Origin of the sequence: Veillonella sp. 3627 (genome assembly GCF_003992195.1) — a bacterium.
Lineage (GTDB): Bacteria > Bacillota > Negativicutes > Veillonellales > Veillonellaceae > F0422.
On the sequence record NZ_RQVG01000003.1, the window covers coordinates 1 to 115,343 of the forward strand.

Sequence of the window (115,343 nt, forward strand, 5' to 3'; positions counted from 1 at the left end):
AACACAGTAGTTAAGCTCGTAAACGCCGAAAGTACTTGGCTGGAAACGGCCTGGGAGGATAGGAAGTCGCTGATAAATAAAAAAAGACACCCAGTAGGGTGTCTTTTTTTATTAATCTGTAAGTTTACATACGAGCAGGCCGGCCTGGAATCCCCAGTGAACCACTTTCATAGGAGCATAGCGACGCATGAAAGTGTGTGAATCGGGGAGTTCGGCCCGTAAGGTTTTCTACGACCGAAGGGAGTAAGAAAATCCACAGGGCAGAACAGGAAGTTGCCAATGAAAAAACTATTTTTGCAAGCCCTTTCCAGCCAACATGAAAAAAACACTTGAAATAATAAAGATAATTTTACATAATGACAAATCAATCGTAACCTTGTATACTATATCTATTATTAAGGTAACTAAGGTGATAATATGATACATACTACACGTAATAATATTTTCAAAAAACCTAAAATGGAATTTTTTAATACCTTTGATCGTGAGGAATTTCTCCTATTAATTGTAAAAGGTATAGTCATAGGAATTGCAGCCGGCATAATTGGTTCTGCTTTCAGATATATTATTCATTGGGGAAATGACTATCGTCATGAATTCATGGCTAGTGCTACGATAGAGCAAATCATTATATGGATTATCGTTATGATGATCTTAGGTTGGTGTTGTCATCTTTTGCTAAAATGGGCACCCTTGTCGGGAGGTTCAGGAATACCTCAAATTGAAGGAGAAATGAAGGGGATTTTTAATATGAATCCTTTCCCTACGTTGGTATCTAAATTTTTTGGTGGTGCTTTTACAGGTATCGTAGGATTTTCTGTTGGGCGCGAAGGGCCTTCTGTGCAATTAGGTGGAGCTACAGGAAAACTCTTGTCGAATTGGTTTGGCAGCTCGTTACGTGAGGAGCGGATTTTAACATCTGCAGGGGCGGCAGCTGGTTTGACTGCTGCCTTCAGTGCACCAGTATCAGGAGCTATCTTTGTATTTGAAGAAGTGCATAAAAGTTTTTATCCTAAGCTTGTGATTCCTACATTTTCTGCTACTATATCATCTAACTTAATTACGTCTTTAGTATTTGGATTAACACCGTCATTGGGATTTTCTGTTATGGAAAGTATTCCTATTGAGTATTTCACAACACTTTTCATATTAGGAGTTGCTGTGGGATGCTTTGGAGTTATTTTTAATCGTATGATTGTAGGAGTAAAGTGTATCTATGATAGACTACCCATATCTAGAGGGTGGAAAATTTCTTTAACATTTCTTGGGGTAACTCTATTAGGCTTAGATTCACAAATGCTGCTAGGTGGTGGTAATGATGTAGTAACCATGATGGTTGCTCATCAACAGACATTACAAGTATTGCTATACATTGTGATAGGTAAAATTGTGTTAACTTCCATTTGTTATGGTAATGGTGCACAAGGTGGTATATTTCTACCGATGGTTGTAATTGGATCAGCAGTGGGGGCATTGATGCATAGCATATTAGTAGAATTACACATGCTACCGAATGCCTTTGGAAGTAGTTTTATCATTTGCGGTATGGCAGGTATGTTAGCAGCCTCTATGCGAACTCCATTGTTAGCTATCTTATTGGTACTAGAAATGACAAATAGCTTTCACAGTATTTACCAAGTAGGTACTGTGGCCATTATTGCGTATTTAACGGCTGAATTTATGAAAGAATTACCAATTTATGATAATTTATTACTTCGTATGAGCCAAGGCATTGTAGGAGCAGAAGAAGAGCAAACATTTTTCCAAACTCGTCTATCAGTCGTTTGCCCTTATGTAGATACGATGTTGAAAGATATTGAAATGCCAAGAGGATCTATGATCGTCAGCATTGATCGAGGAGGACAACCGATTGTACCAGTGGCCACAACAGTATTACAGTGTGGAGACGAACTATATGTGTCCTGTACAAAAGGTCAGTTAAAAGAAGTAAAAGAATTTTTTGGTCTTTAACATTTCTTATGGAGTTACGATAGGAGATATGCTACTATACATATAGGTACTAGTTGGAGTATTAAAATTTTGAAAGATGGTATATCATTACAAGTCTTACTATACTGTATTAGAAGCTATCTGAGAAACGTTTTCTAGTATGTTGGTTCCAGCCTATTAAGAGTAATAGACTGGCGGATGATTTTATATTAAATAGCATGTACTACATAGAAAGGACCATACATATGGCAATGATGGAATTTACAGACCGCCCCCTAACAGTAGCGGTGATTACAGTGTCTGATACAAGAACAAAAGAGACAGATAAAGGTGGAGCCCGAGTTGAAGAATTAGCTCGCGAGGCTGGATTTGTGGTGGTATCTCGTCAAATTGTGACAGATACAATTGATGAGATTCAAGGAGCCATTCATCAGGCTTTCACTGGCAATTATGATGAAGAAGTTCTAGTTTTGGATACTTCCACAAATAATGCTGTACGAGCTTGGACTTATGAGAGCAATGTCAGTGGTGCAGATATTATTATTAGCACTGGAGGCACTGGTATTGCCAAACGTGATGTATCCATCGAAGCAGTGCAACCCTTATTGGATAAAGAAATTCCAGGGTTTGGCGAGTTATTTCGTTTTTTAAGCTACCGTGATGATATTGGAACGAAAGCGTTGGCATCTCGTGCTATTGGCGGGGTAAAAGATCATACGATTTTATTTGCTATTCCAGGATCAGTAGGGGCTGTTACACTAGCCATGAAAGAATTGATTTTACCGGAAGTTAAACATTTAAAGCGAGAATTAATTAAATAGTGGATTGCGATAGCTATCTTTAGTAACTATGTATTATAGTAGTGCTAAGATAGCTATTTTTGTTGCGCCCATAGATGTGATGTAAAGATAGTAAAGCAAAGCGGCAACAGATAGAAGTCTTCTGAAAAATAGGCAATTATAATAATAGAGACATCTAAATGAATAGTATTACGTATTAAAAGTAAAAAATGTATATAGGCTTTTGTAATTTGTATGCACAAGTGAATGGTAACGTGCTATAATGGAATTATCTAAATTACATAGTAAGTTATTGGAGGAAGTAATGGCTTTCAATTTAAAAGGAAAAGAAGAAAAGTTTTTCAGTATGCTCAATGATCATGCTGAGTTATGTCATGAGGCAGCACAATTGATGCAAGATGTGTTTGAAGGAGAAGTGGAGAAGCGAGAAGCTCTTCGCGAAATTGAACAAAAGGAACATGAGGCAGATGAATTGGTAGCGGCTACTATGGACCGTTTGCGTAAAACATTTATTACGCCAATGGATCGTGAAGACATTCAACTTTTGATTGATCAATTAGATAACACGATTGATAATATTAAAGAAATTATGGATAAAATGGTAATGTATCAAGTGCAAAGCGAACCAACTGCAGGAGCAATCCGTATGGCAGAAATCGTAGCTAAATGTTGCAAACACATTAAAAAATCTATTTCTTATATGGGGAGTTTAAAAAAGAACTATCTAAAAGTAGAAGGTCGTGCATTAGAGGTGTTGCGTCTAGAAGCAGAGGCAGATGATATTTATCATGTGGAAATGGCGAAACTTTTTACAGAGTGCAGTGACCCTATTGAAATCATTAAGTGGAAGGAAATTCTTAGCTCCATGGAAGAAGTTATCGATGGCTCTGAGACTTTGGTAGGAACATTCCGCCGGGTAGTATTAAAGTATGCTTGATGGTTGGGTGATATGGGCCGTCGTTTTGCTCGCATTGGCCTTTGACTATATAAATGGATTCCATGATACTGCTAATGCAATTGCCACATCAGTATCTACTCGAGCCATAGCGCCAAAGACGGCTGTTATGATGGCAGCCACGTTAAACTTTTTGGGAGCTATGGTGAGTACGGGTGTTGCTAAAACAATTGGTGGAGATATTGTTACAGCCCCAGAGATGATTAACGGAGAAATTATTGTTGCAGCTCTTGTAGGAGCTATTTTCTGGAACCTCTTAACTTGGTGGTATGGGATTCCAAGCTCTTCTTCCCATGCCTTAATTGGTGGTATCATTGGTGCTGTGTTGATTTCTGTAGGCCCTGAAGCTCTGCAAGCTGGTGGGATTGGTAAGATTTTTATTTCTTTGGTGGCATCTCCTATTCTAGCACTAGTATTGGGCTATATTGTTATGAAAATACTACTGATCCTATTTGGACGATTTTCGCCAATTATCTTAAATGATCGATTTCGGAATATGCAATTAGTATCTGCGGCACTTATGTCATTCTCGCACGGTTCCAATGATGCACAAAAAGCGATGGGCATAATTACGTTAACCTTAGTAGCTAGTGGACATTTGCAAACCTTAGATGTACCTATTTGGGTTAAAATTGCCTGTGCTACAGCAATGGCATTAGGTACAGCAGCAGGTGGTTGGAAAATTATTGCTACTGTAGGTAGTAAAATTTTTAAACTAGAAAGTATTAATGGATTTGCAGCTGATTTGAACTCTGCCATTACTATTTTTACAGCTACATTATTGCATTTACCAGTATCTACTACACATGTTGTGAGTGGATCTATTATGGGGGTAGGTACAGCCATGCGTGTAAGAGCGGTTAACTGGAGCACTGCAAGGTCTATGGTATTTGCTTGGTTTATTACGATACCATTATCTGCAGGCGTATCTGCACTAGCTTATGTGATTATTGATACATTAGCACATATATAAAAAATGAAGAAGTTGTGAAGAAATAGGTTGCAACATTCTCAATAATTTCTTATAATAGAAACAAGAGATGCTCGAACGCTTTTGCACTCGAGCATTTTTTTGCAAGTTTAAAGTATACCTAAGTAGTGTACTTTTGATGACGGATAGAGTTTTATGAAGGATAGATAACAAAAGAGGAGGACTCATTGAAATTTAATCAAGCGACAGACTATGCATTTCGTATTCTTTTATATATGTCTACATTACCTTTTGGTACTCGTAAGGTAGGCTCAGAGTTAGCACGTACTAGCAAGATTCCTGAACGATTTCTACTAAAAATTATGAGATATTTAGTGAATGCAAAATTATTGCACTCTTACCGAGGCGTAGATGGTGGATTTACATTGGCCAAAAAGCCTAAAGATATTAGTTTGTATGATGTGGTAACAGCGGTAGAAGGAGACACATATTTACAACATTGTTTATATGACTCTGAAAGTTGCTCTCGTGGCTGCCATGGTCAATGCGCCGTACAAGAGGCAGTTGGTAAAATTCAAGCTGTACTAATACAAGAGTTAAAAAATGTTGATTTCGAAACGTTAGCAAAACGTGAGCGTTCGATTCAAATATCATTGCACCATGTGGTATAAATTGTATTCAAGTGAGGAGGAATTAACATGATGGATGCAGTCTTGTTAGCTCGTTTTCAATTTGCATTGACAACGATCTATCATTGGCTCTTCGTTCCGTTTACGCTAGGTATGACAGTATTAGTAGCAATACTAGAAATTACTTATGTGCGTACGAAAAACGAAGTGTACAAAAAAATGGCAAAGTTCTGGGGGAAATTATTCTTAATTAACTTTGCAATGGGTGTTGTAACAGGTATCGTTCAAGAGTTCCATTTTGGAATGAACTGGGCGGAATACTCTCGCTTCATGGGAGATATCTTCGGAGCTCCTTTGGCGTTAGAAGCCTTAACAGCCTTTTTCTTAGAGTCCACTTTTATGGGGGCTTGGATTTTTGGTTGGGATAAATTATCCCCTAAAGCACATGCATTTGTAGCAGTGTTGGTAGCTATCGGAAGTAACTTATCCGCATTCTGGATTTTAGTAGCGAACTCATTTATGCAACATCCAGTTGGATATGCACTTCGTAATGGCCGTGCAGAAATGGATTCCTTTGCGGCTATCCTACAAAATGGGTATTTACCAGGTCAATATTTGCACATCTTTACAGATGGTATCTTAACAGCAGGTGTTATCATTGCTTCTGTTAGTGCATGGCATTTATTGAAGAATAATCACGTAGATTTTTACTCTAAATCTATTAAGTTTGGTTTAGGTGCAGCAGTAATTGGTGGTTTATTAGTTAGTGGCGCAGGTCACTTCCAAGGCCAAACAGTAGCCAAATTACAACCAATGAAAGTAGCTGCTTTTGAAGCATTGTGGGAAACACATGATCCAGCTCCATTTGCTATCGTTGCTGGCATTGACCAAGATGGCAAAAAGAACAATTTTGAAATTGGTGTACCAGGGGCGCTATCCTTTGTAGTTCATGATTCTTTCAAAGGCGAAGTAAAAGGTATCAATGACCTTCAAAAAGAAGCAGAACTAAAACACGGTGCAGGCGATTATGTGCCACATGTAACATCTATGTTCTGGTCTTTCCGTGTGATGATTTTAGCAGGTATCTTGATGCTTGTTACATCTATCGTAGGTTACTACTTGCATATGAAAGGCAAATTGCTTAATAACAAAGCAGCCTTAAAAGCGATTTATCATATGTTAGCCCTTCCATTCATTGCGAACTCCACAGGCTGGTATGTAGCAGAAGCGGGTCGTCAACCTTGGCTTGTATATGGCTTACAAAAAACGGCGGATGGTGCATCTAAAGTGGTAACAGCCCCAGAAATCTGGACAACAATTATCGGTTTTACAGCTGTATACGTAGTCATGGCAATTGCCGCAATCTACTTGGCAGTAAAACATATTCAAGCGGGGCCAGCGGGTAACCCAGCTCATGATGTGGTTGAACAAGAGGAGGCTACATTATGGAAATAATTACAAATAACTTAGAATTAATTTGGTTCATCTTAGTAGGTGTTTTATTTACGGGATTCTTTATTTTAGAAGGTCTTGACTATGGTGTAGGCATGTGGCTCCCATTCTTGGGTAAAACAGACCGTGAACGCCGCCAATTAATCAATACTATCGGTCCTGTATGGGACGGTAACCAAGTATGGATGCTCACCGCTGGTGGTGCTATGTTTGCATCCTTCCCACAAGTATATGCTACCTTATTCAGTGGTTTCTACTTGGCATTGTTCTTGATGTTAGCAGCGTTAATCGCTCGTGGGGTATCTTTTGACTTCCGCAGTAAAGATAAAAGCCCAACATGGCGTGCTGCTTTCGACTGGTGCATTTTCTTTGGATCTGCTATCCCAGCACTTCTTTGGGGTGTTACAGTAGGTAACTTGATCCAAGGTACACCTATCGATAAAGATATGAACTTTGTAGGTGGGTTCTTAGATTTATTGAGCGTATACACGATTCTTTGTGGCGTTGCCTTCGTGTGCGTATTCTTGTACCATGGTGCTTTATATGCATCCGTGAAAACAACAGGGGACATCTCTGAACGCGCTCGTGCAGCTGCATTAGTAGAAGGTGTGATTACAGCAGTAGGTGCGTTGGTATTGGTAGGAGCTACCTATGTATACACAGACCTATTCAACAGCACATTAGCTACCGTAGCATTTGCATTAGCTATTCTTAGCTTCTTAGTATCTTGGGGCTTTACACGTGCTCGCCAAACAGGTAAAGGTTTCGTGTTCAGTGCATTGACAATTCTATTTGTAACCCTTGCGTACTTTGCAGGATTGTTCCCTCGTATCATGGTATCTAGCATTGATCCAGCGTACAGCTTAACAATCATGAATGCTGCATCCTCTACGTATACATTAACATTGATGACAATCGTAGCGTGCATCTTCGTACCAATCGTATTGGCGTACCAAGCATGGGCATACTACTATTTCCGTCATCGTGTTACACAAGATGACTTACACTATTAATCTATAGTGATTTTAAAAGGGGCGTGATTACACGTCCCTTTTCTTGCATATGATAAGAATCGACAAACACGTATTCTGGAAAGGAGGTCTGATGATTCATCCCTTTGCTTGGCAATTAGTGAAATTGCATCCTCGTTCCTATGGAGGATTACTATTGTTTACCTTGCTTGGCACGGTAGCAACGTTAGGGCAAGCATATGCTTTTGCTTGTATTATTGATAGGCTAGTAGTACAAGGTGGAGATATATCTTTTGATTATATACTAGGATTAATGTTAATGATTTTTCTACGTATGGTTTGTACCCATGGAGAGCAGTGGTTGCGAGATCATATTGCAAGTGCAGTTCATGATGACCTACGCAATCGTGTGCTACACCATATGTTATCTCAAGGGGTACGTCAATCCGAGAGTGCTGGTTCTATCACACATATATTGACTGATGGGTTAGATCATGTAGATGCTTATATGAGTCAATATATTCCACAAGCATTATATGCTGTATTGATTCCACTTATATTGTCTATTGCTATTATTAATTCTATCTCTTGGATTGGTTGGATTTTATTGCTAACCTACCCTTTGATTCCTTTTTTTATGATTCTCATTGGTAAGGAAGCAGATAAACTAAATAAGCAGCAATGGGAACGAATGCAATTCTTAGGAGCACATTTCCTTGACGTATTACAAGGTTTAACAACACTGAAAGTATTTGGTCGTGCCAAAGAACAGATTCATGTGATAGGTCGTTTATCTGGAGAGTTTCGCGATGCTACATTAAAGGTATTGCGTATCGCCTTTTTGTCTGCCTTAGTGTTAGAATTAATCGGTACAATAAGTACAGCCATGATTGCTGTCTACTTAGGGGTATCCTTAGTATATGGGGAAGTAGAGTTTTTACCAGCTTTCTTTATTTTGCTACTGGCACCAGATTTCTATGCCCCCCTACGACAGTTGGGATCTGCGTTTCATACGGGTTTATCAGGTAAAGTGAGCCTTACAGCAGTGGAGGAGTATATAACATCAGGTGTAGAAGTAGTTCATACAGGTCAGAAAACACTTAAGGGTCCGATTCAAACTATTGAGTTTTGGGATGTGGCATACGAATATGAAGAAGATCATGTAGGCTTAGCCACTTTTACAGGTGTATTGGAACGTGGCCGTTCTTATATGCTAGTTGGTGAAAGTGGAGCGGGTAAAACCACTATATCTAATGTGCTCATGCAATTATTAACGCCTACTAAGGGCCAAGTGACCATAGATGGTTATGATTTACAAACCTTAGACAGTCAATGGTACCATGAGCAGATTGCGTATCTCAGTCAAACCCCATATATTATGAGTGGTACCTTACGGGAGAACTTACAATTTGGCTTACCGGCGACTGATGAAACCTTATGGCAAGTACTAGAACAAGTACAGCTAGCTGATTTTGTAGCTACTTTACCAAAGGGATTAGATACATTGATTGGAGAAGGTGGCTACGGATTGTCCGGTGGACAACGCCAACGATTAGCCTTAGGACGGACCTTGTTACGACCAGCACAAATCCTTATTCTTGACGAAGTAACAGCTCATTTAGATGTGGAAACTGAGCATCTAATTATGCAGGTATTGCATCAGTATGGGCAAGATAAAATCGTCTTGTATGTGGGGCATCGTGTGCAAACTATGAAGTATGTGGACATTTTATTTGTAATGCAAGAAGGCCGATTAGTAGAATCTGGTAGTTATAGAGACTTAGTCGCACAAAATGGATATTTTACATCCCTAGTGAATACCTATAGTAATCCTGTGATGCGAAAGGTAGTGGAGGAGACACTAAAGTCTGAATCCCCTAATCCAGCATTAGGAGCAGACTATAGCAGTGGCGATACATCGTACGATATAGTGCGACAAGTTGAAATAGAAACATTACATAATACACATGCATCGAATGTTAAAGAACATAATACCATGGGAAATACGCAACAGAATATCCGCCGAGGCTTATGGTCACTCTGGAAGTTACTATCTGGGCATAAAGCCTTGCTAGTGGGTAGTGTAGTTTTTGCTATGGCTACGGTGCTCATGAATATTGGCTTACTTACTACGTCCACATGGCTCATAACAAAAGCCTCAGAGCATCCTCTATTGGTGGTGTTGAGTTTGGCAATTGTTGGAGTACGATTCTTTGGGATTAGCCGTGCTATCTGTCGGTATGGGGAACGTTATGTGTCGCATTCTATGGCTTTCCAAGGTTTATACGAATTGCGTATTGCCTTCTTTAAAAGACTAGAACCATTGGTGCCACGTATCTTTCAATCTATGAAAATGGGGGACCTCCTAGGACGGATTATGGCAGATATTGAGACATTACAGTTCTTTTATTTGCGTACCTTAGTGCCTAGTTTGTCCTTCCTCGTTGTTACAGTGCTAGGCTGTATCATAGGATACCAATTGCATCCGATAGTAGCTATGGTGATTGCATTGTACAGTATTCTTGTAGGCGTAGTGCTGCCAATGATCATTACCTATGTGCTACGGCAAGTACCACCTATGCGATTACATACAAGAGGGCGTATGAAAGAGGAACTCATCGAATCCATTCATGGCGTGGTAGATATTATTATGAGTCATCAAGAAAAACGATTTGTACAGTCTATGAAAGCATCTTTTCGTGATTTTGATGGTTGGCAAAGTCTATGGAATCGTGGCGTTCGTTGGAATCAGACTATCCTCTTAGGGTTAGCACAATCTGCCTTATTAGTAGGGATTATCGTTGGCGTATGGGTGATTGATGGCATTACCTACGGACCGCTATGGGTGGCGGTCATCGCTATTGGATTGCAGTCCTACTTTGAAGCATTACAACCTATGACAGAAGCATCCTTGCATGGCTATGAAAGCGCTTTAGCTATGGAGCGATTGGAACAGCTAGACGATCGATCAGGACAGGAGAAAACATCATTAGAAAGCATGAACCATCAGAGTTCCATAGACGTGGATAAAACAGTATCTCCGATGATTCTTATGCAAGCTCTATCCTTTGCTTATGATGTACTGCCTATTTACGAGGAATTAGAATTGTCCATTCAAAAAGGTGAGAAAGTAGCTATTGTAGGTCCTAGTGGGTCCGGTAAAAGCACATTGTTTGCACTGTTACAAGGATGGTATGCATACAGTGGTACTATCTTTATTGATGGAGTTGATACAAGGGCACTTTCAGAGGAAGAATTGCAATCGTATATGGCATATGCTACCCAAGATATCTATATATTCCATGCTACAATTGGCGATAACATCCGATTGGCTAAGCCGAGTGCTACAGATGAAGACATTTGGCAAGCCTTAGAAGCGGTGCAATTGGCGGACTGGGTACGGACATTACCAAAAGGTTTGCGCACCATGGTCGGTCAAGGGGGCATGGGTCTCAGTGGTGGACAACGACAACGCCTTGGTATGGCACGCTTGTATTTACGTGATGCAGAGATTTTGCTTTTGGATGAGCCACTAGAAGGATTAGATCAAGTCACAAGGCACTTGGTACAAGATCAGTTGAGTACTTTGTTCCAAGGAAAAACTGTATTATACATTACACACCATATCGAACAACTTCATGAAATGGATCGTATTGTATTCTTAGAAGATGGACGCATTGTGGAAAGTGGAACTTATGAACGCTTATTAGCTTTACAAGGTCGATTCTACGAATACCATCGATTGAGCATGGAACGCATTTAGTATAGGTGGGGCTTTTCTTTCATTTGTAAGGGGACTATGATATAATTGTGATAACTATGAAAGTGTATCACTTAGATTCAGATAACCTACTAGATAGGAGATATATATGGGACAATTAGTTACAAAGCTGTTGAAATTAGCCAATACTGTAACTACACAAACACATATAGAAGCCCCACGTTTACCAGAGCAACTAGAAGATGGAAATACGCTGTACGATCATCGTATGCTATCCATTGAGGAAGAAGCGGTGAACCGTAAGATGCGATCTGTGGTGCGTAATCATTGGTTCTTTCATTCCATTATTTTTGAATTTGAACCAAACAATAAGGTATTCATGAATGTCATCACGAAATTGGGGAATGTCATCAATGTAGAATTTGATATTGATGATATTTGGTTTGATGATTATACATCTACCATTCAGCTTAAATTAGATGTAGCCAATGTAGATATGGGTGGTTTATTTTTAAATATCATTACTCATATTTTGGGAAATTGGAGTTTGCATGTATTAGGGATGTTTTTTAATCCTTTCAGCATCGGTGATGATACATCATCTATGCGTTTAGAAAAGAAAGGTATTATTCGATTTGACTTGTCACCGGATAGCCCTGTACGAGAGTTTATTCCTTGGCCACAGCGACCAAAAGATAGCGTAGGGCCGGTGCTATTAACAGCCATCAGATCGGGACAATCTGTGCTGCAAGTGGAGTATTATGCATTCCATCAGAAGTTAGAAACCTATTTAGCTCCTGAAATGCCGGTAAAAACGAACTGGGTTCGCTCCATTGACATGGCGGCAGCTTTGTTAATGCCCATAGGGGTTTGGGTGAGCTTTATTATCTTGAACCATTACTTACCACATGAAGAGCTACAGGACTTTTCTTTCTCTACGTATTTCTTTATTTCCTTGAGCATTTTGCTATTCAGTTTTGTGGTCATGAATATTCCTCGTTATATTTACATGTATTTTGAAACGAGGAAAAAATGGCAATCTGTATTTGTGAGCAATAATATTAAGATCCAGATGCGACGATTACAACGACGTATTGCTATGCAGAAGCAGGCTTTAGAGAATGATAAAAATGTTATGAAACGACAAGAACACATCGTGGAAATGTTGATGCAAATACGAGATAAACGATTCTTGGCACATCGATTGAAAGTGGCTGATGAAGACCGGGATCGGAAACAAAAAGTAAAGTTTATCATAGCCTATGTGCTGTGTACGTTCCTCGAATGGATGCTCCTTATACACTAAGCACTGATGTATTTTGGGTGGGAGGGGGATATATGTCTGAAAAAAACATGCTGCCGCAAATTGTTTTTTACAGACATATATCCCCCTTTTTTTATACAGTCAGTGCTAAGGTAGGCGTCACATGGGAGGATGCTGCCGCAAATTATTTTTATGTCTCACATATCCCTCCTTTTCAAATGTAGAAAGTGCTGAGGTAGGCGTCGCATGGGAGCATGCTGTCGCAAATTGTTTTTTACAGACATATATCTCCCTTTTTTTATACAGTCAGTGCTAAGGTAGGCGTCGTATGGGAGTCTAAAGTAGCTGAGTGTTCAGTAAAATAGAAAAATGTTGTGTAAATAAAAGGACTGCTCCTTGTGCTAGGCACAGGTTGCAGTCCTTTGTTTATTTTTTAACGTCTGGGACGTTGGTTGGGTTTGCTTTGAATGGTGTTTTCACCAGTGTGGATTTGCTTGGTTCTGGGGCCTCTATATTGGGATGCTCCCACTCTAGTTGCATGATGCGGAACTGGTGTTGGTTGGCGGAACGTTTGAGCTGCCAGTTGTCACGTTCTAGTTCTTTTAGTCGTTCTCCGTGAGAGTTACTGATGTTTTCTAGGTTGGTCAAGCGATAGTGAAATGTATCGCTATGTTCCATGGTATGCTCTGTGTCAACTCGTTCTTTCAGAGCGTTGATTTCTAGTTGTTGTGATACCATCCAATAGGTTGTGCTTAGCACGTAGAGGATAATCCAGAACACTGGCCTCTTTAGGAGAGGGCCTACTTTCAGAAGCAGATTACTCAGCTGTTTCATCATGGGTGTCGCCAGGAATCAATGGCAAGCGCGCCATCACAAAGTCTAACCATAAGCGGGAAGCATGAGATAGGTAATGTCCTTTTTTCCAAATAACGTGTAAAGTATGCATAATTTCAGGATTTACTAAAGGACGTACCACAACGCTAGATCCTACTTTTGTATTTTCATCTTCCGTAGGGCATAGACGACTAGGTAATAAAGCGATTGCTAAGTGAGCGGCTACGGTTTGTAACATCAAATCGCGTTGGCTAGTTTCAAATACAATATGTGGTTGGAAGCCAACAGATTTACAAGATTTTACAATTTCATCATGAAGGTTAAAATCATCTTTATGTAACACAAAAGATTGATCTGCTAATTGATCAAGAGAAATAGATTCTTCTAGGGCTAATGGATTATCTTTTGGTAAGATAACGCTTAAAGGATCACTCGTTAAATAGAATGAGTCAAATTCTTTTGAATTTGGTTTTGTACAGATAATCCCAACATCGATAAGACCTTCTTGGACAGAAATTTCTATTTTTTTAGAACCATGTTCATATAACTCTAATTCGATTTGAGGATAGGTTTGTTTGAACTCACCTAATAATTGTGCAAAGATTGGAGCGTCTGTAACTGGTGGTAAACCAATTAATACAGAACCTTGTTCTAAGCGGAATTCGTTTTCGAAATCGATTTTTAAATGTTCAAACATGAATACAACACGTTTCGCATGCGTTAAAAAGATGGTGCCGCCATCAGTCATTTCAACAGATTTTGCATTACGAATGAATAACACAACACCTAGCTCGTCTTCTAATGCTTTTATAGTACGACTAATAGCAGATTGTGAAATGTGAAGATTTCTTGCGGCCTTGCTGAAACTTTTTTGATCCGCTACTTCTACGAAGTATTTTAAGTGATGAAAGTCCATAATGCACCTCTTAAATATGGTAATAACAAAAGCCCTCTTTTTTAGTATGCTATTTGAGCAATAAAGCATGTGTAAATGTAAATTGATAATCGCATAATTAGCAATGGATATAGTGTATATGGTATTGCGAAGTTCTCGTTCTCAATGTATAATGAAACCATAAGGCTATATCAATTTGTTCAAGAAGTAGAGTTACTACTTCACAAATTTGCAAAGAGGTACTATATAACTTATATATTATTACATTTTTGCAACATATGCAATCTTTTTAGAAATAAATGATTCATATTTCAAAAAACATTTTGATACTCAAGAGGGGAGGACTCATCCTGCGAGTGCACGGACAAGGGTCTATATACATCCCCCTATTTTGTATGTAACTACAAGTGTTAATTTTTATTTGCTTTAAGGAGGCTATTTTAACATGCGTAAAATGAAAACTATGGACGGCAACCAAGCTGCAGCACACGTAGCGTATGGTTTCTCTGAAGTGGCAGCTATTTACCCAATCACACCATCTTCTCCAATGCCAGAACATGTGGATGAATGGGCAGGACAAGGTCGTAAAAACTTGTTTGGTCATACTGTACAGGTTGTTGAAATGCAATCCGAAGCCGGCGCTGCAGCAGCAGTTCACGGTTCTTTACAAGCGGGCGCATTGACAACTACGTTCACATCTTCTCAAGGTCTATTATTAATGTTACCTAACTTGTACAAAGTGTCTGGTGAGTTACTTCCAGGTGTATTCCACGTAGCAGCTCGTGCTATCGCAGCGCAAGCATTGTCTATCTTTGGTGACCATCAAGACGTTATGGCAGCTCGTGCTGCTGGTTGTGCTATGTTAGCAGAATCCTCTGTACAAGAAGTTATGGATCTTGCTCCAGTTGCGCATTTAACAGCGTTAAAAACTCGCGTTCCTTTCATCAACTTCTTCGACGGTTTCCGTACTTCTCACGAAATCCAAAAAATCGAAGTATTAGAATATGATGAATTAAAACCTTTAGTGGACCAAGAAGCGTTAGAAGCATTCCGTCAACGTGCGTTGAACCCAGATGCTCCTGTAACTCGTGGTACTGCTGAAAACCCTGATATCTACTTCCAACATCGTGAAGCTTCTAACCCATTCTACTTAGAAGTTCCAAATGTAGTAGAACATTACATGCATGAAATCAACAAAATCACTGGTCGTAACTACCAATTGTTCAACTACTATGGTGATGAAGATGCAACTGACGTAATCGTAACAATGGGTTCCTCTGCACAAGTAGCTACTGAAACTGTAGATTACTTACGTGCACAAGGCCGTAAAGTTGGTTTCGTACAAGTTCACTTATTCCGTCCATTCGCGACAGATCGTTTTGTAGCGGCTCTTCCAAAAACTGTAGAACGCGTAGCAGTATTAGACCGTACAAAAGAACCAGGTGCGTTAGCTGAACCTTTATTCTTAGACGTTCAAGCAGCACTTGTTCAACACAATATTAATGCTAAAGTATTCGGCGGTCGTTATGGTCTTTCTTCTAAAGACGTAATCCCAGCTGACCTTGTAGCAGTATTCGATAACATGTTAGCAGAAGCTGGCAAACGTTTCTTCACATTGGGTATCAATGACGATGTAACTAACTTGTCCTTAAACCGTGCTGAAGGCGTATCCGTAAAAACTGAAGGTTTAACTGGATGTAAATTCTGGGGCTTCGGTTCTGACGGAACTGTAGGTGCTAACAAATCTGCTATCAAAATCATCGGTGACCATACAGATATGTATGCACAAGCATACTTCGACTATGACTCCAAAAAATCTGGTGGTGTGACAATGTCCCACTTACGTTTTGGTAAAAATCCAATTAACAAACCATACTTGGTAACTGAACCAGAATTTATCGCTTGTCATCGTCAATCTTATGTTCATGAATATGATCTTCTTCGTGGCATTAAACATGGCGGTACATTCTTATTGAACTGTACTTGGTCTCCAGAAGAATTAGCAGAAAAATTACCTGCAAAACTTCGCCGTACAATTGCTGAAAAAGAATTGAACTTCTACATCATCAATGCAGCGAAAATTGCAGCTGAAATTGGTTTGGGTGGCCGTATCAACATGGTTACACAAGCTGCATTCTTCAAATTAACTGAAGATACAATCATTCCTATCGACAAAGCAGTTGAGTACTTAAAAGACTCCATTGAAAAAACATATGGTAAAAAAGGTGCTGACGTTGTTGCAATGAACAACAAAGCTGTTGATGAAGGCGTTGGGGCTCTTGTAAAAGTAGAAGTTCCAGCAGCATGGAAAGATGCAAAAGATTCCGAAGATACTTTCGAAAAATCTTCTTGCACAACTTGCCCAAGCTATGTGGCTAACATTGCAAAACCTGTTAATGCACAAGCTGGTTATGATTTACCAGTATCCGCTTTCACAGGCTATGAAGATGGTACATTACCTTCTGGTACTGCAGCATTCGAAAAACGTGGTGCCGCTTTATTCGTTCCTCACTGGATCAAAGAAAACTGTATCCAATGTAACCAATGTTCCTTCGTATGTCCACATGCGACTATCCGTCCTGTATTAGCGACAGCAGAAGAAGCAGCAGCAGGTCCTGAAAACTTTGAAACAATCCCAGAAATGATGACTAAAGGTGAATTGCAATTCCGTATTGCAGTATCTCCATTAGACTGCTTAGGTTGCGGTAACTGTGTAAACATTTGTCCAGCTCCTAAAGGAAAAGCAATCGAAATGCGCCCTATCGATGGCGAATTAGAATTTGCTCCAGCTTGGGATTATGGTGTAGCATTACCAACTAAATCTCACCCAATGAAACAAGAAACTGTAAAAGGTTCCCAATTCAAAACTCCATTGCTTGAGTTCTCCGGTGCTTGCGCAGGTTGTGGTGAAACTCCATATGCTAAATTGATTACTCAATTGTTCGGTGACCGTATGATGATTGCTAATGCAACAGGTTGTTCCTCCATTTGGGGTGCATCTATGCCGGCATCTCCATACACTAAAAACCAACAAGGCCAAGGTCCTGCATGGGCTAACTCCTTATTCGAGGATAACGCTGAGTTTGGTTACGGTATGTTCATCGGTACTGAAAAAATCCGTACACAATTAGCTGAAACTGTAGCTTCCATCGCTGAAACTGCTGATGAAGCAACTAAACAAGTTCTTGACTTATGGTTAGAAAAACGTCTTCAAGGCGAAGGTACTCGTGACCGCGCTAAAGCTGTGATCGATGCTCTTTCCAAAGTAGAACAAACAGAAGCTGTAAAAGAAGTATTGGCTAAAAAACAATACCTTGTAAAACGTTCCCAATGGATCTTTGGTGGTGACGGTTGGGCATACGATATCGGTTTCGGTGGCCTTGACCATGTATTGGCTTCCGGCGAAGACGTTAACGTATTCGTATTCGATACAGAAGTATACTCCAACACTGGCGGTCAAGCATCTAAATCTACTCGCGTAGGTGCGGTTGCTCAATTCGCTGCGCAAGGTAAACGTACAAACAAAAAAGACCTTGGTATGATTGCTATGACATATGGTAACATCTATGTGGCTCAAGTTGGTATGGGTGCTGACATGAACCAATTGATGAAAGCATTAGCAGAAGCTGAAGCATATCCAGGTCCATCCCTAATCATCGCTTACGCTCCATGTATCAACCATGGTATTAAAGGTGGTATGGGTAATGCACAAGCTGAAACTAAACAAGCTGTTGCATCCGGTTACTGGGATCTATACCGTTACAACCCAGCATTAAAAGCACAAGGCAAAAATCCATTCAGCCTTGATTCCAAAGAACCTGATTACGAATTATTCGATTCCTTCTTAGGAAAAGAAGTTCGTTACACATCTTTGGGTAAAGCAGTTCCTGCAATGAGCAAAGAATTGTTAGAAATCAACAAACAATTAGCTAAAGAACGCCGTCAATCCTATGTTCGTTTACAAAAAGGGTTTGAAGACGAATTACAAGGCTAATCAATAGCGAACGTAATATGGAAAGGCTCTCCTTCGGGAGGGCCTTTTTATCAGTTTGTATGAAGGTAAATTTCTTTTATAACATGGTAGTAATTTTACAAGGTATATTGCTGGAAAGTTGCAGATAATATATAAAGTTAAAGGGAGAATTCTTGACAAATAAGAATTAATAGCGTATACTAATTAGGTATTAACAAGTAGAAACCATCCGTTTCTCACCTGATGTCATGAAATGTTGGGTACAGATAGTTATAAACTATGCTCGGGTGGCCTTGTGCCATCCGATTTTTTTATCCCTTTGGAGGTGACTAGTATTAGCAAAGATACACCGCGTATTAATGAAGAAATCCGTGCTCGCGAAGTTCGTGTCGTAAGTGCAGATAATGATCAGTTAGGTATTATGTCTGTTCGTGATGCTTTAGCTATGGCAGAAGAACAACATTTAGATCTAGTAGAAGTAGCCCCTAATGGTAAACCACCAGTTTGTCGCATTATGAACTATGGTAAATACCGTTATGAGCAACAAAAACGCGAAAAAGAAGCAAAGAAGAAGCAAAAAACTTTCACATTGAAAGAAGTTAAGCTTCGTCCTCACATCGAAGATCATGATTTTTATGTAAAACTTAAAAATGCAGCTAAATTCTTAGGTGATGGTAATAAAGTTAAGGTAACGATCATGTTCCGCGGTCGTGAATTGAGCCACCCAGAATTGGGGCTTAATGTGCTGACTCGTTTTGCTGGTGAATTAACTGACCAAGCGGTTGTTGAAAAAGAAGCGAAACTAGAAGGCCGAAACATGACAATGATTTTAGCTAAAAAAGGTAATTAGGAGGAAGAATAATGCCAAAGATTAAAACTCGTCGCGCAGCGGCTAAACGTTTCCAAGTAACAGGTAGTGGTGAATTCAAACGTGCAAAAGCTTTCAAAAGCCATATTTTAGAGAAAAAATCTCCAGCACGTAAACGTAATCTTCGTAAAGCTACATTGGTTAGCAAATCTGACTACAAACGCGTAGTGAAATGCTTACCATACGCATAAGATGCAAATATTTTAGTAACATATAACGATATTGGAGGAATACAATAATGGCAAGAGTAAAAACAGGCGTAACAGCGCATGCACGTCATAAAAAAATCTTAAAATTAGCTAAAGGTTACCGCGGTACACGTTCTCGCTTATTCAAAAAAGCAAACGAATCCGTAATGAAAGCATTATACTATGCTCGTCGTGACCGTCGTGCTAAAAAACGTGAGTTCCGTAAATTATGGATCGCTCGTATCAATGCAGCAAGCCGTATGAATGGTTTATCCTACAGCCGTTTCATCGCTGGTTTAACAAAAGCTGGTGTGGAAATCAACCGTAAAATGTTGGCTGACTTGGCAGTACATGATGCAGCTGCATTCGCGAAATTAGTAGAAATTGCTAAAAACGCGTAAAATAAATAGATAATGACCTATATAATAGGTTGTGTATAGAAGAACAGTCCTTTTGGGCTGTTCTTTTTTGCTACCTTTCAGAATGTTTAGTTGATATTGCTACATAGAGTGATAGAGATATATAAATGATAGTAGCAGTTAGCAATATATCTATAAAAAATACCCTTGAAAGTGATCCTTCAAGGGTATATTAATATATTTTTGTTAATTATCTAAAGAATCGTCCCACCACAGGTAATCGAGCTCCATCGTTTTTATTTAAACCTTTCAGCACAATCATGATAGCTACATAGATAAGTGCACCTATGATAGCGGTGATCATAATGTTAAAGAAGGTAGGAATATTTCCTTGTAAGATCGGATAGAAATAGTACATGGCCACGCCCATGATAGAGGCGGAGATAATATTTTTTCCTAACAAGATAAGGTCGATAAAGTATCCTGTGTGACGATGAATCCAGATAAGATTCAATAGAGCAGCAAAACCAATATCGGCTACAGTGGCGTAAGCAGCACCGCCAATACCTAAGGCAGGGATAGCTGTTAACTCCCAGTTTAAGATGACTTTTACAATGGCTGCGATTCCCATGTTGATGACAGGAATGCGTGGTTTTCCTAAACCTTGCAAGATACCTGTCGTCACTTGGTGAAGACCTAAAAAGAAGATGGCCCACGCTAAGATTTGCGTTGCTTCTGCTGCACGTGGTGCGTTATAAATAGTGGATACTACTGGTTCTGCCAAAACGTATAGCATCACCGTGAAAGGAATCGTTGCTACGAAGGTTAACCGCATAGAACCTGCCGTGCGATAGTAGACTTGTTTTATATCTTTAATGGATACAGCATTGGAAACAGCTGGCACAATGCTCGTGGCAATGGCCGCCGTAATGATGGTTGCCAAGTTGATAAGAGGCACCGCCATGCCTGATAAATATCCGTATAGCTCTGTAGCTTCATGGAGCGGATACCCGATATCGATTAATCGCCGTGGGATAATCGCTACATCTAACATGGCTACAATAGGCAGCATCATGCTGGCTAAAGCAATAGGAATAGACAAGTTGATTAAACGACGAATGATAGACTTAGAACTTTCAGGTGGTTCTGTAGTTATCATCGGTTCGTCTAATTGTTTTGGTAGGCGATAGTAATAGTACATGAGTACCACTAAGGCGCCGACCGCTCCGATACCAGCGCCTAGGCTAGCCCCACCGGCAGCTACATCTAATCCATAGGGGAGTAAGATGTATGCGGCTCCAAGCATGACCACTACACGCAGTAATTGTTCTACAATTTGGCTAATCGCCGTAGGAGTCATCATTTGCCATCCTTGTAGGTAGCCTCGATAACAAGAAATGAGAGTGACGAAGAAGACTGCTGGTGATAGAGCAATTAAAGAATAGTAGGCTCTTGGGTCTGTAATGAAATTAATGTCAATAAGCCATTGGGCAGAACCGTAGACGGCAATACTGAACAATAGGCCGAGGACAAATAGCATTTTAAAAGAAATGGAAAAAACCTTCTGGGCTCCTAATACATCATATTTTGCTAATTTTTCCGCGGTCATAATGGAAATGGCAATAGGGATTCCTGCACTAGATAGCTGCAGAGCCAATAAGTACGCTGGAAATGCCATTTGGTAGATACCGATACCTTCACCACTGAGAACACGGGATAAAAAAATCCAGTTCAAGCTACCAATAGCTTTTACCACAAACCCCGCAATCGTCAAGATGAGTGTACCTTGTAAAAATCGATTAACCATGATATCTCCTATACTGAAAGATTCGATTGAATCTATGAAAGACTTACTTTTAATTGTACCATAGAATCAGTACTCTCTCAATAAGATTGACTACATTTGAGAACATAGATTTTTCTTGAATCGCTCTAGTAGATACGGTATAATAACTATATATAGTCATTAATAATGTATTTAATTATATACTACAAGGAGGCCCATTATGCCATTAGTATCTACAAAAGAGATGTTTGAAAAAGCCTATGCTGGCGGCTATGCAATTGGTGCATTCAATGTAAACGACATGGAAATTATCCAAGGTATTTTGGATGCGGCGAAAGTGGAGCAAGCACCATTGATTTTGCAAGTTTCTGCAGGAGCACGTAAATATGCAAAACCTGTGTACTTAACAAAACTGGTGGAAGCAGCTTTAATCGATACAGATCTTCCTATAGCTTTGCATTTGGATCATGGGGATGATTTTGAAATTTGTAAAGATTGCATCGATAGCGGATTTACTTCTGTTATGATTGATGGCTCTAAACACCCTTTTGAAAAAAATGTGGAACTGACAGCTCGTGTAGTGGAATATGCTCATAAACATGGCGTTGTAGTAGAAGGTGAGTTAGGTCGTTTAGCAGGTGTGGAAGATGACGTAAACGTTAGCGAAAAAGATGCGTTGTTTACCGATCCAGAGGAAGCCGCTGAATTCGTTCGTTTAACTGGGGTCGATTCTTTAGCGATTGCTATCGGTACAAGCCATGGTGCGTATAAATTTAAAGGCACTCCATACTTAGATTTTGGTCGTTTACAACGAGTAGGCGAATTATTGCCGAACTTCCCAATCGTATTGCATGGTGCATCTTCTGTACCACAAGCATTCGTTGAAAAATGTAACTCCTTTGGTGGTGCTATCCCAGGCGCACAAGGGGTGCCTGAAGATATGCTTCGTAAAGCAGCCACAATGGCAGTGTGCAAAATAAATATCGACACAGACTTGCGCTTAGCTATGACTGCAAGCATTCGTGAAGTATTAGCAAACAATCCTGCTGAATTTGACCCTCGTAAATACTTGGGACCTGGCCGTGAGGCTATCCAAGCTATGGTGCAACATAAAATTAAAAATGTATTAGGTTGCAACAATAAAATTTAACTTGATTTGAGAAAAGCTGGCATGCTCTTAGGGCGTGTCAGTTTTTTTGTTATGGAATTTTATTAAAATACTCTGGTAATGGTGCATGCAATGTGATCCACTCTTGTGTCATAGGATGGATAAAATGTAGTTCTGTGGCATGGAGGCATTGTTTGGTTTGCCACGCTAAGGAGCCTCCGTATAAATCATCGCCTGCGAGTGGATATCCTAAAGCACTAAGGTGGACTCTGATCTGGTGAGTTCGTCCTGTGTGCAGATAACAGCGCACATGAGTATGATGTGGATGTTGTCGAACTACAGTGATATCTGTATGGGCCGGTTGCCCTAGTGGATGAGCACAACGTTCAATAATGCTACCCTCTAAGCGAGCAATAGGGAAATGAATGGATAACTTACTGACAGGAATAATACCATCGGTTATAGCATCGTACACTTTTTGAATGCGTGTATGTTGTTTGGCGAAAGCATGTTGAACCAAGGCATTCTTAGCAATGATAACGAGACCAGAGGTGTCCTTATCTAGTCGATGAATAGGGTGAAAGCTAGCGTTCATACCTTGTTTTTCAAAGTATGCTAATACGCCGTTGGCAAGTGTGTGGTATCTTTCAGAGGAAGTAGGATGCATAAGCATGCCTGCAGGTTTGTTAATCACTAATAAGTGCTCATCCTCGAATAGGATATCCAAGTCCATAGGAGTAGGGTCGATGTGTGATGTTTTAGTGAGGTGAACTTTTACGGAATCACCTGGATGTAGTAAGATATCCCAAGTGGCGGGTTTGTCATTCACAAGAAACGAACCTTCACGACGAAGACGACGGCGCATAGCTTGTGATACCTTTTGCTCTCGGATAGCTTGATTCATGGAGCATGGAGCATGCTCTAATGAAAGTGTGAAATATAAAATAGGTTGCATAGATGTCCTTGTAGTTGAGTTAAGTATATATGTATCCAAATGTAGATTATATAATTTATCATATCATAGAAAGTGATAATATGGTTAATGATTACAAAAAATATATACATACTCTGTCGTATAGACAAAAGTTGTATATCGGCTTTTTTATATTCATATAATTCTTTCAGAAACTTTACCAATAACCACTGTTTATATCTAGCTAATTTCAACATTTAGGGGTATAATGAGGTATACAAATGTCTATTCCATAAGGTGTTAGGTCTGAAATAGATAAAGTTGAGGAGGGTTTATAATGAAACAAATACGTTCGCTATTAGTAGCAAACCGTGGTGAAATCGCCATTCGTGTGCTTCGTGCGTGTAACGAAATGGGAATCCGTACGGTAGCTATTTATTCTAACGAAGATGCACTTTCATTACATCGCAATCAAGCAGATGAATCTTATTTAGTAGGGGAAGGTAAAAAACCTGTAGATGCATACTTAGATATTGAAGATATTATTCGTATTGCGAAGGAACATGACGTAGATGCGATCCATCCAGGGTATGGCTTCTTATCTGAAAATGCACATTTTGCACAACGTTGTGAAGAAGAAGGGATTACGTTCATCGGTCCTAAAGTAGAACATTTAGTGATGTTCGGTGACAAAGTAAATGCTCGTATTCAAGCCAAAAAAGCAGATATACCGATGATTCCTGGCAGTGATGGTCCGTTGAAAGACTTTGCAGAATTAGAAGCATTTGCTGAGAAATATGGCTATCCATTGATGATCAAAGCCGTGAATGGCGGTGGTGGTCGTGGTATGCGTGAAGTAACAAAATATGAAGAACTTCGCGATGCTTATGATCGTGCAAAATCTGAAGCAAAAATGGCTTTTGGCGATGATGATGTGTACGTAGAAAAATTAATTGTAGAGCCAAAACATATCGAAGTCCAAATTATCGGTGATGAACATGGCAATATCGTACATTTACATGAACGGGATTGTTCTATCCAACGTCGACATCAAAAAGTAGTAGAAGTGGCGCCAGCCTTTGCCTTATCCCGTGATTTGCGTGACCGTATTTGTGCAGCCGCTGTGAAAATCATGAAACATGTGAACTATGTCAGCGCTGGTACGGTAGAATTCTTGGTAACCGCAGATGGAAACTTCTATTTCATTGAAGTCAACCCTCGTATCCAAGTAGAACATACAGTGACAGAAATGATCACAGGTATCGATATTGTACATACGCAAATTCGCATTGCCGAAGGTCACGATTTACACAGTGAAGCAGTGGCAATTCCTGCACAAGAAAATATCCGTTGTGAAGGGGTAGCTATCCAATGTCGTATTACTACAGAAGATCCAAACAATAATTTTATGCCAGATACAGGTAAATTAATTACGTACCGTAGCTCTGGTGGTTTTGGTATTCGTTTAGATGGTGGTAATGCTTTTACCGGTGCAGTTATTACACCATATTATGATTCCTTGCTAGTAAAAGCTACATCTTGGGCGTTGTCCACAGAAGAAGCTATCCGTAAAATGTTGCGTTGCTTGCGGGAGTTCCGTATTCGTGGTGTAAAAACGAATGTGCACTTCTTGGTGAATGTATTAGAACATGAAGTGTTCCAATCTGGAGATTACAATGTTCATTTCATCGACGAACATCCAGAACTGTTCAACTTGAAAAAAGATAAAGATAGAGGTACAAAACTACTTCGCTACATCGCTGATGTAACTGTCAATGGTTACAATGGACACAAAGAAGAAGTACCGACATTTGATCCAATTATCATGCCTTCAAACCTACAAGGAGTACCAGCAGCGGGGACAAAACAAAAATTAGATGAATTAGGACCAGAAAAATTCTCTAAATGGATTCAAGAACAACCAAAAGTATTGTTTACAGATACCACATGGCGTGATGCGCATCAATCCTTGTTTGCGACTCGTTTGCGTACCGCAGACATGGCTCGTGTGGCCGGTCGTGTTGCGAAGGGATTGCCTAATTTGTTCTCCTTAGAATGTTGGGGCGGTGCAACGTTTGATGTGGCGTATCGTTTCTTGCATGAAGATCCATGGGAACGGTTGCGCATGTTCCGTGAACAAGTGCCAAACATCTTGTTACAAATGTTACTTCGTGGCTCTAATGCCGTAGGATACACAAGCTATGCGGACAATGTGGTGCGTGAATTTATCCGATTGGCTGGTAAAAATGGTATCGATGTATTCCGCATCTTTGACAGCTTAAATAGCTTAGATAATATGAAAGTAGCCATCGATGAAGTTCGTAATCAAGGTAAAGTAGCAGAAGTGGCTTTATGCTACACAGGAGATATATTAGATCCTCGCCGTGATAAATATAACTTGGCATATTATGTCAATATGGGTAAAGAACTGGCAGCAGCAGGGGCTAATATTTTAGCTATCAAAGATATGGCTGGTTTATTAAAACCTCAAGCAGCGTATAACTTAGTAAGCGCATTAAAAGATGCCGTAGACTTACCAATTCACTTACATACCCATGAAGGTTCTGGCAATGCTATATACTCCTATGGTCGTGCGGTAGATGCAGGAGTAGATATTATCGACTTAGCATATTCTGCTTTTGCCAATGGTACAAGTCAACCTAGCATGAGCTCTATGTACTATGGCTTGACTGGACATGATCGTCAACCAACTATGAATGTAGCCTATATGGAAGAAGCATCCAACTACTTTGGTTCTATTCGTCCATACTACAAAGGAGTAGATCATACATCTTCGTATCCAAATACAACGGTATACCAACATGAAATGCCTGGTGGACAGTATTCAAACTTACAACAACAAGCGAAAAGTGTGGGTCTTGGAGAGCGTTGGGAAGACATTAAACGTGTGTATCATGAAGTGAGTATGCTATTTGGTGATATCATCAAAGTAACGCCATCTTCTAAAATTGTTGGGGATATGACTTTGTTCATGGTTCAAAATAATTTGACAGAACAAGATATCTACGACAAAGGGGATACATTGGACTTCCCACAATCTGTGGTGGAATTCTTCAAAGGCTACATTGGTACTCCATATTTGGGATTCCCTGAACGGTTACAACAAATTGTCTTAAAAGGTGAAAAACCATTGGATGGTCGCCCTGGTGCTATGTTGCCATCAGTTGACTTTGAAGCGGTTCGTAAAGAACTAGCAGAGAAAGGAGCAGGTACTACAGATGAAGATGTGATTGCTCACTGCTTATATTCCAAGGTATTTGCTGATTATAGCACGTTCAAACATGACTATTCTGATGTGAGTGTACTTGACACACCAACCTTCTTCTTTGGTATGAAACGCGGTGAAAGCGTAGAAGTGACTATTGAACAAGGTAAAACATTGGTAATCAAATACATTCAAATGAGTGAAGCTGATGAAGATGGTACTCGCCATGTGTTATTTGAACTAAATGGTCAACCTAGAACGATTAAAATTCACGATAAACACATTAAAACAACTGGTGTAGTTCGTCATAAAGTGGATCCAACAAAACCAGGTGAAGTAGGTGCTACTTTATCCGGATCTGTGGTGAAAATTGTGGCACAAGTGGGTCAAGCTGTGAAAAAAGGTGATGCCCTTGTAGTGACAGAAGCGATGAAGATGGAGACTACTATTACAGCGCCAGTATCTGGTGTGGTAGGTGTCATCCATGTTCGTGAAGGTAGCCGTATTGAAAGTGGCGACTGCTTGTTAACTATTGAAGAACAAGCGCATGTAGCAAACTAGATGATACGATTTATATTGTGTCAGTATATCAGATATAGGCCAAGTTATGGTGTAAATTATGATGTAGGCTATGGTATATAACATGCAAAACAGGAGCAACTCTGTTGCTCCTGTTTATCATATCTGAGAGGGATATGGTGTAACTATCAGTTATATATGGGTATCCTATACATAGTTTTTTTATTATATATTTGATGTTATATGATTGTATAGCCATAGTATTGAAATAAATAAGAAATATAAAAGGAGTGATTCTTATGGCATTTGTACTGCCAGAACGGTCTATTAGCAAAGGACCTAATTTTATTCGAGATGTGTTTGAACGGGGCGCAGGGATTCCTGGGTTCATTAGTTTTGGGATAGGAAATCCAGCTGGTGAAGTGGTGCCAGTAGCGGAAATTCAAGCTGCCTTTGACCACATTGTACATACAAATCCATTAGAGATTTTACAATATGGTCCTATGCAAGGAGATGCAAAGTTAGCAGAGCAAACATTACATCGTTTGGTACATGTGCATCACATGCCTACCAAAAACCAACAGTTGTTATTGTCCATCGGAGCAGGCCAAGATTTAGGGCTAGTACCTCGTACAGTATGTGATGCTGGTGATGAAGTGTACATGGATGCCTATACGTTTACCAGTGCTATTAATGCGGTGCGTAGTGTGGGAGCCAAAGCGGTAGGTATTCCTACCGATGAGGATGGTATGATTCCAAAAGCTTTGGAAGAAGTGGCAAAATCTGGAAAAGGTAAATATATCTATCTGATTCCTAACTTTCAAAACCCTACAGGTATTACTATGCCTTTAGAACGAAGAAAAGCCATTTATGAAATTGCAAAAGCTTATGATTTGTTCATTTACGAAGATGATCCGTATGGAGAAATTCGCTTTAGTGGTGAGCGAGTGCCTACTTTCAAAGAAATGGATACGGATAATCGTGTGCTATATGCAGGGTCCTATTCTAAAACGATTTCTGCAGGATTGCGAGTTGGTTTTTTGTATGGTCCAAGCGAAGTAATCCAAGCTATCCAAGTGATGAAGAATAATTGTGATGGTCAAATGCCATTAGTCACACAACGTGTAGTAAGCCATTTGCTAGAACATATCGATTATGATGAGCAAATCCAAAAGGTATGTAAGGTGTATCAAGAAAAATGCCATGTTATGTTAGATACATTTCGTCAATACGGTAGTTCTAAAGTACATTTAACAGAACCTAAGGGAGGAATGTTTATATGGATGACTTTGCCAGACCATGTGGACTGTGACGCTTTCTTTGAAGAGGCCATTGCGCGAAAAGTAGGCATTGTGAAAAGTGGAGCTTTTGCTGCTGATGGCGTTCCCTATGGACAACACTTCCGTTTAAGCTATACTGTGCCATCTCTTGAAGACATCCGCAAAGGCATGCAAATTATTGGAGAATTGACACGTGAGTATTGTGGGGACTAGGTATTTCCACTGCACATGTATTTTATAAAGATGAATTACGAGCGCAACATATGTAGGGTAACTGTTTCTGTTACTTATGACTATGTTGCGCTTATCTTATGTGAGAGTGTTACAAAATTTTTATATCCTATGATATAATAGGAATATACCTATAGATATATAGGATATACCATGCATTCACAGATGTGAATGGCAGTACTTATATTGGTAAAGAAAGTTCTAAGGACTTTCAGACATATAGAAAGAAGGTTTATAATGGCATGTGGAGATAACGGTGGTTGCGGCGGTTGCGCATCTTCTAGCGGATGCGGTACGCAACAACCAGTAGATTTGACAGTAAAAACAAATGATAGAAGTCATGTGAAAAAGGTCATCGGCATTGTATCCGGTAAGGGCGGTGTTGGTAAATCTTTGGTCACAAGCTTGATGGCAGTGAGTCAATCTCGTAAAGGTAAATCTGTAGGGATTCTTGATGGAGATATTACAGGTCCATCCATTCCAAAAGTATTTGGTTTGAAAGACAAAGTGCGTAGCGATGATGGTAAATTGATGTATCCTATCGTGTCTAAAAATGGCGTGAAAGTGATGTCTGTGAATTTGCTATTAGATGATGAATCGGATCCAGTCCTTTGGAGAGGTCCTGTGGTAGGTAATGTGGTAAAACAATTCTTCTCCGATACAGTATGGGGCGATGTAGATTACTTGTTCGTGGATATGCCTCCAGGAACAGGAGACGTAGCCATGACAGTATTCCAATCCTTACCATTGGACGGTATTATCGTGGTTACATCCCCTCAAGATTTAGTATCTATGATTGTGGAAAAAGCTGTAAAAATGGCGGATATGATGCAAGTACCTATTATTGGTGTAGTGGAAAACTTTGCTTATTTCCATTGCCCAGATAATGGAAAAGATTATAAAATCTTTGGTGAAAGTCACATTGATGAAGTATTGAAAAAATACAATTTATTGTTACTAGGCCGACTACCAATTGATCCTAAAGTAGCAGAGTTGTGTGATGCCGGTGAGATTGAAACCATAACAACAACAAATTTAGAATCAGTAGGCTTACCAGAGTAAGCGTGGACAATACCATAGTGTACGTTGTACCTATGGTATTTTTCATAGGAGGAACTATGTGTGAACAGAATAAAGTCACAACTATGTATGCTGACTTTTTTGATTATATTGAAAGCTCTACCTCACCGTATCATACGGTGGAGGAGTCTTATCGTCGCTTAGAGGAACAAGGCTTTACACCTTTATCGATGGATGAAGAATGGAATTTGGTGGCAGGGGATTATGTCATTGATGTATATGGTACTACTTTAGTGGCAGTCCATATTGGAGAACATCCAAGAGAGACATTACGGATTGCCTCTGCTCATACAGACTTTCCTGGATTCCGGGTGAAGCCTAATGCCATGATTACGGACAAAGGGTATGGTAAGCTGAATGTAGAAAGTTATGGTGGATTAATTCAATATACTTGGTTCGATCGACCTCTTTCTCTGGCTGGTGTGGTAGTGACAAAAGGAAAAGGGTTAGACCTAGAGACACATTACGTAGATATAGCAAAGCCGGTGGCTACTATCCCTAGCTTAGCGATTCATATGAATCGACAAGTTAATGAAAAGGCTGTGTTTAACAAGCAAAAAGAGATGTTACCACTCATTTTAATGCGTGGCCTTGGCACGGAGTACGAAGACGACAAAACTTTATTAAAAGCCTTATTAGCCGAAGAAATTGGCTGTGAACCAGCAGATATTTTATCCTATGAGTTGACCGTGTATAATACGGATACAGTGGAAACCGTTGGCTTTGATGCGGAATATATCAGTGCACCACGATTAGATAATCTTACATCCTGTTATGCTTGCTTACAAGGAATTGTAAGTGCCAAAGAACAACAGGCTACAGGGATTCGTATGGCATTCCTATTTGACCACGAAGAGGTGGGAAGTCGTACAAAACAAGGAGGAGCCTCCTTGTTATTACCAAATGTAGTACGCCGTGTGTACCGTGCGTTAGGATTCTCAGAAGAAGCCTGTGAAGTGGATATTGCAAAAGGGTTCATGATTTCTTCTGATGTGGCTCATGGATATCATCCTAATTATGGCGAGAAAAATGATATTACAAATTACCCGACTTTGAATGGTGGCGTAGTTTTAAAAATAGCTAGCTCTCAATCCTATGCGGGAGATGCGGTTGCACAAGCGATTGTGACCGATTTATGTGAGACCCATGGCATTAAGCATCAAATTTATGTGAATCGATCGGATATTCCAGGCGGATCTACAGTAGGCTCTATTTCTTCAGCGCAATTAGTGATGCGAACTATGGATGTAGGTTTATCACTGTTGGCCATGCATTCCGCACGTGAGTTGATGGGTACCTATGACCAAATTGAGTTAAATCGATTATTAACTGTATTTTTAGGGGAGGTATAACATGGTTTCTATGATGGCAATTTTTGTAGCTTTAGTATTGAATCGAATTTCTACACCCTTTCAACGTATGTTTTATGAACAATCGACGGTGAAGGAACAGCAAAAAGAAGAAGTTACAAAAGCTTTACAATTATTAGGTATGTTGGTGCTTGCTGTGTATGGTGTGACTGGGAATATTACATTGCTAGGAATTGATGGAGTCACCATTGTACAGACTATTTGTGCTATTGCATTAGGTATGGCCCTAGTACAAGTGTTAGAAATTGTTTCGGTATCTCATTTGCGCCCTATTTTAGAAGGGCAACAAGTACCTAAGAATGTATATGATCGTTGGATTTGGGATACTATTTTTATCGTAGGTTTGTTGGCAGCGCATGTACGGTATGGCTTAGAATTTTCCTATATGATTCTTGCTTGGTTATTGTATATTCTGATTCCTTATGGAGTGACACGATATAATATGAGTCATGGCATTGCTTTTGGGATTGGTAGAAAAGCGTATAAATGGGGAACTGTCATTTGGATTTTTGCCGGTCTTATCCATTTGTTTGTATTATGATTCTCAGTGAGAATATGATATAATTAGTTAGCATTATGACAAAATGTTATACACATATATAACAACGGTCAGAACTAGTTTACTAGGGATGGCCGTTGCATGTTTAGTAGATAGAAAAGAGGTATTATGAAGTTAGATACAGTCTATGCAGGTTTTCGTGTAGAGCGAATTGAACCTGTTCAAGAGGTGAATGGCACAGCCTACATGCTTAAGCATGAGCAATCTGGTGCTCGTTTGTTATACATAGATACGGAAGATACAAATAAAGTATTTCATGTAGCATTCCGTACACCCCCTCATGATAGCACAGGGGTAGCTCATATTTTGGAACATTCTGTGCTGTGTGGTTCTCGCAAATTTCCTTTAAAAGAGCCCTTTGTTGAACTAGTAAAAGGCTCTTTGAACACATTCTTAAATGCTATGACATACTCTGATAAAACAGTGTATCCAGTGGCAAGTAAGAATGATGCAGACTTTCATAATTTGATGGATGTCTATTTGGATGCCGTGTTCTATCCTCGTGTAGCTAAGGATCCGATGATCGTTATGCAAGAGGGATGGCATTATGAATTGGAATCTCCAGAAGATCCATTGACCTATAAAGGCGTTGTCTATAACGAGATGAAAGGAGTTTATTCCTCACCTGACTCTCAATTAGATCATCACAAGATAAAATTGTTATATCCTGATACTACCTATGGGCATGACTCTGGTGGATATCCTGACAATATTACAGATTTGACCTATGAAAACTTTAAAGCCTTCTACGATTCTTATTACCATCCGTCCAATAGCTATATTTATTTATATGGAGATATGAATATTAAAGAAACCTTAGCATTTATCGATGGGGAATATTTGTCAAACTTCCAGGCTATTGACGTAGATTCTAGCATTGCCATGCAAGCTCCTTTATCTGAACCAGTGGTGGCATCTTTCCCATATGGTATTGGTAATGATGAAAGTGATAAGGGCAAAGCCATTCATTCCTTAACCTATGTATTCCCAGAGATGTCATTTACTCAAAGCTTAGCTTTTGAAGTGTTGAATCATGCCTTATTTACATCTGGCTCAGCGCCGTTGAAAGAAGCTTTAGTGAAAGCAAATATTGGTAGTGATGTAAGTGGCGCTTACATGGATGGGATTCATCAGCCATTGTTTGAAATTAGTGTCACAGGTTCTGAAATAGAAAAACAAGCACAGTTGCAAGAAGTGGTGGAAAAAACATTACGCCAATTAGTAGATGCAGGTTTAGATAAGGAATTGTTAGAGGCATCCTTAAATCGTATTGAGTTCATTTTGCGGGAAGCCGATTTTGGAGGGCGTCCAATTGGTCTTGCTTACGGCTTACGAGTGATGGATAATTGGTTATATGATAAAGATCCTATTGAATTGTTACAATATGAACCAGTATTGAAAGCACTTCGTGAAGGATTATCTACCGATTTCTATGAAAACTTATTGCGTACCTATATTTTAGATAACACGCATAAAGGCTTAGTTTCTCTGTATCCAGAAAAAGGTTTGCAAGAGAAAAAAGAACAAGAAGAGACTGCTAAACTAGCGGCTATTAAATCAAATATGAGTGAAGAAGAAATAGCCCATATTATTGATCAAACAGCAAAATTAAAAGAAATGCAACAAGCCATAGATTCTGAAGAAGCACTGGCAACAATTCCTTTATTAGAATTGTCCGATATTTCTCCTGTAGTAGAAGTAACACCACGTCGTGAAATTGACCATAAAGGTATTCATGTGCATCACATTGATGTACCAGCTCGTGGCATTAACTATGTTAGCTTGTATTTCAATATGGAATCCTTGCGAGAAGATGAATTATTCTATGCAGAGCTATTGTCAGATGTATTAGGCCGACTAGATACAGAACGTTTTACCTATGCAGAGATAGCAAAAGAAATAAATCTACATTTAGGCGGCTATACCATGGATGTATTGCCAGTCTCTATCCATAATGAACGTGATGCATTTGTACCATTAGCGGTTGTTCGTAGTAAGGCGTTAGCATCTAACATTGGTCATTTAACATCCCTACTTGGAGAAATTGTAGGACGCACAAAGTTTGATAGTCAAGAACGTCTTGTAGAATTATTAAAAGAAGGAAAGGCCATCTGGGATACAGAAGCATTCCGCCGTGGTAATACGATTGTTACTAACTTGCTTATGGCGAAAGTATCGAAAATTGGTAAATTTAGAGACCAAGATACATTAGGCTATTTCCGTCGTTTAGTCGAAGTCTTAGACAATGAAACATTACTAGCTGGTGTGACAGAACAATTGATGAAAGTACAACAACGTTTATTCCGTAAAGATAACTTGGAAGTATCTTTTGTAGGTACTACTGGAGAACTAGAAACTTTCTTAGCACATCTAGACGATATCACTGCTGTTTTAAGTGATGATAGTTGGGAAGCACAGCTAGAGATGACTCAATCCTATGTGAATGAAGGCTTAGCTACATCTGGTAAGGTACAATATGTGGCAAAAGGTGGTAACTTCCGTGATCATGGTGGTACACATACAGGTACCATGAGCGTCCTAGAAACTATGTTACGCTACGATTATCTGTGGAACTTGATTCGTGTACAAGGTGGAGCGTATGGAGCCTTTGCTAACTTCCATAATAATGGTAATATGGTATTCTGTTCCTACCGTGATCCAAACTTAGAAAATACATTACAAGTGTATGATGGATTGCCGACGTATTTACGTGAATTAGATTTATCTCCACGAGAAATGCGTAAATATATCATTGGTACTATGAGTGGACTGGATGTATCTAATACACCATTCCTACAAGGAGCTCGCGCTATGAGCTTATATTTTGGGAACACCGATGAAGCAAATATGACGGCTTTCCGTCAACAAGTCTTGGAAACAACAGTAGAAGACTTACGTGGATTAGCAGATGTCATTGAAAAAGTACTACAAGACAACCATATCGTAGTCATGGGTAGCGAACAGCGTATCAAAGAAGCAGAACAGCTTTTTGACAAAGTGAGTAACCTAGTACAATAACTTCATAAGAACATAGTAAAAGCCATACCTTATCTGGGAAACCAGAGGAGTATGGCTTTTGTGAGTTTATGATCTATAAAATAATAACGCACATCAGAATATTCTGATGTGCGAATTTTTATTATTTAGTTAGGGAAAATATATCCATCGATAGCATCGGCTTGTGTAATTTTGCTGTTTACGATGTAAGGCTGTTCTACACCGTGGAAGTTACGAGTGCCGATAGTTCCTTCCATTGTATACCAAGTATGCTCTAATAATGGCGTAGTAGAGGAGTACTCAGTAGGTAATCCGAATGGTGACATATCTGCTACACAACAAATCATTAGATCACGAGCTAATACAAAATCGTTACCTTGTAATGCTTTGTCATGATAAGAAATATAGCCTGTAGCAGATACTGTATATCCTTTATATTTTTCAATGTGATTAGATACTTTTAAAATGGTATCGTAATAATTTCTAGATGTTAATGTAATGTGTCGATGCGTATCATCGATACCATCACCAATGTTTTTATAATCGTTCGTTGGAACTGGTTCTTTGGTAATGGAAATAACTTGATCTACCGGTTCTTCTGCTGGTAATGCAAAGGCTTGGGCATGGAAGATGGATGGACTTAATAGTAAAGTACATAATCCGTATAGGATAGCATTTCGATACGAAGAGCCATAGGATTTACGGAATATGTTTTTACTCGCTTTAATCGTGCTCCATAATAGTAATAATGTCAAGGCCCATAGTAAAGCGATGATATAGGAATTAGGGGCAATTAAACGATAGATGGAGCCTGTTGTTAATAAATATAACAAGGACAGGCTGCAGCTAGCAGAGGCTACGATTTCTACCGCTGCGTGGATGTTAATTGTAGGAATGTATTTCATAGTGCATAACCTCCTATGATCGAAAATAGTATACATATAATCGTTGTTCCCAGAATAATGGAAATACTATATACTTTCACAAAGGAATTAGGGAACAGATTTCGTAATAAGACGTAGTTTTTAATGTCTAATAGAGGTCCAAACAGTAAGAATGCCAAGATTCCTGGTAAAGGAATGACGTTCATAAAGGACCGGGCGATAATGGCATCTGCAGTAGAGCAGATGGATACACAAAAGGCGAGTGCCATCATGCCGAAGATGACTAAAATGGAGCCAGATAAGGATATATCTTGCAACCATTGTTTAGGTAAAAATAATTGTAACCCACTACTTAGTATAGACCCAATTATGATAAAGGGCAATAGGCGTAAGGTTTCTTCTTGTAATCTTCCGAAAAATCCTATATCTTTTGACAGTGATTTTACTAGAGTTAATTGTTTCCATGGAGGGAATGCATCGGTACGACCGTAGATACGAGAGCCACAATATTGGCTTACAATAAAAGCTAGCAAAATTCCTAGTAAAGGTCGTCCCCAGAGTATCATAGGTTCTTTTGGGAACGCATAATACGTGGAGAGTAGTACAATGGGATTTAGCAAAGGACTAATCATCGTAAAGAATAGACTAACTTTCGGTTCCATACCTTGCCGTGTTAGACTGCGTAAGATAGGGATTACCGCGCAATCACAGAGTGGCATAGTACAAGCCATGATAATAGCTAGTATATAGGCAAATATAGGAGACCGATGTAAATATTTTTCAATGCGATAGGGAGAGGCATATTGTTCTACGATGACGGAAATACCAGTCCCTAAGAGCAAGAATGGTATCATCTGTAATAAGATGGCTGTGGTCATGGTTACCCAATTAGGCTGTGCATAAAACATATATCCCAAGGCCAATAGGATAGGGATGATCGCATATTGTTTCCATTGAGGTTTAGACATTTGTAAGGGTTTAGTGATAGGCCATTGCTTCACATCTTGGCAGGCAATCCAAGTGCTATTAGGAGCTAAATCAGTATACTCTTTAGCCTTTTCTTGCGTAGTGTTGCCCAGTATGACTGTATCGCTATAGCGAATTTGTGAAAGGGGAATTTCCCCTAAATACGGTAATTGTGACTCCACCCATTCTGGATGGGTTACATAATAGATATGTTTAATAGTTAGCATATCTCCTAAGGGAGAGCGGAGAAAAAGTGTTTCAAAATGTTCTAGGGAACCCATTCCATTCCATTCGATCCAAAGTTCACGATACTGATGATCTTGTAATACTTGCTGACAAGCGGAGATAGTGTTCTTGGGATCATCGTCGATGGAGAAAGTATGCACTCTTTCGTTGGAAAGAGCAGGACTTTGTAAGCCCTGCTCAAATTGAAAGAGAAGAACATTTGAAATTTTATGACTTTCGATACCAGCTGTGATGGCACTTGTCTTTCCTGAACCGAGAAAGCCCATCACTACATAGGTGGGAATAGTTTGCATAAGTTCTATATTGTTCCGTTAATAAAAGACTGTAACGCATCATTGTTCAAAGATGGACCAATGATGGTTAAATATGAATCATGTAACGTAGTAGGAGTAATCTCTAGACCAGTTCCATTGTATTGTACCAAAGCCTGTCCACCTGTGGAAAGAGGGATACAACCTTTTAAGCGTAATATATGGCCAGTTGTATTCGTTTCAATGAGCGCTTTCAAATGGTGTTGCCATTCATCGATAGTACGAGGTAAGGTACACTCTACAGTACATGTTAAGAAAGCATCTTTGGCTTGTGCATGATGAGCAATGTGGTCATGATGGGGAATCTCAGGGTGATTCCGGGCTGTATGATGACCTTTATGGTTTTCAATGTTCTTGTTAGGAGATAAGGCCGACACGGCTTGTTCTCGTGGATACATTGAAATATATTTTGAAAGGGTAATCTCATTCCAAGGCAATATGTATATAGGAGCTGCCGGGTTTAAGAGACGAATAATTTCTAAGGTGTTTTGTAGCAAATCTTCATCTTCTTGGTGGCTAATAAAGACTTGACTAGAGTAAGCAATTTGATCTTTAAAGAAGACACCAAAGTTTTTATAATACATAGGCGCCCGCATAGCATCCACAATGGACACACAACCGGTGAGCTCAATGCGTTTTGCAATAGATGAATCTTTGCAAATAGCTAGAATATCTGATAGTTGACTGACTCCTGATGGTTCAATAATAATATAATCCACATCTTGGGTGTCTAAAATATCTACTAAAGCTCTACGAAAATCGCCGGCTAAGCTACAACAAATGCATCCAGATGTGAGCTCGCGAACAGTATAGCCTTTTTCTCGGAGGATAGCTCCATCTAAATTGACTTGACCAAAATCGTTTTCTAAGATTAAAACTCTTGTTGGATCTGGTAATTCTTGTATGAGTTGCTGAATAAAGGTTGTTTTCCCAGCACCTAAAAAACCAGAGACGATATAGACTTTTACTTTATGAGAGCTTAAGTTTTGTTTAGCTCTAGTAAAAGCACGACTGATTAGCTTCATCATACATTTCACCTCCAATGTGTATAATGCTATATATAATAAAATGAAAGTTCTTGCATGAATAGTATACTCTCTTTTAGTCAGCTATGCATGAATGATTGAGCATTTCAGTCTGTGTAACTCACAACTATTATCAAAATACATGATAAATGATAAAAAATCGAAAAAAATAGAAAAAGAAGATTGATTTATTTCGATTTATCTGTTATAATGAAAGTACGATGTGGGAACACATCAGTGTATTGTCAATTTATAAATAGTATATGAGGTATAAAAATATGAATCAAAAAGTAGCACAAGCTCTTAACGAACAAGTTATTTTCGAATTTAACGCAGCATCCACATATTTAGCTCTTTCCTTAGCTATGGCTGATGCTAACTTCAAAGGTTTCTCCGCATGGTTACGTGCACAATACCAAGAAGAAGTAACTCACGCTTTCAAATTCATTGATTACTTACAAAGCAACAACGAAAAAGTAACACTAGGTGATGTAAAAAACACAGCATCTACATTGACTAATCCTTTAGAAGTAGCAAAAGCTGTATTAGCTCATGAACAAATGATTACTGGCAAAATCCACAACTTGTATGCATTAGCATTAGAAGAAAAAGATTATGCTACAGTATCTTTCTTGAACTGGTTCGTAGAAGAACAAGTAGAAGAAGAAGCGAATGCAACTGACCTAGTAGATCAATTCACATTTGCACAAGATAGCCGTTCTGCACAATTATTCTTGGACTCCAAATTAGGCAGCCGTCAATAATTGCTACACTCGCTCTTACAGTGAAGTGAGAACTTCATATCAAACCTATTACACATAAAAAAATACACACAAACATAACAAACACACATAATACAAAACCTAACACACAACACATATAACACATATAACTAAACAAAATAATGATATTTGTAAGAGTGATGTTGTTTGCTAGAATATACAATAGGTAGCCTTTCTAATAGAGGGGCTACTTATTTTTATTGTGCCATCGATGTGGGGCGTTATTCGTATATGAATAGGGTCCTACAATTTTTTTAAACAAAAAGTCAAAAAGTCAAAAAAAGCATTTGACAAAGGTCAAAAAGTCAGATATACTTTAACCATAGAAAAGAACAAAAAGTCAAAAAAGTGGTTGTCTCATTCATCATAAGAAGGAACTTAATTCTTTAAAAAAGTCTAGTTGTGATGATGGTACATCATGAATTAAAGAAATGAGGATATACTATGAGTATTTTAGCAGATAAAATTGAACAATTTATATTGACGAAATTGTTAGAGGAGCAGGAAGGTATTACGCTTAGGAGAAACGAACTAGCGGAGGCTTTGGATTGTGCACCATCACAAATTAGTTATGTGTTGAGTACACGTTTTTCTAATGATCGAGGGTTCCTTGTTCAGTCTAGACGTGGACTAGGTGGATCTATCACAATTACTAGAGTTATGGAACCGGTGAGAAAACAAGTCTTGATTCCTTTAGAACAATCTCCACAACGTAATGAAGATGAACCTGCAATTACAATTGGTCACATTGACCAAGTATTATTTCAACATATGAAAGAAGCGCGTATTACAAAACGTGAAGCAGCGATGTTGCATGAAGCATTTGTTAGAATTTTACAAGATGTACCAGTGGAACGTAGAAAAGAAGCAGCGGAGCGTTTTTATCAAGCCATTATGAACATCATAAATGAGGAGGTGTAGACTATGAAATGTGATTCTTGTGGTAAAGAAAATGCAAACATTCATATGACATCTATTGTGAATGGAGCAAAAGAGGAGCATCATTATTGCCAACAATGTGCGAATCAAAAAGAGCAGGGAGGTGGAACCATGTTTTCCTCTATGTTTGATGATAGCTTTTTTAATAATCAATTTTTTGCCAATGTTATGTATCCTCAAAGTGCATTGGGGAATAGCAAACAGATTACTTGCCCACAATGTGGCATGACTATATCGGCGTTTAATCATCAAGGTCGATTAGGTTGTGATAGATGCTACGAAGCGTTTCGAGCGCACTTAGTTCCCTTAATTAAGCGTATTCAAGGATCTATTTCTTATGAAGGTCGCATTCCTCAACGAGGAGCGGCAGATTTGAAAGTAGAGCAAACTATTAAGCAATTACGAAATGAGCTAATTCAGGCGGTAAAGGAAGAGCAATTTGAAAGAGCTGCACAAATTCGTGATGAAATTAAGTCGTTAGAACAGTCTAAAGAATCAAATTAAGGAGGGTCTATGTTACACACTATTTTAGATGAGGCGTTGTCGCCTTGGATGAAAGAAACCGGCTTAGATCATCGCATTGTTTTATCTAGTCGCATTCGACTAGCAAGAAACTTTAAAGGAGTATCCTTTACAAATCGGGGAGATCTCAATGATTTAACTAAGGTTGATGGGTATATGCGGTCTATGATTAACCCTTTACAAACATCCTATGGTAAAAGCTTTTCAAAAATTAACTTGGCATCATTAAGCCCTATGGAACGAGATGTGCTAGTAGAAAAACACTTAATTTCTCCTAATTTGGCGACCCAGAGTCAAGAAAGAAGTGTCATCATTTCTGAAGATTCTCGTATTGCCATTATGGTGAATGAAGAAGATCATTTGCGGATTCAGTCCATGGAATTAGGATTACAATTAGAAAAAGCCTATGAACGAGCGGTAGCTATTGATGATGTGATAGAAAGTAAATACGATTATGCGTTTTCAAAAGACTTTGGATACTTAACTGCCTGTCCTACCAATGTAGGAACGGGGATGAGAGCATCTGTGATGGTTCATGTTCCAGCGTTATCAATGACGGGCAAATTACAGCGTATTATTCGTAGTATTATCCGCATGGGCTATTCTGTACGAGGTCTCTATGGTGAAGGATCTGAGGGATTAGGCCATGTATATCAAATCTCTAATCAGCAAACGATGGGAATCAGTGAACAGGCAACGATTGACCAACTTTCACAGATTGTACAAGGTGTTGTAAAAGAGGAAGAAAAAGCACGGTCTGAATTATGGACTACAGATAAAGAAGGCATAGAAGATAAGGTGTGGAGGTCCTATGGAATTTTGACCCATGCACGCCGTATTTCAGGAGAAGAAGCCTTGGCCTTATTGAGTGATGTGCAGTTAGGCATAGATATGAAATTAATAGATGTGACCATGAACTTTCACGAAATGCTAGTCATTACAAGACCAAATTTTCTGGCCAAATTAGTGGGGAAAGAGTCGATGGGCTCGCAAGAGCGTGATAGTCAAAGGGCACAAGTAATACAAGATACCTTGTTACGAGGTTCAAAAGGAGGAAGAAAATGATAGAAAGATATACAGAAGGGGCAAAACGTGCGTTAGCAATTGCCCAAGAAAAAGCAGTTGAATATAAACATAATTATGTAGGAACAGAGCATTTGTTGTTAGGCCTTGTGGAAGAAGAAAAATCAGTGTCTGCACGTGCGTTGCTAGCCTTAGGAGTAGAAGGAAAGGCGTTGGAACAAGAAGTGATTCGTGCAGTTGGTAAAGGTACGCATAGTGGAGGCCAATTACAAATGACACCGCGTACGAAACATGTATTGGATTTAGCGCAACAAGCCGCCAATGGTCGTGGACATAACTACATCGGTACAGAGCATATTTTATTAGGCGTATTGTACGATGGTGGTGGGGTAGCCATGCAATTATTGGCAGCAAAAGGAATTCGTCCAGAAGATGTAGTAGAAAAAGTAAATGCTATTGTAGGTGGAGAAGAACCAAGTTCTAATCCAACACAAGGTACAGCTAGTGATTTAGGCGAAATTTCTGACTATGCTATAGATCTTAATGAAAGTGCAAAACAAGGCAAAATTGATCCTGTCATTGGTCGTGATACAGAAATTCAACGGGTGATTCAGATTTTAAGCCGCCGCACGAAAAATAATCCAGTTCTTATCGGAGAACCTGGGGTAGGTAAAACAGCCATTGCAGAGGGGTTAGCACAACGCATTGTCAGTGGTGATGTGCCGGATGTATTACGAGATAAGCGCATTATTTCTGTCAGCTTGAGTTCCATGTTAGCAGGAGCTAAATATCGCGGAGAATTTGAAGAACGTTTGAAAAAAGTGATGGATGAAGTGCAGGATCATGATGACATGATTGTATTTATTGACGAAATTCATACTTTGATTGGAGCAGGTGCTACAGAAGGAGCCATGGATGCAGCGAATATCTTGAAGCCAGCCTTAGCACGTGGCAATTTCCAAGTGATTGGAGCTACTACATTAGATGAATATAAAAAGCATATTGAAAAAGATGCTGCTTTAGAACGTCGTTTCCAACCAGTACAAGTGGGGGAACCAAGTGAAGAAGATGCGTTATCTATTTTGAAGGGCTTACGTGATCGCTACGAAGCATTCCATAAGGTACAAATTACAGATGAAGCCTTGGCAGCAGCTGTACATTTATCAAGTCGTTATATTGCAGATCGATTCTTGCCAGATAAAGCAATCGATGTCATGGATGAAGCAGCATCGAAAGTGCGTATGGCTGTGTTTACGGCAACTCCAGATGTGAAAGCATTAGAAGATGAGTTAGTGCAAGTACAAAAAGAAAAAGAGGCAGCTGTGACAGCCCAAGACTTTGAGCGAGCAGCTACACTTCGTGATAAAGAAAAAGAATTAGAATCTGACATTGCATCAAAACAAGAAGATAGCAAAAAAGATAGCGAATCCAAGCTAGTAGTGACAGAGTCTGAAATAGCCGCTGTTGTTTCTGAATGGAGTGGTATCCCTGTATCACGAGTGGCAGAAGAAGAATCGGAACGCCTATTGCGCTTGGAAGAAGAATTGCATCAACGTGTCATCGGTCAAGACGAAGCTGTCGTAGCTGTATCGAAAGCGGTACGCCGTGCAAGAGCTGGATTAAAAGATCCAAAACGTCCAATTGGTTCCTTCCTATTCTTAGGCCCTACTGGCGTTGGTAAAACAGAATTAGCTAGATCCTTAGCATCCAATTTATTTAGCGATGAAAATGCTATGATTCGTATCGACATGTCGGAGTATATGGAAAAACATGCGGTGAGCCGTTTAGTGGGAGCGCCTCCAGGCTATGTAGGATATGATGAAGGAGGTCAATTAACTGAGGCTGTTCGTCGTCGCCCATATAGTGTGGTTCTCTTTGATGAAGTGGAAAAAGCACATCCAGACTTCTTTAATATCTTATTACAAGTCTTGGATGATGGACGTTTGACAGATAATCAAGGTCGTACAGTTGATTTTAGAAATACAGTGATTATTATGACAAGTAATTTAGGAGCGAAGTATCTCAAAGAAGATACGGCAGCTATGGGATTCTTAGCGGCTAAAGGAGAAGAAGAAAGTGGAAAAGATAAAGAGTCTATGAAAAAGGATGTACTCCAAGCTGTAAAATCTCATTTCCGTCCAGAGTTTTTAAATCGTATTGATGAAATGATTGTCTTCCATGCTCTAGAAACAGAACAATTGCAAAGTATTGTACGTATTTTATTGAAATCTGTGACAACACGATTACATGAACAAGGTATGGAATTAGAAGTATCTGATGAAGCTATGAATAAAATCGTAGCAGAAGGAACTGACTTTGCTATGGGGGCAAGACCTTTGAAACGAGCTATCCAACGGTTAGTAGAAGATCCAATTTCTGATGCTATCTTAGAAGGTAAAGCAGGAGAAGGTAAAACAATTCATGTAGTAGTAGAAAATGATGATATTGCGATTACTGTAAAGTAAAATAATAAACGAGCTATACTTAGTTGTTATGAAGGCAACTGGGTATAGCTCTTTTATAATGACTTATATTTATTTTACAGAACTCTGTTTTTCTTATACACTATAGGATAGGTATGTTCTTAATTTAAGTATGAGGTATAGAAATGAAAGAGATTATATTAGTTACATCTTTTGGATCTACGGTAGACAGCGCAAGAGAAAATCAAATTTTCCCAGTCGTAGATGCCATTCGCAAAGCGAATCCGAGTCATGAAGTACGGTTAGCGTTTACATCACGTATTGTCATTAAGCGTTTGAAAGATAGAAATATTGTATTCCAAAATGAAATTGAGGCTATGGAATCGATTGCGGCAGAAGGCTATGAACGCATCATTGTGCAGCCTACACATTTAGTAGGTGGTGCAGAGTTCGATAAGCTTCGTAAAAATATTATGGCTTTCAAAGGACAAGGCTCTGTACAAGAAATTGTATTTGGCAGACCGCTTTTGTATTTCATGGGACAAGAGGAGGAAGTACCAGACGATTACCAAATCTTGATTGATCGCTTTATTAAGGCTTTACAGGTTCCTGTAACAGAAGATTTACTCTTAGTAGGTCATGGTGGATTTAATGTAGGGAATGCATCCTATGCAGTGCTACAATTGAAATTACAACATGACGGTTTACGAAATACATCCATTGCTACATTGGAAAATTTCCCAACACCTGAAGATATTTTAGAACGATGGGAACGAGAAGGTCACGAACCTAAGAAAGTACATTTACATCCTCTATTATTAGTTTGTGGTGACCATGCATTGAATGATTTATTCGGAGAGGAAGAAGATAGTTTACTTTCTGAATTAACAAAAGCAGGATATGAAGTGGTACAATACGAAAAAGGTCTTGGTGAATATGCGGAAATTCAAGACATCTATGTAGAACATTTAGCAGATGCTATGCGAGGTTTATACCAAAGACGATTATAAAATTATAAATCATGCATGTCGGTGGTTGTGCGACTTAATAAGAGAAATACTTGGTGGTGTCGTGTACATTCATAGCGAGTCATGATATACTAAAAAGGTTATAGTAGTTTGGAATGAGAGATCCTTACTAGTTCAATGTTAATATATAAAAGAGGTGTCCTGATGAAAGGTAAATTATATGGTATTGGTGTAGGTCCTGGGGACTCTGAGTTGATGACTGTAAAAGCTGCTCGCATTGTTGGAGAAGCTGATGTCATCATTACACCGAAAACAGAAAAAAAAGATGGCTCTGTAGCCTTACATATTGCAGAACCATATATTCAAGAACATACAGAAATCGTACCTGTTGTATTCCCAATGGTATTGGATGATAATGAACAATCTAAAGGTTGGGAAGAAGCACGTAAAATCATTACTGGATTACTCGAAGAAGGTAAAAAAGTTGTATTCTTAACATTGGGAGATCCAATGTTTTACAGTACATATATGTATGTATATCGCTTAGTAGAATCTGCTGGTTTTGATATTGAAACTATTCCAGGTGTTACTGCATTCTGTGCAATCGGATCTCACTTGGGGTACCCAATTGTAGAAAAAGAAGAAGTATTAGCGATTATTCCAGCTACAGCACCAAAAGAAAAAATTGATGCTGTACTTGCCGTAGCTGATGATGCAGTCATTATGAAAGTGTATCGAAACTTCTCTGAAGTGCAAGAAACACTTCGCAAACATGATATGGCTGAAGAAGCTGTGATGATTTCTCGTGTTGGATTACCAGAGGAAGAAGTCTATCGTAATGTAGATGCTTTGCCATCTGATACAAAATTAAACTATTTATCTACAATTTTGGCGAAACGTAAAGATCGCTAAGAGGTATTTTATGAACACTGTACAACGACCAAGAATTGTTATAGCAGGCACCAACTCTGGTGTTGGAAAAACAACCATTGTAGCAGGGCTATTGGCGGCTTTGACAGAGCAGGGCAAAGCGGTACAGGCATTTAAAGTAGGCCCGGATTATATTGATCCGGGCTTTCATAAAATTGCTAGTCAACGAGAATGCTATAATTTAGATACCTGGCTTGTGCCACCACATAAGTTGATTCCCTTTTTTGTGGGGCAAGCGGAGACTGCTGATATTTCTATTATAGAAGGTGTAATGGGTCTTTATGATGGGGGACGTGAAGGCGTTAGTTCCACGGCGCAAGTTGCCAAAGATTTAAAAGCTCCGGTGGTGTTAGTTATCGATTGTAAGGCTATGGGAGAAAGTGCGGCAGCCATTGCTAAAGGCTTTCGTGATTATGACCCAGAGGTACAATTTGGTGGGGTTATCTTAAACCGATTAGGATCGGATAATCATGAACATATGATACGGACGGCGATGAAGAAATTAGGGGTTCCTGTACTAGGTGCCATTCGTCGTGATGAGCGCATGCAATCACCAGAACGTCATTTAGGATTGACACCAGTGACAGAAGTTGATCCTACAGAGGCTATTGCTACCATTCGTGAAGCTGTGAAAGTCATGGTGAATTTAGAAGCCTTAGTAGAGTTAGCTCAAAGTGCGGCGGACTTGTCTGTGGAAACTGAGGAGGTAGTAGAGGCTATAGAAAAACGCGCGCGCATTGGCATCGCCTTGGATGAAGCATTCTCCTTCTACTATCCAGCTAGCCTAGCAGCGTTAGAAGCAGAAGGGGCGGAGTTGCATTATTTTAGTCCTTTACAAGATGAATCCTTGCCAGATGTAGATGGGATCTTTTTTGGTGGTGGTTTTCCAGAGATGTTTTTATCTCAATTAGGGAATAATGAATCTATGAAAGATAGTATACGTAAGGCCAGTGAAAAAGGTATGCCAATCTATGCGGAATGCGGCGGTCTCATGTATATGACAGAAGCAGTGACTGATTTCGAAGGAAATACGTATCCTATGGTGGGGATTGTACCAGCTACCTGTGAAATGCAGCAAAGCTTACAACGTGTAGGTTATGTAAGTGCTACTATGTTGGAGCCAAGTATTTTAGGGTCTGTGAAAGATACTTTACAGGGACATGAGTTTCATTTTTCTACTATGACACCTACACAAAGTCCATTTCCTTGGGCCTTTGAGTTAGTAGGAGGGCGTAAGCCTAAGGCCTATCAAGGGGGATACTCCTATAAAAATATTTTAGCCTCTTATTTGCATATAAATTTTTCAGGTAGTGAGGCAGCGGCTAGAGCTTTTGTAGATTCTTGTGAGACTTATGGACAAGGTAAATCTTGAGGGATACTATAAGAAATATAAATGCAAGAATAATTTGCGTTTTAAGTATAATAGAGGGGTAGAAAAAGATTGACAATTTTTCTGCTCCTGTGTATACTAATATCATTGACGAGCCGGAGTGGCGGAATGGCAGACGCACTTGACTCAAAATCAAGCGGGTAACACCGTGTGGGTTCAAGTCCCACCTCCGGCACCAAGGATTAGCAGATACTGTGTAAACAGTATCTGCTTTTTTATTTTTAATATATATTACTAGAAAGTTGGAGATATTTCTAGCTGTATATTGGACAGTAGTTTTTAATGTAAATATATAGCGTCAGTACATAATGTTACTATATATGATTAAAAGTGCTGATATATAAAGTATTATGAGTATTTTATATGACTTTTATAGTGGGAAATAATTGACGAATAGTGAAAAAATATATATTATAAATACAAATCAGGATGATAATCAATAGCAAAATATCAACTTTTGTTATACTTTGTAAAGAACGCCCATATTTTTGCGAAATGAAATAGTAAGAGAAAGGAGGAGCCCTAGGCCGGGCGAATATGAAAGATGGTCTATAAGAACGTATAGAATTAATAGAAACACCAGTAAGGGGGATACCTATGAATGAATACGATTATACATTAGACAAAACAGGTTTTTATAAGATCCTTTTTAGTACGTCGTTGACAGTAGCCAAAGAACAACTGCAAACGGCTTTAACACCGAAAAAGTTAGCAGGTGCGGTGGAGTATATGTGCATGCTTTGTACCTGTATGAATATGGCCATCAATCAAAATCAATTGGAGAGTGCTAAGTTTAATGATGGAATTGTAGAAGAGTATGTCAGTTTGGTGGATGTAATTATTCGCAATGAAGGAAGTATTAATTATGTGCAGGCTGTAAAGATCGACGAGTTATATATGAAGTCTGCTGATTTAGTTCGTTCTTTATTAGAAGGAGTAGCCTTGACAGAACAACTACGGGAGCTACAACGATCCTATCGGTATTGGAATATGAAACAAAGGATGCAAAGTACGTATAAAACTTTGCTGCATTAGTCATAATAAGTATAGAATGCTAGGAAGTCTTCGTTGCGGGAGACTTCCTAGTATTTGTTTTGTGAGTATTCCATGAAGATGTTTTAAAAAGCGCAGTTCTTTTTGACTATTAAGTGCTAGTAGGCTATAATAATCTAGATACATAGTATTTAATTGAAATACTTTCCATATTTAAGGAGTTGAGATATTTGTTAGGTTTTATACAAAAGCTATTGGGCAATAAAAATGCAAAAGAAATTAAACGGATTCGGTCCATTGTTGAAGAAATTAATGGACTGGAACCGTCTTTGTTATCCTTAAGCGATACTTCTTTGCGAGCTAAAACAGAAGAATTCAAAGAAAGGTTGGCTAAAGGTGAAACATTAGATGATATTTTGCCAGAAGCATTTGCTGTAGTTCGTGAAGCATCTAAACGTGTATTGGGCATGCGTCACTTCGATGTGCAAATGATTGGTGGTATTGTATTACATCGTGGTAATATTGCAGAAATGCGTACAGGTGAAGGTAAAACTTTGGTAGCTACCTTACCAGTATATTTAAACGCTCTATCTGGTAAAGGTGTTCACGTAGTAACCGTTAATGATTATTTGGCTAAGCGTGACAGTGAGTGGATGGGACGTTTATATAATTTCCTAGGTTTATCTACTGGCTTAATCGTAGCTGGTTTAGATTACGATCAACGGAAACAATCCTATGGAGCAGATATCACGTATGGTACAAACAATGAGTTTGGTTTTGACTATTTACGTGACAACATGGTTATCCATGCAGATCAAATGGTACAACGCCCATTGAACTATGCTATTGTCGATGAAGTGGACTCTATCTTAATTGATGAAGCTCGTACGCCACTCATTATTTCTGGTCCAGGGGAACGCTCTACAGAACGCTATTATGAATTAGCGAAAATAGTGCCACACTTGGTGAAAGATGAAGATTACACTATTGATGAAAAACAAAAAACGATTGCCCCTACAGATGAAGGGATTGCAAAAGTTGAAAAAATGTTACACATCGAAAACTTATATGATTCCTCTAACTTAGAATTGAATCATTTGTTAAGTGCTTCTCTTCGTGCCTATGCTATGATGGAGCGAGATAAAGATTATGTCGTGAAAGATGGCGAGGTTGTTATTGTTGATGAATTTACTGGTCGTTTGATGTTCGGTCGTCGCTATTCCGATGGCTTACACCAAGCCATTGAGGCAAAAGAAGGCTTACGTGTAGAACGTGAAAGTCAAACATTAGCCTCTATTACTTTCCAGAACTATTTCCGTATGTATGAAAAATTGTCTGGTATGACTGGTACAGCGAAAACAGAAGAACAAGAATTTAATAACATTTACGGTTTGGAAGTTTACGAAATTCCGCCGAATAAAGTGTTGGCGCGTATTGATATGCCTGATTTAATCTTTAAAACAAAAGAGGCTAAATATCGTGCTGTAGTTCGTGATGTAGTGGAACGTCATAAAACAGGTCAACCAATCTTGGTGGGTACTACTTCCATTACGCAATCTGAAATGCTTAGTGATATGTTGACGAAAGCTGGCGTACCACATAATGTATTGAATGCGAAACATCATGAAAAAGAAGCGGAAATTGTTGCTAATGCAGGTCAGTATGGTATGGTAACAATTGCTACCAATATGGCGGGTCGTGGTACCGATATTTCCTTAGGAGAAGGAGTAGCTGAACTAGGTGGCTTACATATTTTGGGCACTGAGCGACATGAAAGTCGTCGTATCGACAATCAGTTGCGCGGTCGTTCTGGTCGTCAAGGGGACAATGGTTCCTCTCAATTCTTCTTATCTTTGGAAGATGATTTAATGCGTATTTTTGGCGCAGATAATATTGCTGGTATGATGGATAAATTAGGTATGGAAGAAGATGAGCCAATTGAGCATTCTTTGATTACTAAATCCATCGAACGAGCACAGAAAAAAGTAGAAAATCATAACTTTAATATTCGTAAGTATATCTTGGAATATGATGATGTTATGAATCAACAACGGGAAGTATTATACGGACAACGTCGTTTGATCTTAAATAACCAATCCTTGCGTGAAACGATTTTACATATGGTAGATAACTTAATTATTAACTCTATGAATCAATATGCAGATGAAAAATTATATCCAGAAGAATGGAACTATGAAGGTTTATTAAAGCATTTAGAGATCTATTTCTTGGAACCAGGTATGTTGACAGTGGAACAAATGGAAGAGTATGGTCGTGCAGAATTACAGGACCACTTAATTGACATTGCCCACAAAGAATATGAAAAACGTGAATCCTTATTTGGAGAAGCAAATATGCGTGAGCTTGAGAAAGCAATCATGCTAAAAGTTGTGGATAGCAAATGGATGGAACATTTGGATGCTATGGATATGTTAAAAGAAGGGATTGGCCTACGCGCTTATGGACAAAAAAATCCATTAGTAGAATATAAATTTGAGGCTTATGACATGTTCGAAAATATGAAACAAGCTATTACGGATGAAACAATTATGTATTTATACCGTATCCAAATTAATGTGGACACAATAGCAGAAGAAGAACCGGTTGATCATCTAGCTGATGCTAAGACCCACCATGAAGACGTGTTGGAACCACAAAACGTAGATTAGACTTTCATGGCCACGCAGCGAGGTGAGATATCCCCTGTGCGGCCATTTGTTTTATAGAATGAAAGAAAGAGGTGAATAAATTGTTAGAAGACTTAAAAGGTCCTATTGACAATTTAGAGGAGCGTATTTTTGGAATGAGGGATTCACTTTAACATCGCTCAAAAAGAAGAACGCATATTAACATTAGATATAAAAATGAGTGATCCTGATTTTTGGAATGATCCAGATTCGGCTCGTGATATTTCCCAAGAAGCTACGCAATTAAAAGATGCTGTAGAGGGATATAAAAAGCTCGTTACAGACATTGAAGAAGCAAAGCTCATGTTAGAAATGGCCATTGATGAAGAAGATGTATCTATGGAAGGTGAGCTGACTACTATGGTAGAGCAGTTGACCCATGAAGTAGAACATCGTGAAGTATTGCTTTTACTAAGTGGTGAATACGATAAGAACAATGCCATCCTTACATTCCATGCTGGTGCCGGTGGTACGGAGGCACAAGATTGGTGTTCTATGTTGATTCGTATGTACTTGCGATGGGCAGAAAAACAAGGGTATAGTATTTCTCTTATGGATGAACAAGTAGGAGATGAAGCGGGCATTAAAAGTGCCACATTCCTCATCAAAGGGGAAAATGCTTTTGGGTATATGAAATCTGAAAAAGGGGTCCATCGTTTAGTTCGTATTTCTCCTTTTGATTCTGCTGCACGTCGCCACACATCATTCTGTGCTGTCGACGTGATGCCGGAAATTGATGAAACTGTAGAAATTAATTTGGATATGAAAGATGTACAGGTAGATACGTACCGTGCTAGCGGTGCAGGTGGACAGCACATCAACAAAACAGACTCTGCAGTACGTATGACACATATTCCGACAGGGATTGTCGTACAGTGTCAAAGTGAACGCTCACAAATTCAAAATAGAGAGCAATGTTTAAAATTATTGCGAGCTAAATTATTTGAATTAGAGTTAGAAAAACAAGCTGAATTAAAAGAACAATTAGGCGGCACGTATCAAGCTATTGAATGGGGAAGTCAAATTCGTTCGTATGTGTTCCATCCTTATAATATGGTAAAAGATCATCGTACCAGTGTGGAAACTGGTAATGTACAGGCGGTTATGGATGGTAACCTAGATCAATTTATGGAAGGTTTCTTGAAGAAAGAAGCGAATTTATCAATATAATGGAGTGACCGTGAGAAATTTCTTTTTAAAAACAATAGTGTTTATCTTAGTAGTAGTCGGTATTATCCTAGGGCTTTCTTCCTTAGTATTACCATCTTTCGTAAGTAGTCAGGTGGAATCTAGACTGCAAGGGGCTTTACATCCAGAAGCGCAATCTATGCGCATTGAATCATCGCCAGGAATTAAGTTAACCTTAGGAGACATTGATTCATTTCGCGGCTATTTGGATGGTGTTATGCTAGGTAAATTGAAAGTCCAACGACTAGCTTTTGATTTACGACAAATTAAAGTGGAGCCAGTAGAGCTGTTTTTAGAGGAACGATTGCACTTCACTAGTTTGGGGCAAGGTCATATTGAGGGAATCATACATCAAGATGATTTGAAACAATATATTGAACAGCAGTTATCTGAAAAAGGTACAAAAGGTTTGACCATTGAAACAGTAGATATATCTGACCGAGGTGTTGTTATGAGTGGTCAGATTGATGTAGGTGGATTTCTATCCGGCAAGGTAACTATACAAGGTCATTTGGAGATTGAAGGTAATACACTACAATTTTCTACTGAAAAGTTATCCATTGGTGGTGCTAGTTTGAATCGCTTGTCTAGCGGAGCTGTGAAAGCGATACCTCTTTATAATTTTGAAAACTTCCCAATTCCTGTTCATTTGGATCGTGTAGAAACGGGGCGTGAAGAGATTCACGTATTTGTTCATCCAGTAACACAGTAGGAGGAACTATGAAGTTAAAAAACATATCTTTCTATACATGGATTTTATTAGCTTTTCTTGTTGCTGGTATTGTAAGTGGATTACTATTAGTAAAAGAGCGTCATTACATTGAGGCTCAGCAAGAACAAATTGAAAATATTATAGATTATGATGGTTTACTTCGTGCTAATGCCTATGAAAAAAGGTCTCTAGGGGAGGCAATTGCATCTGCCAAGGAGTCTGGGATTACAGCATTAGCTATTTATGATAGAACCTTACAAAAAGAAACCGATGCTGGTCATATTCGCATGTATACTTCTAATGATTTAGAACAATTGCAAATCAACGGAGTGCAACCAGGTACTACCTATATCGGAATGATTCCAGGTAAAGAAGCTTACTTTCAAGAAGTACAGGATGATTTATTGCGCCGTTTAGGTCAAAATAAAGTACATATATTGCAAACAGATCTAGGCCCTATGTTAGGATTAGCTTTACCAAGTGATTCTTTAAAAGATATGAATTTAGGTATTTCTAAATTACAAGCTGAGGAAGTAGCTAAACTTGGCTTTCATGTGATTGTTCGACCAACAAATTATAAAGGTGCCACAGTAGAAGACGTAGATCATGTATTCCAACGTATTGATGGTGTATCTGGTGTAACAGGTATGATTTTCGTTGGAAAAGAAGCATTAGGATATCCATTACATGTGGATCGCACATTGGAGCAATTAGAGAAACGTCAAATTCCGCTAGTAGGAATTGAAGCGGTGAATCAATTGCAATATTTTCCACAAGCAGGGTTCTTGGAGATGGCCAATGCCAATCATTATAAAGTGGGAAGATTGTACACAGTATCTAAGGAAGAAGTGCGTAAGTTAACCCCAGCTGAGTTAATTCAATGGTTCTATATTAGTGATATTGAACGAAATATACGGTATAACTTGTTTCCAATTTATGAACAAGGTGTAGATAATAAAACTGCTTTAGAAACTACATTGTTTGTGGCGAAACAAGTGACAGATAAACTACAAGCTCGTGGTTTTACTACTGGAGAAGCCTCTGTATATCCAGTGTACTTCCCGAATACCCTGTTGCGATTGTTAACGATGACAGGTGTCATAAGCTTGGCTACACTTACATTAGGTCAGTTCGTACATATACGTAAATCATATTTACTAGGTCTATTCGCACTGGGCAGTATCGTTTCTATTGGCATTTATATATTGACCACAGGGACAAAAATTATGTCGGCTTGGGCACTAGTAGCTGCTATTTCTGCTCCAGTGTTGGCAATGACGATGATCTTTGATTGTTGGTCAAAACGGAACCACACGGGTATATCCCCTTGGAGAAGTACCATAGAATCTGTGGTATATCTAGTCGTAGCAGCTCTAATAGCTGCTATTGGAGGAATTAGCATTGCAGCCATGTTAGGTAGTACGCAGTTCTTCATGGAGTTTGCTTTATTCCGAGGTGTAAAATTAACCTTTGTGGCACCAGTACTATTGACAGCCATAGCATATTTGCAACGCTTTCCTATTTGGAAAGGACGAACTATATCTTCTGTAAGTGATGTGAAATCTTTTATTACAGAATTTGTTCAAATTGATATTAAAGTCTATAGTTTATTAATTGCTGGGGCTTTAGCGGTAGTGGCCTATGTCTTTGTAGGGCGTAGTGGTCATACAGCTGGCGTACCAGTACCGTCTTGGGAACTAGCTTTACGTAGGTTTTTAGAAAACACGATGTATGCTCGCCCTCGTGAAAAAGAGTTTTTAATCGGTCATCCAGCGTTTATGCTGGCAGCCTATGCTGTGGGATGCCGTATTCCAATGGTCATGCATTTTGCTTTATCCATAGCGGCAGTCATAGGTATTGCTTCTATGGTGGAAACATTCTGTCATTTACGTACGCCAGTGTATATGTCCATTGCTCGTGGTTATGATGGATTATTATTAGGTATCGTCATCGGTTTAGTAGCGATTATAGCGGTACGTTTCATCGGCTATGGCATTCGTTGGTTCCAAGGACGAGGTGAAAGTCATGTGTAAGATACTCATTTCCGGTTATTATGGATTTGGTAATGCCGGAGATGAAGCGCTATTGAGTTCTATTTTGCAAGCATTGCTGGAATTAGAACCGAAGGCCGAGATTACGGTGATTTCTGGAAATCCTAGTGAAACTATGAGCACTCATAAGGTGAAAGCCATTGGTCGTTTTGATATTTGGAAGATATACCAAGCTGTGTATTCTTGTGATATGCTCATCAGTGGCGGTGGTAGTTTGTTGCAAGACGTAACAAGTGCTCGTAGTTTGTATTATTACTTAAGCATTATAGCTTTAGCGAATACATTGGGAAAACGAGTGATGATTTATGCCCAAGGCATTGGACCTTTGCGTAAATCCTTGGCTCGTACTACGGTGGGGCGTGTCTTGAATCAAGTATCCATGATTACTGTACGAGATCATGCCTCAAAAGAGGAACTACGTTCACTAGGTATTCATCATGTACCAATTACAGTAACTGCTGATGCTGTGTTAGGGATGCACCCAGTGGAGGCCACAGCAGGTCGTGATATATTGGCATCGTATGGGGTGCCTCTAGACCAACCAATTGTGGGTGTTTCCGTACGTGCTTGGAAAGATTGTACAGAGTATCAAACTACATTGGCAGAGGCTCTAGATCAGATTCATCGAGAAACAGAGGCTCATATCGTGTTTATTCCTATGCAACATAGGGAAGATACGATGGAGGCAGAAGCCATTGCCAAACGGATGACAGTTAGATCGACGGTTTTGGCTGATGCCTATAGCACAACAGAGCTACTGTCGTTGAGTAGTTGTGTGGATGTCATGATAGGTGTACGGCTCCATGCATTAGTATTTAGTGCGTTAATGGAAACACCTTGTTTAGGGATCTCTTATGACCCTAAAATTTTAAACTTTCTTCATATGATTGGGGAAGTGCCAGTAGGTGATTTACATACATTAGAAGTTGAACCTATTGTGGCACGTGCAGTAGAAGCTTTGGAACGAAGCACTTTCACAGATACCGTGCTAGAAAATATCCATGAACTACGAAGAAATGCATTAAAGAATGCCCGCATTGCCATCGGCATGCTGCATGATAAATAATTTACCTTAGAATTGTGTATAACACGGGAGGGTATAGTATGTTAACACTTGAACAAAAACAATTGATACAAGAAAAAGCAAAAGCGATTCGTGTAAACATCGTGAAATCTGTGACAGCAGCAAAATCTGGTCATCCAGGAGGATCTTTGTCCATTGCTGATGTGATGAGCTTGTTGTACTTTCAAGAAATGAATGTAAATCCAAATGAGCCAAAAGATCCAAACCGCGATCGTTTTGTCTTATCCAAAGGACATGCTGCACCAGCTCTGTATGCTACATTAGCAGAAAAAGGGTTTTTTCCAACAGAAGAATTACTAAACTTGCGTAAAATCGACCATATCTTGCAAGGTCATCCAGATATGAAATACATTCCAGGTGTAGATATGTCTACTGGTTCCTTGGGACAAGGTATTTCTGCAGCATGTGGTATGGCATTGGCAGGTAAGATTGATGGAGCCTCCTACCGTGTGTACTCCGTACTAGGTGATGGCGAACTAGAAGAAGGGCAAGTATGGGAAGCAGCGATGTTTGCAGCACATTATAAATTGTCTAACTTAACAGCTTTTGTAGATTTTAATGGATTACAAATCGACGGTGATATCACAAAAGTTATGAGTCCATTACCAATTGATGAAAAGTTCAAAGCTTTCGGTTGGCATGTGATCGTGGTGGATGGTCATGATTTAGATGCTTTACATGAAGCAGTTACAGAAGCAAAAGCAACTACAGATAAACCGACTATGGTGATTATGAATACTGTTAAAGGGAAAGGTGTACAAGCTATGGAAGGCCAAGCAGGCTGGCATGGTAAAGCGCCATCACAAGAGGAATGTGACAAATTTGTAGCGGAATTGTTGGAGGTGTAATCATGGGAAAAGCGACTCGTGAAGCATATGGTACAGCCTTAGTAAAAGTGGGGGCTACTCATAAAGATGTTGTTGTATTAGATGCAGATTTATCAAAATCTACAAAAACTGATGAATTTAAAAAAGTATATCCTGAACGATTCTTTAATGTAGGGATTGCAGAGCAAAACTTAATTTCTGTAGGTGCTGGCTTAGCAGCAGCAGGAAAAGTGCCATTTGTATCTTCCTTTGCTATGTTTGCTACCGGTCGTGCCTTTGAACAAGTGCGGAACGCCGTATGCTATCCAAAATTAAATGTAAAAATATGTGCTACTCATGCAGGGATTACTGTCGGTGAAGACGGTGCGACACACCAAAGTTTGGAAGATATTTCTTGTATGCGTACATTACCTAATATGACAGTTGTGGTACCAGCAGATGCAGCAGAAACAGAAGCTGTGATTGCTTGGGCAGCAGAGTATCATGGCCCTGTGTATGTACGTTTAGGACGTGCTGGTGTAGAAGATGTGACATCAGAAGGATACACATTTATACCGGGTAAATCTCAACAATTACGTGACGGTAAGGATGCTACGATTATTGCCTGTGGTGCCTTAGTAGGACCAGCAGTAGAAGCAGCAGCTACATTAGAAGCAGAAGGCATTTTTGTACGTGTTATCAACATGGCATCTATTAAACCAATTGATGGAGAAGCAATTGTGAAGGCCGCAAAAGAAACGGGAGTATTGATTACTGCTGAAGAACATAATGTGATTGGTGGTTTAGGTAGTGCGGTAGCAGAAGTAGTGGTAAAAGAGTACCCAGTGCCAATGGAATTTGTCGGCGTGAAAGATACCTTTGGTGAATCTGGTACACCAAAAGAATTGATGGCAAAATATGGATTAACAGCAGCTGATATTGTAGCAGCTACCAAACGAGGTATAGCACGAAAATAGGAAGGGAATGATAGAATGATAGAATTTAGAAATGTCCATAAAGTATACGACAATGGTTCTATTGCTTTAGAGGATGTATCGATTCATATTGAAAAAGGAGAATTCGTATTAGTCTGTGGGCATTCTGGAGCAGGTAAATCAACATTTATTAAGTTACTTTCACATGAAGTCACACCAGATTCTGGAACGGTTATTGTGAATGATGTTGATGTAACACGTATCAAATCTAGTAAAGTACCGTACTTGCGTAGAAAGTTAGGTATTGTATTCCAAGATTTCCGATTATTACCATCAAAAACAGTGTTTGAAAATATTGCGTTCGCACTAGAAGTTATCGAGGAAAAACCGAAAGTAATTAAAGAGAAAGTTTTAAATGTATTAGAGTTGGTCGGACTCAGCGATAAAGCTAATGATTTGCCACAAGATCTTAGTGGTGGGGAGCAACAAAGGGTAGCTATCGCTAGAGCCATTGTAAATAAACCATTGGTGCTGATTGCAGATGAACCAACAGGTAACTTGGACCCTCAAACAAGCCGCGATATTTCTGATCTTTTTAAAGCCATCAATAACTCTGGTACAACCGTAGTGATGGTAACACATGATATGGATATGGTGTCTTATCTAAACAAACGAGTGATCGCCTTAGAAGGTGGTCGTGTAGTAAGTGATCAAATGAGAGGGGCCGCATTCCATGAAAATTAGAACGTTTAAGTATTATATAAAAGAAGCCGTTCAATCCATGCGCCGTAATGGATTGATGTCCTTGGCATCTATTTCCACTGTCACATTATCCTTGTTTATCTTGGGTGTATTTGCTTGTGGAGTGGTAAACCTTAACAATTTGGCATCCCATTTAGAGAGCCAAGTACAAATTAGTATCTACTTGAAGGATAACTTAACAACACCACAAGTGATGGAATTAGGTAAAAAGTTAAAAGCCTTGCCAGAGCTAAAGGACATTGAGTTTGTCACAAAAGATGAAGCTATGAAACGCTTTAAAGAACGCTTAGGGGAGCAACAGCAATTAGTCGATTCCCTAGATGGACATAATCCATTGCCAACGTCTTATGTGTTAACATTCAATACACCAGACCAAGTGAAATCTACAGCGGAAATTGTCTCTAAATATCCAGAAGTAGAAAGTGCCCACTATGGACAAGACGTGATTGAACAAATTTTTGAAGTCACAAAAATTATTCGTATCGGCGGTATTGTGCTCATCGGTTTCCTAGCAGGGGCGACCTTATTTATCATTTCCAATACGATTCGTTTGACGGTATTTGCCCGTCGTAAAGAAATTGGAATTATGAAATATGTAGGTGCCACAAACTGGTTTATCCGCTGGCCTTTTGTATTAGAAGGTATGTTTTTAGGCGCTATTGGTGGTGCGATTGCAGGCATTGCTACTTGGCAATTCTATCGCTATATCACAGTGGAAGTGATTGCAAACTTTGCGTTTATGCCATTGGTACCAATGATGCCGTTTATCTATCAACTATCTGCAGGATTAGTTGGGATAGGTGTGATTGTAGGTGCTATTGGTAGTACCATTTCGTTAAAACAATATATGAAAGTGTAGGAATGATGAAGAAAAAAACAGTAACACTAGTAACTAGTTTACTATGCGGTTCTATCATGATGGCTACACCGTACTGGTATCAAGCACAAGATGAAGACTTAACGAATCAGTTGTCAAATATTCAACAACAATTGACAAATGAGGCCAATAAAAAGTCGGAAGCAGAAAAAACGATTGGTACCGTATATGAACAGTTACATGCTATACAGATTGAATTAGATACAGCCACTGCAGAGTTAAAACAAGTGCAAGCAGATCGTATTCGTTTAGATCAGGATATTACGAAAACAGAGGAAGAATTAAAAGCAGCACAGGAACGTTTACAATCACGAGAAAAAGTATTCTACAAACGGGTACGAGATATTTATATTAACGGACGTTTAAGTTACTTAGATGTAGTGGTTGGTTCTAAAGACTTTAGTGATTTTGCAAATCGTATGGAAATGTTGAAACGGATTCTTCAAGCCGATATGGAATTGATTAATACCATAAAAACTGAGCGTGAAGAGATTGCTAGTAAAAAAGCTAAGTTGGAAGCAGACCGGGCTAAAGTATTAGAACTTGAAAAGGTAGCACAGGAAAAACAAACGATTATTAATCAGAAAAAAGCAGAACGTCAAGCAGTATTAGAACGAGCGATGAATGACCGTGATACAGCAGACCGGGCCTATAATGAGTTAATGGCATCATCTGCAAGCATTACAGCTATGTTACAACAACGAGCAGCAGAACGTGCGGCAGCAGCCGCAGCAGCTAGCCAAGGTGGTGGCGGTGGTGGTGCTACTACTACATGGGTACAGGGAACTGGACAGTTAGCCGCCCCTGTTAATGCACCGATTACATCTGATTTTGGGTGGCGTATCCATCCAATTTATGGTACAAGTCGTCTCCATGCAGGTACTGACTTTGGTGTTGATGAAGGAACCCCAGTACATGCAGCAGATGGTGGCGTTGTTGTGGAAGCTGGCTGGATTAGTGGCTATGGATACACAGTTATTATTGATCATGGTAACGGTATGTCTACTTTATATGCTCATAATAGTGATGTAGCGGTAAGCCCTGGTCAAACAGTATCAAAAGGTCAAGTAGTTTCCTACTCAGGTAACACAGGTGGTTCTACAGGTCCACACCTTCATTTTGAGGTGCGTATTAATGGGGAACCAACAGATCCAATGGGATACTTATAGAGGAGACTATGGAAGATAACAAAAAAAAATCTAATTGGATACGCATAAAAGAGTATTTGTTTATCTCTGAAAAACACGATGAAGCTAATACTACTATGGAGACGTCAAAAGAGGTTGATCCTAACATAGAGCAGCTAAGTTTTAAAGATAGAATCTATAAGTTGATGGGTAAGCTGATAAAGTTATTAATTGTATTCCTTATTATGCTTACTGGTTTCTTTTGGTATATTTCTGGATCTCCCTTAGGCCTTGCTAAATTTGGTTACACTTATTACATCACTACACAATGGGCGATGGACTCACCATCTAAAGAAGAACTTTTTGTGAATATGTTAAAGGGGTTAGCTAAAGGTACCCATGATAAACATACTGTTTATTTGGATAAAGAAGATATGAAAGAACTTGAGATGCATACATCTTCTACCTATAGCGGTATTGGTTTATTATTGGATTTTTCCGATGGTAAAGTTCTCAAAGTAGGTGCTACTATGGAAGGGCAACCAGCAGAAGCAGCAGGACTTCAAAAAGGAGACCAAATTCTTGCGATTGATGGGACACCTATATCTGATATAGAAAAAGAAGAAGTAGCTAATCATATTCGTGGTGAAGCAGGTACATTTGTTGTGCTTCGCATCCTTCGTAGCGGAGAAGAGCAAGAGATTTCCATTGAACGAAAAACTATTGTCATGCCTACTGTAAGAGGTAAGATGCTAGACGATAGTGTCGGTTATATTCGGTTAACGCAGTTTGCTGAAAAAACAGTAGATGAGTTTACGAAAATCTATGAGGATCTTCAAGCTAAGGGGATGAAACGCTTAGTATTAGACTTGCGTGATAATCCAGGTGGTTTAATCACTACGGCTCAGGGTATAGGGCAATATTTGATACCTAAAGGGCCGATTGTAACGGTACAAACTAGAAAAGGCCGAAGTAGCGTCTATATGTCTAGAGGTGACCATAGTCTAATCCCATTAGTTGTGTTGATTAATGGTAACTCCGCAAGTGCTTCAGAAATTATTGCTGGTGCGGTGCAAGATACGAAATCTGGCATTATTGTGGGTACAAAAAGCTATGGTAAAGGTACTGTGCAAAGTGTAGTACAAGGTCTTGATGAAGAAGGCTTAAAAATTACTATTGCTCGCTATCATACACCTAATGATAGGGTCATCGATGGTATTGGTATTATACCAGATGAAATTGTGGAGCCGTCCAAAGCAAATCCTGAAGAGGATGTACAGTTGGAACGGGCTATTGAAATTGTAAAAACTCTATGATATAGCGGCTTCGGCCGCTCTATCTATAGGGCTAGAGGAAAAAATATGTTTATAGATCGTGCCCGTATATTAGTAAAAGCGGGAGATGGCGGTAACGGTATGAGTAGTTTCCGTCGAGAAAAATATGTGCCACAAGGGGGACCGAATGGTGGCGATGGCGGTAAAGGTGCCGACATCATTTTAAAAGCTGATAGAAATATCAATACACTTGTTGATTTTAGATATAAACGTCAATTCAAAGGCGATACCGGTGGTGCTGGACAAAGTGCTAACAAGCATGGTCGTGGCGCTGAAAATTTAATTGTTTCTGTTCCATTAGGAACAACGGTAACAGATGAAGAGTCTGGTAAATTAATGGCTGATTTAGTCGAAGATGGACAAACTTACATGGTGGCCAAAGGTGGTCGCGGTGGTCGTGGTAATGCACGCTTTCAAAATAGTGCTAACCGTGTACCAACCTTTGCTGAAAAAGGAGAGCCTGGGGAAGAGCGTTGGTTAAATTTAGAGCTTAAAGTGTTGGCTGACGTGGGATTACTAGGATATCCAAGCGTGGGTAAATCCTCTATCATCCGCAAAGTATCTTCTGCAAAACCAGAAGTAGCTGCGTACCATTTTACTACATTAACTCCAGTATTAGGGGTAGTCTCTGTAGCACCAGGTAAAAGTTTCGTTATGGCAGATATTCCAGGTTTGATTGAAGGGGCTAGTGAAGGCATTGGCTTAGGACATTCCTTCTTGCGTCACGTAGAACGTAGTAATATTTTGCTCCATGTATTGGATGTATCTGGATTAGAAGGTCGTGACCCTATTGAAGACTTTCATAAAATCAATGAAGAGTTAGCTAAATATAGCGAAAAATTGAGCAAGAAAAAACAATTAATCGTATTGAATAAAACAGACTTGTTACAAGATGAAGAAACATTGCCAAGAGTGACAAAATACTTTGCTGATCAAGACTATGAAGTATTTGCGGTGAATGCATTGACTGGAGAAGGGTTGCCATCATTAGTAGAACGTGCATGGTATTATGTGGAAAATTACGTGCCAGAGCCAGAAGTGGTGGATGACACTGTATACTATGAAGCAAAACCTGATACTGACTTCGTCATTACTCGCGGCGATGATGCATCCTATATTATCAGTGGTTCTCGTATTGAGAAATTGGTGGCTATGACAAATCTTGATGATGAACAAGCATTGCGAAGATTCCAAAAGATTTGGCGTTACATGGATTTAGATGCGGAATTGAAAAAACGTGGTATCCAAGATGGCGATGAAGTAGTCATCGGTGATCAACGATTTACATTCCATGATTAGGAGATAGAATGACAGGTAAACAAAAGCGATATTTACGTGCCTTAGCAAGTACTATGCCAGCGGTTGTTATGATTGGTAAAGGAGGATTGGAAAATCCTGTTATCGACAGTGCACGAGCTGCCATTACAAAACGTGAATTAATTAAAGTAAAAGTTCTAAATAACTGCTTGGAAGATCCAAAAGAAATTTTGCCTCACTTAGCGGATATGTTAGGAGCAGAGTTAGTACAAATCATCGGACATAACGGTGTGTTGTATAAAAAAGCAAAAGATCCAAAAATTGAGTTGCCAAGATAATCAATCCACATGAGGTGAAGCGATGAGAGAAGAGTTACGACAGGCGAAACGGGTAATTGTTAAAGTAGGTACAAGTTCACTAACCCATGCAAATGGACGCATCAACATTGATAAAATAGAAGTGTTGGTCCGACAAATTTGCAATTTAGCTAATGCAGGAAAAGAAATGATTTTAGTTTCTTCTGGGGCTACTGCTGCTGGTCTTCCCTCATTGGGATTTACATCAAGACCCGATGACATTGCTTTAAAACAAGCCGCAGCTTCTGTGGGACAAGGTATCTTGTTACATATGTATGAAAAACTATTCGCTGAATATGGACATACGGTAGGACAAATTCTTGTAACCCGTGAAGATACGGTTAAACGTAGTCATTATCTTAATTTACGGAATACATTGACGGCCCTCATTGGATTAGGAGTTATTCCTATTATCAATGAAAATGATGTAGTGGCTATCGATGAGTTTAAAATTGGTGATAATGATACATTATCTGCTAATATTGCTAGCATTATTGATGCAGATGCATTGATTATTTTATCGGATATTGAAGGCCTATATACAGCGAATCCGTCTACAGACAAAAATGCTACATTAATCCATGAAGTAGAGGCTCTTACTCCGTACATTTATGAAATTTCTGGTGGTGCAGGGTCTTCTTTGGGCACTGGTGGTATGTATACGAAGATTCAAGCTGCTCATATTGCAACGAACTCTGGAGTTCATATGATTATCGCCTCTGGTGACCATCCAGATAGTATTAAAGCTATTATGAATGGAGAAGAACGAGGCACGCATTTTTGGCCTCATCGAGATGTACCGCAAATTAAAAAGCGCTGGATGGCATTTGGCACACGTTTACAAGGGACCATTCATGTAGATAAAGGATGCCGTGATGCATTACTCACCAATGGATCTAGTGTTTTACCAGTAGGTATTCTATCTGGTGAAGGGCAATTTGAAGAAGGGGATACCATATCTATTGTTCACGATGGAGAAGAAATTGCCCGCGGTATTGTGAACTTTAATCTATCCGATTTGTTAAAGATTAAAGGCCATAAATCACAGGATATCCCTAGTATATTAGGCGTTCGTGATACCTATCATGTAGTGGTGCATCGAGATAACTTGGTTGTCTTACGACAGGAGTAAATTATGAATCCATATACTGCATATTTTGAAAATTTAGGCAGAGCAGCACGGTCAGCTTCTGTGGCAGGACAAGTGCTAAGCACAGAAGATAAGAATCGTATTTTGGAACAGATTGCTTATGATTTGGAAAATGCTATACCAATGATTTTAGAAGCGAATACTATCGATTGTTCCCAAGCTAAAGAGAATGGAGTTCCATCTGTGATGATGGATCGCCTTCGTTTGACGAAGGAGCGCATCGAAGGTATTTGTGAGGGTGTTCGCCAAGTGGCTCATTTGCATGACCCCATTGGTACTGTCTTAGAAAGTAGAACCTTAGACAATGGCTTGCGTATTGAAAAACGGCAAATCCCTATCGGCGTTATTGGCATGATTTATGAAGCTCGCCCTAATGTGACAGTGGATGCAGCTGCTTTAGCCATTAAGACAGGCAATGCGATTATTCTTCGCGGAGGAAAAGAAGCATACCATACGAGTGATGCTATGGTACAGATTATGCAAGGTTCTTTAGAGCGGTGTGGAGCTCCGAAAGAGCTAGTTCAATTAGTGTCTATTCTTGAGAGAGAAGCTGTAGGTGATTTGTTAGCACAACGCAAATGGATTGATGTGATGATTCCACGTGGTGGAGCAGGATTGATTCAATTTGTCGTGAATAACAGTAAAATTCCTGTTATAGAAACAGGGAGTGGTGTTGTTCATGGCTATGTGGATGTATCTGCTGATGAAACGATGGCATTACAGGTATTGGAAAATGCAAAATTATCACGACCATCTGTATGTAATGCAATGGAAACAATTTTGTTACATGAAGAAAGACTGCAAGACTTAGGACCTAAGATTGTATCTATGTTAGAAGAAAAAGGTGTTGCCATCTATGGGGATACACAAATTCAAAGCTTATCTTCTCAGGTGAAACCTGGTACAGAGGATAATTGGGCTACAGAATATAATGACTATATTGTGAATTTCAAAGTGGTATCTTCCATTGATGACGCTATTACCCATATTAATACATTTGGTACAAAACATTCTGAAATGATTATTACAGAAGACCCAACCGAGGCAGAGCGATTTATGAACTTAGTGGATGCTTCCACAGTTTATGTGAATGCATCTACACGATTTACAGATGGTTTTGAATTTGGCTTAGGGGCTGAGATTGGCATTAGTACACAAAAACTCCATGCTCGAGGACCTATGGGACTAGATGCGTTGACAAGCTATAAATATTTTGTCTTTGGCCATGGACAGGTGCGATGAAATTAGCAGATGTAAAAGCTTACTTTCATTATATGAAGTCTCCCAAAGGAGCTTATGAATGGAAGTCCTACGGAATCGTAATAGTCATACTAGGTATTGTATCTCTAGTGTGTATAGGGGCGTGGTTACATGGTAGATAAGAAAAAGAGAGTTGGTGTTTTGGGTGGCACTTTTAATCCGATTCATTTGGGCCATCTTATGATTGCAGAAATGGCATCAGAAGCATTTGATTTGAATCGGGTAATTTTTGTGCCTGCTAAGGAACCTCCTCATAAGGAATCGGATGTGATTGAGGCGAAATATCGATTAGAAATGGTACGTGTAGCAGTATTGGATAATCCTAATTTTGTAGTTTCTGATGTAGAGATGCTGCGGGATGGGAAATCTTATACCATTGATACATTACGATATTTTCATGATTTGTATGGATCAGATACGGAATTTTTCTTTATTGCCGGCACGGATACGATTCAGAATTTACCAACCTGGAAATATATTGAACAGCTCTTAGATATGTGTGAGTTTATTGGGGCTATCCGCCCTGGTGCCACTGCTGATATTGGTGAAAGTATCGAATGGCTTGCTCAACGAGGCGGTCGTATTCACATATTAGAGGTGCCAGAAATGAAGTTATCTGCTACGGAATTGCGTCGCCGACTGCGGTATGGATTATCTACACGATACATGTTACCTAAATTGGTGTATCAATACATTAAGGAACATAAAATATATAATACATAAGGGTATTTGTTGTTAGGTTGATGCTGGTTTTTATAGATAACCCTAGAAAGGTATAGGCTTGTGAAAGATATAACAACAATAGAAGATTTACAAAATGTTGTGAAAGTCCGGCTTTCACCAAAACGATTTGCTCATACATTAGGTGTGCTAGATATGGCAAGACGATTAGCCAATCATTATGGTGTTTCTATAGAGAAAGCAGAAGTGGCAGCTGTATTGCATGATGCTATGAAAGAAAGACCTTTACAAGAAATGCAAACAATGGTGATGGATGCACAGATAGCGGTGGATTCAGAAATGCTTAACAACGGGGCATTACTACATGGACCTGCGGCAGCAGCCTATGCTAAGTTAGAGTTGCAGATTCAAGATGAATCGATTTGCGAGGCTATTCGAGTTCATACATTAGGGAGTACCCATATGAGCTTATTAGATAAGATTATTTTTTTAGCTGATTATATTGAACCAAATCGTGATTTTCCTGGTGTGGAAGAACTACGTGCGTTAGCATTTAAAGATTTGAACGCTGCTGTGATTCGCGCCTATGATGGAACGATACGTCATTTGCTTGATCAAGGGTTAAGTATACATGTAGATACGATTCGAGGTAGAAATAGTGTATTGTTAGAAAGGTCGGATACATAAATGGAGCGAAATATACGACGAAAGCCGCGCCGACATGGACTGCGATGGGGACGCATTATAGGGGCCCTAATTTTACTAGTAGTTTTTGTAGGCCTTCTAGTATGGGGAATAGGTAGTGCAGTGAGCGCTGTATCTCAATCGAGTACTACTAGTCAAGAGTCGCATCCATTGCCGGTTGTGACTAATACAACACCTATGGATATGAGCTCCATTAAAACATCCTATATGTTGGTTGTTGGCGTTGATAAAAGTCAACCACAGCAAGCAGATGCTTTATATGTGATAGCTTTCAATATGGATGCAAAAACTTTACAGATTATTGGTATACCAAGTAATAGTAAAATAATTAACCGTCACAGTGATACACCACAACGAATTAATGATATGTATGCACAAGGTGGAATAGAATTAACGAAAGCCGTAGTGGAAGATATGTTTCATATAGTTATCCCCTATTATGCAGTGGTAGATCAAGAGAGTTTCCAGTCTATGATGAACATTTTTGGAACTCCAAGCCTATATGTGGAGCAATCTATGGTACATCGAGATGCAGCTTCTGGTGAAGTGGATATCAACATTCATCAAGGGTACCAAGATATGACTAATGATACCGCCTTTGGATATATGAGATACGTCAATCAAGAAGGTGATACATTAGCAAGGACTATGCATCAAGAACGATTATTAAAGACTATGTGGGAGAGAGAACGAAATCACGTTAGCTTGGGAACCGCTTTTCGAGTGTGGCGACAATGGAGTCATATTAGTACTAATATTAGTACATGGGATGGTGTTCGGTTTATCACAAAAGTGATTGACTTTCCTAAAGATAAAGTGCGGTGGTATATTTTACCAGGGTCACCAGAAACAATTGATCATGTAGACTATTGGAATGTAGAGCCTATAGAATTACAACAATTGGTAGGAATTACTGTGGGAGATATTCCAAGTGATGCTGAAGTGATTCCAGTGATTGGAGATACTCCAAAAGGTATTGGAAAAGATAGTGCTGATGATTCTTTAAAAGATGCTGAAAAACAGACTAAATCTACGAAAGAAGATAAGTCTATGGATACAGAAAAATCAGAACCAGGGAGTCCCACAACAAGATAAGGAGTTAGAATGAAACAGAAACAAGATATTTTAGGAACAGTAAAAATCTTAGCGCAAGCTGGATATGATAAAAAGGGAGAAGACATTTCCATTATGGATATGGAAGGTCTTACCATGTTAGGAGATTATTTCTTAGTGGTTACAGCAAACAATGTGAAACATGCACAAAGTGTAGCTGATGCCATTGAAGATGCCGGTGCAGAACAAGGTATGACCGTATTACATCGCGAAGGATATCGTGAAGGAGATTGGATTTTACTTGATTTTGGTGATGTCATTGCCCACGTATTTACAGGTGAATACCGCCATTTCTATGGCTTAGAAGAATTGTGGAAGGATGCACCGAGAGAATCCTTTGAAGGAGTCTAATATGGCTAGTACTTTATCAGAAAATACTATTGCTACGCTAAAGGTATTGCGTCAAAGTGATCAAGGGTCTTTTTTAGATGGTCAAACAGGCAATACGAATGACGATATTTTGTTGCATAAAGACCAACAAACTAGTTCTGTTGCGATTGGCGATGAAGTGACAGTATTTCTATACAAAGATCCCAAAGGCCGCTTGACAGCAAGTATGCGTTTACCAGCTATGAAGGAAGGTCAAATTGGTTATGTTGAGGTCATCAATACAACAAACTTTGGCTGTTTTGTAGAAGTAGGAACAGAACGGGGGATTTTTATGCCTCATGCAGAAATGCGTGGACGCCCGCAAAATGGTGAAAAAGTTTGGGTTCGGCTCTATAGTGATAAGTCAGGTCGTTTAGCTGTATCCATGGATGTGGATGATGCGATGCGGCGTGCTTCAAAACCTGCTACAGATGCTAAAATAGGGGGCATGGTGAAAGGTGCCATTTATAACATGACCAGCGAAGGGGCATTCTTAATTACTCCTGAACGATGGATTGCGTTCATGCATCGCAGTGAAATGACACGATCTTTAAAAGTAGGGGAACTCATTGAAGGCCGTATTACCTTTAAACGTGATGATGGACGGATCAATATTTCTATGCGTCCTGTCAAAGAAGAGGCACTCGCTTCAGATGGAGCAAAAATTATGACCTATTTAGGCAACCGACATGGGCGTATGCCTTATGGTGATGGTACATCAGCACCTATCATTAAAGATAAATTTAACATCAGTAAGGCTGCTTTTAAACGTGCCTTAGGGCATCTGATGAAAGCAGAGCTCATTGTGCAAGAAGATGGGTGGACTCTGCTAACAGAGAAAGGGCAAGCCACTTTATTAGAGGCGGATGAACAATCGGCTACTATAGAGGAAATCAAATAGGGGGATAGGTCATGAAAATTGTGGTAGTAGGTGCTGGTAAAGTAGGGTACTCCTTGGCTCAGCGATTGGCACAAGACCAACATGATGTGTATGTCATTGAAAAAAATGGAGATCGCATTAAAAATTTAGAAAATAATTTAGATGTGAACTTGGTTCAAGGTAATGGCAGCAGCATTTCCCTATTACAGGAAATTGGCATTGAAGATATGGGGATGCTTATCGCTGTAACGGACTCCGATGAAGTCAATATGCTGGCTTGTATGCTAGGCAAGGCGGCAGGGATTCCTAAGACGATTGCACGAGTTCGTGATACAGAGTATGAAAATGGTACCAATGCAGTGATTCGTGACCGTTTGGGCATTGATCTCTTTATCAATCCTGAAATGGTAACAGCTCAAGAAATTTACAAAGTTTTAAAAACACCAGCCGCTTTAGATGTAGAAGACTTTGCTAGTGGTGCTGTACGGTTAGTGGAGTTTAAGATTCGCAACAATTTACATGTGACGGGAATACCCTTGCGAAAATTGGAATTACCCCCTAATGTGCTTATAGTTGGGATTATGCGTGGTAGCGATATGATTATTCCTCATGGTAAAAGTACCTTGGAGTACCTAGATAATGTATTCTTTCTAGGGGCGAAGGAAAGCATCGATAAGGTGGAAGTATGGTTGAATGAAGTAAGTCGTCCTACTCAACGGGTGGTCATCATTGGTGCAGGTCTTATAGGGCGGAATCTTACCTTACTATTAGAAGCTGATGGATATGATGTGAAGGTTATTGAAAAGGATTTAGATCGTTGTGAACAACTAGCTGCCCTAGTGAGTCGATCCATTGTGATTCATGGAGATGGTACAGATGTTGACTTATTACAGGCAGAAGAGATTAGTGACAACGATGTGATCATTTGCTTAACAGATGATGACAAGCTGAATCTATTGGTAGCACTGTTAGCGAAACATTTAGGGGTTCCTAAAACATTTGTCCGTGTCGGTCGCTTAGAATATATTACTTTAATGGAACAAGTAGGTATCGATGTGGTATTCTCCCCACGGTTATTAACATCAGGTCAAATTTTGAGACTCATCCGAGAAGGAGAAAATTTAATTAATATTTCCACCTTTGAAGGTTCCAAAGCAGAAGCTATCGAGATTAGCATTACCAATCGTTCAAATTTAATGAATCAATACTTAAAAGATTTAAAATTCCCTGGCAAATCTTTAGTGGGTGCTGTGGTGCGAGATAATCGTACAATTGTGCCAAAAGGAGATACCCAATTATTAGAAGGCGATCATATTGTTATTTTTACATTGCCAGAATATGTTAATAAACTCCTTACCTATGTAGGCGGATAAGGAAGTATGATGAAAGAAAGGAGGATTTCATGCGCATTCAAAATATTATGCGAGTAGTGGGGCAAGTATTGATTACACTAGCCCTCTTCATATTAGTTCCTTTTTTCTTTGGTATCTTAGATGAAGGTATAGGATACTATTCATTCCTTGTAGCAAGCGCGCTGTCTGGTGTATTAGGGGGCGTATTGTATTATTATGGAACAGATACAGACTCCTATAGCTTGCGAGATGGTTTCTTGGTGGTCAGTTCAAGCTGGTTATTTGCAGCTATATTTTCAGCCTTGCCCTTTTACTTTAGTGGTGTCTTTACAAGCTTTGTAGATGCACTTTTTGAAGCTGTATCAGGGATTACGACAACGGGAGCAACTATGATTGATGATGTCAGTTCATTGCCGAGAACTTTTATTTTATGGCGTGGCCTTACGAATTGGATTGGTGGCATGGGAATGATTGTCTTAGTCTTAGCGTTTCTTCGTAATTTGGGGGCTGATGCAGCTCATTTTTTTGAGGCGGAAGCCTCTGTACCAAGACCTGGCATTGTATTACCTAGAATTCGTTCTATTGCGGGAAATTTGTTGCGCACCTATATGGTATTTACTATAGTTTGTTCATCATTGCTGTGGTTGGCAGGGGTAGATTATTTTAAAGCGATTAACCTAACATTTGCTACCGTTGCCACTGGGGGATTGGCCCCTATGACGGGAGGGACCTTTGCTTATGCAGATGCACCTATTGTATGTATCATATTATTGGTATTTATGGTGCTAGCAGGAGGAAACTTTGCGGTGTATCAATCTGTTTGGCAAAAGGGGATACAAGAAATTTGGCGGGATTTTGAATATCGTATGTATTTGATGACCCTCTGTATTGGATCAGTATTAGTATTGGTAGCGCTCAGCTGGGAAGCGGGGGGCTTGGATATATCTCATATTCAAAATTCCTTATTTACATTAGTATCTATGCAAACAGGTACGGGGTTTGCCATTGTGGATTATAATCAATGGCCTAGCTTAGCACAGATGGTACTATTCATGGGGACATTCTTTGGGGGGTGTAGTGGATCCACCACAGGTGGTATAAAGATTATTCGAATTATTATCTTAGCAAAAAGTAGTATCCTACATTTGCGCAAAGCCATTCATCCAGATATGGTACAAATGGTGCGATTAAATGGACATGTACTACCTACTAAGTGGTTACATATGACGCAACAGTTTTTCTTTTTCTATCTCTTAATCTTTGGTATTTCCTCTGTGTTGATATCTACTACAGGGCTACCGATTGGAGATGTATTAGGGCTTGTGACTGGCACCTTAGGAAATGTAGGTCTTGCATTTGGTAGCTTAGGACCTACGGAAACATTAACCATTCTGTCTCCATTGGCTAAAGTTGTTTGTATCATCAATATGCTGTTAGGGCGGTTAGAACTGTTTACATTGCTTGTATTACTGCATCCAGGTTTTTGGCGAGGATATTTTGCAAAAACAGGGAAAGGGTATGGACGATTCGATGGACATCGTAAGAACGCCTCAAGGCTTGTATAAAACAAATTGTTATATTCTGAAAGAAAATGGATACGCTCTTATTATTGACCCAGGCTTTCATGGACAGCGTATCATGAAAGAATTACAGGATGTGACACCCGTAGGTATTGTGCTGACCCATGGTCATGCAGATCATATTTGTGCCGTAGATACGTTGGTAGAATCCTACCATATCCCTGTGTATATGCATGCTAAAGATGAGGAACTATTATTAGTCAAACGGCGTATGCCATCGGGATATAAAGAACGATTTACTTCTCCATATGTTGCGTTAGAAGAGGGGCCTTTACAGATAGAACCTTTTTCTTTGCATGTATGGGAGGTGCCAGGGCATAGTGCGGGTAGTGTATGTATTGGGTATAAGCATATTTTATTTACAGGAGATACCTTATTTAAGGGGACTATAGGAAAAGTGAATACTTATAATGGTGATTCAAAGGCTATGGAAAAGACATTGCAAAAAATTATGACTTTAGACCCATCTTATGTGATATATCCTGGACATGGTTCGAGTACTACATTGAGATATGAATTAGGGACTAATCCATATCTGTAGGTACTCCCATAATGCATGAAATGGCTTGTACAGCTGATTTCAGAGAAATAAAAAATGTTTATAAAAAAATATAAAAAAGTATTGACGAGAAATATGAAATAGGGTATACTAACAAAGTAGTCAAATGGCCCCGTGGTGTAGCGGTTAACATGTCGCCCTGTCACGGCGAAGATCGTCGGTTCAAATCCGATCGGGGTCGCCACTACTTGCCTCGGTAGCTCAGTCGGTAGAGCAACGGACTGAAAATCCGTGTGTCGGCAGTTCGATTCTGCCCTGAGGCACCATTTGCGGAAATAGCTCAGCGGTAGAGCACCGCCTTGCCAAGGCGGGGGTCGCGAGTTCGAATCTCGTTTTCCGCTCCACTTTTTTGGCGGCATAGCCAAGCGGTAAGGCAGAGGTCTGCAAAACCTTTATTCCCCAGTTCGATTCTGGGTGCCGCCTCCACAAATTCCACCCATGCCGGGGTGGCGGAACAGGCAGACGCAACGGACTTAAAATCCGTCGGTTAGAGATAACCGTACCGGTTCGATTCCGGTCCTCGGCACCATTTAGACCAACTTCGGTTGGTCTATTTTTTTATGTCTAAATGGACTATAATGTAAGTATCATACAATGAGTGTGCTTAGGGAGGGACTATGAATACAGTTACTGATGAAGAACGATTATATAATGCTATTGAAATCAATGAAAAAACATTTCAGTTTTTTCAAATTAATGTACAGTCCTATGGAATACAAGAAGTTGATAAAGGGAGTACACAATCGTTTTATATTCTTCTTGAAATTATGGATGGTAAATTTAATTGTAATTTAGATTTTATTGTAAACTGTTATGATGAGTTAGGAACTATAATCTATAGTAATGAGAAAACGGTTTTCATAAAAAGATATATTGGCTATGATACTCTTAAATTTTGGTTTAATGATACTAATTTAATTGATAGAACGAATAAAATTCGTATATTTGTAACAAAAGGATAATATAAAAGTGCCCTATACCGATATGCATATGTATGTCATAGCATAAGGTATAGGACACTTTTTTTATCTATAGGTTTATTGATGTTGAGGAATCTCCTCTTCGTAAATCGCTTCTTCTTTTACAGGTTTATAGTAGATGGCATAAAGTATCAATACGATAATTGGAATGATGGCAGATACCATATAGATTCCGCTGTAGGATAGTAAGCCATGTAAGATTCCTAATGTATAAGGTCCGACGCCTAATCCGAGATCTAATCCGATAAAATAGGTGGAAAGAGCTACCCCAATTTTGGCAGGTTCTACAGCTTTCAAGCAAATAGCTTGTCCGTTAGACATAAAGGTACCATAACCTAAGCCTACAAAGGCTCCGGAGATAAGTAGTAATGCTGCATTGGAGCTATAAGCGATGAGTAAAAGACCAATTGTTAAACATATATAGCTAGGATACATGACAGCATTTTCGCCACGTTCATCGAAGATACGACCTGCAATAGGACGGGTCACGGTAATCACAAGGGCATAAACCACAAAGAAGAAGGCTCCTGCTGTAATGAGACCGATTTCATGGGTAAAGATAGAAAGGAAACCGAGTACGCTAGAATAGGCTAAGCCCATTAGGAATCCAAGAAAGGCGATGAAGGATACACGTGGTTCAATGAAATTCTTCATAGACCAAGATGTCATGGAGGCTGCTTCCGTAGAGGATAGTACTAAATTTTGTACAGGGAATCGTAAACAAGCGATGGCAACACCGATGGATAATAGGACGGCTAAATAAATAATCCAAGTAAAACCAACGGCAGGTAATAAAATCATGCCAATGAAAGGGCCAATAGCCGCTGCTAAACTAGTGCTAAGACCATAATAATTGATGCCTTCTCCATCTTTCGATTTCGGAATGTAAGCAGTAACTACAGCATTGGCTGCGGTGGATACAGTACCGTAAGCAAAACCGTTTAGGAAACGGACTGCATCCAAGATTAGAATATCTTTGGCAATGAGATACGCAAGGGTAGTGAGGAAATAAAAAATAGCTCCATACCGAAGTACCTCTTTACGGCCGATAAGTTCTAAGCGTTGTCCCATAATAAGGCGAGCGAATAAGGTGCCAATAATATAAATACCAGTAGCAAATCCTGCTTCAGCGACAGTAGAGTGCAGTTCCTTGGTAGCATAACTAGCGGTAATGACTACAAAGCAGTAGTACACTAAAAAGACAATAAAATTAATGATAGTAATACTGATGAATCCAGAATTAAATAGTGTTTCTTCTTGATTTTGTATCGATTGGGCATTCATGGATAACTCCTCCTTTTGTAATACGTTCTATAGAATATACCTAATTTCGAATCTTGTAAAGGTTATATAAATATTTTCTATAGAACTTAACTAAGTTAACAATATATGGGTGGATACATAGGAGAAAAGAGTAGGTAAGAATAGTGATGTGAGCGTATTATATAAATCAATTTAGTGTGTTCCCGGCGATTGGGAAGGGGAAGCGCAGATATAAAATTTTTTTAGAGTGTGACTATCCACGAAGTTAGAAACTGGTATGAGAGAAATACTAACATGAGGGGATGCGTTGTATCTCTAGTCCGATCATCAGTATAGACTTGCTTCGAGCAGACTATCTTGCGATTAAATTGTGTAGGTGTAATATAATGTATTGCTACTTTCAGAGAAACTGACTATAATAAAAAGATAAGCATTGAGAATTATATAACAATGCTATAGTTTACAAGATATAGATGTGAATCATAAGAAAGGAGTCTCCCTTATGACAGTACAATTAGACACATTGGATCATCGTTTATTACGTTTATTAGATGAGGACGCCTCTATGTCGGCCGCCGACCTTGCCATTATGCTTAACAGTGAAGAGGAACATGTGGCAAGTCGTATTCAAGCCTTTGAGGAGTCTGGTATTATTAAACGGTACCAAGCAGTCATTGATTGGGAACAAGTAGACCAAAACAAATCTACTGCTCTTATCCAATTAGGCGTGACTCCTGCTCCAGATCAAGGTTTTGATAAAGTGGCAGAACGAATTATGGAATTTCCAGAAGTACAAGGTGTATACCTTATGTCTGGTAGCTATGATTTAACGGTTATCGTAGAAGGGGCTAGCATGCGTGATATTGCTTTGTTTGTATCTCGCCGTCTATCTACATTAGATTCAGTGCTTTCCACCACGACAAACTTTATCTTAACACGTTATAAAGATAATAATATTGTGTTCCACACGGGTGGAGTTCGTGAAGATCGGAGAAATGTATTCGATGATTAATTATGACAACTATTTAAATGCTGAAATTAAAGCAGTTAAACCATCGGGGATTCGACGGTTTTTTGAAATTGCTAATGAATTAGATAATGTCATTTCCCTTAGTATTGGTGAACCAGATTTCGCTACGCCCTACCATATTCGTGAAGAAGGTATTAATACATTAGAAAAGGGAAAAACTTGGTATTCTCCTAACCGTGGTTTTATGGAACTACGGGAAGAAATTGCTAAATGGTTAGAACGGAAATATCACGTGTCCTATGACCCAGCAACAGAAGTGATTGTAACGGTAGGTGGCTCAGAGGCCATTGACTTAACTTGTCGTACCTTATTAAACCCAGGGGATGAAGTGTTGATTCCCGTGCCAAGCTTTGTGTGCTATACGCCATTAGCTGAATTGTGTAGTGCCAAACCAGTACAGATTATCACGAAAGAAGAAGATGAGTTCCGCCTGACTCCAGAGGCGATTGAAGCGGCTGTAACAGAGAAGACAAAGCTGTTAGTATTACCATTCCCTAATAATCCAACAGGGGCGGTATTACGCCGTGAGCACTTGGAAGCTATTGCAGAAGTGGTTATCAAGCATGACTTATTTATTTTGTCCGATGAGTTATACAGTGAACTTACCTATGGTGATGAACCACATGTATCTATTGCATCTATACCAGGTATGCAAGAGCGGACAATCTTAATTAATGGATTTTCCAAAGCCTATGCGATGACTGGTTGGCGCCTTGGATTTGCCACAGGTCCAGCACCGATTATTGCACAAATGACGAAGATGCATCAATATGGTATTATGAGTGCTCCGTCTATGTCCCAATACGCAGCTATCGAAGCGTTAAAAAATGGGGATAAAGATATCCAATACATGCGTGAAGAATACGATATGCGTCGTCGCTTGTTGGTGAGCGCTTTTAATCGTATGGGACTTCATACATTCGAGCCAGAAGGGGCATTCTATGTATTCCCGTCCATTAAGAGCACAGGCATGACATCGGAAGAGTTTTGTGAAAAACTACTCTATGATCAACGCATCGCTATTGTACCAGGTAATGCCTTTGGTGACTGTGGTGAAGGATTTGTTCGTGTAGCCTATTCTAATTCCTTGCAGAATATCAAAGAAGCGGTAAAACGGATCGAAATATTCTTGGAAAAAATTAAAAATAAAGAGATTGAGTAATCAAAAAGACAGACATAGTTTTGCAGTAAAACTGTGTCTGTCTTTTTAACGTTTATACAATACATAGGTCCTTCAGCGAACTGTTTAGTAGTATTTGAAAAGAATAGGTGTAAGAATACAATGGGCTGTAACAAAATAGCCTAGCAATAAAATAGAGGAAAGTTGAACAAACAGCATCAACTTTCCTCTACTTTGATATTTTTAATAAGTGGGGCTGTAGCAACATGTAAAAATGTATATTTTGTTACAGTTCCCAATATCTTATTGATTCTTATGTTTGAAAGCTAAGATTGCTTGGATTAAGGCATCTAAAGACATTTCGCCACGTTCTGCTACCATGGACAAGGTAGCTTTGTGTTTCATCAATTTAGCTAATGGAGAATTTAGCATTTTATAGTTAGGGTGAATATGAATCATATGATCTTTCAGACCTGGGATTATATCAAATAGAGGGAATAGTTTGGTATCTCCTGTTAAAACTAGATCATTTTCATAGACCGTAGATTGTGGTGTGCTTTCTGGCACCGTACCTTGTTCAGTTGAGTTAGTTGTACTATCCTCTTGGCGTACATGTTTGTAATCGATGTGGTCTACGGCATGGTACGCAGAATTAGAACCTTCCCAAATAAGTTCTTTCCGAGAACCGCTTAAGCTACGAATATGCGTGCAATCTTGAACCATTTCTAAAATACCTTTAAATTGACCTTCTTCATTGCGCACGGCGATGTATTCGATATGAATGAATAGGTCCGGCTTGTTAATCCACATTTCAGCGTAATCTTGTCTACCAGCTTTGAAAGAATCGATAATTTCTTGTACTAAAGGTAGACTTTTCTTTGGATGGCAATTTTGTACGATGCGACCGATGATATTAGAGCTGCGAGGGAAGATGCGGTGCTTTGTATCATTATAGAAACGAACTAAGTCATTTTCGTCTACAAAAGTAATATCTACAGGTAAGAATTTGAAGATTAATTTAATTTGTTCAATTGTCAAGGAGCCCACAGCTAGGTCATGCATTTGTTCAGGGCTTCCGTTAATGCCATACTTGCCCACTAATTGTGCTAACTCTTGTAAAAGAGCGGTAGGGTTACCAGTACCACCTAATTGGGTGTTTTCATGATTTTCTACATCAGCATGATTATGTTGTGGTGTTATATGGCCCACATTTGCAGATGCCTCTCCAAGGTTCTTAGGTTCCGCATCAGGACGGCCTTTATAAAATGGAGGAGGGGCGATGAAAGCAAACCCAATTTCATGATCACCTTGGCTCATAGTAATGAAGTCACTGTCTTGTAATAACTTCCATGCTGTTGGGATTAGTACTTCTTTTTCTTTGTTATTGAGGTCACGGATAATATCGATGACGTCTGCTTGTTTTGCTAAAAATTCAGACTCTTGTCCAGATTCTAGTAGTTGTTTACTTTCAGAGATAGCATCACGAACAGCATCGTCGAAGGTCCACATGATTTTTGTAGGACGATCGAAACCGTAACGCTCTAGGACTGGATATAATTGATTTTGTTTGCGAGCCAAATGGATGCGCCAAGTAGTGAGGGCATCATATACACCAAGCCAAGGGTTGAGAATGAAGTGAGGTGCTTGTAACAGAGCTTCCATTTCTGTTAACTGTTGTTCCATGGCGTTGATTTCATTTAGATACACTGTTAATGGATGATGTTCAGGATATTCATTGTTCGCACGAATTAAAATACCATCAAATAATTCTAATAAGTCATCCATACGATGGGTGATTTCTTCGTCAGTATAAGAACCTTTTAATTGTTGTTCACCATAGGCAAATTCATCAGGGGTGCACGTGCCGATTTTTTCTTTCAATAACGTACGAGCTGTTTCTAAATCTAAGGTGCCACCGAGAAAGCGGTCTTTAATATCGATCATAACTTCCATTCTGTCATTGCCTGTAAGCCCAAGAGCTTGTTTCATTGTGTCCATGTGCGAGTCCTTTCTGTGTTTACTATTAGTATAATCATTGTTATGGTATCATCATTTGCAGATACTTTTTGACTGAAAGTTGCTGAAAGAATACAGACATTGCTACAAATATAGATACCATAGGTCTAGCGTAATAAAGTATAGGGAGCGTACTCTCAGGGGAGTCAATTCCTTTTATGTGTTTAGTATACAGTAAATAAAAATAATTTTCAGTTGCTAGGGATACAGAATTATAAAAGTTTTGCAAGAAAGAAAATGATTTTGTAAGATGTTTTAGGTTTAGGGTATCATAAAAATACGTTAAAAATATTAGTGCTAGATAATACATTGGAAACAGTAGCAATAGGGTTATCTGCATTTCCCTATGAGGATATTGATGAGTATTTATATTTCTTACAATACGGAGGTCATGCTATGAAAACAGCCTGCGCATCGGATGCACAGGCTGTTTTATATTTATTTAGTGTAATTGGAGGCTGTATAGATTCCAAGGGCTACCCAAATGAAAGAAAAGGTAATTAGTTTGTTCATATCAAAAGGTTCACCAAAATAGAAGATGGCCAGTATTAAACCAATGGTAGGAGAAATGTATTGCAGGAACCCTAATAAGTTTAATGGTAATAGGCGAGCGCCATAACTGAAAAGAACGAGGGGGACTGATGTTGTGAGACCAGACCCTACAAATAAAGCGGCTGTGAATGAATCATTTTGAAAAGCCGTCCAAGAACTTGTATCGATGTAGGTGGTGTAGAGTATAGCTAATGGTACTACGAGCCAAGCTTCAAAGGCGATACTTGTAAATGGATGGATCAGCAATTTTTTCTTTACCAGTCCATAGAGGCCAAATGTTAAGGCAATGGCTAGTGCCAAGTCAGGCGTACTCCCCATTTGTAAAGAAATAAAGATGATACCTATAGTGGCTAAGCCCACACTAAACCACTGGGCAAACGTTAGCTTTTCTTTGAAAATAAAGACTCCTAACACAACGTTGAGCAGTGGATTAATATAATAGCCGAAACTAGTATCCATCACACGATTGTTAGATATGGCCCAAATGTATAAGCCCCAATTACTAGATACCAAAAGGGATGCCGTGAATAATAACAAAAGTTGAGATACATTGGTTTTTAAATGAATGCAATCCTTTTTAAATTGTTGAAAGTTGAAAAGGGTAGCAACAAAAGACATGAAAAAAGCAGACCATATGATACGGTGCGCTAATACGCTATAGGCTGATATATGATGAAGGAGTCCCCAATAAATGGGTAAAAGCCCCCAAATAAGGTAGCAACCTAAAGCGGTGATGAGGCCTTTTTTATTAGTTTGTTGCATAGATACCTCCTTTAGTGTATTCAATTATCATAGTACCATAGATTGCATACATATTCTATAGGAAAATAATATGTATAATGAAAAACTAAAGGTAGCATAAAAATAATAAATTTAGATAATATAGAATGACTTAAATATGAAATATAGTTATATTTGAAAAAAATATTGTAAAATGAAGAGGCGATGAAGTATAATTACAATCAGTATGTTTTTATGTATTGAAAGCAATACATATATATCAATTCGTATGGGTGTACGAAATTTTTGGAGGTATATCCAGAAGACTATACTATAGCTAGACGAGCCTTAACCCAGGTGGGGATGGACCATATGGAAATACGGAATTTCTTGAGCCTTTCAGGGGGCGAGCAACAACGTGTGATTTTGGACAGAGCTTTAACACAAGAAAGCCCATGTCTGATTTTGGATGAACCAACGAATCATTTGGATATCAAGTACCAATTGGAAATGTTGGAAATCGTTCGTGATGCGGGTGTAACTGTATTGATGGCTGTTCATGATTTAAACTTGGCATCCCAATTCTGTCATCGTCTAGTTGCCCTAGAAAAAGGACGAGTGGTTGGCACAGGGACGCCAAAAGAGTTGCTGACACCAGAGTTTATTCAAAACCTATATGGTGTACATAGTCGCATCGTAGAAGGTCCGACAGAAGATTCTATTCATATTATTTTTACGGAAACAGTGAAATAAGTATTTATCTATAAGGAGATATCACATGGAATTATTTGAATTATTTATTAAGGGTGGGTATGTTATGTATCCATTGTTACTTTGTTCTTTCATTGCTGTGATTGTTTTCGTTGAGCGCTTGCGCTTTTATCGCTCTATGTTAGATGATGTAAATGCATTGCGTGAAAAGATTATCCCACTAGTACAACAAAGCAACTGGAAAGGCTTACAAGCTTTAAAAGAAACAAGCAAAGGTATGGCTACGCATGTCATTGCAGAAGCAGCTCGTGGTGGCAACAACAAAGAGCAACAAGAAAAATTATTGGAAGCAGCAACGATTAGTGAATCTGCAAAATTACGCCAATATTTGAACTACATTGAATCTATCGTTACCATGGCTCCTTTGTTGGGTTTGTTGGGTACAGTAACAGGTATGATTGGGTCTTTCAGTGTATTATCCATTTCTGAAGGACAACCATTTGCCATCACTGGCGGCGTAGGGGAAGCCTTGATTGCTACAGCCACAGGCTTGATCGTGGCAATTATTGCTTTAATTTTACATACATACTTAGTGCAACAACAAGATATTTTGATTAGCCAAATTGAAGATGCAAGTGCTATGTATATGGCGGAATTGGCAGGTGACAACCATGCGGCTTAGATCCTTACGGACTACGTCTAAACCGAAACTCATGATTATTCCAATGATTGATATCATCTTCTTTTTATTGGTATTTTTCATGATGAGTATGTTGACAATGGTCGTACAAAAATCTGTGCCAATTCAATTACCACAAGCGGTGGCATCGAAAGTGGACTTGCAACGTAAAATTCCAATTACTGTAACAAGTAACGGACAAATCTATGTGGAAGCGCAACCGGTGACGCTTGACCAAATGATTCGTTACTTGCAAGCTGAAAAAGCGAAGGGCGATGACATGGTCGTTATCTTGCGTGGTGATGCGAAAGCTGAATATGGCGCATTTGTTACTGTCTTAGACACATTGAAACAAATGGGTATTGTTAAAGTATCCATTGCGACAGATAGTAAATAAGGAGGTACTATGGATAGACGATGGCGTATACCCGCAGTGATATCCGGACTGACAAATATAGGTCTTGTAGTACTTCTAGGCGTATTGGGTCATATCCAAACACCGATACCAGAATCGGATGAAATTGTAGAGGTGCAGTTGGTTCATGAGGACAAAGGTAGTGCAGGGCAACCGAGTGCAGGACCAGCGATTACAGCACCCCATACTGAAAAACGTGAAATTCCACCACCGATTACGAATCTAGCTGACGCAGAAGCAATTTTAGAACAAGTGAAAGTGGAAGCCCCTAAAAATGTAGCGATTGTAGCACCGCCATCAGCACTTCCAGAAAATCCTGGAGGCGGTGGAGAAGGTACGGGACCTAGCAATGGAAATGGTGATAGTAACGGAGATGGCGACGGCCAAGGCGCTGGAGATGGTAACGGGGGAGGCGGCAACGATGATGGAGTGATTGTCGATGCTGGTAGTTTATCTCTAGTCAGTGATGTAGAAGCACCGTACCCTCCTAAAATGCTCCGCCAAGGTAAAACAGGCACTGTAGTTGTTCAATTAGTGGTAGAAAAAGATGGATCGGTTAGCTCCGTAGATATTATCGGCGGCAGCGGACAACCTGAATTTGAAAGAGCCGTTATGCAAGTAGCATATCAGTGGACTTTCGTACCAGCCACTAGAAACGGACGACCAGTTCGAGCCTATGCAACGAGAACCTATCGCTTTGCATTATAAAATTAAATAGATGCATTCATGCATTGGCATAGATGCGGTACATAGCGCCATATGCTTCTGACTACGTGTAGTTAGAATTGTATGGCGTTTTGTGTTCCTAACAGAAAGGTATATAGGTTTTCGTAAGAAAAGGTGAGGCTCTTTTAGAAATAAACTACTAGCCTATCAATTGAAAAAGGTATATACTATGCCATGATATACAATGTAAAGGAGGCGTTAGTATGGAAGTTGTTAGTCAAGAGGTAAAAAGTCGTTTTTTACGCTTGCAAATGAATTCTTTGATTGGTGTATGGATTGGATATGCAGCCTATTACTTAGTGCGTAGTAATTTTAATTTAGCGTTGCCGTATTTATCTGGTGAGCTAGATTTAAGTAAAACGCAATTAGGCTTATTATCAAGCTGCTTATTGATTACATACGGACTTAGCAAAGGATTCATGTCTGTGTTGGCAGATAAAGCAAATCCGAAGTATTTTATGGCTATCGGTTTGACTTTATGCGTCATCTTAAATGTATTGATGGGATTCACCACACATTATTCCTTATTTATCGGACTCGTTATTTTATTAGGTTTATTCCAAGGGATGGGTGTAGGACCGTCAATTATTACGGTAGGCTATTGGTTCCCTAGATCTCAGCGGGGTCGTGCTAGTACGATTTGGAATATGTCTCACAATTTAGGCGGCGGCATTGTAGCACCTATCGTGGGTGTAGCGATTGGCTATTTAGGAACAGAGCATTGGCGAATCGGTACATTTGCAGTACCAGCTATCTTGGCCGCTATTTGTGTCTTATTAGTCTTGTATTTTGTTCGTAAGCGCCCAACCGAAGAAGGATTACCAACTGTAGAGGAAGTATTCCAAGAGGAAGCGGCAGGACAAAAATCTGCTAAAATGGCAGCGGACAAACCAGAGAATATGAATGCATTTCAGGTGTTTTACAACTTTGTATTTAAAAATCCAAACTCTTGGTATTTGGTATTAATCGACGTATTCGTATACATGGTACGCTTTGGCATGATTACCTGGATTCCTTTATACTTACTGAAAGTAAAAGGTTTTACGAAAACAGAGATGAGTGTAGCGTACATGTTATTTGAATGGGCTGCTATTCCATCTACTATCTTGGCAGGCTACTTAGTAGACAAATACTTCAAAGGTCGCATTATGCAATTACCAATCTATTGCTTAGTGGTAATCTTTGCTTGTGTGATTGGGTATATGAACTCTGATAGTATTTTGTGGGCCACTGTATTTGCTTGTATTACAGGCTGCTTGATTTACATTCCACAATCTATGATTCCAGTACAGGCAATGGAAGTCATTCCAACCTTTGCCTTAGGATCTGCCGTGGGCTTGCGTGGTTTTATGAGTTACCTTGTGGGTAGTTCCTTAGGAACAACACTCTTTGGTTTCGTTGTAGACCATTGGGGCTGGGACATGGGTTTCTACACATTGCTAGTGGGCGTAGTCCTTTGTATGTTCTCTTGCTACTTATCTAATAGAGGAGTACAAAAAATCTATGCGGCTGCTGATAAAGCATAAACAGATATTTCAATGCTAATAAAAGAATAGACATTAGTAGAATATGCTAGTGAAAGTTACGAAGGAAAGCCTAAAAGTAGGCTTTCCTTTATTGCATGTATGGTAGTTGTATTGAAATTTGAGTGTGCACAGTATGAAAGTATACAGATTTATATCATCGATGATAGGAGAATAAAAAAACATGCTGTGGTAGAAACGGTAGTAAAAGTTTGCATCCCATGACATAAAATCATTATTTTGATTAAGAATTTGGAGTCCATGACATAAAACTATTATTGTTATGAAAAATATGTACTTCATGACATAAAATAAACAAAATTGAAGAAAATTTGGTATAGAATCCATAAAACTATGACAGGAACTTATGGAGTGTACTGAAAATAAAGTTATATTTAGTGTCGAAAAATCTCCCGCAATATGGTATGCTAATTTATATATGATTATTACTATGTCAACAATAAAGGTGGATGCATATGAGTGAATTAGTTGGTTTGATTTTAGCGGCCGGTAAAGGGACGCGCATGAAATCTAAACTTCCGAAAGTATTGCACAAAGTAGCTGGTAAAGCTATGGTGGAACGTGTCTTAGAAGCGGCTCAATCTGTGGGGGCACAGCGTAATGTGGTCATCGTTGGTTTCGGTGGCGATGATGTGAAAGCCTATTTAGGTGACCGTGCGGAATACGTCACACAATTAGAGCAAAAAGGCACAGGTCATGCGGTACAACAAGCAGAATCTGTATTGGGCAACCATGATGGTCTCATCTTGTTGTTGTGCGGTGATACACCATTGGTAACGCAAGAAACATTGGAACAATTGTTGGCGCACCACAAAGAAACAGGGGCGGCAGCCACAGTATTAACAGCCTACATGGACAACCCATATGGGTATGGCCGTATCATTCGTAATGATGCTAAGTCTGTAGAACGCATCGTAGAAGAAAAAGATGGCAAACTAGATGAATTAAAAGTGCACGAAGTAAACACAGGCATGTACATTTTTGACTCTAAAGAATTATGGCCTTGTTTAGAGCAACTTTCAGATGACAATGCACAAGGTGAGCTATACATTACAGACGTGGTGAGCATCCTTGTACGAGCTGGCAAAACGGTAAGTGCATATATGACTATGGATAGTGATGAGTCCTTAGGGGTAAACAGCCGTTTGCAGTTGGCACAAGCAGAGTTAATTTTGCGCAATCGCACCAACTTAGCGCTCATGGAAGCTGGCGTGACTCTAGTGGACCCTCATAGTACATATATTGCTCCAGAAGTGGTGGTTGGACCAGATACCATTATTTATCCGAATACAACGCTAGAAGGCAATACGGTGGTAGGAACGAATAATATATTGGGGCCAAATACACGCTTGTCCAACGTAACAGTAGGAGATAATAACCATATCCATGATTCCTATGCACATGATTGCGAAATCAAGAACGATACGGTGATTGGTCCATTTGTTCATTTGCGTCCAGATACAGTGTTGTCTGACAAAGTGAAAATTGGTAACTTTGTAGAAGTTAAAAATAGCGTGGTAGGGGTAGGTACCAAACTTCCTCACTTATCTTACATCGGTGATAGTGATGTAGGATCGAAGGTGAATATTGGTTGCGGAACTATCACGGTGAACTACGATGGTAAAAAGAAACATCGAACTATCATTGAGGATGGCGTATTTGTGGGTTGTAACTCTAATTTAGTAGCGCCTGTAACGATTGGTAGTGAAAGTTATGTGGCTGCAGGTTCCACTATAACGAAGAATGTGCCAAACCGTGGATTAGCATTCGGACGGGCTCGCCAAGTGGTCAAAGAGAACTGGGTAACAGATGATACTTTCAAGAAATAACAATGTGTAAAAAAAATGATAAAATAGTTTACACAAAATTGAGAAAATGAAGTACAATATACATAGAGCCTTTGTGCATCAAATTGTAAGTCAATTGTTTTAGAGGAGTAATGACATGACATTAGAAGATGGTAAACGACTCAAAATTTTTACAGGTAATGCAAATCCAGCATTAGCCAAAGAAATTTGTGATTATTTGGACCTTCCAATAGGAGAAGCCTTTGTAGGTCGCTTCAATAATGGTGAAGTACAAGTCATGATTGATGAAAGTGTACGTGGTAAAGACGTATTTATCGTACAACCAACTAGCTATCCAGTGAATGATAATGTAGTTGAGTTGTTCATCATGGCAGATGCTTTGAAACGTGCATCAGCTCGTCATATCACAGCCGTTGTACCATATTATGGATATGCTCGCCAAGATAGAAAAACTCGTGGTAGAGAACCAATTACAGCAAAATTAATGGCAGACTTATTACAAACTGCTGGTGTGACTCGCCTTGTAACTGTAGATCTTCATGCAGGTCAAATTCAAGGGTTCTTTGATGTGCCAGTAGACCATTTAATGGGGGCTTCCATTATTGCAAACTATATTAATGAAAAGAAAATGGAAGATGTCATCGTTGTATCTCCAGACCTTGGTGGTGTAACGCGTGCCCGCGATTTAGCGGACCGTATTGGTGCACCAATTGCAATTATCGAGAAAAAACGTCCACAACCAGGTGTTGCGAAAGTAATGAACTTAATTGGTGATGTACAAGGTAAAAACTGTATCATTATTGACGATATTGTAGATACAGCAGGATCGCTTGTAGAAGGGGCGAAAGCATTACAAGAATTTGGCGCTAAATCTGTAACCGCTTGTGTGACACATGCAGTATTAACAGATCCAGCTTGCGAACGTATTGCTAACTCCAACATTAAAGAGTTAATTGTAACAAATACAATTGATATTCCAGAAGAACGTCGATTACCTAATATTACAGTACTGTCCGTAGCTCCTTTATTGGGAGATGCGATTTTACGTATTTTCCGAGAAGAGTCTGTAAGCTCTTTGTTTGATAAATAAGATGAAGTTAATAGTTGGACTTGGAAATCCAGGTAGGGACTATGAGGGAACTCGTCATAATATCGGATTCATGGTAGTGGATGCTATTGCTGATGGAGTGAGTCATACACCATGGAGAGAAGATTATAAAGCGGAACTCTGTTCATGCACGATAGCGGGCGAAAAAGTATTGTTGGTAAAACCGCAAACATTTATGAACCTTAGTGGTGAGTCTGTAGGTCCTTTAATGCGATATTATAAGCTTACACCTGAGGATGTTTATGTTATATATGATGATATGGACTTACCAGTTGGGAAGATTAGAATTCGACCAAATGGAAGTGCAGGTGGACACAATGGGATCAAGTCTATGATTAGTCATTTAGGAACGGACGGTTTTCCACATTTTCGTTTTGGCATTGGTCGACCTTTGCCGGAGTGGACCGTTGTAGATCATGTATTATCACGATTTCCAGAAGAACAACAGGATACAGTAAAGAAGGGCGTTAACGCTATGATGAAAGCTGTTCTTGGTTGTGTAGAAGTAGGTATCGATAAAGGAATGAATCTATATAATCCTAAAAAAGGACGGCCTCGTTAAAAAAATCAGAAACAACCAAAATAGAGCATTTGCTCTATTTTGGCTTTTCTTTTGCATATATCGTGTATATGAAAGTGATTTTGATTAATCCTTGCATGACTTTTGAATTGATGAAGGAATTCAATCAAATAAATTCACTATATATGTGTTTTCATCTTGAAATTATGAAAATAAAAGTATATACTAAATCTAGAGCAGTATAATTAGTATTTAATGTGAATCGTCTTTATTTTTACTTATTGTGAGGGAGGCATTATCATGAAAGGTAATAATTGGGGCGGCAAGCGGGCTGGTGCAGGTCGCAAAAAATCCTTATTTGAACGTAAAGGACGTACATTTCGTTTGACTGATGCTGAATTTTTAGAAGTTAAACCATTAGTGGACGCAGTACGACGTCGTACTGAAGAAGCAATGTTGGCTACATTAGCATCTAAAAGTAGAAAATAATTGTATGTTCAATACTATCGGTTTTAATTAGCGTAAACGCTTTTGATTACAAGTTAGTATGGAAAATCGGCCCCTTTTTGGGGTCGATTTTTTTAATATATTTTATTCTATAGAATAAGCTTGACAATATCGAAAAAAATCGTTATAATATTAATTAACATAGCAATATAGTCTGATGCTAGTTAAGATATGTATACAAATGGATGCTTATTGTAAACATTCTTATGACGGACTATTAGCTATGGTGGTTAAACCCGACCACGGAAGGATCCAATTTTGGAAATGAATTCAAATAATTACTACACAAATGGAGGTTAGCAATGAGCTTAATTAAAAGTTTATCCAACCGCTTGTCTGTGCTAGGATATAGTGGTTACGAAATTTCACAAATTATCAATAGTGCAACGGGCGGTCAAGACATCAATGCTTTGACTAGTCAAGATTTACACCAAGTGGCAAATACAATGGAACACTATGTGCAAGCAGGTTCCCAATACGTTGCGGAATATAGTAAATAATCAAAAACTGTTACAGTTTGTAAGAAATTACAAATTGTAACAGTTTTTTGTTTCTTAAAAAGCTAGAAGATAGTATATTACATATAAACTTTATAATCATGCAGTGTATAATATCCTTATGTAATATGGTGGAAATCTACAATTAGATGGTGATAGAATACCTTGAATCGATGTACAGAGTAAGGTAGAATACTAAATAGAGTATGTAGATCTATAAATTTAATAATATTGTAAAAGAATCAACAGTAAATATATGAAACAAAGGTTAAATCAAAATCGACTTCCTTTTGTGGAGTCTTTAGAACAATATAAAAAACAACATATGGTGCCTTTTCATACTCCTGGTCACAAGATTGGTAAGGGAGCTCCTGCATTACTCACAGAGTGGATGGGAAAGGCCTTACCCTATGATTTAGGCTTAATGTATGCTATCGATGATTATCATGAGCCAGAGCGTGAATTGCTGGAAGCACAACAACTGGCAGCACAGGCCTTTGGAGCCGATCATACATGGTTTTCTATTAATGGAACATCTGGTGCGATTCAAATGATGATTATGAGTGCAGTGAAAGAAGGAGAATCCATCATCATTCCTAGAGAGGCTCACTGTTCTGTTCATAATAGCTTAGTATTGAGTGGAGCTAAACCTATCTATATGAAAGGGCGCTTTCATCCGCGCTGGGGCATACCAGTAGGGGTTACAGCGGAGGAGGCCATCGCTACGATGGATGCACACCCAGAGGCAAAGGCTATATTGCTAGTACATCCTAATTATTATGGCGTGGGCATAGATGCAAAACGAATTGCAGAGGTAGCTCATGAAAGACATATGCTAGTGTTAGTGGATGAGGCTCATGGACCACATCTTGTATCATCTTTAGGAATGCCAGAGCCAGCTTTAGCGAGTGGAGCAGACTTAGTCGCTCAAAGTACACATAAGTTATTAGGGTCTTTAACACAGACCTCGATGCTCCATGGACAGGGGTCTCGTATTGATGTAGACCGTATTCAACGATTACAACAAATCTTGATGAGCACTAGTCCGAATTATATTTTCTTAGCATCTTTGGATATGGCACGCCATCAATGGGTTACAGAGGGACAATCTCTCATGAAAGATACATTGAACTTAGCTCGTACTTTGCGAAGGGCTCTGAATGAGATTCCTGGCATTGCTTGCCCTAGTGTTGAGGACATAGAAGGTGCTTTCAGTTTGGATGAGACTAAGATTATTATTGATGCAAAGAACCTTGGACTGACTGCACAAGAGTTAGAACGAGAGTTGCGAGCCCGTCATATTGAAGTGGAACTCATGAAAGCCTACCATGTCTTGTTATTGATTACCATAGGTGATACGGATACATCTATACAACAGGTCATAGATGCAGTGCAGGATATTTCGGATCTATATAGACACAGGATTGAAAGTATTACTAACTCTATTGATTTTTATGCAAGTACAGTAGAAACATTACCCACACCAATCGTGGCACTTTCACCACGGCAAGCATTTTATACAGAGATGGAAGAAATCCCTTTACCACAAGCCCTAGGGCGAATTAGTGGGGAAACGATTACCTATTATCCACCGGGAATTCCTTGTCTAGGTGTAGGTGAGACTATAACGGAAGAAGTATTGGCATATATGAAACAGAAACAATGTGATGGGTATGTACCGAATGGTGCTAGGGATCGCCAGTTGCAGACAATCCTCGTGTGTAAAGATAGAGAGATAGAGGTACGGGATTGACAGAGTATACGAGAAGAATTGTGATGTCATAAGGAGATTTATATGGGACAATTAATTATTATTGAAGGCGGCGACGGCAGTGGTAAGGCCACGCAGACAGCAAAATTATTGGAACGACTAAAAGCAGAAGGATACCCAGTACGGTCTGTAAGTTTTCCTAATTACGATAGTCCAGCAGCAGAACCAATTAAAATGTACTTGCGAGGAGACTTTGGAAAAGAGGCGAACTCAGTGAATGCCTATGTGGCTAGTACGCTCTATGCCATAGACCGATTTGCATCGTATCGCCAAGATTGGCAACGCTTTTACGAAGAAGGTGGCATCATTATTGCCGATCGGTATACTACATCGAATATGGTGCATCAAATGATAAAGTACACTGATAAAAAAGAACGAAATACGTTTTTACAATGGCTTGATCAATTAGAGTACGATTTATATGGGTTACCAAGACCTGATGCAGTGATTCTATTAGATATGCCACTATCGTTGTCCAAAGCGTTGTTAGCAGAACGCACAGGCAAAACCGGTGGCAATACGGGTGATATACATGAACAGGACGCCTCTCATTTGACGGCGGTTCATGATGCTTATGATATGTTGGTGAATGCCTATGATTGGCACCGTGTGCACTGCGAGAATGAAAGCAATCAGTTGCGCACTATTGATGACATTCATGAGGAAGTGTATGGTATTGCAAAACAATATATATGTAAAGGCTAGTCCCTAGCTAATGGAATGTGCCTATAGTATCATGGATAGTCTGTTATGGTATGATACATGTTCAAAAAAGGATATGATAGAAACACCACATGGAGTGCAAATATTTTGCCGAAACCATGGGGTGTTTCTTCTTTTATTCGTGTATTTATTGCCATAACATGCTATAATAAAGCGTAGTCTTATGAGGTAAAGGAGGATGTATGTCATTTTTTGAAACTGTACTTGGTCAACATCAAGTGAAAGAACAAATTAGTACATTAATCCGAGATTCTGCTTTGCCCCATAGCTTACTGCTCTACGGAGAAGCAGGTTTAGAATCGACATCCATGGCCATCGCCATTGGGTCCCTATTAGTGGGACGTCAGATTTTTTCTCCTGATGAAGGACGAACTTTTTTATCCACTATAGAGCAACAACGCATTGAGTCTGGTGAAAGTGAGAGCGCAGTCAAAGATAAAGGATTGCCAATCTATATTGATCAAGGTCAAGCCTTTTGGATTCGCCCTATGAAAACACAGCTCAGTGTGGAACAATGGTATACCTTATTAGAGAAGTATATCAATGTATCTAGTGATACACCGCGGGTGGTTATCGTAGAAGGTTTTCAGACAGCCAATACTGTCTTAGCGAATGCGATGCTAAAAACGATTGAAGAACCACCACGGAATATGTATTTTATCATTGTCACTACCAATATCGACAATGTACTACCCACCATCGTGTCACGATGTATGCTTATCGGTATGCAACCAGTGCCAGAAGAAGAATTGGTACAAGCCCTAACTAAAGAAGGGTATACAGGAGATATTCGACGTGCTGTGCGAAGTGCTCGTGGAAATCCAACATTAGCTCGTCAGTGGGCGCAGGCTGGTGGTATTGAAAGTTTAGAAAAGGCTATGGAAGTACTAGAATGCGTAGTAGAAAGAAGTCATTTCTTTACTACCTTAGCTCTATCCTTTGAGGGACTTTCAAAAGAAGTAGTACTCGATATATTGAGCTGGTTACGTGTGTTAGCAAGAGATATGCTAGCCTTGCGATATGGTACAGAGAGTGAAAAGATAATACTAAGTGAGTATAGATTCCGTATGCAAATGATTTTACCACGATGGTCATCAAAATCTTTGCAACGAATTGTGCCCATTACATTAGAAGCAGAACAGGCGTTGCGCCTTAATGTGCGCTTAGGCCTTGTTATAGATGGAGTTATATTAGCCTTAAGGGAGGCTGTGAAGGAGGATATATAGTGGTTACTATAGTAGGAGTACGCTTTAAAAAAGCTGGCAAAATCTACTACTTTAGTCCAGGGTTTGTAACCCTTACGACAGGAGATGGGGTCATAGTAGAAACCTCTCGTGGTTTGGAATTTGGGGAAGTCGTAATTGGACCACGAAAAGTATCGAAAGATAGCGTGGTGCAACCGCTGAAAGAAGTGACACGTAAAGCCACGCCAAAAGATTTTAAACAAGTAGAGAAAAATAGAGAGCGAGAAGAAAAAGCTTTTGAGATTGGACTAGAAAAAATCGCTTATCGTGGATTGCCTATGAAATTAATCAATGTGGAATACACATTTGATATGAATAAAATTGTATTTTTCTTTACTGCAGAAGGTCGAATTGACTTCCGAGAATTAGTAAAAGATTTGGCTAATGTATTCCGTACGCGCATTGAATTGCGACAGGTTGGTGTGCGCGATGAAGCAAAAGTATTAAATGGAATTGGTGCTTGTGGACGTCCATTATGCTGTGCTAACTTCTTAGGCGATTTTGCGTCTGTATCTATTCGTATGGCGAAAGATCAAAATTTGAGCTTAAATCCAACAAAAATTTCTGGCATTTGTGGTCGCTTGATGTGTTGTTTGAACTATGAAAATGACTCCTACCTAAAAGGAGGAGACTTGTATTCGCAAAAAGTAAAACAACCAGCTCCTGTAGCAGAGCCACCTGGTATCGGTAAAGAAGTAGTCACCGATGAAGGGTTAGGAAAAGTTTTAAAAATCAATACTATGAAAAAGACAGTAAAAGTACAATTAGAAGCGGGACGAACTATCGACTTACATTGGTCGGAAGTGGCATTGCCGGATGAAGAGTAATATTACAATCACAGAATTATTACTAAGTGGGTTTCAGTTGTTTCAAGACGAAAAAGAGTTTAAGTTTTCTATTGATGCTATTTTACTCGCTCATTTTGGAGAGGCAAAACCCAATAAGAACTATTTAGAATTAGGTACAGGCACAGGAGTGATTCCCCATGTATTGTACCATCGTGGAGCTCGTCATGTAGTGGGGGTAGATTGTAATTCCTGTGTGATTGAGTTAGCTCAGAAAAGTGTTATTCATAATGATATTGCAGATGCTGTATCTATGGTGGACCTAGATTACATGACCGATGATGGCAAACCGTATTATGGTCAGTTTGATGGTATCTACATGAATCCGCCCTATTTTGAATCGAATAGTGGACTTCTATCACAAGAAGAAAGTATAGCATTAGCCTTACATGAACAACAACACTCTATGAAAGATAGATTGGTACAAGCTCAACGGTATTTAAAATTTGGTGGCACACTGTGGATGATTTATACAACCCCACGGTTAGAATCCTTACTGAGTGCTATAGAACAGACTCAATTTAGGGTAAAACGAATGCGCTTTGTTCATGGTAACCAAGATAAAGTGAGCAAGTTAGTATTATTAGAATTAAAATATGGTGGAAAACTAGGTATGGTAGTTGAACCACCTTTATATATTTACGTAGTGGATGGTTCCTATTCAGATGAGGTACAAGCATATTATGAGTAGTCATAAAGGGACATTATTTTTAATTCCCACACCCATTGGGAACTTAGAAGATATGACCTATCGGGCTGTGCGTACATTACAAGAAGTAGATGTGATAGCAGCGGAAGATACGCGTCATACAGGGGTATTATTACAACATTTTAATATTGTAAAGCCTATGATATCCTATCACGAGCATAATAAGGTGGACAAAGGTATAGAACTGATTGGACGCCTATTAGAAGGTCAATCAGTAGGGCTTGTGAGTGATGCGGGGATGCCTGCCATTTCTGATCCCGGTGAAGATTTGGTGAAAGAGGCTATCGAGGTGGGAATACCCATTGTTCCTTTACCAGGTGCGAATGCAGGTCTAACGGCGCTTATCGCATCAGGGCAAAACACAAAGGAATTTCACTTCATAGGTTTTCTGCCGAAACGAAAGCAGAATGTAAAAGAGGTGTTATCACGGATTGCTACCTATGAAGGAACGCTGATTTTCTATGAAGCTCCCCATCGTATAGAAGAAACTATCCAAAACTTATATGAAGGGCTGGGGAATCGCCCTATCACAGTAGGTCGTGAACTGACGAAAAAGTTTGAAACTTTTACACGAACTACCTTGCTAGCGTTACGAAATGATTTCGGTCAAATCGTAGAAAAAGGGGAATTTGTCCTCTTGGTGGGTGGCAAGGAGACTGTGACAGATGAAACGAAGGTGGAGGAAGTAGTGCTTTCACCACTAGAGGCAGCCTTAGCCTTAATCGAAGAAGGGGTGCCAAAAAAAGAGGCAGCCCGTCAAATTGCAAAAGAGCGTGGCCTTTCACGGCGCGATATATATAATGAAATTGAATGGTATAGTAAGGAGAGAACAGATGACTAAGAAGCCATATTATATTACGACACCAATTTATTATCCAAGTGCGAAATTACATATTGGGCATACATACTGTACGTCCATTGCTGATACAATTGCTCGTTTCAAACGCAGAGCTGGCTATGATGTGCGTTTCTTAACAGGCTCTGATGAACATGGCCAAAAGATCCAACGTATGGCGGAATCTATGGGGATTACTTCTTTAGAATATACAACGCAAATCGTTGATGGATTTAAACATTTGTGGGAAAAATTGAATATTTCTCATGATGATTTTATTAGAACTACAGATGAAAGACATATCAAATATTGCCAACATTTATTCCAAAAAGCATTCGATAATGGAGATATTTACAAATCTTCATACGAAGGTTTATACTGCGTACCATGCGAAACATTCTGGCCAGAATCTAAATTAGGTCCAGAAAAAACATGTCCTGATTGCGGTCGTCCATTAGAAGTAGTACAAGAAGAGAGTTATTTCTTCCGCATGAATAAATACGCTGATCAATGGTTCAAATTTATAGAAGAGAATCCTGATTTTATTCAACCAGAATCTCGTCGTAATGAGATGATTCAATTCGTGAAACAAGGCCTAGAAGATTTGGCAGTATCTCGTACTAGCTTTAACTGGGGCATTCCAGTACCATTTGATGAAAAACATGTTATGTACGTATGGTTTGATGCGTTGATTAACTATATTTCTGCTTTAAACCCATTGGATGAAAACAGTGATTTATTTGAAACGTACTGGCCTGCAGACTTGCACCTAGTAGGGAAAGAAATCGTTCGTTTCCATACGATCATTTGGCCGATTATGCTCATGAGTCTTGGCTTGCCATTGCCGAAAAAAGTATATGGTCATGGCTGGCTTGTAGTAGATGGTACAAAAATGAGTAAATCCTTAGGCAATGTGATCGACCCAATTCCATTGATTGATACTTACGGTTCTGATGCGTTGCGCTATTTCTTGGTGAATGAAGTGCATTTGGGCAATGACGGTAATTTTAGCTTGCCTAACTTTATTACGAAAATCAATGCAGACTTGTCCAATGACCTTGGTAACTTGTTGAATCGTACCGTAGCGATGATTGAAAAATATCATGGTGGTATTATTACAAAACATGCGCCAACAGAAGATGTTGACAAGGATTTAATTGCTTTAGCTGAGCAAACAGTAAAAGACTACGAACAATTGATGGAAGATATGCAGTACAACAAAGCCTTTAAAGCTGTGTGGGCTTTCATTGGTCGTACGAATAAATACATTGATGAAACGATGCCTTGGGTACTCGCAAAAGGGGCTAACGAAGGCGATGCAGAACGCTTAGAAGCTGTCATGTATCATTTGGCAGAATCCTTGCGTATTATCGCTGTCTTAGTGGATCCAGTGATTCCAACAGGGGCTCCTAAAATTTGGGAACAACTTGGTTTACAAGGGTTTGCACAAGCTATGCTAGATGATGTACGCACATTTGGGGCTCTTCCGACTGGTACAAAAGTAGTAAAAGGAGATCCAATCTACCCACGTTTTGAAATTCCTGAAATGGTAGAAGTGGCGCCAGAAGCTGCAGAAGAATCCACTGAGGAAGTGGTAGATACTAGCAATATTCCACCGATTAAAGAGGCCATCGAATACGATGATTTTGCAAAACTAGATTTACGGGTAGCGAAAGTATTGACTTGCGAAGCTGTAAAAAAATCTAAAAAACTGTTGTTGTTTACCTTAGATTTAGGTATTGAAACACGCACGGTAGTGAGTGGTATCTCTCAATTCTACAAACCAGAAGACTTAATTGGCAAAAAAGTGATTTATTTGGCAAACTTAGCGCCGAAAAAAATCATGGGCCATATGTCAGAAGGTATGATTTTATCCGCTTCTAATGAAGAGGATCAATTAGAAGTAACCAATATTGAATCCTTAACTCCAGGAAGTGTGGTGAGATAATGCGATTGTTTGATACACATGCGCATATCAATGATGAACGATTTGATAATGATCGGGAACAGATGATTCAAGACTGTTTTGACCAAGGCGTAGAGTATATTATGTGCCCTGCTGTGGATCGTCAAACAGCAGAGTCTGCCATTGCTTTGGCTGAACAGTATGACCGTGTCTATGCAGCGGTAGGTGTGCATCCACATGAATCTAAAGATGCCACAGAAGAAGACTATGCATGGTTTAAACAAATGGCGTCCCATCCTAAAGTAAAAGCCATTGGCGAAATCGGTTTAGACTATTACTATGATTTTTCTGATAGAGATGTGCAAGCAGAGTCTTTCAAACGCCAATTAGCCATTGCTAGAGAAGTGGATTTACCGATTATTATCCATGATCGTGATGCGCACGGGGCTATTCGAGATATGCTAGTAGAACATGGAAAAGGTAATTATGGGGTCTTCCATTGTTTTTCAACCAGTTTAGAAATGGCAAAAGAATTTATTAAAATGGGCTATTATATTTCCTTTGCAGGACCTGTAGTATTCCCTAAATCTACGAATCTAAAAGAAGTAGCGAAGCACATTCCATTGGACCGTTTGCTCATCGAAACAGATTCCCCCTATTTGACGCCACCTCCATTTAGAGGGCGTCGCAATGATCCATGTAAAACACAATTTGTGGCTCAAGAAATTGCACAATTGCGTGGTATGGATGTAGAAGAACTAGCTGCTATTGCCTTAGAGAATGGTAAGCGTTGTTTTGGTATTGAGTAATATAGAATGAGAAAGGCACTTTCACAGTAGCATATACGGAAAGTGCCTTTCTGTGTACATAGGAGACCTATGAAACGAGTAGCATTAATAGATTTAGGATCAAACTCAGTACGGTTTGTCATTTCAGAAATTACAGATTCAGGCAGTTATCGCTTGGTATATCAACAGAAGGAGTCCATTCGCCTCAGTGAGGGTATGTGGACTCATCAAATGTTGACAAAACCTGCTATGGAACGGGCCATTAAAACATTGAAAGCCTTGTTGCATATGGCAAAGGCTATGGGAGTTACAGAGATTCAAGGTATTGCTACAGCGGCTGTGCGATTGGCCACAAATGGTAATAGCTTTATTCGTCGTGTATATGCAGAAACAGGGATTCCTTTACGTGCCATTAGTGGAGAGGAAGAGGCATATTTAGGATTTTTAGGTGTTGTCAATACCATAGGATTAGATGATTTTATTGTATTTGACCTTGGTGGAGCTAGTATAGAAATTAGCTTAATTGAAAATCGACAATTAAAAAAATCTGTTAGCCTTCCTATGGGGGCTCTTGTGATGACAGGACAATTTAAATCGGGTCATGAGTTTACAAGTGCCGAATACGAAGCTATGGTGCGTTATATCCAAGAGGTATTGCATCGTGAAAGTTGGTTGAAACATGCCAAATTACCTCTTATTGGAATTGGAGGGACAGCCCGAAATATTGCCAAAATGGACCAACGGGAGAAAAATTATCCCATCCCTAAACTGCACAATTACAAGGTAAAAAAAGCGGGTATGGAGGCTTTGTTTCATCGGGTGAAAGAAACACCGTGGGAGGAACGGAAAAAGATTTCTGGGTTATCTGCGGAACGGGCCGATATCATCGTAGCAGGTATGGCCATTATTATGGAATTGATGGAGTATACAAGGGCATCGTCCATGATTGTCAGCGGTTGTGGCTTGCGGGAAGGGCTATTCTTTCAGTATTATGGAGCTAACTATTCAGAAGAGAAGTATGGGCTACCATGTCTTCAAAAAAATGGCATTGTAGATGATATTGTGACCCACTCTACTTTGAATGTACTGCGCTCTTTCACACCTCACGATGTGGACCATTCTTTATATATTGCGAAACTAGCAAAACAGATTTATAAACAATGGAAAGAACTACTGCCAGAAGGAGAGCGCTTAAAATTAATCTTGAAAGTAGCTTCTTTGCTCCATGATTTAGGAAAACAAATTAACTATTATAGCCATGCACGACATAGTGCGTATATGATTATTAATAGCAACCTCTATGGATTATCTCACCGAGAACAATTACTTAGTGCGTTTATTGCATCCTATTCCCATGGAGCAAATAGCAAATTTATTAAGCAGTCTCCGTATCTCTCACTACTAAAAGAAGGGGATCGGGAGATGATACAGAAATTGTCCTTTCCCTTAGCCTTAGCAGAGGCTTTTGAAGAAAGTCATGAACGTACCATACGTTCCTTTCAAACCTATATTACGGATAAACAAATAGATATGTATGTTAAGGTGAAAGAATTAAGCCATATTCCTATGATGGAGATGGCTATCGAAAAATTAAAAAAGCAGTGTAAGAAAGAATTTAAACGTGAATTAGTGATACATTGGAAAGTTCGTTAGGAGTGATACTATGAAAGACTTTGATAATCCAAAGTATTATTTTAATCGTGAATTGTCTTGGCTGAAGTTCAACCAACGAGTCTTGCAAGAATCTATCGACAGAAGTAATCCACTCATGGAAAAATTACGATTTTTGACCATTGGCAGTTCTAACTTAGATGAATTTTTTATGATTCGCGTATCTGGACTGCGTCATCAAGAGCAGAGTAATATTATTAAATACGATGCCGCCCATATGGATGCCAAAGCACAATTAAAAGCCATCAGTGAGGCTACGAAAAAATTAGTATCTTTACAATATACCTATTTCCATGATATTTTGAAACGCCTACAAAAAGAAGGTCTACACTTTGTCAAAGTAAAAGACCTAAAAGAAAGTGAATTACGTTGGTTATACCAATATTTTCGCACTCATATTTTTCCAGTCGTTACGCCACTAGCTGTGGATGCGAGCCATCCATTTCCATTCTTGGTGAATAAAACAATAAACTCAGTGGTAAAGATTCACCCTATTCATGATAAAGGCCAAGAGAAGATGGCTATCTTGCCGATTCCCTCTGTATTGAATCGAATTATTGAAGTACCGAATACTGTGCATCGTCACTTCGTTATGTTAGAGGATGTCATCAATTATTATTGTGAAGATTTCTTTGTGGGTCATCATATCGATTCCTTTACCACCTTCCGTGTGACACGTGATGCGGATTTAGACATCGAAGAAGAAGCAACGGATTTACTGCGGGAGATTGAAAAATCTCTTCGCCGTCGTCGCCGTGGGGAAGTGGTACGTGTGGAAGTATGTGAACATTACGATCCACAGTTATTGGAATTTGTCTTACAAGGATTGCAGGCAAAAAAAGAAGCTGTTTATATAGCAGAAGGAATCTTGGACGTAGCCTCTTTTGGAGAGTTTTGCAATTTACCTGGCTACGACCATTTGCGATATCCTGCTTTTACAAGACGAGAACTTCCTTGCGTAACGGAGCAAGGTACTTCAGCTATATTTGATTATATCCGCGAAAAAGATAGACTCTTGCACCATCCATTTGATTCTTTTTCCGTGGTAGAAGAATTTATAGCTAGAGCAGCTGTAGACCCTGATGTACTGGCTATCAAGCAAACCTTGTATCGCGTCAGTGGGGATTCTCCTATCGTAGCCGCGTTGGTGAAAGCAGCAGAACTAGGCAAACAAGTTACCGTGTTGATGGAAGTTAAAGCTCGCTTTGATGAAGAAAATAATATTATTATGGCACGGCGTTTAGAAAAAGCTGGCTGTCATGTTATTTATGGCTTAAGAGGGCTTAAGACGCATTCCAAAATTACTATGGTGGTCCGTAAAGAAGGCGATGTACTACGCCGATATATGCATTTTGCTACAGGCAATTATAATGGGAAGACTGCTAAATATTATACAGACTGTGGCTTATTGACCTGTCGTGAGTCCTATGCAGATGATAGTTCCCTATTCTTTAATACCATCTCTGGATATGCAGAATCACAGCAGTGGCAGCATCTTATTGTAGCTCCATTGACTTTGCGATCGTCTTTAATGGATTTGATTGAGGGAGAAATACGTGCCGTAGAACAAGGTAAGGGCGGGCATATCATTGCAAAGATGAACTCTTTACTAGATAAAGAAATCATTGCTAAGTTATACGAAGCTTCTTGTAAGGGGGTCAAGATTGATCTCATCGTTCGTGGTATATGTACCCTTAGACCGGGGATTGAGGGGGTTAGTGACAATATTACTGTGCGATCCATTGTGGGGCGATTCTTAGAACATCATCGTATTTTATATTTTAAGAATCATAGCGAGAGTCCCTATTATATTTCTAGTGCTGATTGGATGCCACGGAATTTAAATGATCGAGTGGAATTAATGGTTCCTGTAGAAGATATGGCTTTACAGAAAGAATTACAACACATTTTAGAAGTTTACTTAGCGGATAATCAAAAAGCCCATGTCATGCGAGCTGATGGTTCTTATCGTAAGGTCATTGCTAAAGAAGATAAGGTATGTGCCCAACTTTCATTTCTGAATCCTAAGGATATGGAGACAACAGAAGGTATAGCCGCATTAGGCGTGTGGGAGCCAATTTTAGAATTTGACAGTACTGATCATGCTAAGTAAAGGCATAGGACTGGAAATACTTTGCAGCATATTAGATATAAGTATATACCATGTTTTAAAAGATTATGAAAGGTACTCAAAGGATGTCTATATGCGTGAAAATGTAGTGAATAAATAGTCCATGATAGCAGTAAAATAAGATATAATTGATGAAATTAGCTGTAAATAACACGATTCGTGAAATTTATGGCTAATTTTTTTAAATGTACTATGGACAAATTATGATTTTTAGGAATGGGGTATTACTAAAATGCGTATCATATCAATTTTGCATTATCAATAGAACAGGGCTATTTTAAAAATACAATATATACAACCTAATCATAGATTGTATGCTATATGATGCTTATGGATATAGTTATACACATACTTTCTGATGGGTGTCAGTTAAGAGTCTATTATATGTTAAAACTATAGATAATTCAGTAATTATCAAAATGAGAATATTTGAGTATAATTAATAGCTGAATTAATCAAAATGAAATGTCTTTATACAGTGGACTAAAAATGAAGAGAGAATTCATTTTTAAATAAATAATATACTAAAAAATGGCTTTAATAGGAGTTTTTGGAGCGTATGTTTGACTTTATCTATCCATCTATGGTAGAATGCCAACCATGGAGGTAATAGATGACAAATCAATTAATACAGAAAAAGCAAAAAGCAGTGCTTATGCTCACACTGTTACTAGTAGTCTTTGTTACAGTCTCAGGCTTTATGTGGAATCATGGATTCCAAACTACGAAGATAGAAACACGAACAGTAGAAGTGCCAGTAGTGGTACAATATGAACGAGTAGATACTTTACCAAAAGGTGAAGAAAAAGTTTTACAAGAAGGTACAGTAGGACTTGATGAAGTGGAAGAAGAAATTCACTATAAGCAAGGCGATGTGATAGACACAAAAGAATTACAACGTAAAACGATTACTCCAATGCAACCAAAAGTGGTTCAAGTTGGTACTCGAGAAGTAGAAGTCTCACGTTCTTATGATCGTGTGAGAGAAGTCATTACAATGGAGGCTACAGCATACTTGCCAACAGATGGTGGTGGAGATGGTATTACTGCCACAGGTATTCGTGCTCGTCATGGAGTAGTAGCTGTAGATCCTAATGTGATTCCCTTAGGAACACGAGTATATATACCTGGATATGGTGAGGCCATTGCTGCCGATACAGGTGGAGACATTATTGGGAATCGTATTGATGTAGTGTTAGAAGACTATGGATCTGCTATGCAATTTGGACGACGCACAGTAGATGTGTATATCCTTTCTTCTTAGTCTATGTATCTATGGCGTTTTGTTTTTAACTTTATATTGATAGAAGAGCACGGCACATTCCTTCACAAACGGCACTACGTAATGTTTGTTCAGGAACATGCCGTGCTCTTCTGCATGTTTAGACTTTAAAAGTGAACGCCATAGACTACTATGTCTAATTGTGTTCGTCTCGGAGCAGCGTTATTTGGCAATTTTGGGCTATGTGTGGTTTGTTGTTAGGTGCAGTATGATTTGTTAGAGCATGCCATAGGTTTCGATGTATGGTATAATAATAGAATATTATATTGTGGAGGAGCTTATGTTAAAACAAGTCTTGGTGGTTGAGGGAAAATCAGATATTCAACGGGTACAACAAGCCTTAGAGGTGGAGTGTATTGCTACGGAAGGGTTTAATTTGCGTAAGCCTGTGCTCAGTCGGATTAAGGATGCCTATGAAAAGAGGGGGATTATTATTCTGACGGATCCAGATTATGCAGGTGAACGGATTCGACGTTTTTTGACGAAGCGATTCCCTTTGGCTCAGCATGCCTTTGTACCACGTGAAGAAGCCTATGCCAATGATGATATTGGGATTGAGCAGGCAAGTCCTGAATCCATCCGTAAGGCCTTAGAAGTGCTTCACATAGAATCTATGGAATCTTCAGAGTTGTTTACGATGCAAGATTTAGTACAACATGATTTGAGTGGAGGATCTAGCAGTGCTGCTATGAGGGCTCGTATTGGTGCTAAGCTGGGTATAGGCTATGGGAATGGGAAGCAGTTTTTGTATCGATTAAATCATTACGGTATCAGCCGTGAAGCATTTTTTGCGGCACTTTCAGAAGAAGAAATACAGTAGGAGAATACATGATAGAATCAGTCATTGCAAGTCCAGAGGTTGTACATTATATATGTAAACGTTTTGGCATTCAAATGAGTAAAAAATTAGGGCAAAATTTTTTGATTAAGCGCACTGTGGTGGATAAGATTGTGCAGGCTGCGGAATTAGAAGTAGGCGATGTAGTGTTAGAGGTAGGTCCTGGGATTGGTACCTTAACGCAAGGTTTGGCACAAAGTGGGGCTAATGTTACTTCTGTAGAGCTAGATAGACGTTTGTTAGAGGTCTTAGACACGACCCTAGAGGCATACGATAATGTGCGCATCATTCATGGGGACGTATTAAAAGTCAATATCCCAGAATTAATGGACCATAAACCGTTCAAGGTAGTAGCGAACTTACCATACTATATTACGACACCAATTATTATGTCTTTGCTGGAATCTAAATTACCTATTGAACGATTAGTATTAATGGTGCAAAAAGAAGTGGCAGAGCGTATGATTGCTAAGCCAGGTACAAAAATGTATGGCGCTTTATCGGTGGCGGTGCAATATTATACAGACCCATATATTGTCATGGATGTGCCACCTAAGGCGTTTTTACCGGCGCCTGAGGTGACTAGTGCGGTGATTTGTTGTCCATTGCGCAGTGAACCACCTGTGAAAGTCCATAGTGAAGCGTATTTCTTCCGTGCTGTGAAAGCAGGTTTTGCACAACGGCGTAAGACGTTCAGCAACACAATGAAGACCACTGGACTGAGCAAAGAAGCTATCGAAGCCATTTTGGCAAAAGCTAATATTGATGGATCACGTCGTGGAGAGACATTTACCTTAGATGAATTTGCTCGTATCGGTAACGCTTGGTATGAGCTAGATCAAGAAGGATAATATATGTAAAGGTTGGATAAGCAAGGACATATTTGTCTCTAATTGATGAGGAAATAGAGTTCCTATTTTGCGCATGCAACTGACTTCAAAACTTTATAAATAAACAATAAAAAGGACTATACCCAATAGATGGGTATAGTCCTTTTTGTGTACTAGATTATACTAAAGGCGTAAACTGTATGGTTAGCTCCATAGCACGTTGTAGGGTCTGATAGATATAACTTCTTTGTAGAGCGTTATGACAAACAGAAATGAGTGTATCATCATCGGTGTCTGCATATACATAATACGTGATATGACATGCGGTAATAGAAGGGGCTTCCTCATACCCTTTTACACCTAATATGGTTAAGGGCTCGGCTAACGTAAGGTGTATTTTACCTTCTAATTCTTCTATGTCAAGATGAGAGCGTTTTCCTTCGTTGATGATCGTGTGGGCAATGCCACCCATAATAGATGAGGCAAAATAGTTAAGGCTACTCTTAGCATCACCTTGGATATCAAAGTTAACATCACTAGTCACTTGTATGGCATTATTCGCTGTGTATACTTTGAAAGTATCATCCATTAATACACCACGTAAGGATAAGTCGTAATGAGTGGACTCATAGATATCATTCATAATTGGCCCTCAATAGATCTTTGGCTTCTTTGAGACGAGCTAGTTTTTTGTCGATGATATCTAGACTGTTAACTGGACGATTGGCAAAGGTAGCAAATCCACAATCTGGATTGATCCATACACGGTCCTTGGGCAAGAACTGAAGGACTTCTTTCACGCGATTTACAATGCTCTCTAGGGATTCAACTTCGTCCGTTCTAGGATTCATGACACCTAGACCTAGGATACAGTGCTCTCGTAGTTTAGTACTGCTCAGTAAGGAAGAAATTTCTCCTGCTCTAGGCGTGGAAAATTCTAATGTTAAAATATGAGGTAATACCGTTTCAAAGAGCGGCACCAAAGGTGTGTAAGGACCTTTTAATAAAATACTTTCATTACGGCTCCAATTACCACGACAGACGTGAAGTGATACTAAGATACCTTTTTTCTTAGCGTAGGAAACGACAGCCTCTAAGAGTTGTGTAGCAAAGGCTAATTCTTCCGTAGGATCTTTTTTCTCTGACAGAGCAGCACACATGAAAGATCTAGTTTTTCCTTCAGAAAACACAACTTCTGTTAATGCAGGCTCATCAAATTGTACGATATCTACACCGATAGCACTTAAGGCATCAATTTCTTGTTGTAATACCTGGATAATATCTTTTCCTAGTTCTTCTTTGGAAGTATAAAACTTGCTAGATAAGGCGGGTAACCACATAGAACGGGTCATTAAGTAAGGGCCCGGTAAAGTGGCTTTTACTTTTCGATTCGTCATCTCTTTTAAGGCGACCATTTCGTCAGCGACTAGTGGTTTGTGATAGGTAACTTTTCCAGTGCAAATGGCATTCTTAATACTGATAGCAGGTACATCTAAAATCTCTAAAATCTGTTCGAAACCTTGTTTATCTTCGATGTAATCCAACATATCTGCCATGCTCATCATGGTAACTCCTTGTAAACGTTCTGCGATAAAGGACACGTAATTATCACGACGCAGTTCTCCGTTGGTAATGATATCTATATCATTTTTTTCTTGAAGTTCCACAATATATTTTGTTTCCGCATCCAGTAACTCTTCATAGGTGGATGCATCAATCGTTCCTTTTAGTAACTTTCGTTTAGCACCTAGCAGTTCTTTGCTTCTAGGCATGCTACCTAGCAGTGAGATCATAAAGGAGGAAGTATCCATATTATTCTCCGTGAAAGTCATTAAAGAAGTGTAAATATTCGTTCGCCTCTCCAATTTGTTTAAAGCCAGTAGTACGGCCATATACCCATTTTTTAAGACCTTCCATATCCATCATTTCTTTATGATCTGGGTTGTTATAATCCATTTTGTGAAGTACTTCGATGAACTTTTCAAATCTATCTTTTTCAAGATTTGGATGACCAGAGAAAATACAATGATCGAAATGGTCAGTTTTAGATAGGATTGTCACTTGGCTTTCATCTAGTGTGCCATCACCAATCCAAGTGTTGTAGTTTAAATCTAACATCCAAGTAGCATCTACTTCGCCATGTTTTAGAGCCATAGCTGAATCTAACTCACCACCTACATGGTCACCATGAAGACCTACACCGATATCAAAGCGCTTTTCTACATAATCGGTACCAAACTCTAATCCATGAGTATGTAAATGGTTAATTGGAATTAAACGAGCTTGTGGAGAGTCGATAGCGCCAAAGCCAATGGTTTTGCCTTTTAAGTCAGCAAGAGTAGTAATGCCACTATTGTTTTTTACTACTAAATAAGAGCAACGATTTTGGTCAGTATCACGCATAGAACCATCTAAAGCCGTTCCTTTTGTACGAATATGTGTATCTAACCAAGCTAATGGAGAGTTCCAAGCCACATCAATTTCGCCAGCTAATAAACCATCTACTTGTGCTTTGTAATCTTTGTAATACACAGGTTCGATAGGGAATTGTTCATCTTCAAAAAACTTCGCAATAATGCCCCAGATAACAGTTACTTTTGGATTATAGATAACAGCGCCAATTCTTAATTTGTTCATAGGTGTATACCTCATTGTCAATAATACTAGTGAATTAAGTAAAAAGGGGACATGGTAGCTTCCCCTTTTACTTGTTATGTGTATTGTTTTTTATGGTAGTTGTTGTCCTGTAATAGCTTTGCCTAACCATACTGTTAAAACGTCTACACTAGGAGCCATGATATGACTAGCAAAGGAGTCACGTAAATAACGTTCCATATTACCTGCACGGTTATAGGCTTTACCACCACCTACACGCATGCCTAAACGAGCTAATTCAATAGCTGTTTCACTGGCAACAATACGAGCGGATAGTATTTTAGCTAACATGTCGGCATCATTAGCTAAGAAGCTGCGAACTGCTTCGTTGGTGCTAAGGATTGCAGAGTTAGTTTGACTATAAATTTTTGCTAAGTGAATTTGCACAGTTTCAATTTCGCTGAGGGATTTACCATCAGGGTATTTTCTGTTTGTAGTATGGTCAATGGCTTCTGCTAAAATAGCTTCACATAAACCAGTGTACACAGCCGCAAGACCAGTGATGAAGTACGTTGCAACGATCGTGAATACTTGGTCTACGCCAGAACCAGCAGTACCAATACGTAAGCCTTTATCTAATTCCACATCATTGATTTCCATTTGGCAAGATACGTTGCCACGCATGCCAAGGCCATGCCATGTGGACGGTTTGAAATCTAAGCCAGGAGTACCCAATGGGAATACCCAGTTATCAATGCCACCTTCTACGTCAGAAGGAGTGAGGACTAAGTAATAAGAAGCATATTCCGCAGAGGTAACCATGCTTTTTAGACCATTAAATACAACAGATGTATCTTTGAAAGCTGTTTTTACATCAGAAATATAGAAATGAGTGCCCGTACCCAATTCACTGTAAGCTAGAGCCATAAATTTTTCATTTTCGACAATATCCTTGCAAATTCTAGATTTTAGTGCATCATCTGCATAGGAAAGGATACAGTTCAAAGCTACATTATGCATCATATAGCATAATGCGACAGTGGCGCTAGATTTAGCAAAAGCACGGCATGCTTCTGCATGTTCTTTCATTGTTTTTCCTAAGCCACCTAACTCTGTAGGAATCATCAATTTGAAATATCCAGCTTTTCCTAATTCTTTAAATACTTCCTCAGGGAAGCGCTCTTGTTCATCAATCTCTCTAGCAATTGGATCGATAAATTGTTCTGCAAATTGTCTAGCTTCATTATAAAAGTTACTCATACTATGTCCCTCCACATATTAGAATATAATAACTAAAATTATTATATCATAGTGCTATTTCATAAAAAAGATAGAAAGTATGATAAAAATGTATAAATTAAAAAGACAGTCCTTGCAAGCAAAGACTGTCTTTTGAGCAATCATTAGATTAATTTTGCCATAAATGTGATTAAGAATGCGTTAGTAAAGTCGATGAGGAAGGCACCTACTAAGGATACGACTAACCATGCTTTTGGAGATGGGCCGTATTTAGAAGCCAAGGACAACATGTTTACTAAAGCATTTGGTGTAGCACCTAGACCGAAACCAATAGCACCAGCACCTAACATAACGGAATCGTAGTTGCGTTTGAACAACCAGTAGATTAAGTATGCGAAGATAGTAATCAACACCATTTGTGCAGCTAGGATTGCCATTAATGGTAATGCTAAATCTACTAATTGTGCTAATTTCAAGCTATTGATGGCCATTGTAACGAAGATACTTAAGGAAACATTAGAAACAGCATCTAGTGCAGCACTGTTGATTGTAATATGACCAGTGAAGTCAGCATAATTTCGGATACATGCACCGACGATCATTGCCCCGATGTAAGCTGGTAATGGACCAAATACGGAAGATAGAAGGGCACTCACAAGTGTACCGAGACCAAGAGAAATACCTACGAAAGCAATGACATGCATCAAGGAATGTAAGTCGAATAATTTACTTTCACTATCGGATTCATTAATATCAATACCGTCAGCTTCTAATAACTCAGGATGATCCACTGGAGTAGGGACATTGTGCATTTTGATGATGCGGTCACCTACAGGAGCACCTAATAATGTGCCAGCTACCATACCGAAGGTAGCGGCTGCTATAGCAGCGGAAGCCACACCAGGGATACCTGTTAATTCTTCAAAGTGAGGACCGAAGGCACCTGCTGTACCAAGACCGCCCATCATAGAAACGGAACCAGCCATAATACCAAAGATTGGCTCAATACCCATTGCTTTCGCAATTAAGATGCCAGCGCCATTTTGGAAGACAATCCAGATAGTACACACAATCCAGAAGAAGATAATAGCGACGCCACCTTTTTTAAGTACGTTTAGACTTGCCATAAGACCGATAGTGGTAAAGAAAGCCAACATTAAGAATGATTGCAAAGCACCATCGAAGGTAATGTTTACAATTTTATAATAAGATAAGAATGCACATAAGAATGCAAATGGTAAACCACCTACGGCTGGTGCAGGCATGCTCACACGCTGTAAAAATGGAGAATGTTTTTTGATAAATTCCCCTAAATACAATGTGACAATAGCTAATGCCACCGTTTGAATCATGGACAGTTTTAATGTCCAGATTCCATTGACTAGACTCAAGTCGATAAGACCTTTCATAGTACAACCCCCTTTGGAATAAGAAGCACATTAGATAAAACTTATGTCTTTATCATAGCATGAAATAGGGGTGTTCGTCATAGTGATTTTTGGCACTATAGTGCTTTGTATGCGCTCTTTTCATAGATAGTAAATACAATAGAAAATAGATTAATTGTAAACAATGACAGTATAAATTCTATAGAATGTAGAGAAATAAGTAGATAGTGGCATATAGATAATAATGCATGATGTATACATACCAATATTATAATGAAAAAAAATCATAAAATTAATGCAAAAAAAGTATAATAATAAAAGGAAATATGATGAATAATTCTATTACTATATGTCAAACTTATGAAAAATAACTGATAAGTTTAGCGAAGTGTGGTACTATAATAAGGATAGATTTACATCGCTATTTTAATTTTTATGTATTAAGTAAAGTTACTGACACGTGAGGTTAATGTGAAACGAATTATTTTAGGTATACTAGGGCTAATTGTGGTCATCGGTATATATTTAGGAATACAGTATCAGCGATCTTGGGATTACAAAGCTGTAGGTGTACCAGTTTTAAATTATCATCGAATCGATACAGGTATACGTCATTCTTTGGTGGTTCCCCCAGAAGAGTTTAAGAAACAAATGCAATATCTCCATGATGAGGGATATCATACAATTACTATGGATGAGTTATATGATTACATGACAAAGGGAACGGAATTACCTGATAAACCAGTTCTCATTACATTTGATGATGGCTATATTGATAACTATAAGTACGCATTCCCTATTTTAAAAGAATACAATATGAAAGCTACCTTGTTTATGATTACTAGTGCATTTGGTGAAAGTCGCTTTGTCAATGTAGAACAGTTGAAAGAAATGCAAGCTAATGGAATCGATATCCAAAGCCATACGGTGAATCATAAAGACTTGCGAAGTATGTCCCTAGACCAAGCACGTGATGAATTGATTGGCTCAAAAGCGGTGTTAGAAGATCGTATGAAGCATCCTGTTCGTTACATTGCGTATCCAGGTGGGTTTTCCAATAAAGATATAGATAGGATAGCAGAAGAAAGTGGGTATCGTATGGCTTTTACAGTACAAGCAGGGAATGTAGAGTCAGGACAGAATCTATTTAATTTGCCACGACAAGCTGTATTCTTCAATGACACACCATTTCAAAACTTTTGGGTTCGCCTTCATTATCCATGGGAAAATGCTTTTATGTGGCGTATTCATGATAAATTGTTAGAATGGAATTTAAAAGGATTAGCAGATTTGGAACCGTTGTTTTAGGAATATTTCCAGATACTGAAATGACATACAACTAGGAAGAATACATAATATATAACACATATATGGATCAAATTAAAACCGCCTAGATGATACAAGATAGTATCGCCTAGGCGGTTTTTATGTTTACTATACATGTGGTGAACCAATAAGAACAACCACATCGATAGGAATACGATTTTAGTTGTATTCGTACTTATGCTTCTATTTTAGGGGTATGTAAGAAGGTAACATCTGGATTACGCTCTACAACCCAACCCATTTGCCATTCATTGGAGATTAGAACGACAAGACGACCACGATTATCTTTTACGATCATGGCATTGTCCATACCTTTTAAGCTGTTTACATCTACTTCACCATCGATCCAACGGGCTACGCCATATGGTAAGGAGTTGTTCACAAGATCAACGCCGTATTCGTGTTTCAAGCGATATTGTAATACTTCAAATTGAAGCATACCTACAGCACCTACCACGAAAGAATCCATAGAGTAGAGCGGTTCAAAGATTTGTACAGCCCCTTCTTGCGCTAATTGAGTCATACCTTTTAGGAATTGTTTCCGTTTCATAGAATCTTTTGGTGTCACACGAGCAAAAAATTCTGGAGGGAACACAGGGAAGTCACTGAATGTCACTTTGTGATTGGATGCACATAAGCTATCACCTACACCCATAGTACCTGCATCGAAGACACCAATGATGTCCCCTGGATAGGCTTCATCAATGATAGTGCGCTCTGTGGCTAAGAATTGCTGTGGTTGAGATAAGCGTAAGGTTTTACCAGATTGTTGGTGAAGTATATTCATGCCTTTTTCAAACTTACCAGAACAAATGCGCATGAATACAATGCGGTCATGATGGTTCGGATTCATGTTGGCTTGGATCTTAAAAACGAAGGCAGAGAAATCTTCAGACGTAGGTTCTACCGTTTCCTCACGGGCTACACGTGGGGCTGGCATAGGAGCTAACTCCAAGAATTTTTCAAGGAATGGTTTAACCCCAAAGTTTGTCATCGCAGAACCGAAGAACATAGGTGTTAATTCACCAGCTTTTACTTTGTCTAAATCAAAAGCATCACCAGCCACGTCGAGAAGTTCAATGTCATCGATTAAGGATTGATGCACCTCTTCTCCTAATAGCTCACGGAATGCTGGGTCGTGCACATCGCCTTTGGTGGAAGCTAGCTTTTTTTGACCATGGGATTCGTCTTTTTCAAATAATTCTACAGTATTCGTTTCCCGGTCATATACCCCTTGATACTCGCCGTTGATGCCCACAGGCCAGTTCATAGGAACCGCACGAATGCCAAGAGAGTTTTCAATTTCTTCCATCAAGTCAAATGGATTGCGTCCGAAATGGTCAATCTTGTTGACGAAGGTAAAAATAGGAATGCCACGTTCTTTACAAACGGCGAATAGTTTTTTCGTCTGCGCTTCCACACCTTTTGCTACGTCGATCAACATGACAGCGCTATCTGCTGCCATTAAGGTGCGGTAGGTATCTTCAGAGAAGTCTTGGTGACCAGGCGTATCTAGGATGTTCACACGATGACCATCGTAATCGAATTGCAATACAGAACTCGTCACAGAGATACCACGTTGCTTTTCAATTTCCATCCAGTCAGATACGGCATATTTTTGTGTTTTTCTAGATTTAACAGACCCTGCCAAGTGGATAGCACCACCGTATAGCAAAAGCTTTTCCGTCAATGTTGTTTTACCCGCATCTGGGTGAGAAATGATGGCGAACGTACGGCGCCGAGTTACTTCTTCTAAAAATGTCATAATTCACCTCTATAAATACATGTGTATGTTATATACTTTCATATCTTTAAAATTATATACTATTTGAACCCTCCCTGTATAGGATATGATACTGAAAGTTGAAAAACGGCGGATATGGTTATGAATAAGATAAGTCATAGGTTTGTAAAATTCTGTGCAAAAGTAGCACTGATAGGAAGTTTTAAAGGAGTATGAAAGATAGCGAGAGAAGTATGAGGTTAGAAAGTATTGTGGTTTAAAATGAGAGCTCCTACATTATCAGTATTATATGATCTGAGTAATGGGGGAGTAAATTTTTCTAAATGGAAGTTAAGAAATGGAGGTCTGTTTAATTATTTAGCTCATTCGTAGTATAATGAAAGTTAATGTAGAGAAGATTTATTATAGAATAATGTAATACATGAGTAGTAAACAGTAATGGATAGGAAAAGGGAGCATATGCGTTTATTTATTGCGGAAAAGCCTAGCGTAGGGCGAGAGTTAAGCCAAGTGTTGCCCAATTCACAGAATGCTAAGCGACATGATGGGTATATCGTACAAGGTGATGATGTGATTACTTGGGCCTTTGGTCATATGCTAGAACAAGTAGAGCCAGGTGAGTATGATGAGAAATATAAATTTTGGAGATTTGAATCCTTGCCAATTTTGCCCACCTCTTGGAAATTAAAAATTAAATCATCGAGTGCTAAGCAGTTTAAGGTTATTAGTGATTTAATCAAAAAAGCAACGACCATTGTGAATGCAGGTGACCCAGATAGAGAAGGGCAATTGTTGATAGACGAAATGCTCGATTATTTGGGTAACACTAAGCCAGTAGAGCGTATTCTACTGAATGCGTTAGATGAAAAATCTATGCGTTACGCTTTAGAGCATATGCAGGATAATAAGAAATATCAACCTTTAAAAGATTCTGCCTTAGCGCGATCCCGTGCGGATTGGTTGATGGGGATGAATTTATCTCGGGCCTATACGTTAGAGCAACAGCATTTAGGAAACAAAGTGACCTTTCCGATTGGTCGTGTGAAAACACCAACTTTGGCACTGGTGGTACGGAGAGAACGTGAGCTACAAAACTTTGTGCCTGTAGAATATTACGTGTTGCAAGTACAATATGGTCATGAAAAGGGAGATTTTTGGGCCACTTGGAAACCGAAAGATACGCAGCAAGGATTGGACCCTGATGGGCATATGCTGGATCAGACTATTCTTAATGACTTGCGTGACCGTTTGATGCAATCCCCAGAAGGTACAGTTTCTTTAGTGGAAAAGAAAAAGAAAAAGGAAGGACAACGGTTGCCTTTTTCCTTATCATCACTACAAATTGTGGCGGGTAAGCTATATAACTATACGCCACAGGAAGTATTGGACATCGCACAGAAACTATATGAGAAGAAATATACATCCTATCCCCGTTCAGACTGTGAATATTTGCCAGTGAACCAACTTTCAGATGGAAAAGCAATCCTGTCAAATTTGGTCAACATGGGACATAAGGAATTAGCTGCATGGGCAAAGGATAGTAATCCTGCTATTAAAAGCCGTGCCTGGAATGATAGTAAGGTTACGGCCCATCATGCCATTATTCCGACCACTGTACGTTGCCCACTGCATACCTTATCCAAAGGGGAGCAAAATATTTATTTCCTCATTGCGCAAGCCTATATAGCACAATTTTACCAAGAGCATGTATATGAGCATACTCGTATCGAAGTGACGCACCAAGAGGAACTGTTTACCACAACGGGACGTGTCGTTATAGATTTGGGATGGAAAGCATTATATAAAAAGGTAAAATCCACGGAAGAATCAGAAGAAAATCAAGAGGATGAAGAAAAGTCATTGCCCCCTGTACGTAAAGGGGATGCTGTAACAGCGAAGGATAGCAAGGTGGACCAACGGAAAACAAAGCCACCAAGCCGCTTTACTTCAGCAACCTTGGTGCAGGCAATGAAGGAAATTCACAAATATGTAAAAGATGAAGAGTTAAAAAAACAATTAAAAGATGTATCCGGTATCGGCACAGAGGCGACACGGGCTACGATTATTGAAGATTTAATCCATAATAAAAAGAACCCTTTCCTTAAAGAAGAAGGAAAAAAGAAAATTTTAATTCCTACAGAGTCTGCCTATACCTTGGTAGATGCATTGCCAGATTCCTTGCTGTACCCTGATGCG

Annotated in this window: 97 protein-coding genes, 6 tRNA genes and 1 other annotated feature (1 of these 104 running past the window's edge); of the genes, 87 read left to right on the plus strand and 16 right to left on the minus strand. The window is 39.2% G+C overall.

The annotated features are described in order from the left end of the window. The first annotated feature begins 417 nt into the window (after positions 1-417). The 10 genes from EO114_RS02245 to EO114_RS07835 all read left to right on the plus strand — a co-directional run bounded on the left by EO114_RS02245 (position 418) and on the right by EO114_RS07835 (position 12,897). Complete coding sequence (locus tag EO114_RS02245; protein WP_127061276.1) at positions 418-1,971, plus strand: ClC family H(+)/Cl(-) exchange transporter; 1,554 nt, start codon at positions 418-420, stop codon at positions 1,969-1,971. Positions 1,972-2,195: 224 nt separating this feature from the next. Then, entirely contained in the window at positions 2,196-2,771 is a 576-nt protein-coding gene (locus tag EO114_RS02250; RefSeq protein ID WP_127010940.1) for a molybdenum cofactor biosynthesis protein B, read from the plus strand. Between the two features lie 283 nt (positions 2,772-3,054). Further along, positions 3,055-3,687, plus strand: coding sequence for a DUF47 domain-containing protein (locus EO114_RS02255; protein WP_127061278.1), 633 nt, complete (start codon positions 3,055-3,057; stop codon positions 3,685-3,687). Then, a complete protein-coding gene (locus EO114_RS02260; protein WP_009354128.1) occupies positions 3,680-4,678 on the plus strand; it encodes an inorganic phosphate transporter in 999 nt (332 codons plus the stop codon). The genes EO114_RS02255 and EO114_RS02260 overlap by 8 nt, the downstream gene beginning before the upstream one ends. A 185-nt stretch (positions 4,679-4,863) precedes the next feature. Beyond that, positions 4,864-5,307: an Rrf2 family transcriptional regulator gene (locus EO114_RS02265; protein WP_009354142.1), complete on the plus strand. Its 444-nt coding sequence runs from the start codon at positions 4,864-4,866 to the stop codon at positions 5,305-5,307. Between the two features lie 27 nt (positions 5,308-5,334). After that, entirely contained in the window at positions 5,335-6,720 is a 1,386-nt protein-coding gene (locus EO114_RS02270; protein WP_082717814.1) for a cytochrome ubiquinol oxidase subunit I, read from the plus strand. Next, positions 6,711-7,730, plus strand: a complete 1,020-nt coding sequence (gene cydB / locus EO114_RS02275) for a cytochrome d ubiquinol oxidase subunit II (RefSeq protein WP_062403412.1) — start codon at positions 6,711-6,713, stop codon at positions 7,728-7,730. Before EO114_RS02270 ends, cydB begins: the two co-directional genes overlap by 10 nt. A 91-nt stretch (positions 7,731-7,821) precedes the next feature. Beyond that, complete coding sequence (gene cydD / locus EO114_RS02280) at positions 7,822-11,451, plus strand: thiol reductant ABC exporter subunit CydD (RefSeq protein ID WP_164723743.1); 3,630 nt, start codon at positions 7,822-7,824, stop codon at positions 11,449-11,451. A gap of 106 nt (positions 11,452-11,557) precedes the next feature. Beyond that, the gene (locus EO114_RS02285; RefSeq protein ID WP_009354136.1) at positions 11,558-12,715 is read left to right on the plus strand and encodes a hypothetical protein; all 1,158 of its coding nucleotides are present in this window, start codon (positions 11,558-11,560) and stop codon (positions 12,713-12,715) included. Between the two features lie 32 nt (positions 12,716-12,747). After that, on the plus strand, positions 12,748-12,897 hold the full coding sequence (locus tag EO114_RS07835; protein ID WP_164723744.1) for a hypothetical protein: 150 nt from the start codon (positions 12,748-12,750) through the stop codon (positions 12,895-12,897). A 202-nt stretch (positions 12,898-13,099) separates the two neighbouring features. Here EO114_RS07835 and EO114_RS02290 read toward each other — a convergent pair whose 3' ends face one another. Both EO114_RS02290 and EO114_RS02295 read right to left on the minus strand, forming a co-directional pair. Next, positions 13,100-13,411: a hypothetical protein gene (locus tag EO114_RS02290; protein ID WP_164723745.1), complete on the minus strand. Its 312-nt coding sequence runs from the start codon at positions 13,409-13,411 to the stop codon at positions 13,100-13,102. Positions 13,412-13,490: 79 nt separating this feature from the next. After that, on the minus strand, positions 13,491-14,423 hold the full coding sequence (locus EO114_RS02295; RefSeq protein ID WP_009354144.1) for a LysR family transcriptional regulator: 933 nt from the start codon (positions 14,421-14,423) through the stop codon (positions 13,491-13,493). A gap of 424 nt (positions 14,424-14,847) precedes the next feature. On the opposite strand from EO114_RS02295, the gene nifJ reads away from it, so the two are divergent. The 4 genes from nifJ (at position 14,848) to rplT (ending at position 19,832) form a co-directional block, all read left to right on the plus strand. After that, positions 14,848-18,396, plus strand: coding sequence for a pyruvate:ferredoxin (flavodoxin) oxidoreductase (gene nifJ, locus EO114_RS02300; RefSeq protein WP_127061286.1), 3,549 nt, complete (start codon positions 14,848-14,850; stop codon positions 18,394-18,396). Positions 18,397-18,585: 189 nt separating this feature from the next. Then, positions 18,586-18,695 (plus strand) — a sequence feature (ribosomal protein L20 leader region). Between the two features lie 5 nt (positions 18,696-18,700). Next, positions 18,701-19,225 carry a translation initiation factor IF-3 gene (gene infC / locus EO114_RS02305; protein ID WP_009354125.1) on the plus strand — a complete coding sequence of 175 codons (525 nt, stop codon included), beginning with the start codon at positions 18,701-18,703 and terminating at the stop codon, positions 19,223-19,225. A gap of 11 nt (positions 19,226-19,236) precedes the next feature. After that, positions 19,237-19,434 carry a 50S ribosomal protein L35 gene (gene rpmI, locus EO114_RS02310; RefSeq protein ID WP_009354135.1) on the plus strand — a complete coding sequence of 66 codons (198 nt, stop codon included), beginning with the start codon at positions 19,237-19,239 and terminating at the stop codon, positions 19,432-19,434. A gap of 47 nt (positions 19,435-19,481) precedes the next feature. Next, complete coding sequence (gene rplT / locus EO114_RS02315; protein ID WP_009354133.1) at positions 19,482-19,832, plus strand: 50S ribosomal protein L20; 351 nt, start codon at positions 19,482-19,484, stop codon at positions 19,830-19,832. 208 nt (positions 19,833-20,040) lie between these two features. On the opposite strand, the gene EO114_RS02320 is transcribed toward rplT, so the two are convergent. Continuing rightward, a complete protein-coding gene (locus EO114_RS02320) occupies positions 20,041-21,597 on the minus strand; it encodes a polysaccharide biosynthesis protein (protein ID WP_009354131.1) in 1,557 nt (518 codons plus the stop codon). 199 nt (positions 21,598-21,796) lie between these two features. Between EO114_RS02320 and fba the strand changes: the two genes are divergently transcribed. After that, entirely contained in the window at positions 21,797-22,726 is a 930-nt protein-coding gene (gene fba / locus EO114_RS02325) for a class II fructose-1,6-bisphosphate aldolase (protein WP_127061289.1), read from the plus strand. Between the two features lie 49 nt (positions 22,727-22,775). On the opposite strand, the gene EO114_RS02330 is transcribed toward fba, so the two are convergent. Beyond that, entirely contained in the window at positions 22,776-23,639 is an 864-nt protein-coding gene (locus EO114_RS02330) for an RluA family pseudouridine synthase (RefSeq protein ID WP_127061291.1), read from the minus strand. A 295-nt stretch (positions 23,640-23,934) separates the two neighbouring features. Between EO114_RS02330 and EO114_RS02335 the strand changes: the two genes are divergently transcribed. The 6 genes from EO114_RS02335 (at position 23,935) to EO114_RS02360 (ending at position 34,880) form a co-directional block, all read left to right on the plus strand. Beyond that, entirely contained in the window at positions 23,935-27,384 is a 3,450-nt protein-coding gene (locus tag EO114_RS02335; RefSeq protein WP_127061294.1) for a pyruvate carboxylase, read from the plus strand. A 257-nt stretch (positions 27,385-27,641) separates the two neighbouring features. Then, positions 27,642-28,835: a PLP-dependent aminotransferase family protein gene (locus tag EO114_RS02340; protein WP_127061297.1), complete on the plus strand. Its 1,194-nt coding sequence runs from the start codon at positions 27,642-27,644 to the stop codon at positions 28,833-28,835. Positions 28,836-29,090: 255 nt separating this feature from the next. Further along, positions 29,091-29,915, plus strand: coding sequence for an Mrp/NBP35 family ATP-binding protein (locus tag EO114_RS02345; RefSeq protein ID WP_009354132.1), 825 nt, complete (start codon positions 29,091-29,093; stop codon positions 29,913-29,915). A gap of 56 nt (positions 29,916-29,971) precedes the next feature. Continuing rightward, positions 29,972-31,285, plus strand: coding sequence for a M18 family aminopeptidase (locus EO114_RS02350; RefSeq protein WP_127061300.1), 1,314 nt, complete (start codon positions 29,972-29,974; stop codon positions 31,283-31,285). A 1-nt stretch (position 31,286) separates the two neighbouring features. Beyond that, complete coding sequence (locus tag EO114_RS02355) at positions 31,287-31,844, plus strand: hypothetical protein (RefSeq protein ID WP_062403383.1); 558 nt, start codon at positions 31,287-31,289, stop codon at positions 31,842-31,844. A 126-nt stretch (positions 31,845-31,970) separates the two neighbouring features. Next, the gene (locus EO114_RS02360) at positions 31,971-34,880 is read left to right on the plus strand and encodes an insulinase family protein (RefSeq protein ID WP_127061302.1); all 2,910 of its coding nucleotides are present in this window, start codon (positions 31,971-31,973) and stop codon (positions 34,878-34,880) included. Between the two features lie 125 nt (positions 34,881-35,005). Here EO114_RS02360 and EO114_RS02365 read toward each other — a convergent pair whose 3' ends face one another. Genes EO114_RS02365 through EO114_RS02375 form a run of 3 tightly spaced genes read right to left on the minus strand, consistent with a single transcriptional unit; the run spans position 35,006 to position 38,294 of the window. Then, a complete protein-coding gene (locus EO114_RS02365; RefSeq protein ID WP_164723746.1) occupies positions 35,006-35,764 on the minus strand; it encodes a TIGR03943 family protein in 759 nt (252 codons plus the stop codon). Continuing rightward, on the minus strand, positions 35,761-37,248 hold the full coding sequence (locus tag EO114_RS02370; RefSeq protein ID WP_127061307.1) for a permease: 1,488 nt from the start codon (positions 37,246-37,248) through the stop codon (positions 35,761-35,763). Before EO114_RS02370 ends, EO114_RS02365 begins: the two co-directional genes overlap by 4 nt. A gap of 5 nt (positions 37,249-37,253) precedes the next feature. Then, the gene (locus tag EO114_RS02375) at positions 37,254-38,294 is read right to left on the minus strand and encodes a GTP-binding protein (protein WP_062403367.1); all 1,041 of its coding nucleotides are present in this window, start codon (positions 38,292-38,294) and stop codon (positions 37,254-37,256) included. A 275-nt stretch (positions 38,295-38,569) separates the two neighbouring features. Between EO114_RS02375 and EO114_RS02380 the strand changes: the two genes are divergently transcribed. The 39 genes from EO114_RS02380 to EO114_RS02570 all read left to right on the plus strand — a co-directional run bounded on the left by EO114_RS02380 (position 38,570) and on the right by EO114_RS02570 (position 74,048). Then, positions 38,570-39,055, plus strand: coding sequence for a ferritin (locus tag EO114_RS02380; RefSeq protein ID WP_009372173.1), 486 nt, complete (start codon positions 38,570-38,572; stop codon positions 39,053-39,055). A gap of 462 nt (positions 39,056-39,517) precedes the next feature. Next, complete coding sequence (locus EO114_RS02385; RefSeq protein WP_127010920.1) at positions 39,518-39,994, plus strand: CtsR family transcriptional regulator; 477 nt, start codon at positions 39,518-39,520, stop codon at positions 39,992-39,994. 3 nt (positions 39,995-39,997) lie between these two features. After that, positions 39,998-40,516: a UvrB/UvrC motif-containing protein gene (locus tag EO114_RS02390; protein WP_009372205.1), complete on the plus strand. Its 519-nt coding sequence runs from the start codon at positions 39,998-40,000 to the stop codon at positions 40,514-40,516. A 9-nt stretch (positions 40,517-40,525) separates the two neighbouring features. Further along, positions 40,526-41,599: a protein arginine kinase gene (locus EO114_RS02395; RefSeq protein ID WP_127061309.1), complete on the plus strand. Its 1,074-nt coding sequence runs from the start codon at positions 40,526-40,528 to the stop codon at positions 41,597-41,599. Beyond that, on the plus strand, positions 41,596-44,022 hold the full coding sequence (locus tag EO114_RS02400) for an ATP-dependent Clp protease ATP-binding subunit (RefSeq protein WP_127061312.1): 2,427 nt from the start codon (positions 41,596-41,598) through the stop codon (positions 44,020-44,022). The genes EO114_RS02395 and EO114_RS02400 overlap by 4 nt, the downstream gene beginning before the upstream one ends. A gap of 143 nt (positions 44,023-44,165) precedes the next feature. Then, on the plus strand, positions 44,166-44,990 hold the full coding sequence (locus EO114_RS02405; protein ID WP_127061314.1) for a sirohydrochlorin cobaltochelatase: 825 nt from the start codon (positions 44,166-44,168) through the stop codon (positions 44,988-44,990). 162 nt (positions 44,991-45,152) lie between these two features. Further along, entirely contained in the window at positions 45,153-45,860 is a 708-nt protein-coding gene (gene cobI, locus EO114_RS02410; protein ID WP_127061316.1) for a precorrin-2 C(20)-methyltransferase, read from the plus strand. A gap of 10 nt (positions 45,861-45,870) precedes the next feature. Beyond that, a complete protein-coding gene (locus EO114_RS02415) occupies positions 45,871-47,250 on the plus strand; it encodes a cobyrinate a,c-diamide synthase (RefSeq protein ID WP_009372152.1) in 1,380 nt (459 codons plus the stop codon). Positions 47,251-47,362: 112 nt separating this feature from the next. Further along, positions 47,363-47,446 (plus strand) — tRNA-Leu (locus EO114_RS02420). A 419-nt stretch (positions 47,447-47,865) separates the two neighbouring features. Beyond that, positions 47,866-48,303, plus strand: a complete 438-nt coding sequence (locus tag EO114_RS02425) for a hypothetical protein (protein ID WP_009372147.1) — start codon at positions 47,866-47,868, stop codon at positions 48,301-48,303. A gap of 188 nt (positions 48,304-48,491) precedes the next feature. Further along, positions 48,492-50,930, plus strand: coding sequence for a preprotein translocase subunit SecA (gene secA, locus EO114_RS02430; protein WP_127061318.1), 2,439 nt, complete (start codon positions 48,492-48,494; stop codon positions 50,928-50,930). A gap of 80 nt (positions 50,931-51,010) precedes the next feature. Next, positions 51,011-52,118 (plus strand): peptide chain release factor 2 gene (gene prfB, locus EO114_RS02435; RefSeq protein WP_240629050.1). Its coding sequence is split into 2 segments (ribosomal slippage): positions 51,011-51,067 and positions 51,069-52,118, totalling 1,107 coding nucleotides; the frame shifts between segments, so codons are not numbered across the junction. 10 nt (positions 52,119-52,128) lie between these two features. Further along, positions 52,129-52,848, plus strand: coding sequence for a DUF2993 domain-containing protein (locus EO114_RS02440; protein WP_206168659.1), 720 nt, complete (start codon positions 52,129-52,131; stop codon positions 52,846-52,848). An 8-nt stretch (positions 52,849-52,856) separates the two neighbouring features. Further along, complete coding sequence (locus EO114_RS02445) at positions 52,857-54,881, plus strand: DUF5693 family protein (RefSeq protein ID WP_009372164.1); 2,025 nt, start codon at positions 52,857-52,859, stop codon at positions 54,879-54,881. Continuing rightward, positions 54,874-55,965 carry a polysaccharide pyruvyl transferase CsaB gene (gene csaB, locus EO114_RS02450; protein ID WP_009372213.1) on the plus strand — a complete coding sequence of 364 codons (1,092 nt, stop codon included), beginning with the start codon at positions 54,874-54,876 and terminating at the stop codon, positions 55,963-55,965. The genes EO114_RS02445 and csaB overlap by 8 nt, the downstream gene beginning before the upstream one ends. Positions 55,966-56,003: 38 nt before the next feature. Next, complete coding sequence (locus EO114_RS02455) at positions 56,004-56,831, plus strand: transketolase (RefSeq protein ID WP_009372190.1); 828 nt, start codon at positions 56,004-56,006, stop codon at positions 56,829-56,831. Positions 56,832-56,833: 2 nt separating this feature from the next. Beyond that, a complete protein-coding gene (locus EO114_RS02460; RefSeq protein WP_127061322.1) occupies positions 56,834-57,766 on the plus strand; it encodes a transketolase family protein in 933 nt (310 codons plus the stop codon). 15 nt (positions 57,767-57,781) lie between these two features. After that, entirely contained in the window at positions 57,782-58,468 is a 687-nt protein-coding gene (gene ftsE, locus EO114_RS02465; RefSeq protein ID WP_009372248.1) for a cell division ATP-binding protein FtsE, read from the plus strand. Further along, the gene (gene ftsX / locus EO114_RS02470) at positions 58,458-59,345 is read left to right on the plus strand and encodes a permease-like cell division protein FtsX (RefSeq protein ID WP_009372198.1); all 888 of its coding nucleotides are present in this window, start codon (positions 58,458-58,460) and stop codon (positions 59,343-59,345) included. The genes ftsE and ftsX overlap by 11 nt, the downstream gene beginning before the upstream one ends. A 2-nt stretch (positions 59,346-59,347) precedes the next feature. Next, positions 59,348-60,532, plus strand: a complete 1,185-nt coding sequence (locus EO114_RS02475; protein WP_370447301.1) for a murein hydrolase activator EnvC — start codon at positions 59,348-59,350, stop codon at positions 60,530-60,532. Between the two features lie 8 nt (positions 60,533-60,540). Next, positions 60,541-61,806, plus strand: coding sequence for a S41 family peptidase (locus EO114_RS02480; protein ID WP_240629051.1), 1,266 nt, complete (start codon positions 60,541-60,543; stop codon positions 61,804-61,806). 45 nt (positions 61,807-61,851) lie between these two features. Then, complete coding sequence (obgE, locus tag EO114_RS02485; protein ID WP_127061324.1) at positions 61,852-63,123, plus strand: GTPase ObgE; 1,272 nt, start codon at positions 61,852-61,854, stop codon at positions 63,121-63,123. An 8-nt stretch (positions 63,124-63,131) separates the two neighbouring features. Then, complete coding sequence (gene yhbY, locus EO114_RS02490; RefSeq protein WP_009372199.1) at positions 63,132-63,419, plus strand: ribosome assembly RNA-binding protein YhbY; 288 nt, start codon at positions 63,132-63,134, stop codon at positions 63,417-63,419. A 22-nt stretch (positions 63,420-63,441) separates the two neighbouring features. Next, on the plus strand, positions 63,442-64,569 hold the full coding sequence (gene proB / locus EO114_RS02495) for a glutamate 5-kinase (protein ID WP_127061326.1): 1,128 nt from the start codon (positions 63,442-63,444) through the stop codon (positions 64,567-64,569). A gap of 3 nt (positions 64,570-64,572) precedes the next feature. Next, positions 64,573-65,829, plus strand: a complete 1,257-nt coding sequence (locus EO114_RS02500; protein ID WP_127061328.1) for a glutamate-5-semialdehyde dehydrogenase — start codon at positions 64,573-64,575, stop codon at positions 65,827-65,829. Between the two features lie 129 nt (positions 65,830-65,958). Further along, complete coding sequence (gene nadD / locus EO114_RS02505; protein WP_009372176.1) at positions 65,959-66,570, plus strand: nicotinate-nucleotide adenylyltransferase; 612 nt, start codon at positions 65,959-65,961, stop codon at positions 66,568-66,570. Between the two features lie 60 nt (positions 66,571-66,630). Next, the gene (gene yqeK, locus EO114_RS02510; RefSeq protein WP_370447302.1) at positions 66,631-67,215 is read left to right on the plus strand and encodes a bis(5'-nucleosyl)-tetraphosphatase (symmetrical) YqeK; all 585 of its coding nucleotides are present in this window, start codon (positions 66,631-66,633) and stop codon (positions 67,213-67,215) included. Then, on the plus strand, positions 67,216-68,328 hold the full coding sequence (locus tag EO114_RS02515; protein ID WP_127061330.1) for an LCP family protein: 1,113 nt from the start codon (positions 67,216-67,218) through the stop codon (positions 68,326-68,328). Positions 68,329-68,337: 9 nt separating this feature from the next. Then, on the plus strand, positions 68,338-68,697 hold the full coding sequence (rsfS, locus tag EO114_RS02520) for a ribosome silencing factor (protein ID WP_009372156.1): 360 nt from the start codon (positions 68,338-68,340) through the stop codon (positions 68,695-68,697). 1 nt (position 68,698) lies between these two features. Then, the gene (locus tag EO114_RS02525) at positions 68,699-69,616 is read left to right on the plus strand and encodes a S1 RNA-binding domain-containing protein (RefSeq protein ID WP_127061332.1); all 918 of its coding nucleotides are present in this window, start codon (positions 68,699-68,701) and stop codon (positions 69,614-69,616) included. Positions 69,617-69,627: 11 nt separating this feature from the next. Next, complete coding sequence (gene trkA / locus EO114_RS02530) at positions 69,628-70,968, plus strand: Trk system potassium transporter TrkA (RefSeq protein ID WP_127061334.1); 1,341 nt, start codon at positions 69,628-69,630, stop codon at positions 70,966-70,968. A 29-nt stretch (positions 70,969-70,997) separates the two neighbouring features. Then, a complete protein-coding gene (locus tag EO114_RS02535) occupies positions 70,998-72,512 on the plus strand; it encodes a TrkH family potassium uptake protein (RefSeq protein WP_127061336.1) in 1,515 nt (504 codons plus the stop codon). After that, positions 72,478-73,068, plus strand: a complete 591-nt coding sequence (locus tag EO114_RS02540; protein WP_127061429.1) for an MBL fold metallo-hydrolase — start codon at positions 72,478-72,480, stop codon at positions 73,066-73,068. The genes EO114_RS02535 and EO114_RS02540 overlap by 35 nt, the downstream gene beginning before the upstream one ends. A 126-nt stretch (positions 73,069-73,194) precedes the next feature. Further along, positions 73,195-73,270, plus strand: a tRNA-Asp gene (locus EO114_RS02545). 6 nt (positions 73,271-73,276) lie between these two features. After that, a tRNA-Phe gene (locus tag EO114_RS02550) sits at positions 73,277-73,352 on the plus strand. A gap of 3 nt (positions 73,353-73,355) precedes the next feature. Beyond that, positions 73,356-73,430 (plus strand) — tRNA-Gly (locus EO114_RS02555). A 7-nt stretch (positions 73,431-73,437) separates the two neighbouring features. After that, a tRNA-Cys gene (locus EO114_RS02560) sits at positions 73,438-73,512 on the plus strand. A 14-nt stretch (positions 73,513-73,526) separates the two neighbouring features. Continuing rightward, positions 73,527-73,615, plus strand: a tRNA-Leu gene (locus tag EO114_RS02565). Positions 73,616-73,703: 88 nt separating this feature from the next. Next, positions 73,704-74,048 (plus strand): hypothetical protein, encoded by a 345-nt coding sequence (locus EO114_RS02570; protein ID WP_009372234.1) that lies wholly within the window; start codon positions 73,704-73,706, stop codon positions 74,046-74,048. Between the two features lie 75 nt (positions 74,049-74,123). Here the strand turns inward: EO114_RS02570 and EO114_RS02575 are convergent, their stop codons facing one another. Next, on the minus strand, positions 74,124-75,350 hold the full coding sequence (locus EO114_RS02575; RefSeq protein ID WP_127061339.1) for an MFS transporter: 1,227 nt from the start codon (positions 75,348-75,350) through the stop codon (positions 74,124-74,126). Between the two features lie 481 nt (positions 75,351-75,831). Here EO114_RS02575 and EO114_RS02580 point away from each other — a divergent pair, with 481 nt between their 5' ends. Then, positions 75,832-76,341, plus strand: coding sequence for an Lrp/AsnC family transcriptional regulator (locus tag EO114_RS02580; protein WP_009372185.1), 510 nt, complete (start codon positions 75,832-75,834; stop codon positions 76,339-76,341). Then, positions 76,310-77,521 (plus strand): pyridoxal phosphate-dependent aminotransferase, encoded by a 1,212-nt coding sequence (locus EO114_RS02585; protein ID WP_240629052.1) that lies wholly within the window; start codon positions 76,310-76,312, stop codon positions 77,519-77,521. The genes EO114_RS02580 and EO114_RS02585 overlap by 32 nt, the downstream gene beginning before the upstream one ends. Positions 77,522-77,782: 261 nt before the next feature. On the opposite strand, the gene EO114_RS02590 is transcribed toward EO114_RS02585, so the two are convergent. After that, positions 77,783-79,477, minus strand: a complete 1,695-nt coding sequence (locus tag EO114_RS02590) for a DUF438 domain-containing protein (RefSeq protein WP_127061341.1) — start codon at positions 79,475-79,477, stop codon at positions 77,783-77,785. 456 nt (positions 79,478-79,933) lie between these two features. Then, positions 79,934-80,809, minus strand: coding sequence for an EamA family transporter RarD (rarD, locus tag EO114_RS02595; RefSeq protein ID WP_127061344.1), 876 nt, complete (start codon positions 80,807-80,809; stop codon positions 79,934-79,936). A gap of 264 nt (positions 80,810-81,073) precedes the next feature. Here rarD and EO114_RS02600 point away from each other — a divergent pair, with 264 nt between their 5' ends. The 23 genes from EO114_RS02600 to rsmA all read left to right on the plus strand — a co-directional run bounded on the left by EO114_RS02600 (position 81,074) and on the right by rsmA (position 104,876). Further along, positions 81,074-81,520 carry an ABC transporter ATP-binding protein gene (locus tag EO114_RS02600; protein ID WP_255416548.1) on the plus strand — a complete coding sequence of 149 codons (447 nt, stop codon included), beginning with the start codon at positions 81,074-81,076 and terminating at the stop codon, positions 81,518-81,520. A gap of 25 nt (positions 81,521-81,545) precedes the next feature. Further along, positions 81,546-82,160 carry a MotA/TolQ/ExbB proton channel family protein gene (locus tag EO114_RS02605; protein WP_009372251.1) on the plus strand — a complete coding sequence of 205 codons (615 nt, stop codon included), beginning with the start codon at positions 81,546-81,548 and terminating at the stop codon, positions 82,158-82,160. After that, complete coding sequence (locus EO114_RS02610; protein ID WP_062403271.1) at positions 82,150-82,554, plus strand: biopolymer transporter ExbD; 405 nt, start codon at positions 82,150-82,152, stop codon at positions 82,552-82,554. The genes EO114_RS02605 and EO114_RS02610 overlap by 11 nt, the downstream gene beginning before the upstream one ends. 9 nt (positions 82,555-82,563) lie before the next feature. Continuing rightward, complete coding sequence (locus tag EO114_RS02615; RefSeq protein WP_009372217.1) at positions 82,564-83,280, plus strand: energy transducer TonB; 717 nt, start codon at positions 82,564-82,566, stop codon at positions 83,278-83,280. Positions 83,281-83,501: 221 nt separating this feature from the next. After that, on the plus strand, positions 83,502-84,824 hold the full coding sequence (locus EO114_RS02620; RefSeq protein WP_009372184.1) for an MFS transporter: 1,323 nt from the start codon (positions 83,502-83,504) through the stop codon (positions 84,822-84,824). Positions 84,825-85,297: 473 nt separating this feature from the next. After that, positions 85,298-86,671 (plus strand): bifunctional UDP-N-acetylglucosamine diphosphorylase/glucosamine-1-phosphate N-acetyltransferase GlmU, encoded by a 1,374-nt coding sequence (glmU, locus tag EO114_RS02625; RefSeq protein WP_127061346.1) that lies wholly within the window; start codon positions 85,298-85,300, stop codon positions 86,669-86,671. A gap of 115 nt (positions 86,672-86,786) precedes the next feature. Further along, complete coding sequence (locus tag EO114_RS02630; RefSeq protein ID WP_009372162.1) at positions 86,787-87,740, plus strand: ribose-phosphate pyrophosphokinase; 954 nt, start codon at positions 86,787-86,789, stop codon at positions 87,738-87,740. Position 87,741: 1 nt separating this feature from the next. After that, positions 87,742-88,320 (plus strand): aminoacyl-tRNA hydrolase, encoded by a 579-nt coding sequence (gene pth, locus EO114_RS02635; RefSeq protein WP_127061348.1) that lies wholly within the window; start codon positions 87,742-87,744, stop codon positions 88,318-88,320. Between the two features lie 258 nt (positions 88,321-88,578). Beyond that, on the plus strand, positions 88,579-88,767 hold the full coding sequence (locus EO114_RS02640; protein WP_009372189.1) for a hypothetical protein: 189 nt from the start codon (positions 88,579-88,581) through the stop codon (positions 88,765-88,767). Positions 88,768-89,087: 320 nt separating this feature from the next. Beyond that, positions 89,088-89,285 (plus strand): hypothetical protein, encoded by a 198-nt coding sequence (locus tag EO114_RS02645; RefSeq protein WP_009372177.1) that lies wholly within the window; start codon positions 89,088-89,090, stop codon positions 89,283-89,285. 253 nt (positions 89,286-89,538) lie between these two features. Beyond that, entirely contained in the window at positions 89,539-91,035 is a 1,497-nt protein-coding gene (locus EO114_RS02650) for an aminotransferase class I/II-fold pyridoxal phosphate-dependent enzyme (RefSeq protein ID WP_127061351.1), read from the plus strand. Positions 91,036-91,077: 42 nt separating this feature from the next. After that, positions 91,078-91,758 (plus strand): thymidylate kinase, encoded by a 681-nt coding sequence (locus tag EO114_RS02655; RefSeq protein WP_126941107.1) that lies wholly within the window; start codon positions 91,078-91,080, stop codon positions 91,756-91,758. 200 nt (positions 91,759-91,958) lie between these two features. Next, complete coding sequence (locus tag EO114_RS02660; protein ID WP_127061353.1) at positions 91,959-93,002, plus strand: hypothetical protein; 1,044 nt, start codon at positions 91,959-91,961, stop codon at positions 93,000-93,002. Next, positions 93,002-93,847: a stage 0 sporulation family protein gene (locus EO114_RS02665; protein WP_009372216.1), complete on the plus strand. Its 846-nt coding sequence runs from the start codon at positions 93,002-93,004 to the stop codon at positions 93,845-93,847. Before EO114_RS02660 ends, EO114_RS02665 begins: the two co-directional genes overlap by 1 nt. Continuing rightward, positions 93,837-94,556: a tRNA1(Val) (adenine(37)-N6)-methyltransferase gene (locus EO114_RS02670; RefSeq protein ID WP_127061356.1), complete on the plus strand. Its 720-nt coding sequence runs from the start codon at positions 93,837-93,839 to the stop codon at positions 94,554-94,556. Before EO114_RS02665 ends, EO114_RS02670 begins: the two co-directional genes overlap by 11 nt. Further along, positions 94,549-95,415 carry a 16S rRNA (cytidine(1402)-2'-O)-methyltransferase gene (rsmI, locus tag EO114_RS02675; protein ID WP_127061358.1) on the plus strand — a complete coding sequence of 289 codons (867 nt, stop codon included), beginning with the start codon at positions 94,549-94,551 and terminating at the stop codon, positions 95,413-95,415. The genes EO114_RS02670 and rsmI overlap by 8 nt, the downstream gene beginning before the upstream one ends. Further along, positions 95,408-97,357 carry a methionine--tRNA ligase gene (metG, locus tag EO114_RS02680; protein ID WP_127061360.1) on the plus strand — a complete coding sequence of 650 codons (1,950 nt, stop codon included), beginning with the start codon at positions 95,408-95,410 and terminating at the stop codon, positions 97,355-97,357. The genes rsmI and metG overlap by 8 nt, the downstream gene beginning before the upstream one ends. Further along, a complete protein-coding gene (locus tag EO114_RS02685) occupies positions 97,357-98,124 on the plus strand; it encodes a TatD family hydrolase (RefSeq protein ID WP_127061362.1) in 768 nt (255 codons plus the stop codon). Before metG ends, EO114_RS02685 begins: the two co-directional genes overlap by 1 nt. A 69-nt stretch (positions 98,125-98,193) precedes the next feature. Continuing rightward, the gene (locus EO114_RS02690; protein ID WP_127061365.1) at positions 98,194-99,756 is read left to right on the plus strand and encodes a Ppx/GppA phosphatase family protein; all 1,563 of its coding nucleotides are present in this window, start codon (positions 98,194-98,196) and stop codon (positions 99,754-99,756) included. A gap of 10 nt (positions 99,757-99,766) precedes the next feature. Continuing rightward, positions 99,767-101,887 carry a polyphosphate kinase 1 gene (ppk1, locus tag EO114_RS02695; protein ID WP_127061368.1) on the plus strand — a complete coding sequence of 707 codons (2,121 nt, stop codon included), beginning with the start codon at positions 99,767-99,769 and terminating at the stop codon, positions 101,885-101,887. Between the two features lie 631 nt (positions 101,888-102,518). Continuing rightward, complete coding sequence (locus EO114_RS02700) at positions 102,519-103,169, plus strand: G5 and 3D domain-containing protein (protein WP_127061371.1); 651 nt, start codon at positions 102,519-102,521, stop codon at positions 103,167-103,169. A gap of 298 nt (positions 103,170-103,467) precedes the next feature. Further along, positions 103,468-104,007, plus strand: a complete 540-nt coding sequence (gene rnmV, locus EO114_RS02705; RefSeq protein WP_127061373.1) for a ribonuclease M5 — start codon at positions 103,468-103,470, stop codon at positions 104,005-104,007. Positions 104,008-104,015: 8 nt separating this feature from the next. Continuing rightward, the gene (rsmA, locus tag EO114_RS02710; protein WP_127061375.1) at positions 104,016-104,876 is read left to right on the plus strand and encodes a 16S rRNA (adenine(1518)-N(6)/adenine(1519)-N(6))-dimethyltransferase RsmA; all 861 of its coding nucleotides are present in this window, start codon (positions 104,016-104,018) and stop codon (positions 104,874-104,876) included. 157 nt (positions 104,877-105,033) lie between these two features. Here the strand turns inward: rsmA and EO114_RS02715 are convergent, their stop codons facing one another. From EO114_RS02715 to EO114_RS02735, 5 genes are all read right to left on the minus strand, one after another. Beyond that, positions 105,034-105,498 carry an OsmC family protein gene (locus tag EO114_RS02715; RefSeq protein WP_127061378.1) on the minus strand — a complete coding sequence of 155 codons (465 nt, stop codon included), beginning with the start codon at positions 105,496-105,498 and terminating at the stop codon, positions 105,034-105,036. Further along, complete coding sequence (locus EO114_RS02720) at positions 105,491-106,627, minus strand: cobalamin-independent methionine synthase II family protein (protein ID WP_206168660.1); 1,137 nt, start codon at positions 106,625-106,627, stop codon at positions 105,491-105,493. The genes EO114_RS02715 and EO114_RS02720 overlap by 8 nt, the downstream gene beginning before the upstream one ends. Before the next feature lie 40 nt (positions 106,628-106,667). Then, positions 106,668-107,492 carry a phosphate/phosphite/phosphonate ABC transporter substrate-binding protein gene (locus EO114_RS02725; RefSeq protein ID WP_127061382.1) on the minus strand — a complete coding sequence of 275 codons (825 nt, stop codon included), beginning with the start codon at positions 107,490-107,492 and terminating at the stop codon, positions 106,668-106,670. A gap of 90 nt (positions 107,493-107,582) precedes the next feature. Further along, complete coding sequence (locus tag EO114_RS02730) at positions 107,583-108,710, minus strand: acyl-CoA dehydrogenase family protein (RefSeq protein WP_127061384.1); 1,128 nt, start codon at positions 108,708-108,710, stop codon at positions 107,583-107,585. Between the two features lie 143 nt (positions 108,711-108,853). After that, positions 108,854-110,098: a sodium/glutamate symporter gene (locus EO114_RS02735; protein WP_009372238.1), complete on the minus strand. Its 1,245-nt coding sequence runs from the start codon at positions 110,096-110,098 to the stop codon at positions 108,854-108,856. A 450-nt stretch (positions 110,099-110,548) separates the two neighbouring features. Here EO114_RS02735 and EO114_RS02740 point away from each other — a divergent pair, with 450 nt between their 5' ends. Beyond that, the gene (locus EO114_RS02740; protein WP_127061386.1) at positions 110,549-111,385 is read left to right on the plus strand and encodes a polysaccharide deacetylase family protein; all 837 of its coding nucleotides are present in this window, start codon (positions 110,549-110,551) and stop codon (positions 111,383-111,385) included. 193 nt (positions 111,386-111,578) lie between these two features. Here the strand turns inward: EO114_RS02740 and EO114_RS02745 are convergent, their stop codons facing one another. Next, a complete protein-coding gene (locus tag EO114_RS02745; RefSeq protein ID WP_127061388.1) occupies positions 111,579-113,168 on the minus strand; it encodes a peptide chain release factor 3 in 1,590 nt (529 codons plus the stop codon). A gap of 438 nt (positions 113,169-113,606) precedes the next feature. Here EO114_RS02745 and EO114_RS02750 point away from each other — a divergent pair, with 438 nt between their 5' ends. Further along, positions 113,607-115,343, plus strand: partial view of a DNA topoisomerase 3 gene (locus tag EO114_RS02750; protein WP_127061390.1) — the 5' portion only. It continues 630 nt past the right edge of the window; the window shows 1,737 of its 2,367 coding nt (coding positions 1-1,737); its start codon is at positions 113,607-113,609; its stop codon lies off the right edge, out of view.

Bases quoted from the DNA above. Each gene is read 5' to 3' on its own strand.
- EO114_RS02730 (WP_127061384.1), bottom strand. From the start codon at position 108,710: ATGAGTAACTTTTATAATGAAGCTAGACAATTTGCAGAACAATTTATC.
- EO114_RS02330 (WP_127061291.1), bottom strand. From the start codon at position 23,639: ATGCAACCTATTTTATATTTCACACTTTCATTAGAGCATGCTCCATGC.
- EO114_RS02610 (WP_062403271.1), top strand. From the start codon at position 82,150: ATGCGGCTTAGATCCTTACGGACTACGTCTAAACCGAAACTCATGATT.
- EO114_RS02590 (WP_127061341.1), bottom strand. From the start codon at position 79,477: ATGGACACAATGAAACAAGCTCTTGGGCTTACAGGCAATGACAGAATG.
- nifJ (WP_127061286.1), top strand. From the start codon at position 14,848: ATGCGTAAAATGAAAACTATGGACGGCAACCAAGCTGCAGCACACGTA.
- glmU (WP_127061346.1), top strand. From the start codon at position 85,298: ATGAGTGAATTAGTTGGTTTGATTTTAGCGGCCGGTAAAGGGACGCGC.
- EO114_RS02295 (WP_009354144.1), bottom strand. From the start codon at position 14,423: ATGGACTTTCATCACTTAAAATACTTCGTAGAAGTAGCGGATCAAAAA.
- pth (WP_127061348.1), top strand. From the start codon at position 87,742: ATGAAGTTAATAGTTGGACTTGGAAATCCAGGTAGGGACTATGAGGGA.
- EO114_RS02455 (WP_009372190.1), top strand. From the start codon at position 56,004: ATGTTAACACTTGAACAAAAACAATTGATACAAGAAAAAGCAAAAGCG.
- EO114_RS02720 (WP_206168660.1), bottom strand. From the start codon at position 106,627: ATGCCTAGAAGCAAAGAACTGCTAGGTGCTAAACGAAAGTTACTAAAA.
- EO114_RS02345 (WP_009354132.1), top strand. From the start codon at position 29,091: ATGGCATGTGGAGATAACGGTGGTTGCGGCGGTTGCGCATCTTCTAGC.
- EO114_RS02365 (WP_164723746.1), bottom strand. From the start codon at position 35,764: ATGAAATACATTCCTACAATTAACATCCACGCAGCGGTAGAAATCGTA.
- EO114_RS02395 (WP_127061309.1), top strand. From the start codon at position 40,526: ATGTTACACACTATTTTAGATGAGGCGTTGTCGCCTTGGATGAAAGAA.
- EO114_RS02380 (WP_009372173.1), top strand. From the start codon at position 38,570: ATGAATCAAAAAGTAGCACAAGCTCTTAACGAACAAGTTATTTTCGAA.
- obgE (WP_127061324.1), top strand. From the start codon at position 61,852: ATGTTTATAGATCGTGCCCGTATATTAGTAAAAGCGGGAGATGGCGGT.
- EO114_RS02390 (WP_009372205.1), top strand. From the start codon at position 39,998: ATGAAATGTGATTCTTGTGGTAAAGAAAATGCAAACATTCATATGACA.
- cydB (WP_062403412.1), top strand. From the start codon at position 6,711: ATGGAAATAATTACAAATAACTTAGAATTAATTTGGTTCATCTTAGTA.
- EO114_RS02535 (WP_127061336.1), top strand. From the start codon at position 70,998: ATGCGCATTCAAAATATTATGCGAGTAGTGGGGCAAGTATTGATTACA.
- EO114_RS02480 (WP_240629051.1), top strand. From the start codon at position 60,541: ATGGAAGATAACAAAAAAAAATCTAATTGGATACGCATAAAAGAGTAT.
- EO114_RS02320 (WP_009354131.1), bottom strand. From the start codon at position 21,597: ATGGTTAATCGATTTTTACAAGGTACACTCATCTTGACGATTGCGGGG.
- EO114_RS02270 (WP_082717814.1), top strand. From the start codon at position 5,335: ATGATGGATGCAGTCTTGTTAGCTCGTTTTCAATTTGCATTGACAACG.
- rsmA (WP_127061375.1), top strand. From the start codon at position 104,016: ATGATAGAATCAGTCATTGCAAGTCCAGAGGTTGTACATTATATATGT.
- EO114_RS02605 (WP_009372251.1), top strand. From the start codon at position 81,546: ATGGAATTATTTGAATTATTTATTAAGGGTGGGTATGTTATGTATCCA.
- cydD (WP_164723743.1), top strand. From the start codon at position 7,822: ATGATTCATCCCTTTGCTTGGCAATTAGTGAAATTGCATCCTCGTTCC.
- trkA (WP_127061334.1), top strand. From the start codon at position 69,628: ATGAAAATTGTGGTAGTAGGTGCTGGTAAAGTAGGGTACTCCTTGGCT.
- rsfS (WP_009372156.1), top strand. From the start codon at position 68,338: ATGAAACAGAAACAAGATATTTTAGGAACAGTAAAAATCTTAGCGCAA.
- EO114_RS02400 (WP_127061312.1), top strand. From the start codon at position 41,596: ATGATAGAAAGATATACAGAAGGGGCAAAACGTGCGTTAGCAATTGCC.
- EO114_RS02500 (WP_127061328.1), top strand. From the start codon at position 64,573: ATGAATCCATATACTGCATATTTTGAAAATTTAGGCAGAGCAGCACGG.
- rnmV (WP_127061373.1), top strand. From the start codon at position 103,468: ATGTTAAAACAAGTCTTGGTGGTTGAGGGAAAATCAGATATTCAACGG.
- EO114_RS02615 (WP_009372217.1), top strand. From the start codon at position 82,564: ATGGATAGACGATGGCGTATACCCGCAGTGATATCCGGACTGACAAAT.
- EO114_RS02515 (WP_127061330.1), top strand. From the start codon at position 67,216: ATGGAGCGAAATATACGACGAAAGCCGCGCCGACATGGACTGCGATGG.
- EO114_RS02670 (WP_127061356.1), top strand. From the start codon at position 93,837: ATGAAGAGTAATATTACAATCACAGAATTATTACTAAGTGGGTTTCAG.
- EO114_RS02370 (WP_127061307.1), bottom strand. From the start codon at position 37,248: ATGCAAACTATTCCCACCTATGTAGTGATGGGCTTTCTCGGTTCAGGA.
- EO114_RS02260 (WP_009354128.1), top strand. From the start codon at position 3,680: ATGCTTGATGGTTGGGTGATATGGGCCGTCGTTTTGCTCGCATTGGCC.
- rsmI (WP_127061358.1), top strand. From the start codon at position 94,549: ATGAGTAGTCATAAAGGGACATTATTTTTAATTCCCACACCCATTGGG.
- EO114_RS02630 (WP_009372162.1), top strand. From the start codon at position 86,787: ATGACATTAGAAGATGGTAAACGACTCAAAATTTTTACAGGTAATGCA.
- rpmI (WP_009354135.1), top strand. From the start codon at position 19,237: ATGCCAAAGATTAAAACTCGTCGCGCAGCGGCTAAACGTTTCCAAGTA.
- EO114_RS02645 (WP_009372177.1), top strand. From the start codon at position 89,088: ATGAGCTTAATTAAAAGTTTATCCAACCGCTTGTCTGTGCTAGGATAT.
- ftsE (WP_009372248.1), top strand. From the start codon at position 57,782: ATGATAGAATTTAGAAATGTCCATAAAGTATACGACAATGGTTCTATT.
- EO114_RS02285 (WP_009354136.1), top strand. From the start codon at position 11,558: ATGGGACAATTAGTTACAAAGCTGTTGAAATTAGCCAATACTGTAACT.
- EO114_RS07835 (WP_164723744.1), top strand. From the start codon at position 12,748: ATGTCTGAAAAAAACATGCTGCCGCAAATTGTTTTTTACAGACATATA.
- EO114_RS02650 (WP_127061351.1), top strand. From the start codon at position 89,539: ATGAAACAAAGGTTAAATCAAAATCGACTTCCTTTTGTGGAGTCTTTA.
- EO114_RS02425 (WP_009372147.1), top strand. From the start codon at position 47,866: ATGAATGAATACGATTATACATTAGACAAAACAGGTTTTTATAAGATC.
- EO114_RS02580 (WP_009372185.1), top strand. From the start codon at position 75,832: ATGACAGTACAATTAGACACATTGGATCATCGTTTATTACGTTTATTA.
- cobI (WP_127061316.1), top strand. From the start codon at position 45,153: ATGAAAGGTAAATTATATGGTATTGGTGTAGGTCCTGGGGACTCTGAG.
- EO114_RS02375 (WP_062403367.1), bottom strand. From the start codon at position 38,294: ATGATGAAGCTAATCAGTCGTGCTTTTACTAGAGCTAAACAAAACTTA.
- EO114_RS02660 (WP_127061353.1), top strand. From the start codon at position 91,959: ATGTCATTTTTTGAAACTGTACTTGGTCAACATCAAGTGAAAGAACAA.
- EO114_RS02715 (WP_127061378.1), bottom strand. From the start codon at position 105,498: ATGAATGATATCTATGAGTCCACTCATTACGACTTATCCTTACGTGGT.
- EO114_RS02685 (WP_127061362.1), top strand. From the start codon at position 97,357: ATGCGATTGTTTGATACACATGCGCATATCAATGATGAACGATTTGAT.
- EO114_RS02255 (WP_127061278.1), top strand. From the start codon at position 3,055: ATGGCTTTCAATTTAAAAGGAAAAGAAGAAAAGTTTTTCAGTATGCTC.
- EO114_RS02735 (WP_009372238.1), bottom strand. From the start codon at position 110,098: ATGAAAGGTCTTATCGACTTGAGTCTAGTCAATGGAATCTGGACATTA.
- EO114_RS02360 (WP_127061302.1), top strand. From the start codon at position 31,971: ATGAAGTTAGATACAGTCTATGCAGGTTTTCGTGTAGAGCGAATTGAA.
- EO114_RS02290 (WP_164723745.1), bottom strand. From the start codon at position 13,411: ATGGTATCACAACAACTAGAAATCAACGCTCTGAAAGAACGAGTTGAC.
- EO114_RS02640 (WP_009372189.1), top strand. From the start codon at position 88,579: ATGAAAGGTAATAATTGGGGCGGCAAGCGGGCTGGTGCAGGTCGCAAA.
- EO114_RS02540 (WP_127061429.1), top strand. From the start codon at position 72,478: ATGGACATCGTAAGAACGCCTCAAGGCTTGTATAAAACAAATTGTTAT.
- rplT (WP_009354133.1), top strand. From the start codon at position 19,482: ATGGCAAGAGTAAAAACAGGCGTAACAGCGCATGCACGTCATAAAAAA.
- EO114_RS02690 (WP_127061365.1), top strand. From the start codon at position 98,194: ATGAAACGAGTAGCATTAATAGATTTAGGATCAAACTCAGTACGGTTT.
- csaB (WP_009372213.1), top strand. From the start codon at position 54,874: ATGTGTAAGATACTCATTTCCGGTTATTATGGATTTGGTAATGCCGGA.
- EO114_RS02655 (WP_126941107.1), top strand. From the start codon at position 91,078: ATGGGACAATTAATTATTATTGAAGGCGGCGACGGCAGTGGTAAGGCC.
- EO114_RS02340 (WP_127061297.1), top strand. From the start codon at position 27,642: ATGGCATTTGTACTGCCAGAACGGTCTATTAGCAAAGGACCTAATTTT.
- EO114_RS02335 (WP_127061294.1), top strand. From the start codon at position 23,935: ATGAAACAAATACGTTCGCTATTAGTAGCAAACCGTGGTGAAATCGCC.
- nadD (WP_009372176.1), top strand. From the start codon at position 65,959: ATGGTAGATAAGAAAAAGAGAGTTGGTGTTTTGGGTGGCACTTTTAAT.
- yhbY (WP_009372199.1), top strand. From the start codon at position 63,132: ATGACAGGTAAACAAAAGCGATATTTACGTGCCTTAGCAAGTACTATG.
- EO114_RS02570 (WP_009372234.1), top strand. From the start codon at position 73,704: ATGAATACAGTTACTGATGAAGAACGATTATATAATGCTATTGAAATC.
- EO114_RS02250 (WP_127010940.1), top strand. From the start codon at position 2,196: ATGGCAATGATGGAATTTACAGACCGCCCCCTAACAGTAGCGGTGATT.
- EO114_RS02475 (WP_370447301.1), top strand. From the start codon at position 59,348: ATGATGAAGAAAAAAACAGTAACACTAGTAACTAGTTTACTATGCGGT.
- ppk1 (WP_127061368.1), top strand. From the start codon at position 99,767: ATGAAAGACTTTGATAATCCAAAGTATTATTTTAATCGTGAATTGTCT.
- EO114_RS02460 (WP_127061322.1), top strand. From the start codon at position 56,834: ATGGGAAAAGCGACTCGTGAAGCATATGGTACAGCCTTAGTAAAAGTG.
- EO114_RS02245 (WP_127061276.1), top strand. From the start codon at position 418: ATGATACATACTACACGTAATAATATTTTCAAAAAACCTAAAATGGAA.
- EO114_RS02575 (WP_127061339.1), bottom strand. From the start codon at position 75,350: ATGAATGCCCAATCGATACAAAATCAAGAAGAAACACTATTTAATTCT.
- proB (WP_127061326.1), top strand. From the start codon at position 63,442: ATGAGAGAAGAGTTACGACAGGCGAAACGGGTAATTGTTAAAGTAGGT.
- ftsX (WP_009372198.1), top strand. From the start codon at position 58,458: ATGAAAATTAGAACGTTTAAGTATTATATAAAAGAAGCCGTTCAATCC.
- EO114_RS02355 (WP_062403383.1), top strand. From the start codon at position 31,287: ATGGTTTCTATGATGGCAATTTTTGTAGCTTTAGTATTGAATCGAATT.
- EO114_RS02700 (WP_127061371.1), top strand. From the start codon at position 102,519: ATGACAAATCAATTAATACAGAAAAAGCAAAAAGCAGTGCTTATGCTC.
- EO114_RS02445 (WP_009372164.1), top strand. From the start codon at position 52,857: ATGAAGTTAAAAAACATATCTTTCTATACATGGATTTTATTAGCTTTT.
- rarD (WP_127061344.1), bottom strand. From the start codon at position 80,809: ATGCAACAAACTAATAAAAAAGGCCTCATCACCGCTTTAGGTTGCTAC.
- metG (WP_127061360.1), top strand. From the start codon at position 95,408: ATGACTAAGAAGCCATATTATATTACGACACCAATTTATTATCCAAGT.
- EO114_RS02745 (WP_127061388.1), bottom strand. From the start codon at position 113,168: ATGACATTTTTAGAAGAAGTAACTCGGCGCCGTACGTTCGCCATCATT.
- EO114_RS02350 (WP_127061300.1), top strand. From the start codon at position 29,972: ATGTGTGAACAGAATAAAGTCACAACTATGTATGCTGACTTTTTTGAT.
- fba (WP_127061289.1), top strand. From the start codon at position 21,797: ATGCCATTAGTATCTACAAAAGAGATGTTTGAAAAAGCCTATGCTGGC.
- EO114_RS02385 (WP_127010920.1), top strand. From the start codon at position 39,518: ATGAGTATTTTAGCAGATAAAATTGAACAATTTATATTGACGAAATTG.
- EO114_RS02405 (WP_127061314.1), top strand. From the start codon at position 44,166: ATGAAAGAGATTATATTAGTTACATCTTTTGGATCTACGGTAGACAGC.
- EO114_RS02525 (WP_127061332.1), top strand. From the start codon at position 68,699: ATGGCTAGTACTTTATCAGAAAATACTATTGCTACGCTAAAGGTATTG.
- EO114_RS02620 (WP_009372184.1), top strand. From the start codon at position 83,502: ATGGAAGTTGTTAGTCAAGAGGTAAAAAGTCGTTTTTTACGCTTGCAA.
- EO114_RS02725 (WP_127061382.1), bottom strand. From the start codon at position 107,492: ATGAACAAATTAAGAATTGGCGCTGTTATCTATAATCCAAAAGTAACT.
- EO114_RS02415 (WP_009372152.1), top strand. From the start codon at position 45,871: ATGAACACTGTACAACGACCAAGAATTGTTATAGCAGGCACCAACTCT.